The sequence below is a fragment of the Pseudomonas sp. BGI-2 genome (genome assembly GCF_004310295.1).
Classification (GTDB): domain Bacteria; phylum Pseudomonadota; class Gammaproteobacteria; order Pseudomonadales; family Pseudomonadaceae; genus Aquipseudomonas.
Genome location: NZ_SISB01000007.1, coordinates 57,202 through 169,203, shown reverse-complemented (window position 1 = coordinate 169,203; position 112,002 = coordinate 57,202). Strand labels below are relative to the sequence as shown.

102 protein-coding genes, 1 tRNA gene and 7 pseudogenes (1 of these 110 only partly in view) are annotated in these 112,002 nt (G+C 59.5%); 67 read left to right on the top strand and 43 right to left on the bottom strand.

Features of this window, described 5'->3' with window-relative positions; all coding sequences use genetic code 11:
* Positions 1-254: 254 nt before the first annotated feature.
* The 14 genes from ruvC to nadA all read left to right on the top strand — a co-directional run bounded on the left by ruvC (position 255) and on the right by nadA (position 11,084).
* Positions 255-779 (top strand): crossover junction endodeoxyribonuclease RuvC, encoded by a 525-nt coding sequence (ruvC, locus tag EYC95_RS07635; protein ID WP_131059806.1) that lies wholly within the window; start codon positions 255-257, stop codon positions 777-779.
* 115 nt (positions 780-894) lie between these two features.
* Positions 895-1,509: a Holliday junction branch migration protein RuvA gene (ruvA, locus tag EYC95_RS07630; RefSeq protein ID WP_131059805.1), complete on the top strand. Its 615-nt coding sequence runs from the start codon at positions 895-897 to the stop codon at positions 1,507-1,509.
* Positions 1,510-2,571, top strand: coding sequence for a Holliday junction branch migration DNA helicase RuvB (gene ruvB / locus EYC95_RS07625; RefSeq protein ID WP_131059804.1), 1,062 nt, complete (start codon positions 1,510-1,512; stop codon positions 2,569-2,571).
* 127 nt (positions 2,572-2,698) lie between these two features.
* A complete protein-coding gene (gene ybgC, locus EYC95_RS07620; RefSeq protein ID WP_131059803.1) occupies positions 2,699-3,166 on the top strand; it encodes a tol-pal system-associated acyl-CoA thioesterase in 468 nt (155 codons plus the stop codon).
* Positions 3,156-3,851 carry a protein TolQ gene (tolQ, locus tag EYC95_RS07615; RefSeq protein WP_008147369.1) on the top strand — a complete coding sequence of 232 codons (696 nt, stop codon included), beginning with the start codon at positions 3,156-3,158 and terminating at the stop codon, positions 3,849-3,851. The genes ybgC and tolQ overlap by 11 nt, the downstream gene beginning before the upstream one ends.
* A gap of 23 nt (positions 3,852-3,874) precedes the next feature.
* Entirely contained in the window at positions 3,875-4,327 is a 453-nt protein-coding gene (tolR, locus tag EYC95_RS07610; protein WP_161807482.1) for a protein TolR, read from the top strand.
* Positions 4,327-5,406, top strand: coding sequence for a cell envelope integrity protein TolA (gene tolA / locus EYC95_RS07605; protein ID WP_131059802.1), 1,080 nt, complete (start codon positions 4,327-4,329; stop codon positions 5,404-5,406). The genes tolR and tolA overlap by 1 nt, the downstream gene beginning before the upstream one ends.
* A gap of 29 nt (positions 5,407-5,435) precedes the next feature.
* The gene (gene tolB / locus EYC95_RS07600) at positions 5,436-6,704 is read left to right on the top strand and encodes a Tol-Pal system beta propeller repeat protein TolB (protein WP_218568837.1); all 1,269 of its coding nucleotides are present in this window, start codon (positions 5,436-5,438) and stop codon (positions 6,702-6,704) included.
* Between the two features lie 52 nt (positions 6,705-6,756).
* Positions 6,757-7,254, top strand: a complete 498-nt coding sequence (gene pal, locus EYC95_RS07595; RefSeq protein ID WP_131059800.1) for a peptidoglycan-associated lipoprotein Pal — start codon at positions 6,757-6,759, stop codon at positions 7,252-7,254.
* A gap of 6 nt (positions 7,255-7,260) precedes the next feature.
* Positions 7,261-8,106, top strand: a complete 846-nt coding sequence (gene ybgF, locus EYC95_RS07590) for a tol-pal system protein YbgF (protein ID WP_131059799.1) — start codon at positions 7,261-7,263, stop codon at positions 8,104-8,106.
* A gap of 166 nt (positions 8,107-8,272) precedes the next feature.
* Entirely contained in the window at positions 8,273-8,920 is a 648-nt protein-coding gene (gene queE / locus EYC95_RS07585) for a 7-carboxy-7-deazaguanine synthase QueE (protein WP_131059798.1), read from the top strand.
* A gap of 1 nt (position 8,921) precedes the next feature.
* Positions 8,922-9,614 carry a 7-cyano-7-deazaguanine synthase QueC gene (queC, locus tag EYC95_RS07580; RefSeq protein WP_131059797.1) on the top strand — a complete coding sequence of 231 codons (693 nt, stop codon included), beginning with the start codon at positions 8,922-8,924 and terminating at the stop codon, positions 9,612-9,614.
* A gap of 63 nt (positions 9,615-9,677) precedes the next feature.
* A tRNA-Lys gene (locus EYC95_RS07575) sits at positions 9,678-9,753 on the top strand.
* Positions 9,754-10,025: 272 nt separating this feature from the next.
* Positions 10,026-11,084: a quinolinate synthase NadA gene (gene nadA / locus EYC95_RS07570; RefSeq protein WP_131059796.1), complete on the top strand. Its 1,059-nt coding sequence runs from the start codon at positions 10,026-10,028 to the stop codon at positions 11,082-11,084.
* 135 nt (positions 11,085-11,219) lie between these two features.
* Here nadA and EYC95_RS07565 read toward each other — a convergent pair whose 3' ends face one another.
* The 12 genes from EYC95_RS07565 to arcD (EYC95_RS07505) all read right to left on the bottom strand — a co-directional run bounded on the left by EYC95_RS07565 (position 11,220) and on the right by arcD (EYC95_RS07505) (position 25,838).
* Positions 11,220-11,708, bottom strand: coding sequence for an RDD family protein (locus EYC95_RS07565; RefSeq protein ID WP_131059795.1), 489 nt, complete (start codon positions 11,706-11,708; stop codon positions 11,220-11,222).
* Between the two features lie 95 nt (positions 11,709-11,803).
* The gene (locus EYC95_RS07560) at positions 11,804-12,016 is read right to left on the bottom strand and encodes a cold-shock protein (RefSeq protein WP_002552288.1); all 213 of its coding nucleotides are present in this window, start codon (positions 12,014-12,016) and stop codon (positions 11,804-11,806) included.
* Positions 12,017-12,419: 403 nt separating this feature from the next.
* Positions 12,420-13,544 carry a glycine cleavage system aminomethyltransferase GcvT gene (gene gcvT, locus EYC95_RS07555; protein WP_131059794.1) on the bottom strand — a complete coding sequence of 375 codons (1,125 nt, stop codon included), beginning with the start codon at positions 13,542-13,544 and terminating at the stop codon, positions 12,420-12,422.
* A gap of 38 nt (positions 13,545-13,582) precedes the next feature.
* A complete protein-coding gene (locus EYC95_RS07550; RefSeq protein ID WP_131059793.1) occupies positions 13,583-14,959 on the bottom strand; it encodes an L-serine ammonia-lyase in 1,377 nt (458 codons plus the stop codon).
* Positions 14,960-15,118: 159 nt separating this feature from the next.
* Positions 15,119-17,971 (bottom strand): aminomethyl-transferring glycine dehydrogenase, encoded by a 2,853-nt coding sequence (gcvP, locus tag EYC95_RS07545; protein ID WP_131059792.1) that lies wholly within the window; start codon positions 17,969-17,971, stop codon positions 15,119-15,121.
* Positions 17,972-17,982: 11 nt separating this feature from the next.
* Positions 17,983-18,366 carry a glycine cleavage system protein GcvH gene (gcvH, locus tag EYC95_RS07540; protein ID WP_131059791.1) on the bottom strand — a complete coding sequence of 128 codons (384 nt, stop codon included), beginning with the start codon at positions 18,364-18,366 and terminating at the stop codon, positions 17,983-17,985.
* A gap of 442 nt (positions 18,367-18,808) precedes the next feature.
* Positions 18,809-20,317 (bottom strand): sigma-54-dependent transcriptional regulator, encoded by a 1,509-nt coding sequence (locus EYC95_RS07535; protein ID WP_131059790.1) that lies wholly within the window; start codon positions 20,315-20,317, stop codon positions 18,809-18,811.
* Between the two features lie 223 nt (positions 20,318-20,540).
* Positions 20,541-20,903, bottom strand: coding sequence for a DUF5064 family protein (locus tag EYC95_RS07530; protein ID WP_131059789.1), 363 nt, complete (start codon positions 20,901-20,903; stop codon positions 20,541-20,543).
* A 12-nt stretch (positions 20,904-20,915) separates the two neighbouring features.
* Positions 20,916-21,845, bottom strand: a complete 930-nt coding sequence (gene arcC, locus EYC95_RS07525) for a carbamate kinase (protein ID WP_131059788.1) — start codon at positions 21,843-21,845, stop codon at positions 20,916-20,918.
* Between the two features lie 191 nt (positions 21,846-22,036).
* On the bottom strand, positions 22,037-23,047 hold the full coding sequence (locus tag EYC95_RS07515; RefSeq protein ID WP_131059787.1) for an ornithine carbamoyltransferase: 1,011 nt from the start codon (positions 23,045-23,047) through the stop codon (positions 22,037-22,039).
* A gap of 70 nt (positions 23,048-23,117) precedes the next feature.
* Complete coding sequence (arcA, locus tag EYC95_RS07510; RefSeq protein ID WP_131059786.1) at positions 23,118-24,374, bottom strand: arginine deiminase; 1,257 nt, start codon at positions 24,372-24,374, stop codon at positions 23,118-23,120.
* A 36-nt stretch (positions 24,375-24,410) separates the two neighbouring features.
* Complete coding sequence (gene arcD / locus EYC95_RS07505; protein WP_131059785.1) at positions 24,411-25,838, bottom strand: arginine-ornithine antiporter; 1,428 nt, start codon at positions 25,836-25,838, stop codon at positions 24,411-24,413.
* A gap of 429 nt (positions 25,839-26,267) precedes the next feature.
* On the opposite strand from arcD (EYC95_RS07505), the gene arcD (EYC95_RS07500) reads away from it, so the two are divergent.
* Entirely contained in the window at positions 26,268-27,695 is a 1,428-nt protein-coding gene (gene arcD / locus EYC95_RS07500; protein WP_131059784.1) for an arginine-ornithine antiporter, read from the top strand.
* Positions 27,692-28,555: a DNA-3-methyladenine glycosylase gene (locus tag EYC95_RS07495; RefSeq protein ID WP_131059783.1), complete on the top strand. Its 864-nt coding sequence runs from the start codon at positions 27,692-27,694 to the stop codon at positions 28,553-28,555. The genes arcD (EYC95_RS07500) and EYC95_RS07495 overlap by 4 nt, the downstream gene beginning before the upstream one ends.
* Before the next feature lie 121 nt (positions 28,556-28,676).
* Here the strand turns inward: EYC95_RS07495 and EYC95_RS07490 are convergent, their stop codons facing one another.
* The 10 genes and pseudogenes from EYC95_RS07490 to gap form a co-directional block, all read right to left on the bottom strand.
* Positions 28,677-30,008, bottom strand: coding sequence for a CoA transferase (locus tag EYC95_RS07490; protein WP_131059782.1), 1,332 nt, complete (start codon positions 30,006-30,008; stop codon positions 28,677-28,679).
* A 177-nt stretch (positions 30,009-30,185) separates the two neighbouring features.
* A pseudogene (locus tag EYC95_RS30995) lies at positions 30,186-30,713 on the bottom strand (methyl-accepting chemotaxis protein); the annotation flags it as partial.
* A 378-nt stretch (positions 30,714-31,091) separates the two neighbouring features.
* Positions 31,092-32,060, bottom strand: a pseudogene (locus tag EYC95_RS30990) (chemotaxis protein); the annotation flags it as partial.
* Positions 32,061-32,524: 464 nt separating this feature from the next.
* Positions 32,525-32,914 carry a YbaN family protein gene (locus EYC95_RS07475; RefSeq protein WP_131059780.1) on the bottom strand — a complete coding sequence of 130 codons (390 nt, stop codon included), beginning with the start codon at positions 32,912-32,914 and terminating at the stop codon, positions 32,525-32,527.
* A 116-nt stretch (positions 32,915-33,030) separates the two neighbouring features.
* The gene (locus EYC95_RS07465) at positions 33,031-33,633 is read right to left on the bottom strand and encodes a biliverdin-producing heme oxygenase (protein ID WP_131059779.1); all 603 of its coding nucleotides are present in this window, start codon (positions 33,631-33,633) and stop codon (positions 33,031-33,033) included.
* A 115-nt stretch (positions 33,634-33,748) separates the two neighbouring features.
* Complete coding sequence (locus tag EYC95_RS07460) at positions 33,749-36,313, bottom strand: TonB-dependent receptor (protein WP_131059778.1); 2,565 nt, start codon at positions 36,311-36,313, stop codon at positions 33,749-33,751.
* A gap of 122 nt (positions 36,314-36,435) precedes the next feature.
* Positions 36,436-37,344 (bottom strand): FecR domain-containing protein, encoded by a 909-nt coding sequence (locus tag EYC95_RS07455; RefSeq protein ID WP_131059777.1) that lies wholly within the window; start codon positions 37,342-37,344, stop codon positions 36,436-36,438.
* Between the two features lie 195 nt (positions 37,345-37,539).
* Positions 37,540-38,058: an RNA polymerase sigma factor gene (locus EYC95_RS07450; RefSeq protein WP_109634254.1), complete on the bottom strand. Its 519-nt coding sequence runs from the start codon at positions 38,056-38,058 to the stop codon at positions 37,540-37,542.
* A gap of 76 nt (positions 38,059-38,134) precedes the next feature.
* A complete protein-coding gene (locus tag EYC95_RS07445; RefSeq protein WP_131059776.1) occupies positions 38,135-38,599 on the bottom strand; it encodes a methylglyoxal synthase in 465 nt (154 codons plus the stop codon).
* Positions 38,600-38,782: 183 nt separating this feature from the next.
* Positions 38,783-39,784 (bottom strand): type I glyceraldehyde-3-phosphate dehydrogenase, encoded by a 1,002-nt coding sequence (gene gap, locus EYC95_RS07440; RefSeq protein WP_010457403.1) that lies wholly within the window; start codon positions 39,782-39,784, stop codon positions 38,783-38,785.
* A 220-nt stretch (positions 39,785-40,004) separates the two neighbouring features.
* Here gap and edd point away from each other — a divergent pair, with 220 nt between their 5' ends.
* The 11 genes from edd to EYC95_RS07385 all read left to right on the top strand — a co-directional run bounded on the left by edd (position 40,005) and on the right by EYC95_RS07385 (position 53,613).
* Positions 40,005-41,831: a phosphogluconate dehydratase gene (gene edd / locus EYC95_RS07435; protein WP_131059775.1), complete on the top strand. Its 1,827-nt coding sequence runs from the start codon at positions 40,005-40,007 to the stop codon at positions 41,829-41,831.
* Positions 41,828-42,778, top strand: coding sequence for a glucokinase (locus EYC95_RS07430; RefSeq protein WP_131059774.1), 951 nt, complete (start codon positions 41,828-41,830; stop codon positions 42,776-42,778). Before edd ends, EYC95_RS07430 begins: the two co-directional genes overlap by 4 nt.
* Positions 42,779-42,936: 158 nt before the next feature.
* Positions 42,937-43,665 carry a response regulator gene (locus EYC95_RS07425; RefSeq protein WP_131059773.1) on the top strand — a complete coding sequence of 243 codons (729 nt, stop codon included), beginning with the start codon at positions 42,937-42,939 and terminating at the stop codon, positions 43,663-43,665.
* Entirely contained in the window at positions 43,655-45,124 is a 1,470-nt protein-coding gene (locus EYC95_RS07420; RefSeq protein WP_131059772.1) for an ATP-binding protein, read from the top strand. The genes EYC95_RS07425 and EYC95_RS07420 overlap by 11 nt, the downstream gene beginning before the upstream one ends.
* Positions 45,125-45,386: 262 nt before the next feature.
* Positions 45,387-46,646, top strand: coding sequence for an AGE family epimerase/isomerase (locus tag EYC95_RS07415; protein ID WP_131059771.1), 1,260 nt, complete (start codon positions 45,387-45,389; stop codon positions 46,644-46,646).
* A gap of 117 nt (positions 46,647-46,763) precedes the next feature.
* Positions 46,764-48,065, top strand: coding sequence for an ABC transporter substrate-binding protein (locus tag EYC95_RS07410; RefSeq protein ID WP_131059770.1), 1,302 nt, complete (start codon positions 46,764-46,766; stop codon positions 48,063-48,065).
* A gap of 155 nt (positions 48,066-48,220) precedes the next feature.
* A complete protein-coding gene (locus tag EYC95_RS07405) occupies positions 48,221-49,129 on the top strand; it encodes a carbohydrate ABC transporter permease (protein WP_010457390.1) in 909 nt (302 codons plus the stop codon).
* On the top strand, positions 49,122-49,967 hold the full coding sequence (locus tag EYC95_RS07400; protein ID WP_033056821.1) for a carbohydrate ABC transporter permease: 846 nt from the start codon (positions 49,122-49,124) through the stop codon (positions 49,965-49,967). The genes EYC95_RS07405 and EYC95_RS07400 overlap by 8 nt, the downstream gene beginning before the upstream one ends.
* Positions 49,968-49,969: 2 nt before the next feature.
* Complete coding sequence (locus EYC95_RS07395) at positions 49,970-51,130, top strand: ABC transporter ATP-binding protein (RefSeq protein ID WP_131059769.1); 1,161 nt, start codon at positions 49,970-49,972, stop codon at positions 51,128-51,130.
* A 174-nt stretch (positions 51,131-51,304) separates the two neighbouring features.
* Positions 51,305-52,651 (top strand): carbohydrate porin, encoded by a 1,347-nt coding sequence (locus EYC95_RS07390; RefSeq protein ID WP_131059768.1) that lies wholly within the window; start codon positions 51,305-51,307, stop codon positions 52,649-52,651.
* A gap of 107 nt (positions 52,652-52,758) precedes the next feature.
* Positions 52,759-53,613, top strand: coding sequence for a D-hexose-6-phosphate mutarotase (locus EYC95_RS07385; RefSeq protein ID WP_131059767.1), 855 nt, complete (start codon positions 52,759-52,761; stop codon positions 53,611-53,613).
* Positions 53,614-53,756: 143 nt separating this feature from the next.
* Here EYC95_RS07385 and EYC95_RS07380 read toward each other — a convergent pair whose 3' ends face one another.
* A complete protein-coding gene (locus tag EYC95_RS07380) occupies positions 53,757-54,617 on the bottom strand; it encodes a MurR/RpiR family transcriptional regulator (protein WP_178083825.1) in 861 nt (286 codons plus the stop codon).
* Positions 54,618-54,845: 228 nt separating this feature from the next.
* On the opposite strand from EYC95_RS07380, the gene zwf reads away from it, so the two are divergent.
* The 4 genes from zwf (at position 54,846) to EYC95_RS07360 (ending at position 58,687) form a co-directional block, all read left to right on the top strand.
* The gene (zwf, locus tag EYC95_RS07375; RefSeq protein WP_131059765.1) at positions 54,846-56,315 is read left to right on the top strand and encodes a glucose-6-phosphate dehydrogenase; all 1,470 of its coding nucleotides are present in this window, start codon (positions 54,846-54,848) and stop codon (positions 56,313-56,315) included.
* Positions 56,302-57,015: a 6-phosphogluconolactonase gene (gene pgl, locus EYC95_RS07370; protein WP_131059764.1), complete on the top strand. Its 714-nt coding sequence runs from the start codon at positions 56,302-56,304 to the stop codon at positions 57,013-57,015. The genes zwf and pgl overlap by 14 nt, the downstream gene beginning before the upstream one ends.
* Positions 57,016-57,032: 17 nt before the next feature.
* A complete protein-coding gene (locus tag EYC95_RS07365; RefSeq protein ID WP_131059763.1) occupies positions 57,033-57,698 on the top strand; it encodes a bifunctional 4-hydroxy-2-oxoglutarate aldolase/2-dehydro-3-deoxy-phosphogluconate aldolase in 666 nt (221 codons plus the stop codon).
* 263 nt (positions 57,699-57,961) lie between these two features.
* Entirely contained in the window at positions 57,962-58,687 is a 726-nt protein-coding gene (locus EYC95_RS07360; protein ID WP_131059762.1) for an intradiol ring-cleavage dioxygenase, read from the top strand.
* 2 nt (positions 58,688-58,689) lie between these two features.
* Here the strand turns inward: EYC95_RS07360 and EYC95_RS07355 are convergent, their stop codons facing one another.
* Positions 58,690-59,871: an aminotransferase class V-fold PLP-dependent enzyme gene (locus tag EYC95_RS07355; protein ID WP_131059761.1), complete on the bottom strand. Its 1,182-nt coding sequence runs from the start codon at positions 59,869-59,871 to the stop codon at positions 58,690-58,692.
* A 22-nt stretch (positions 59,872-59,893) separates the two neighbouring features.
* Complete coding sequence (locus EYC95_RS07350) at positions 59,894-60,130, bottom strand: DUF3820 family protein (protein ID WP_007949456.1); 237 nt, start codon at positions 60,128-60,130, stop codon at positions 59,894-59,896.
* 203 nt (positions 60,131-60,333) lie between these two features.
* Here EYC95_RS07350 and EYC95_RS07345 point away from each other — a divergent pair, with 203 nt between their 5' ends.
* The 4 genes from EYC95_RS07345 (at position 60,334) to EYC95_RS07330 (ending at position 64,022) form a co-directional block, all read left to right on the top strand.
* Positions 60,334-60,801 carry a PA2169 family four-helix-bundle protein gene (locus tag EYC95_RS07345; protein ID WP_131059760.1) on the top strand — a complete coding sequence of 156 codons (468 nt, stop codon included), beginning with the start codon at positions 60,334-60,336 and terminating at the stop codon, positions 60,799-60,801.
* Between the two features lie 168 nt (positions 60,802-60,969).
* Positions 60,970-62,958, top strand: coding sequence for an FUSC family protein (locus EYC95_RS07340; protein ID WP_131059759.1), 1,989 nt, complete (start codon positions 60,970-60,972; stop codon positions 62,956-62,958).
* The gene (locus tag EYC95_RS07335) at positions 62,945-63,151 is read left to right on the top strand and encodes a DUF1656 domain-containing protein (protein ID WP_008151119.1); all 207 of its coding nucleotides are present in this window, start codon (positions 62,945-62,947) and stop codon (positions 63,149-63,151) included. The genes EYC95_RS07340 and EYC95_RS07335 overlap by 14 nt, the downstream gene beginning before the upstream one ends.
* 10 nt (positions 63,152-63,161) lie before the next feature.
* Positions 63,162-64,022: an HlyD family secretion protein gene (locus EYC95_RS07330; RefSeq protein ID WP_131059758.1), complete on the top strand. Its 861-nt coding sequence runs from the start codon at positions 63,162-63,164 to the stop codon at positions 64,020-64,022.
* A 116-nt stretch (positions 64,023-64,138) separates the two neighbouring features.
* Here the strand turns inward: EYC95_RS07330 and EYC95_RS07325 are convergent, their stop codons facing one another.
* Together EYC95_RS07325 and EYC95_RS07320 are read right to left on the bottom strand one after the other, a co-directional pair.
* On the bottom strand, positions 64,139-64,609 hold the full coding sequence (locus EYC95_RS07325) for a MaoC family dehydratase (RefSeq protein ID WP_131059757.1): 471 nt from the start codon (positions 64,607-64,609) through the stop codon (positions 64,139-64,141).
* Between the two features lie 42 nt (positions 64,610-64,651).
* Positions 64,652-65,596, bottom strand: coding sequence for an alpha/beta hydrolase (locus tag EYC95_RS07320; RefSeq protein WP_131059756.1), 945 nt, complete (start codon positions 65,594-65,596; stop codon positions 64,652-64,654).
* A 247-nt stretch (positions 65,597-65,843) separates the two neighbouring features.
* Here EYC95_RS07320 and fadD2 point away from each other — a divergent pair, with 247 nt between their 5' ends.
* Entirely contained in the window at positions 65,844-67,532 is a 1,689-nt protein-coding gene (fadD2, locus tag EYC95_RS07315; protein WP_131059755.1) for a long-chain-fatty-acid--CoA ligase FadD2, read from the top strand.
* 414 nt (positions 67,533-67,946) lie between these two features.
* On the top strand, positions 67,947-69,647 hold the full coding sequence (gene fadD1 / locus EYC95_RS07310) for a long-chain-fatty-acid--CoA ligase FadD1 (protein WP_131059754.1): 1,701 nt from the start codon (positions 67,947-67,949) through the stop codon (positions 69,645-69,647).
* 73 nt (positions 69,648-69,720) lie between these two features.
* On the opposite strand, the gene EYC95_RS07305 is transcribed toward fadD1, so the two are convergent.
* Positions 69,721-70,098 carry a hypothetical protein gene (locus EYC95_RS07305; protein ID WP_109634211.1) on the bottom strand — a complete coding sequence of 126 codons (378 nt, stop codon included), beginning with the start codon at positions 70,096-70,098 and terminating at the stop codon, positions 69,721-69,723.
* A gap of 199 nt (positions 70,099-70,297) precedes the next feature.
* Here EYC95_RS07305 and EYC95_RS07300 point away from each other — a divergent pair, with 199 nt between their 5' ends.
* The 3 genes from EYC95_RS07300 to def all read left to right on the top strand — a co-directional run bounded on the left by EYC95_RS07300 (position 70,298) and on the right by def (position 72,153).
* On the top strand, positions 70,298-70,489 hold the full coding sequence (locus EYC95_RS07300; protein ID WP_131059753.1) for a CsbD family protein: 192 nt from the start codon (positions 70,298-70,300) through the stop codon (positions 70,487-70,489).
* Positions 70,490-70,660: 171 nt separating this feature from the next.
* A complete protein-coding gene (locus EYC95_RS07295) occupies positions 70,661-71,617 on the top strand; it encodes a YihY/virulence factor BrkB family protein (RefSeq protein WP_131059752.1) in 957 nt (318 codons plus the stop codon).
* Positions 71,614-72,153 carry a peptide deformylase gene (def, locus tag EYC95_RS07290; protein ID WP_131059751.1) on the top strand — a complete coding sequence of 180 codons (540 nt, stop codon included), beginning with the start codon at positions 71,614-71,616 and terminating at the stop codon, positions 72,151-72,153. The genes EYC95_RS07295 and def overlap by 4 nt, the downstream gene beginning before the upstream one ends.
* Before the next feature lie 119 nt (positions 72,154-72,272).
* On the opposite strand, the gene EYC95_RS07285 is transcribed toward def, so the two are convergent.
* A complete protein-coding gene (locus tag EYC95_RS07285; protein ID WP_131059750.1) occupies positions 72,273-72,698 on the bottom strand; it encodes a GNAT family N-acetyltransferase in 426 nt (141 codons plus the stop codon).
* Positions 72,699-73,037: 339 nt separating this feature from the next.
* On the opposite strand from EYC95_RS07285, the gene EYC95_RS07280 reads away from it, so the two are divergent.
* The 4 genes from EYC95_RS07280 (at position 73,038) to EYC95_RS07265 (ending at position 76,752) form a co-directional block, all read left to right on the top strand.
* A complete protein-coding gene (locus tag EYC95_RS07280) occupies positions 73,038-73,979 on the top strand; it encodes a fatty acid desaturase (protein ID WP_131059749.1) in 942 nt (313 codons plus the stop codon).
* 191 nt (positions 73,980-74,170) lie between these two features.
* Complete coding sequence (locus EYC95_RS07275; RefSeq protein ID WP_131059748.1) at positions 74,171-74,962, top strand: phosphate/phosphite/phosphonate ABC transporter substrate-binding protein; 792 nt, start codon at positions 74,171-74,173, stop codon at positions 74,960-74,962.
* A gap of 246 nt (positions 74,963-75,208) precedes the next feature.
* On the top strand, positions 75,209-75,742 hold the full coding sequence (locus EYC95_RS07270) for a sigma-70 family RNA polymerase sigma factor (protein ID WP_131059747.1): 534 nt from the start codon (positions 75,209-75,211) through the stop codon (positions 75,740-75,742).
* Positions 75,739-76,752 carry an ABC transporter substrate-binding protein gene (locus EYC95_RS07265; RefSeq protein ID WP_131059746.1) on the top strand — a complete coding sequence of 338 codons (1,014 nt, stop codon included), beginning with the start codon at positions 75,739-75,741 and terminating at the stop codon, positions 76,750-76,752. Before EYC95_RS07270 ends, EYC95_RS07265 begins: the two co-directional genes overlap by 4 nt.
* A gap of 142 nt (positions 76,753-76,894) precedes the next feature.
* Here the strand turns inward: EYC95_RS07265 and gstA are convergent, their stop codons facing one another.
* A complete protein-coding gene (gene gstA / locus EYC95_RS07260) occupies positions 76,895-77,494 on the bottom strand; it encodes a glutathione transferase GstA (RefSeq protein ID WP_131059745.1) in 600 nt (199 codons plus the stop codon).
* Positions 77,495-77,593: 99 nt separating this feature from the next.
* Here gstA and EYC95_RS07255 point away from each other — a divergent pair, with 99 nt between their 5' ends.
* The 3 genes and pseudogenes from EYC95_RS07255 (at position 77,594) to EYC95_RS30980 (ending at position 80,171) form a co-directional block, all read left to right on the top strand.
* The gene (locus EYC95_RS07255; protein ID WP_131059744.1) at positions 77,594-78,490 is read left to right on the top strand and encodes a LysR family transcriptional regulator; all 897 of its coding nucleotides are present in this window, start codon (positions 77,594-77,596) and stop codon (positions 78,488-78,490) included.
* Positions 78,491-78,851: 361 nt separating this feature from the next.
* Positions 78,852-79,628, top strand: a pseudogene (locus tag EYC95_RS30985) (PAS domain-containing protein); the annotation flags it as partial.
* Positions 79,602-80,171, top strand: a complete 570-nt coding sequence (locus EYC95_RS30980) for a methyl-accepting chemotaxis protein (RefSeq protein ID WP_371928408.1) — start codon at positions 79,602-79,604, stop codon at positions 80,169-80,171. The pseudogene EYC95_RS30985 and the gene EYC95_RS30980, both read left to right, overlap by 27 nt.
* Positions 80,172-80,343: 172 nt before the next feature.
* Here the strand turns inward: EYC95_RS30980 and EYC95_RS07245 are convergent, their stop codons facing one another.
* From EYC95_RS07245 to EYC95_RS07235, 3 genes are all read right to left on the bottom strand, one after another.
* On the bottom strand, positions 80,344-80,892 hold the full coding sequence (locus tag EYC95_RS07245) for a hypothetical protein (RefSeq protein ID WP_131059742.1): 549 nt from the start codon (positions 80,890-80,892) through the stop codon (positions 80,344-80,346).
* 162 nt (positions 80,893-81,054) lie between these two features.
* On the bottom strand, positions 81,055-81,687 hold the full coding sequence (locus tag EYC95_RS07240) for a glutathione S-transferase family protein (protein WP_131059741.1): 633 nt from the start codon (positions 81,685-81,687) through the stop codon (positions 81,055-81,057).
* 57 nt (positions 81,688-81,744) lie between these two features.
* The gene (locus EYC95_RS07235) at positions 81,745-82,176 is read right to left on the bottom strand and encodes a PACE efflux transporter (RefSeq protein WP_131059740.1); all 432 of its coding nucleotides are present in this window, start codon (positions 82,174-82,176) and stop codon (positions 81,745-81,747) included.
* A gap of 121 nt (positions 82,177-82,297) precedes the next feature.
* On the opposite strand from EYC95_RS07235, the gene EYC95_RS07230 reads away from it, so the two are divergent.
* A complete protein-coding gene (locus tag EYC95_RS07230; RefSeq protein ID WP_131059739.1) occupies positions 82,298-83,170 on the top strand; it encodes a LysR family transcriptional regulator in 873 nt (290 codons plus the stop codon).
* Between the two features lie 125 nt (positions 83,171-83,295).
* On the opposite strand, the gene EYC95_RS07220 is transcribed toward EYC95_RS07230, so the two are convergent.
* Complete coding sequence (locus tag EYC95_RS07220) at positions 83,296-84,327, bottom strand: LacI family DNA-binding transcriptional regulator (protein ID WP_131059738.1); 1,032 nt, start codon at positions 84,325-84,327, stop codon at positions 83,296-83,298.
* A gap of 374 nt (positions 84,328-84,701) precedes the next feature.
* Between EYC95_RS07220 and EYC95_RS07215 the strand changes: the two genes are divergently transcribed.
* Both EYC95_RS07215 and EYC95_RS07210 read left to right on the top strand, forming a co-directional pair.
* Positions 84,702-85,235: a gluconokinase gene (locus EYC95_RS07215; RefSeq protein WP_131059737.1), complete on the top strand. Its 534-nt coding sequence runs from the start codon at positions 84,702-84,704 to the stop codon at positions 85,233-85,235.
* Positions 85,236-85,317: 82 nt separating this feature from the next.
* Entirely contained in the window at positions 85,318-86,670 is a 1,353-nt protein-coding gene (locus EYC95_RS07210) for a GntP family permease (protein ID WP_131059736.1), read from the top strand.
* 117 nt (positions 86,671-86,787) lie between these two features.
* On the opposite strand, the gene alaC is transcribed toward EYC95_RS07210, so the two are convergent.
* Positions 86,788-88,005 (bottom strand): alanine transaminase, encoded by a 1,218-nt coding sequence (gene alaC / locus EYC95_RS07205; RefSeq protein ID WP_131059735.1) that lies wholly within the window; start codon positions 88,003-88,005, stop codon positions 86,788-86,790.
* A 138-nt stretch (positions 88,006-88,143) separates the two neighbouring features.
* Between alaC and EYC95_RS07200 the strand changes: the two genes are divergently transcribed.
* From EYC95_RS07200 to EYC95_RS07150, 11 genes are all read left to right on the top strand, one after another.
* On the top strand, positions 88,144-88,806 hold the full coding sequence (locus EYC95_RS07200) for a LysE family translocator (RefSeq protein ID WP_131059734.1): 663 nt from the start codon (positions 88,144-88,146) through the stop codon (positions 88,804-88,806).
* A gap of 68 nt (positions 88,807-88,874) precedes the next feature.
* Positions 88,875-89,360 carry a GyrI-like domain-containing protein gene (locus EYC95_RS07195; RefSeq protein WP_131059733.1) on the top strand — a complete coding sequence of 162 codons (486 nt, stop codon included), beginning with the start codon at positions 88,875-88,877 and terminating at the stop codon, positions 89,358-89,360.
* Positions 89,361-89,623: 263 nt separating this feature from the next.
* Positions 89,624-89,722 (top strand): K(+)-transporting ATPase subunit F, encoded by a 99-nt coding sequence (gene kdpF, locus EYC95_RS07190; RefSeq protein WP_095130908.1) that lies wholly within the window; start codon positions 89,624-89,626, stop codon positions 89,720-89,722.
* Between the two features lie 167 nt (positions 89,723-89,889).
* A complete protein-coding gene (gene kdpA / locus EYC95_RS07185; protein ID WP_131059732.1) occupies positions 89,890-91,596 on the top strand; it encodes a potassium-transporting ATPase subunit KdpA in 1,707 nt (568 codons plus the stop codon).
* 10 nt (positions 91,597-91,606) lie between these two features.
* On the top strand, positions 91,607-92,302 hold the full coding sequence (gene kdpC, locus EYC95_RS07180) for a K(+)-transporting ATPase subunit C (protein WP_131059731.1): 696 nt from the start codon (positions 91,607-91,609) through the stop codon (positions 92,300-92,302).
* Complete coding sequence (gene kdpB / locus EYC95_RS07175; RefSeq protein WP_131059730.1) at positions 92,299-94,368, top strand: potassium-transporting ATPase subunit KdpB; 2,070 nt, start codon at positions 92,299-92,301, stop codon at positions 94,366-94,368. Before kdpC ends, kdpB begins: the two co-directional genes overlap by 4 nt.
* A gap of 54 nt (positions 94,369-94,422) precedes the next feature.
* A complete protein-coding gene (locus EYC95_RS07170; protein ID WP_131059729.1) occupies positions 94,423-97,116 on the top strand; it encodes a sensor histidine kinase KdpD in 2,694 nt (897 codons plus the stop codon).
* Complete coding sequence (locus tag EYC95_RS07165) at positions 97,113-97,805, top strand: response regulator (RefSeq protein WP_131059728.1); 693 nt, start codon at positions 97,113-97,115, stop codon at positions 97,803-97,805. Before EYC95_RS07170 ends, EYC95_RS07165 begins: the two co-directional genes overlap by 4 nt.
* A gap of 406 nt (positions 97,806-98,211) precedes the next feature.
* On the top strand, positions 98,212-98,730 hold the full coding sequence (locus EYC95_RS07160) for a GNAT family N-acetyltransferase (protein WP_131059727.1): 519 nt from the start codon (positions 98,212-98,214) through the stop codon (positions 98,728-98,730).
* A gap of 78 nt (positions 98,731-98,808) precedes the next feature.
* A complete protein-coding gene (locus tag EYC95_RS07155; protein ID WP_046049521.1) occupies positions 98,809-99,075 on the top strand; it encodes a prevent-host-death protein in 267 nt (88 codons plus the stop codon).
* Positions 99,068-99,409: a hypothetical protein gene (locus EYC95_RS07150; RefSeq protein WP_131059726.1), complete on the top strand. Its 342-nt coding sequence runs from the start codon at positions 99,068-99,070 to the stop codon at positions 99,407-99,409. The genes EYC95_RS07155 and EYC95_RS07150 overlap by 8 nt, the downstream gene beginning before the upstream one ends.
* Before the next feature lie 54 nt (positions 99,410-99,463).
* On the opposite strand, the gene EYC95_RS07145 is transcribed toward EYC95_RS07150, so the two are convergent.
* Both EYC95_RS07145 and EYC95_RS07140 read right to left on the bottom strand, forming a co-directional pair.
* Positions 99,464-100,069 (bottom strand): pyridoxamine 5'-phosphate oxidase family protein, encoded by a 606-nt coding sequence (locus EYC95_RS07145; RefSeq protein WP_131059725.1) that lies wholly within the window; start codon positions 100,067-100,069, stop codon positions 99,464-99,466.
* 7 nt (positions 100,070-100,076) lie between these two features.
* Complete coding sequence (locus tag EYC95_RS07140) at positions 100,077-100,562, bottom strand: N-acetyltransferase (RefSeq protein ID WP_131059724.1); 486 nt, start codon at positions 100,560-100,562, stop codon at positions 100,077-100,079.
* Between the two features lie 140 nt (positions 100,563-100,702).
* Between EYC95_RS07140 and EYC95_RS07135 the strand changes: the two genes are divergently transcribed.
* The 3 genes from EYC95_RS07135 (at position 100,703) to EYC95_RS07125 (ending at position 102,900) form a co-directional block, all read left to right on the top strand.
* Positions 100,703-101,128, top strand: coding sequence for a nuclear transport factor 2 family protein (locus EYC95_RS07135; RefSeq protein WP_131059723.1), 426 nt, complete (start codon positions 100,703-100,705; stop codon positions 101,126-101,128).
* 81 nt (positions 101,129-101,209) lie between these two features.
* Positions 101,210-101,554 (top strand): YciI family protein, encoded by a 345-nt coding sequence (locus EYC95_RS07130; RefSeq protein WP_131059722.1) that lies wholly within the window; start codon positions 101,210-101,212, stop codon positions 101,552-101,554.
* A gap of 110 nt (positions 101,555-101,664) precedes the next feature.
* Positions 101,665-102,900, top strand: a complete 1,236-nt coding sequence (locus EYC95_RS07125) for an RNA polymerase sigma factor (RefSeq protein WP_131059721.1) — start codon at positions 101,665-101,667, stop codon at positions 102,898-102,900.
* A gap of 93 nt (positions 102,901-102,993) precedes the next feature.
* On the opposite strand, the gene EYC95_RS07120 is transcribed toward EYC95_RS07125, so the two are convergent.
* Complete coding sequence (locus EYC95_RS07120; protein ID WP_131059720.1) at positions 102,994-103,848, bottom strand: LysR family transcriptional regulator; 855 nt, start codon at positions 103,846-103,848, stop codon at positions 102,994-102,996.
* A gap of 90 nt (positions 103,849-103,938) precedes the next feature.
* Between EYC95_RS07120 and EYC95_RS07115 the strand changes: the two genes are divergently transcribed.
* Positions 103,939-104,376: a multidrug/biocide efflux PACE transporter gene (locus EYC95_RS07115; protein WP_131059719.1), complete on the top strand. Its 438-nt coding sequence runs from the start codon at positions 103,939-103,941 to the stop codon at positions 104,374-104,376.
* A 12-nt stretch (positions 104,377-104,388) separates the two neighbouring features.
* Here the strand turns inward: EYC95_RS07115 and EYC95_RS07110 are convergent.
* Positions 104,389-104,511 (bottom strand): annotated as a pseudogene (locus tag EYC95_RS07110) (short-chain dehydrogenase); the annotation flags it as partial.
* 166 nt (positions 104,512-104,677) lie between these two features.
* Between EYC95_RS07110 and EYC95_RS07105 the strand changes: the two are divergent.
* Positions 104,678-105,528: pseudogene (locus EYC95_RS07105) on the top strand (LysR family transcriptional regulator).
* A 110-nt stretch (positions 105,529-105,638) separates the two neighbouring features.
* Here EYC95_RS07105 and EYC95_RS07100 read toward each other — a convergent pair.
* The 4 genes and pseudogenes from EYC95_RS07100 to EYC95_RS07085 all read right to left on the bottom strand — a co-directional run bounded on the left by EYC95_RS07100 (position 105,639) and on the right by EYC95_RS07085 (position 110,332).
* Positions 105,639-106,360, bottom strand: a pseudogene (locus EYC95_RS07100) (TylF/MycF/NovP-related O-methyltransferase).
* Positions 106,357-107,222, bottom strand: a pseudogene (locus EYC95_RS07095) (hypothetical protein). The pseudogenes EYC95_RS07100 and EYC95_RS07095 overlap by 4 nt, the downstream one beginning before the upstream one ends.
* A gap of 250 nt (positions 107,223-107,472) precedes the next feature.
* On the bottom strand, positions 107,473-109,089 hold the full coding sequence (locus EYC95_RS07090) for an inorganic phosphate transporter (protein WP_131059718.1): 1,617 nt from the start codon (positions 109,087-109,089) through the stop codon (positions 107,473-107,475).
* A gap of 220 nt (positions 109,090-109,309) precedes the next feature.
* Positions 109,310-110,332 carry a transporter gene (locus EYC95_RS07085; RefSeq protein WP_131059717.1) on the bottom strand — a complete coding sequence of 341 codons (1,023 nt, stop codon included), beginning with the start codon at positions 110,330-110,332 and terminating at the stop codon, positions 109,310-109,312.
* Positions 110,333-110,785: 453 nt separating this feature from the next.
* Here EYC95_RS07085 and EYC95_RS07080 point away from each other — a divergent pair, with 453 nt between their 5' ends.
* Positions 110,786-112,002, top strand: partial view of a methyl-accepting chemotaxis protein gene (locus EYC95_RS07080; protein WP_131059716.1) — the 5' portion only. The gene runs 406 nt beyond the window's last position; 1,217 of the gene's 1,623 nt are visible here — the first part of the coding sequence; it begins with the start codon at positions 110,786-110,788; its stop codon lies beyond the right edge, outside the window.

The following is a 112,002-nucleotide window of genomic DNA, read 5'->3' as shown; positions in this document are numbered from 1 at the left end:
TGGGGGAGGGCGGGGAGGGGGCTCCAACGTATGCCAACATGCGGAAAGCGTGGGAGGAGGGAAACACCCCTCACACCCGGGGGCATTTCCAGGGGGGGGGGCCGCCACGGGGGGGTGGGGGGGGAGAAGACCCAAGGGGGGGGGGGGTTTGGTGGGGGCCCCGCATCGCTGCGATGCGGCGACCCGACAAGCCTGCTCCCACATTTGTTATTCGCTGTATTGAATATCGTGCTCTTACCAGACCCGCAGGCGTTATGACTTTAATTCTTGGTATCGACCCCGGTTCGCGCATCACCGGTTATGGCGTGGTACGTGATACCGGGCGTGGCTGCGTGTACGTGGCGTCGGGCTGCATTCGCACGGGGACCGGCGAGTTGCATGAGCGTCTGCAAATCGTCTATCGCGGTGTGCGCGAAGTCATCCAGACCTACGGGCCGGTGACCATGGGCATTGAAAAAGTCTTTATGGCGCGCAATGCCGACTCTGCCCTCAAGCTCGGCCAGGCCCGGGGCGCCGCGATTGTCGCGGGTGCCGAAGAAAGCCTGGAGATCGCTGAATACACCGCGACCCAGGTCAAACAAGCCGTTACCGGCACCGGCGCCGCCAATAAAGAACAGGTGCAGATGATGGTCATGCACATGCTGAAATTGACCAGCAAGCCGCAAATCGATGCTTCGGATGCCCTGGCCATCGCCATTTGTCATGCTCATACCCGTTCCAGCCTGTTGCCCCATGGCCTGGGAACGGCACGCAGTCGTGGCGGGCGCCTGCGTCTCTGATAGCATCAGCAGTCATTTTTAGGGAATGAGGGTTTTGCGCCTGTGTTGCCGGCGCAAAACCCTTGTTCTGTCAGTCGCCAGTCATTGATCTGGCCAACGCTCAAGGATCTGAAACGTGATTGGACGCTTGCGCGGCACACTGGCTGAGAAACAGCCGCCGCACCTGATTCTGGATGTAAACGGTCTGGGGTATGAGCTGGAAGTGCCCATGACCACGCTGTATCGCTTGCCGTCGGTCGGTGAACCGCTGACCTTGCACACCCATTTGGTCGTACGCGAAGACGCGCAGTTACTCTATGGCTTCTTCGGCAAGCGTGAGCGAGACTTTTTTCGCGAGTTGATCCGTCTCAATGGTGTAGGGCCGAAATTGGCCCTGGCGTTGATGTCGAGCCTGGAAGTGGATGAGCTGGTGCGTTGCGTGCAGTCCCAGGACACCTCGGCGCTGACCAAGGTGCCGGGCGTGGGCAAAAAGACGGCCGAGCGCTTGCTGGTGGAACTCAAGGACCGCTTCAAGGCTTGGGAAACCGTGCCGGCAATGTTCGCCCTGGTGCCGAACCAGCCGGGTGGGCCGGATGCGGCTCCGGTCGCCACCGCCGAAAATGATGCGGTCAGCGCGCTGGTTTCCCTGGGCTACAAGCCGCAGGAAGCCAGCAAGGCGATTTCCGCGATCAAGGAGAAAGGTTTGAGCAGTGAAGACATGATTCGTCGTGCCCTGAAGGGAATGATCTAAGTGATTGAAGCTGATCGACTGATTACCGCCACGCCTGGCCCTCGCGACCGCGAGGAAGTCCAGGACCGGGCGATTCGTCCTGTCAGCCTGGCCGAATACATTGGCCAGCCGACCGTTCGCGAACAAATGGAGTTGTTCATCCAGGCGGCCCGTGGGCGCAATGAATCCCTGGATCACACGCTGATTTTCGGCCCGCCGGGTCTGGGCAAGACCACTTTGGCCAACATCATTGCCCAGGAAATGGGCGTGTCGATCAAAAGCACTTCCGGGCCGGTTCTTGAGCGTCCGGGTGATCTGGCCGCACTGTTGACCAATCTTGAGCCTCACGACGTGCTGTTCATCGATGAAATCCATCGGCTGTCGCCTATCGTCGAAGAGGTGCTGTACCCGGCCATGGAAGATTTCCAGCTCGACATCATGATCGGCGAAGGGCCTGCCGCGCGTTCGATCAAGCTTGATCTGCCGCCGTTCACCTTGGTCGGCGCGACGACGCGGGCCGGGATGTTGACCAATCCGCTGCGCGACCGTTTCGGGATCGTCCAGCGCCTGGAGTTCTACAACACCGCTGACCTGGCAACGATTGTCAGTCGTTCGGCGGATATCCTCGGCTTGCCGCTGGACCCGGAAGGCGCCTTCGAAATCGCCCGCCGTGCCCGTGGTACACCGCGAATTGCCAACCGCTTGCTACGCCGGGTTCGGGATTTCGCCGAAGTTCGCGCCAAGGGCCACATCACCAAACCGATCGCCGACCTGGCCTTGAACCTGCTGGATGTCGACGAACGTGGCTTCGATCACCAGGATCGACGTCTGTTGTTGACCATGATCGAGAAGTTCGATGGCGGGCCGGTCGGGGTCGACAGCCTCGCCGCAGCCATCAGTGAAGAGCGCCACACCATTGAAGACGTGCTGGAGCCGTACCTGATCCAGCAGGGCTACATCATGCGCACACCCCGGGGGCGGGTGGTGACGCGGCATGCGTACCTGCACTTCGGTTTAAACATTCCGACACGTATGGGCGAGATGCCCGTGGTAGACGAGTTCCTCGATGCCGTGGACGATTAATAACCTTTGCGCGCTGATTTTTTCGGAGTTTGTGCGGTCCTAGGACCGTACTTTCGCCAGAAAGCCGTGAATCAATGAAAAACAGTTGCCTGGCCGGATTGGCAACCTGAGGAGTAAGCACTAGAGTATGCGCGCGCAAAACGGGCTTGAGCCTTTCGCACTTCGTTGTCGCGTTTATTACGAGGACACCGATGCGGGTGGCATCGTGTATTACGTTAATTACCTCAAGTTTATGGAACGGGCTCGAACCGAGCGGCTCCGGGAGCTGGGCTTTGCCCAATCGGCGCTTGCAGGGGAGGACCTGTTGTTCGTCGTGCATTCCAGCGAAGCGCGTTACCACGCGCCGGCGCGACTGGACGACGAGCTGCTGGTAAGCGCTGAAGTAATCGAATTGAACCGTGTCAGCCTGCGCTTTAAACAGCAGGTCAGGCGAGCTACGGATAATGTGCTGCTCTGCGAAGGGCAGTTTCTGGTGGCCTGTGTGCGCACTAACAGTTTAAAACCCCGGGCCATTCCCGAAGCTCTACGTGCGGCCTTTGCCGACGTGAGCGGCGCGGGTACACACTCAAAGCAGGAGATAAAGCGTGGAAGCTAACGTCGTCGACCATTCCTCCATGTGGAGCCTGGTCAGCAATGCCAGTATCGTGGTGCAACTGGTAATGCTGATCCTGGTAGCCGCATCGGTGACCTCATGGATCATGATCTTTCAGCGCAGCAACCTGCTGCGCGCCGGTCGACGTGCCCTGGAGAGCTTTGAAGAGCGCTTCTGGTCGGGTATCGACCTGTCCAAACTCTACCGTCAGGCCGGCAGCAACCCTGATCCGGATTCGGGCGTCGAGCAGATCTTCCGTGCCGGTTTCAAGGAATTCTCCCGTCTGCGTCAGCAGCCTGGCGTTGACCCGGAAGCGGTCATGGAAGGCGTGGCCCGTGCCATGCGCGTCGCCATTTCCCGTGAAGAAGAAAAGCTCGAGCAGAGTCTGCCGTTCCTTGCCACCGTTGGTTCCGTCAGCCCGTACATCGGTCTGTTCGGTACCGTCTGGGGGATCATGAACTCCTTCCGTGGCCTGGCCACTGCCCAGCAAGCGACCCTGGCCACTGTGGCTCCGGGTATCGCCGAAGCACTGATCGCCACCGCGATCGGCCTGTTCGCGGCCATCCCGGCCGTTATCGCTTACAACCGTTTTGCTGCTCGCAGTGAGACCCTGCTGGGCCGTTACTACACCTTCGCCGATGAATTCCAGGCGATCCTGCACCGCAAAGTGCACACCAGCGAAGAATAAGCAGGTAATTTCCAATGGCTTTAATCGCTCGAGCTCGCAAAAAGCGCAAGCCGGTTGCCGAGATGAACGTGGTGCCTTACATCGACGTGATGCTGGTGCTGCTGGTCATCTTCATGGTGACCGCTCCGATGCTCAATCAGGGCGTGAAAGTTGATCTGCCCAAGGTTTCCAGCGAAGCCTTGCCGCAGGACAACAACACCCAGGTCCTGACCATTTCGATCAAGGCTGACAAGACCTATTACTGGAACCTTGGCAGCGAAGTCGACACCGAAAAACAGCAGGACAAGGCCATGACCTTGCCGCAAATGACTGACGCGGTGACCAAGATCATTCGCGCCGGGACTGAAGGCGGCAAGCGTACCCAGGTGTTCATCCGCGGCGACAAGACCGTCGATTACGGTTCCGTGATGGGCGCCATGGGCGGGTTGCAGAAAGCCGGGGTCGGTAATGTTGGCTTGATTACCGAGGCACCCTGATGCAGCAAATGCGAGAGCCGTCCGCCTCGGAAAGCTACTTCTGGCCTAGTGTCCTGGCGATTGTCTTGCACGTGCTGGTGTTCGGCATGCTGTTCGTCAGTTTCGCCTTCACACCGGAGCTGCCGCCGGCCAAGCCGATTGTCCAGGCGACCTTGTACCAGCTGAAATCGAAAAGTCAGGCGACCACCCAGACCAATCAGAAGATTGCGGGTGAAGCGAAGAAATCCGCCGCGCGTCAGACCGAAGTCGAACAGATGGAACAGAAAAAGATCGAACAGGAAGCGATCAAGGCCGCGGAACAAAAGAAGGAAGATGCGGCTCAAAAAGCCGAAGAATCCAAGAAGGCCGACGAGACGAAGAAAGCGGACGAGGCAAAAAAGGCTGATGAAGCCAAGAAAGCCGATGAAGCGAAGAAGACTGCCGAAGCCAAAAAGGTCGAAGAGAAACAATTGGCTGATATAGCCAAGAAGAAATCTGAAGAAGAAGCCAAAAAAGCTGCTGAAGAAGAGGCCAAGAAAGCGGCCGCTGAAGAAGCAAAGAAAAAGATTGTCGAAGACGCGAAGAAGAAAGCCGCGGAAGACGCCAAGAAGAAATCTGAAGCTGAAGAGGCGAAGAAGAAAGTCGCCGAAGACGCGAAGAAGAAAGCTGCTGCCGATGCTGCAAAGAAGAAATCGCAGGAAGCGGCACGTAAATCTGTCGATGAGAAAAAGGCTCAGGCCCTGGCAGATTTGCTTTCCGACACGACGGAGCGTCAGCAGGCCTTGGCGGATGAGCAGGGTGATGAAGTCGCGGGTAACTTCGACGATCTGATTCGCTCGCGCGCTTCTGAAGGTTGGGCGCAGCCACCGTCGGCCCGCAAGGGCATGAAAGTGATCCTGCAAATCAACATGCTGCCTGATGGAACAATCTCCGGCGTATCGGTTGCCAAATCCAGCGGTGATGTACCGTTCGACAGTTCAGCGGTAGCGGCGGTAAAAAATATTGGTCGATTGACCGAAATGCAGGGTCTGAAGCCAGCTGATTTCGCACCCTATCGTTCATTCAAGATGACATTCACACCTGAGGATCTAGCCTTGTGAGAAACCTTCTTCGAGGACTGCTTGTTGTCATGTTCTGCTTTGCAGGACTGGCCACCGCAGATGAAAAAAATATCCTGGTCAGCAGTGGTAGCTCCCAGGCAACTCCAATTGCCGTAGTGCCATTCGGTTTCCAGGGTGGCACCGTGCTGCCGGACGACATGGCCGAGATCATCGGCAACGACCTGCGCAACTCGGGTTACTACGCGCCGATTGCAAAGCAGAACATGATCAGCCAGCCGAGCCAGGCCAGCGAAATCATTTTCCGCGACTGGAAGGCTATCAACGCTCAGTACATTATGGTCGGCAGCATCGTTCCAGCGGGCGGTCGCCTGCAGGTTCAATACGCTCTGTTCAACGTCGCCACCGAGCAGCAAGTGCTGACCGGCAGCGTGTCGGGCAGCGTCGATCAACTGCGCGACATGTCGCACTACATCGCCGACCAGTCGTTCGAAAAACTTACCGGTATCAAAGGTGCGTTCTCGACTCGTCTGTTGTACGTGACGGCCGAGCGTTTTTCCGAGAAGAACACTCGCTACACGCTGCAACGTTCGGACTATGACGGTGCCCGTGCCGTGACCCTGCTGCAATCGCGCGAGCCGATCCTGTCGCCGCGTTTCGCACCGGATGGCAAGCGCATCGCTTACGTCTCGTTCGAGCAGAAGCGTCCGCGTATTTTCATGCAGAACATCGACACCGGTCGCCGTGAGCAGATCACCAACTTCGAAGGCCTGAATGGCGCGCCAGCCTGGTCGCCGGATGGCAATCGCCTGGCATTCGTACTGTCGAAAGACGGTAACCCGGACATCTATGTGATGAACCTGGGGTCGCGTCAGATCACTCGCGTCACCAATGGTCCTGGCATCAACACCGAACCGTTCTGGGGTAAGGATGGTTCGACCATCTACTTCACCTCCGACCGTGGCGGCAAGCCACAGATCTACAAAACCAGCGTCGGTGGTGGCGGTGCGGAGCGTGTGACCTTCATTGGTAACTACAACGCCAACCCTAAACTTTCGGCTGATGAAAAGACCCTGGTGATGATCCACCGCCAGGATGGCTTCACTAATTTCAAGGTGGCGGCCCAGGATTTGCAGCGAGGTAGTGTAAAGATCCTCACTGATAGCACTCTGGACGAGTCACCTACTGTTGCGCCCAACGGCACCATGGTAATCTACGCCACCCGCCAGCAGGGCCGGGGAGTCTTGATGCTCGTGTCCATTAATGGACGCGTAAGGCTCCCGCTTCCTACCGCACAAGGCGAAGTCAGAGAACCTTCCTGGTCCCCTTACCTGAACTGACGCGGCGCTACACGTTGTACTTAACACACTGGGGTTCATTAGGAGTTTCACGATGGAAATGCTGAAGTTTGGTAAATTTGCTGCGCTGGCTCTGGCCATGGCTGTAGCTGTAGGTTGCTCGTCCAAAGGCGGCGACAACGCCGGTGAAGGCGCTGTTGATCCAAACGCTGGTTACGGCGCTAACACTGGTGCTGTTGACGGCTCCCTGAGCGAAGAAGCTGCTCTGCGCGCAATCACCACCTTCTACTTCGAATACGACAGCTCGGACCTGAAGCCAGAAGCCATGCGCTCCCTGGACATTCACGCCAAAGACCTGAAAGCAAACGGCGCTCGCGTTGTTCTGGAAGGCAACACCGACGAACGTGGTACTCGTGAGTACAACATGGCACTGGGCGAGCGTCGTGCGAAAGCCGTTCAGCGTTACCTGGTACTGCAAGGTGTTTCCCCAGCTCAGCTGGAACTGGTTTCCTACGGCGAAGAGCGTGCAGTTGCTACCGGCAACGACGAGCAGTCCTGGGCTCAAAACCGTCGCGTCGAACTGCGTAAGTAATTCGTCATGCGAACGTGCCGTCGTGCTGTAACTGTTTTGGCTCTCAGCCTCGCACCGCTTGCGGTGTGGGCTGCGGTTCCTGTGGTCGATAACGACTCCGGCTATAACAATAGCGGGACTAGTTATCCGCCTGCGGGTTACGGTACGAACGGCGCCTATGCCGGGGGAGGGGTTTCGGCCCCTGTCTCGGCACAGGGCGAGCTGTTCAACCAACTGCAATCCATGCAGGAGCAGATCTCGCGCCAACAAGGCATCATCGAAGTTCTGCAAAATGATGTAGCGCGCATGAAGCAAGAGAACCTGGAGCGATATCAGGATCTTGATCGGCGCATAGGAACCGGCGTTGCACCAGCCGCGACTCCTGAAAATTCTTCCACCGGTGGCAGTTTGAATGCCCCCGGTGCAGCAGCAGGCGCAGGAGCGGCAGCAGGAACGGCAGTCGCTCAAGCACCTGCCGCGGGTGGCGAGCCGGCTGATCCAGCGAAGGAAAAACTGTATTACGATGCAGCCTTCGACCTGATCAAAGCCAAGGATTTCGACAAGGCCAGCCAGGCTTTTGCCGCATTCCTGCGCAAGTACCCGAACAGCCAATACGCGGGCAATGCCCAGTACTGGTTGGGCGAAGTGAATCTGGCCAAAGGCGATCTGCAAGGTGCGGGTCAGGCTTTTGCCAAGGTTTCGCAGCTGTACCCCAAGCATCCCAAAGTGCCTGATTCGCTGTACAAGCTGGCTGACGTAGAGCGCCGCCTCGGTCACACCGACAAGGTCAAAGGCATTCTGCAACAGGTCGTGTCCCAATATCCGGGTACCTCCGCTGCTCAGCTGGCTCAGCGTGATCTGCAGAAAATGTAAGGCTGCTTGACTCGTTTTGAAGAAACCCGCGCCTGTCGCGGGTTTTTTCGTTAGAATTCACGCCCTTTTTATGAAACACGCTTTTTGGGATCTGCGCGGTGGCGGGGTTCCTTGAAGTGCCTGACGGAGGCGGACAGCCTGTTTAGCTGTTATGCCCGTGGCGACTATGCAAGACACATTGAGAATCACCGAAGTTTTCTACTCGTTGCAGGGTGAAACGCGGACTGCCGGGCTGCCCACTGTTTTTGTGCGCCTGACCGGTTGCCCGTTGCGTTGCCAATATTGCGACAGCGCCTACGCGTTCACCGGCGGCACCGTTCGCCCGCTCGACGATATCCTCGAGCAAGTGGCCGGTTTCCGTCCGCGTTACGTGTGTGTTACCGGTGGCGAGCCGCTGGCACAACCCAACGCCATCCCATTGCTCAAGCAGTTGTGTGACGCCGGTTACGAAGTGTCGCTGGAAACCAGCGGCGCGCTCGACATCTCGGCGGTCGATCCACGGGTCAGTCGCGTCGTCGACCTGAAAACCCCGGGTTCGAAAGAAGCACATCGCAACCGCTACGAGAACATCGAACTGCTTACGCCCAACGACCAGGTTAAGTTTGTCATCTGTTCGCGGGAAGACTACGACTGGGCCGTGTCCAAGCTGATTCAGTACGGCCTCGACAAGCGTGCCGGCGAAGTGCTGTTCTCGCCAAGTCACCATGACCTGAACGCGCGAGACCTGGCTGACTGGGTGGTGGCGGACAACCTGCCAGTGCGACTGCAATTGCAGTTGCATAAATATCTTTGGAATGACGAGCCGGGGCGCTGAGATGACTGAACAACTGAACACTGCTGAAAAACGTGCGGTCATCCTGCTGTCCGGCGGGCTTGACTCCGCGACGGTCGTGGCCATGGCCCGCGCAGAAGGCTACAGCTGCTACACCATGAGCTTCGATTACGGTCAGCGCTCTCACGCCGAACTGCACGCAGCCGAACGTGTCGCCCGGGATTTGGGTGTGGTGGAACACAAGGTGATCGGCCTGAACCTCAACGGTATCGGCGGTTCGGCACTGACCGACACCAGCATCGACGTGCCGGAAGAGGCGGGCGAAGGTATTCCGGTGACTTACGTGCCAGCACGCAACACAGTGTTTCTGTCCCTGGCGCTGGGTTGGGCTGAAGTGCTCGGCGCGCGTGACATCTTTATCGGCGTTAACGCGGTGGATTATTCCGGATACCCGGACTGCCGTCCTGAGTTCATCGAGTCCTTCGAGCGCATGGCCAATCTGGCGACGAAGGCCGGTGTAGAGGGCAATGGCTTCCGTATCCAGGCGCCACTGCAGAACCTCAGCAAGGCGCAGATCGTCCAGGCCGGCGTGAAGCTGGGGGTCGATTATGGGCTGACCGTTTCTTGCTATCAGGCCGACGATAAAGGCTACGCATGCGGCAAATGCGACAGCTGCCGACTGCGTGCAGAAGGCTTTGCAGCGGCCGGCGTGAGCGACCCAACCCCTTATTTTTGATTTATTTCAAATTAGGTGTTGAATAGTCCTTAAAAATCAGTATTATACGCGCCACCACACAGCGGGTCGTTAGCTCAGTTGGTAGAGCAGTTGGCTTTTAACCAATTGGTCGTAGGTTCGAATCCCACACGACCCACCATTTTTGTAGCAGTTTTAAAAGTCTGGAAGGCCCACGCAAGTGAGGATTTCCGGATTTTTTTTTGCCCACGATTTGAGTTCGGCTCAACGCGGGGCTGCACCGCGTGACGCAGGTCAGAATCATCTTTTGCATCCCTCGGATATTCTGTAGCCTTGCGCATCTTCAACGCTGTCCGTGCCTGATGATACTCACTTTCCCGGCGGTACCCTGTAGGGTCCGGAGCCGGGTGTATACTCGACTTTCGCGCGAAAGCGCCTGCAGGTCTTGCGAACATGACGCAGATTTCCGAACGCCTTCTGGTTCAAGCCCACCTCGATGCCAAGCAGCCCAAGCCGCTGACCGTCGAGGAGGAAGCTTTTTACCGTGCCGCCATCGCTGCCGAGCTCAAGGCTCAGGACGCGGTGCTGGTTGCTCACTTCTATTGCGATCCGGTGATTCAGGCCCTGGCCGAAGAAACCGGTGGTTGCGTCTCCGACTCGCTGGAGATGGCGCGCTTCGGCAGTGCTCACCCGGCCAAGACCGTGCTGGTCGCCGGTGTGAAGTTCATGGGCGAAACCGCCAAAATCCTCAATCCTGAAAAACGCATTCTGATGCCGACTCTGGAAGCGACTTGCTCGCTGGACCTGGGTTGCCCGGTGGATGAGTTCTCGGCGTTCTGCGATCAACATCCGGAGCGTACGGTGGTGGTGTATGCCAACACCTCGGCGGCGGTCAAAGCCCGTGCGGATTGGGTAGTGACGTCCAGCTGCGCGCTGGAGATCGTCGAAAGCCTGATGGATAACGGCGAAACCATCATCTGGGGCCCGGACAAGCACCTGGGCACCTACATCCAGCGCCAAACCGGCGCGGACATGCTGCTGTGGGACGGTGCCTGCATCGTTCACGAGGAGTTCAAGTCCAAGCAGCTCGAAGACATGAAGGCGCTGTACCCGGATGCAGCAATTCTGGTGCACCCGGAGTCGCCGACCTCGGTAATCGAACTGGCGGATGCCGTCGGTTCCACCAGTCAGTTGATTGCGGCAGCACAGAGCCTGCCAAACAAGACCCTGATCGTGGCCACCGATCGCGGCATCTTCTACAAGATGCAGCAGCTGTGCCCGGACAAGGTCTTCATCGAAGCCCCAACGGCCGGCAACGGCGCAGCGTGCCGCAGTTGCGCACATTGCCCGTGGATGGCGATGAACACCCTTGAGCGCACGCTGAAGTGCTTGAAGGAAGGGACGAACGAGATCTTTGTGGATCCGGCGTTGATTCCGCAGGCTATTCGGCCGTTGAAGCGGATGCTCGATTTCACCCAGGCGGCGCGGATGAAGTTAGTCGGCAACGCCTGAAATCTACCCGTTAAGTCGCAAAACCTGTGGGAGCGGGCTTGCTCGCGAAGAGGGTGTATCAGTCGACATTGATGTTGTCTGACACACCGCTTTCGCGAGCAAGCCCGCTCCCACATTGATTTGTGTATGGCTGGATTATTTGGTTTTCTTCGGAATCCGTACCAGCTGGGTATCGGAGTAGATGTCATGCCAGCTGCGTTTCTGTTTATCGAACAGCGACCAGATGAACCCAAGCCCAACGCACAACAGCGACGCGATTGACACCACAAAGCGCAGCAACGCTTGCCACAAGCTGATCGACGAGCCATCAGCGTTCTGCACGCGAATGCACCACACCTGCATGCCCAGGGTCTGACCGGACCAGGTCCAGAACTTGGCAAAGAAACCGAACAGCACAAACAGCAGCACAGTCGACAGCAGCGGATCTCCATCCAGCGCACCGGCTTCGGTCAACGTGCGCATTTTGTCTTCGCCGATGATCGCCATCTGGATCATCTTGTAGAGGCCGCTGGTGACGATCAACAGAGCAATACACAACAGAAAGTCATAGAACATCGCTGCCAGACGACGACCCAGGGTGGCGGCGGGGAATTCGCCCTCGGGTTTGAGCAGGTGTTTCGACATGGCAGCCTCTGGGCGGAAAAAGAAGCCATTTTACGGATTTACGCGCACAAAAAAGCCCCTGATGTCAGCATCAGGGGCTTTTTCGTTACAGAAGATTAGGCTTCTGCTTGTACTTCGTCAGCCTGCATGCCTTTCTGGCCTTGCACAGCGACGAACGTCACTTTTTGGCCTTCTTTCAGGCTCTTGAAGCCGTTGCCCTGAATAGCGCGGAAATGCACGAACAGATCCGGACCGCTTTCTGGAGTGATAAAACCAAAACCTTTCTCGTCGTTAAACCACTTGACGGTACCGCTCTGACGATCAGCCATTTCTTATTTCCTTTGACGCTAAAATTAATGACAGTCTCCTTCTCATGAAAGAGTACTGGGGCTGGTTGCAGGAGAGTAAGAAGACGTCGAACGGGATGTAGCTAACTTGTAGGCTACTGCCCAGGTCACGATTCCAGGCGACCCATGCAAACACAGTGAACAAACTCTACGCCAACTACAGGAGAAAAAACAAGCCCCGTGAGAGGCCCGGTTTTGCTCAGGTTTATGGCAGTAGTGTGTCCACTAGTGCTGGCTTATTCGATAGGGTTGTTCAATTGTTTTCGAACGTTATAAGCAACGTTCATAATCGAAGCTTGCCGATAAGGCATGCACTGTTTTATGGCGGTTGCGTTACACATTAGTGCACTGTTAACGCAACCGCGTTACTTATAGAAACAGTCAATCAACCGCGATAGTAGCGTTGCGCAACAAATGGCATTTTGCTTACAAGCAAAGGCACCTTTTTCCCACGAACAATCGCCCATACGGGTGTGTCGATGGCGATATAAGCGCTGTCGAGGTAACCCATGGCCAATGGAGCGCCGAGGGTTGGGCCGAAACCACCGCTGCACACGGCACCGATGATGTCGCCCGCTTCGTTGACGATTTCTGCGCCTTCACGCACCGGTGTGCGTTCCTGAGGCAGCAGGCCCACACGCTTGCGGCTGACGCCGGCTTGTTGTTGAGCGAACACAGTCTCGGCGCCAGGGAAGCCGCCGGCCCGTGCGCCATCGGCACGACGTGGCTTGGAGATGGCCCACAGCAGACTGGCTTCGATCGGGGTGGTCTCGGTGTTCATGTCGTGGCCGTAAAGGCACAGGCCGGCTTCGAGGCGCAGCGAATCGCGAGCGCCAAGGCCGATGGCCGCCACTTCTGGTTCGGCCAGCAGGGCGCGAGCCAGGGCTTCGGCGTTGGCAGCCGGTACGGAAATTTCGAAACCGTCTTCACCGGTGTAGCCCGAACGGCTGACAAAGCACTCGACACCCACCAGTTTCACGCGGGTGAACTGCATGAAGGTCATCTTCGCCACTTCGGGCGCCAGGCGCGCGAGCACGGTGACTGCGGCCGGACCTTGCAGGGCCAGCAGCGCGCGTTCTTCGAACAGCGGCTTGATCGTGCACTGGTCGCCAATGTGCTTTTGCAGGTGCGCGAGGTCTTGATCCTTGCACGCGGCGTTGACCACCAGGAACAGCTCATCGTTACCTAGGTTGGCAACCATCAGGTCGTCGAGGATGCCGCCGGTCTCGTTGGTGAACATCGCATAGCGCTGCATGCCCACCGGCAGGTCGATGATGTCCACCGGCACCAATGTCTCCAAGGCCTTGGCGGCATTGGCGCCGGTCAGACGGATCTGGCCCATGTGCGAGACATCGAACAGCCCGGCCTGATCACGGGTGTGCTGGTGTTCTTTCATCACGCCCAGCGGGTATTGCACCGGCATGTCATAGCCGGCGAACGGCACCATGCGCGCGCCGAGTTCGATGTGCAGTGCGTGCAACGGGGTTTTCAGCAATTGTTCGGTGGACATATTCAGCTCCTGAAAAAGTGTGCGGATGCGCGTGAGCATCAGCACTCGATAATGTTGACCGCCAAACCGCCACGGGCGGTTTCCTTGTATTTGCTTTTCATGTCGGCGCCGGTCTGGCGCATGGTGCGGATAACCTTGTCGAGGGAGACGAAGTGCTGACCGTCGCCGCGCAGGGCCATGCGCACCGCATTGATGGCTTTCACCGACCCCATGGCGTTGCGCTCGATGCAAGGCACTTGCACCAGCCCGCCAATCGGGTCGCAGGTCAGGCCGAGGTTGTGTTCCATGCCGATTTCGGCAGCGTTTTCCACTTGCTGCACGCTGCCGCCGAGTACTTCGCACAAGGCGCCGGCCGCCATGGAACAGGCCACGCCGACTTCACCCTGACACCCGACTTCAGCGCCGGAGATCGAGGCGTTTTCTTTATAGAGAATGCCGATCGCGGCGGCGGTCAGCAGAAAGCGTACGACGCCGTCTTCGTTGGCGCCGGGGATGAAGCGCATGTAGTAATGGAGCACCGCCGGGACGATCCCCGCGGCACCGTTAGTGGGCGCAGTGACGACGCGTCCGCCGTTGGCGTTTTCCTCGTTGACCGCCAGGGCGTACAGGTTGACCCAGTCCAGCACTGACAGCGGATCGCGCAATGATGATTCCGGGTTCTTGCACAGTTGCCGATGCAAAGCGGCGGCCCGACGTTTGACCTTCAAACCGCCAGGCAAGATCCCTTCATTGCGGCAACCGGCAGCCACGCAGTCCTGCATCACTTGCCAGATATTCAGCAGGCCGGCACGGGTTTCCGCTTCCGCGCGCCAGGCGCTTTCGTTGGTCAGCATCACCTGGCTGATGGACAAGCCGTAGGTGGCGCAATGACCGAGCAGGTCCTTGGCGCTTTTGAACGGGAAGGTCAGCGGCGTGGCGTCTTCAACAATGCGGTCGGCGCCGGCGGCGTCTTCATCGACCACGAATCCGCCGCCGACCGAATAGTACTCGCGGCTGCGAATCTGCAAGCCGGCAGCATCGAACGCGCGAAAGATCATGCCGTTGGGGTGATAGGGCAACGGTTTGCGGATCATCGCCAAATGTTTTTTCTCGTTGAACGCAATGCTGTGTTCGCCGAGCAGGTTCAAGCGACCATTGCCGCGAATCTCTAAGAGACGGGCGGCGACGGTTTCGGTGTTCACGGTGTCCGGGTGTTCGCCTTCCAGGCCGAGCAACACGGCTTTGTCGCTGCCGTGGCCTTTGCCGGTGGCGCCGAGCGAGCCGTAGAGCTCGACTTTGACGCAGGTGGTTGCCGCCAGCAGCCCTTCACGGCGCAGCCCTTCAGCGAAACGCGCGGCTGCGCGCATCGGGCCGACGGTGTGGGAACTGGAGGGGCCGATGCCAATCTTGAACAGGTCGAACACGCTTAACGACATGGTTGTTCTCCGGTTTCTTGTTATGAGGCGCACCCTGAACCCGTAGGAGCGAGGCTTGCCCGCGAAGAGGCCATCACGGCCGCTAAAAGCTTCGCGGGCAAGCCTCGCTCCTACAGGTCATGGTGTCCTGATGGGGGCGAGTAACCCGCCCCCTATAGATCAAGCGTAGCTTTCGATCGATGGGCAAGCGCAAACCAGGTTGCGATCACCAAACACGTTGTCGACACGACCGACCGGTGGCCAGTACTTGCCTTCGATCAAAGACGCGACCGGGTAAACCGCTTGTTCACGGCTGTACGGATGCGTCCACTCGCCAACGATTTCCGCAGCGGTGTGCGGAGCGTTTTTCAGTGGGTTGTCGTCCTTGTCCAGCGTGCCGTTTTCCACCGCGCGGATTTCTTCGCGGATGCGGATCATGGCGTCGCAGAAGCGGTCCAGTTCTTCCTTGGATTCGCTTTCGGTCGGCTCGATCATCAGCGTGCCAGCGACCGGGAACGACATGGTCGGGGCGTGGAAGCCGAAGTCGATCAGGCGCTTGGCGACGTCATCGACGCTGATGCCGCTGCTGTCTTTCAACGGACGCAAATCGAGGATGCATTCGTGCGCCACCAGGCCGTTGCTGCCGGTGTACAGCACTGGATAGTGCTCTTCGAGGCGACGGGAAATGTAGTTGGCATTGAGGATCGCCAGTTGCGAAGCACGTTTCAGACCCGCGCCACCCATCATTCGAATGTACATCCAGGTGATCGGCAAAATGCTTGCGCTGCCGAACGGTGCCGCGCAGACCGCGCCTTCCTTGCGTTCCATCTGGGCGTGGCCCGGCAGGAACGGCGTCAGGTGCGACTTGACGCCAATCGGGCCGACGCCCGGGCCGCCACCGCCGTGGGGGATGCAGAAGGTTTTGTGCAGGTTCAGGTGGCTCACGTCGCCGCCGAATTTGCCCGGGGCGCAGAGGCCGACCATCGCGTTCATGTTGGCGCCGTCGATGTACACCTGGCCGCCGTTGTCATGAATGATGCCGCAGATGTCGCGGATGCCTTCTTCGAACACGCCGTGGGTCGACGGATAGGTGATCATCAATGCCGCGAGGTGTTCGCGGTGCTCGATGGCCTTGGCGCGCAGGTCTTCGATGTCGACGTTGCCACGGGCATCGCAAGCCGTGACGACCACGCGCATGCCGGCCATGTTGGCGGTGGCCGGATTGGTGCCGTGGGCGGACGAGGGGATCAGGCAGATGTCGCGACGGTCTTCGCCACGGCTCTGGTGATAGGCGCGGATGGCCAGCAGGCCAGCGTATTCGCCTTGGGAACCGGCGTTCGGTTGCAGCGAGATCGCGTCGTAACCGGTGGCGGCGCAGAGCATCGCTTCCAGTTCATCGGTCAGTTGCTGATAACCGGCACTTTGCTCGGCCGGGGCGAACGGGTGCAGGGCACCGAATTCAGCCCAGGTCACCGGGATCATTTCGCTGGCGGCGTTGAGTTTCATGGTGCACGAACCCAGCGGGATCATGGTGCGGTCCAGCGCCAGGTCCTTGTCGGCGAGCTTGCGCAGGTAGCGCATCAGCTCGGTTTCCGAGTGGTAACGGTTGAACACCGGGTGGCTGAGGATTGGCGACTGGCGAACCAGCGCGGCCGGGAGGGTACTGACCACGGAGGCGGCGAGGGCGGCGAAGTCCGGCAGCGCTTTGCCGTCGGCCAACAGCGTCCACAGGTTTTCCACGTCAGCTTGCGACGTGGTTTCGTCGAGGGACAGACCCAGACGTTCGCCATCAACGACGCGCAGGTTGATCTGCTGGGCGTGAGCGTTGTCGTGCAGCTTGGCGGTGTTAGCTCCGGTCTTGATCGTCAGGGTGTCGAAGAAGCTTTCTTGCTCTACGTTCAGACCGATTGCTTTCAGGCCTTGGGCCAGAATGGCGGTCAGGTGATGCACGCGGTTGGCGATCTGCGTCAGGCCTTTCGGGCCGTGGTACACGGCGTACATGCTGGCGATGTTGGCCAGCAGCACTTGCGCGGTGCAGATGTTGCTGGTGGCTTTCTCACGGCGGATATGTTGCTCGCGGGTTTGCATCGCCAGGCGCAGCGCCGGCTTGCCGAAACGGTCCACGGAAACACCGACCAGACGGCCCGGCATGTCGCGCTTGAACGCATCCTTGGTGGAGAAATACGCGGCGTGCGGGCCACCAAAGCCCAGCGGCACGCCGAAGCGTTGCGCACTGCCGATAGCGACGTCAGCACCGAACTCGCCCGGCGGGGTCAGCACGGTCAGGGCCAGCAGGTCGGCGGCGACCGCAACCAGTGCGTTGGCGGCGTGGAAGCGCTCGGTCAGTTCGCGGTAATCGAAGACGTCACCGTTGCTCGCCGGGTATTGCAGCAGGGCGCCGAAAAATGGCGTCACGTCAGTCAGTTCACGCTCGTCGCCAACGACTACGTCGATGCCCAACGGCTCGGCACGGGTGCGCAGCACGTCGAGGGTTTGCGGGTGGCAATGGCTGGAGGCGAAAAACGCGTGGCTGCCCTTGTTCTTGCTCAGGCGTTTGCAGAAGGTCATGGCTTCGGCGGCGGCGGTGGCTTCATCCAGCAGCGAGGCGTTGGCGATCGGCAGGCCGGTCAGGTCGCTGATCAGGGTCTGGAAGTTCAGCAGCGCTTCGAGGCGGCCCTGGGAAATTTCTGGCTGGTACGGGGTGTAGGCGGTGTACCAGGCCGGGTTTTCCAGCAAGTTGCGCAGGATCGGCGACGGCGTGTGCGTGCCGTAGTAGCCCTGGCCGATGTAAGTCTTGAATAGCTGGTTTTTGCCGGCGATGGATTTGATCAACGCCAGGGCATCAGCTTCGCTCAGGCCGTCTTCGAGGCCGAGGACGCTGGTGCCTTTGATGCTGTCGGGAATGACGCTGGCGCTCAGGGCTTCCAGCGAATCAAAACCGAGGCTGTTGAGCATGGCTTGCTCGTCGCCGGAACGCGGGCCGATGTGGCGGGCGATGAATTCGTTGGCGGTTGTCAGGTTTACTTGAGTCATGTCAGCGCTCCTCAGGCTTCTGCGTTGGCTTTGATCAGACGGTCGTAGGCGTCCTGATCCAGCAGTTTGGCGACAGCCGAGGTGTCGCTTGGCTGGAAGCGGAAGAACCAGCCTTCGCCCATCGGGTCTTCGTTGACCAGTTCAGGGCTGCTGTCGAGCGCCGGGTTTACTTCCAACACTTCACCGTCGAGTGGCATGTACACGCCGCTGGCGGCTTTTACCGATTCCACGGTGGCGGCTTCAGCGCCTTTATCGTAGGACTGCAGCTCAGGCAGTTGTACGAAAACCACGTCGCCCAGAGCGTTCTGTGCGAAAGCAGTGATGCCGACAGTGACGCTGCCGTCAGCTTCAGTGCGCAGCCATTCGTGATCTTCAGTAAAACGCAACTCGCTCATGGAAACTCCTAAGGGGGGCCAGACTCGTCTGGTGGACGCGATTGAATGCTTGGGCTAAAGCCCTGCTTTATAGGTGGCTACTAAGCAAGATCGCGGCCAATGTAATTTATTCTTTATAAATCAATGGATTGAGGTGTATTTCTGAAGAGGGGGATTCTGTGGGTGTAGCGAAATCGCTACACCTGAAAGCGAAGAAAAAAGCGTAGGTGGATCAAAGCCTTGCACAGCGGTGATCAGGAGAGGGTGTATCGATATCGTTCCGCTGTAGCGCTTTCAGTACAGATGGAGGTCGTTTTTAAGCAGGTTTTCAAGCCGGATACAAAAACTGTGGGAGCCAGCACTGCTGGCGATTAGGTTCTGTCAGTCGACATCTTTTTTGCCTGCCACACCGCAATCGCAAGCAGGCTGGCTCCCACAGGGGTCACGGTGTGTTTGGGCGATTTCAGGGCTTGTTGGGAATGCCGTACTTGCGCAACCGATGGGCAATCGCTGTGTGGGAGGTTTGCAATCGACTGGCCAGTTGCCGTGTCGAGGGGTAGCTGACGTAGAGTTTTTCCAGCAAAGTCTTTTCGAACTCTTCCATCGCCTGCTCCAGGCTGTCGACATCGCTGTCACTCTGGCGCGCCACGGAAGTGCCGGCGATGTCGAGGTCGCCGATGTCGACCAGGCTGCTTTCGCAGATCGCCGCCGCGCGGAAGATCACGTTCTGCAATTGCCGCACGTTGCCCGGCCAGCGGTTACCCAGCAGCGCAGGATAAGTGCCCGGCGCCAGGCGACAGACCGGGCGCTGGATCTGCGCGCAGGCCTGCTGCATGAAATAGCGGGCCAGCAGCAGGATGTCCTGGCCGCGTTCGCGCAGGGGCGGAACTTCGACATTCAGGACGTTGAGGCGATAGAACAAGTCTTCGCGGAACGAACCTTCGCTGACCATTTTTTCCAGATTGCGGTGAGTCGCGCTGAGGATCCGTACGTTGACCTTCACTTCGCGATCACCACCGACCCGACGGAAGCTGCCGTCGTTGAGAAACCTCAGCAACTTCGCCTGCAAGTACGGCGACATCTCGCCGATCTCGTCGAGAAATACCGTGCCCTGGTTCGCCAGTTCCATCAGCCCTGGTTTTCCGCCCCGTTGTGCGCCGGTGAAGGCGCCGGGGGCGTAGCCGAACAGTTCGCTTTCGGCGAGGTTCTCCGGCAATGCCGCGCAATTCAGTGCCAGGAACGGTGAACTGTGTCGGGCGCTGATGGCGTGGCAGGCCCGCGCCACCAGCTCTTTGCCAGTGCCGGTTTCGCCCTGGATCAACAACGGTGCATCCAGTGCCGCCACACGCTGTGCGCGTGCCTTGAGCGTACGAATCGCCGGGGACTCGCCCAGCAGCGCGTCGAACCCTTCGGCATGGTCGTGGTGCAGCGCCGAGAGGCGTTCGCCGATGCGGTTCGGTTGATACAGGGTCAGCAGGGCGCCAGCGTCGGTGATCGGGGTGGCGTCCAGCAGCAGGGTCTGGCCGTTGACGGTGATCTCGCGCAGCGGCAGGCGAAAGCCGTGTTCCAGCAGTGCGCCGAGCAACGCCGGGTCGGCAAACAGGTCGGCGACGCTTTCACCGGCCGGTTCACGACCATACAAAGCGATCAACGCCGGGTTGGCCAGCAACACCTTGCCGTCGCTGTCCAGGGCCAGCACCGGGTCGGTCATGGCGGCGAGCAGCGCATCGAGCTGCAAGTGCCGACGTTGCCCGGGAAGGATGTCGACCACCGTCATCGCTTGCACGCCACGCACGCTGAGCAACGCGTCCCGCAGCTCTTCGAGCACTTCCGGGCTCAGGGTCGGGGCATCGATGTAAACGTTGGGCGGGACCATTTCCACCGCATCCAGATTGAGATTACGCCCACCGAGCAGGGCCAGGACTTCCTGGGTAATGCCGACGCGGTCGATGAAGCTGACGTGGATACGCATGGGGCGGTTTTTTAATCTGACGTGCGGAGGGTGGCAAGTATGCCTTGGGGCGGGCGAATGGTGAAATCCTGCGCAGGTCTTCAGGACGACACCGAACTCAATGTAGGAGCGAGACCGGCTTGCCGGCGATGGCGGAGTATCAGTCACCATCAATGTCGACTGATACTCCGCCATCGCGAGCAGGCTCGCTCCCACAGGTACAGCGTTCATCCAGGGAATAGAGTTACTCGAAGTTCTCGAGGTTTATCGGGTCCCCGGATTTCATATCCAACTGCTTCCGGATGTCTTCAAACATTAAATCGTAATGCTTGTGAATCGAGCCGATCTGGCTATGTGTCTTCGGGATTCCGTACTTCTCGGCGATCTTTGTCACGTTGTTGGCGAAGTTGTAGGCCTCCTCCTTGGGCAGGAAGAAGGGCTCTGACATGTCCTTGCCCTGAATGCTGCCATGCATGGTGAACTGGATGCCTTTTTCCCCTTTGTCGTTCTTGCTGACCTCATAGTCGAGGTGCACGTTGTAGTTGACATCATCCGGGGTCAGCGCGTGGCGCTCGATGTGCAAGTGACCGGGCTCAAACGTTGCCATTGACGTTTCTCCTTACCAGTAAGTTATGCCAGGTGTCGCCGTGCTGATGCGGGTGCCGGCCGTGCCCTGGACGATCGCTTCGATGTCCGAGAGTGAACCGATCACCGCGGTTTTTCCAGTATGGCGGGCGAACTCGCAGGCGGCCTGGACTTTCGGTCCCATGGAGCCGGCCGCAAAGCCGAGTTTTTCCATGTCGTCGGGGTGGGCCTGGGCGATGGCTGTCTGGGTCGGTTTGCCGTAATCGATGAACGCTGCGTTGACGTCGGTGGCGATCACCAGCAGATCGCTTTCAAGCTGTTCGGCCAGCAGCGCCGAGCAAAGGTCCTTGTCGATCACCGCTTCCACACCTTGCAGCTTGCCGTGGGCACCGTACATGGTCGGAATGCCACCGCCGCCCGCACAAATCACGATGCTGCCTTTTTCCAGCAGCCACTTGATCGGACGGATTTCAAAGATACGTTTCGGTCTTGGACTGGCCACCACGCGACGGTATTTGTCGCCGTCCGGAGCAATCGCCCAGCCTTTCTCGGCGGCGAGTTTTTCCGCTTCGGCCTTGGCGTAGACCGGGCCGATGGGTTTGGTGGGGTTCTGGAAGGCCGGGTCGTTGGCGTCGACTTCAACCTGGGTCAGCAGGGTCGCGAAGGGCACTTCGAAGTCGAGCAGATTGCCCAGTTCCTGTTCAATGATGTAGCCGATCATGCCTTCGGTTTCGGCACCGAGCACATCCAGCGGATAAGGTGAAACCGAGGTGTAGGCGGCGGCTTGCAGCGACAACAGGCCAACCTGCGGACCATTGCCGTGAGCGATCACCAGTTCATTGCCGGCATAAATCTTGGCGATCTGTTCGGTGGCGATCCGGATGTTGGCGCGTTGATTGTCCGCAGTCATGGGTTCACCACGGCGGAGCAGGGCGTTACCGCCCAGAGCAACGACGATACGCATAATGCAGTCCTTCTAAAGCAGAGAAATTGCGAGCGACTCGGCCTCCCTGTCGAAACTGGATCAAGTGTGGGAGCGGGCTTGCTCGCGAAAGCGGTGTGTCAGTCGATATCAATGTTGCCTGTTACACCACTTTCGCGAGCAAGCCCGCTCCCACATTGACCGTGTTTCGTCAGCAGGAGCGAAGTCGGGCCTTAGATATCCGCCAACGCCGACACCAGGATCGCCTTGATGGTGTGCATGCGGTTTTCCGCTTGCTCGAAGGCGATGTTGGCCGGCGATTCGAAGACTTCTTCAGTCACCTCGACGCCGTTGGCCAGGTTCGGGTAGCGTGCGGCGATGTCTTTGCCGACCTTGGTTTCGCTGTTGTGGAACGCCGGCAGGCAGTGCATGAACTTCACGCGTGGATTGCCAGAGGCTTTCATCATGTCGGCGTTGACCTGGTACGGCAGCAACTGCTCGATGCGCTCGTCCCACGCTTCCACCGGCTCACCCATCGACACCCAGATGTCGGTGTGGATGAAGTCCACGCCCTTGACCGCTTCTTTCGGGTCTTCGGTGATGGTGATGCGCGCGCCACTTTCTTCGGCGAAGGCTTTGCACTGAGCGATGAAATCAGCGTGCGGCCACAAAGCTTTGGGTGCGGCGATGCGCACGTCCATGCCGAGTTTGGCGCCGATCATCAGCAGCGAGTTGCCCATGTTGTAGCGCGCGTCGCCGAGGTAGGCGTAGCTGATGTCGTGCAGCGGCTTGTCGCTGTGCTCACGCATGGTCAGGGTGTCGGCGATCATTTGCGTCGGGTGGAATTCAGCGGTCAAACCGTTGAACACCGGCACACCGGCGAACTTGGCCAGCTCCTCGACGATTTCCTGTTCAAAGCCCCTGTACTCGATGGCGTCGAACATCCGCCCCAGCACGCGGGCGGTGTCTTTCATGCTTTCCTTGTGTCCGATCTGCGATGACACCGGGTCGATGTAGGTGACGTGGGCGCCCTGGTCATGGGCCGCGACTTCGAAGGCGCAACGGGTGCGAGTCGAGGTTTTTTCGAAGATCAGCGCGATGTTTTTGCCTTTCAGGTGCGGACGCTCGGTGCCGGTGTATTTGGCGCGCTTGAGGTCGCGGGACAGGTCCAGCAGGTAATTCAGCTCGCGAGTCGTGTGGTGCATCAGCGAGAGCAGGCTGCGGTTGCGCATATTGAAAGCCATGATTGGATCTCCTTTGGTTTCGGTTATCCGCCTGCTTCACGCTTTATGAGCGCGAAGCAGGGCATAAGAATTAATAGTCGATAGGGTCGCGAATGATCGGGCAGGTCATGCAATGGCCGCCGCCACGGCCGCGCCCCAGTTCTCCGGCGCTGATGGTGATGACTTCGATACCGGCCTTGCGCAGCAGGGTGTTGGTGTAGGTGTTGCGGTCATAACCGATCACCACCCCCGGCTCCACGGCCACCACGTTGTTGCCGTCGTCCCATTGCTCGCGCTCGGCGGCGAAGCTGTTGCCGCCGGTTTCCACCACGCGCAGCGCCTTGAGATTGAGGGCTTTGGCCACGGTGTCGAGGAAGCTGGTTTCTTCGCGGCGAATGTCGATGCCGCCCGGCTTGCCTTCATCAGGGCGCAGGGTGAAGGCGACGATCTGGTTCACCACTTCCGGGAAGATCGTGACCAGGTCTCGGTCGCAGAAGCTGAACACCGTGTCCAGGTGCATCGCCGCGCGGGATTTCGGCAGGCCGGCGACGATGACTTTCTCGACAGCTTTGTTCTTGAACAGGTTCACCGCCAGTTGGCCGATGGCTTGGCGGGATGAGCGTTCGCCCATGCCGATCAACACCACACCGTTGCCGATCGGCATCACGTCGCCGCCTTCAAGGGTGGAGCTGCCGTGTTCCTGGTCCGGGTCGCCGTACCAGATTTCGAAGTCGGCGTTGGTGAACTGTGGGTGGAATTTATAAATGGCAGTGGCCAGCAGGGTTTCCTGGCGGCGCGCCGGCCAGTACATCGGGTTCAGCGTCACGCCACCGTAGATCCAGCAAGTGGTGTCGCGGGTGAACTGGGTGTTGGGCAGCGGCGGCAGAATGAAGCTGGAGTGGCCGAGGAAGTCGCGGAACATCTGAATGGTCTTGCCGCCGAAGCTGTCCGGCAAGTCGTCAGCGGAAACGCCGCCAATCAGGAACTCGGCGATATGGCGCGGCTCCAGGCTGCGCAACCACGAACCCACTTCGTTAATCAGACCGAGGCCGACCGAGTTGGCGGTGACCTTGCGGTCCAGAATCCAGTCGAGCGCTTCGGGGATGGCGACGATGTCGGTCAGCAGGTTGTGCATTTCCAGCACGTCGATCCCGCGTTCGCGCATTTTGGTGACGAAATCGAAATGGTCACGCTTGGCTTGGGCGACCCATAGCACATCGTCGAAAAGCAGTTCGTCGCAGTTGTTCGGGGTCAGCCGCTGATGGGCCAGGCCGGGGGAGCAAACCAAGACTTTGCGCAGTTTGCCGGCTTCGGAATGTACGCCGTACTTAACTTTTTCCGTGGACATTACTGTGATCCTCCAGATGACAAAACAAGTCGTGTGTTACAGGGTCAGGAAGCCGTCATACAGTCCGTAAGCCGCCACCAGGGCGCCCGCGACGACTGCGGCGAAAATCAGCTTCTCGACGTTGGTGAAAACCGGTTTGTTGACTTCAAGCTTGGCCTTGGCGAACAGGATCGCGCCGGGGGCATAGAGCAGGGCAGAGAGCAGCAGGTATTTGATGCCGCCGGCATAGATCAGCCAGATCGCGTAAATCAACGCGACGGCGCCGATGAACAGGTCTTTGCTGCGTTCGGCCGCTGCGTTTTCATAGCTTTCGCCGCGCACCGCCAACAGCAGGGCGTAAGCCGCTGACCACAGGTACGGCACCAGAATCATCGAGGTGGCGAGGTAGATCAGCGACAGATAAGTGCTGGCCGAAAACAGGGTGATGATCAGGAACAGCTGCACCATCGCGTTGGTCAGCCACAAGGCGTTGACCGGCACATGGTTGGCGTTCTCCTTGCGCAGGAAGGCCGGCATGGTGTGGTCCTTGGCGGCGGCAAACATGATCTCCGCACACAGCAACACCCACGACAGCAACGCGCCGAGCAGGGAAATGATCAGGCCGACGCTGATCAGCACCGCGCCCCAGTGACCGACCACGTGTTCCAGCACCGCCGCCATCGACGGGTTCTGCAATTTGGCCAGTTCCGGTTGGGTCATGATGCCCAGCGACAGCACATTCACCAGCACCAGGAACAGCAGAACGGTGATGAAACCGATCACCGTGGCCTTACCCACGTCGCTGCGTTTTTCTGCGCGGGCCGAGAAGATGCTCGCGCCTTCGATGCCGATGAACACCCAGACGGTGACCAGCATCATGTTGCGCACCTGGTTCATCACGCTGCCCAGGCCCGGGTTTTTCACACCCCAGATGTCAGCGGTGAAGATGTCCAGTTTGAACGCAAAAATCGCGATCAGCACAAACAGCACCAGCGGCACGATCTTGGCGACGGTGGTCACCAGGTTGATGAACGCCGCTTCCTTGATCCCCCGCAGCACGAGGAAGTGCACACCCCAGAGCAGCACCGATGCACCAATAACGGCAGCCACGGTGTTGCCTTCGCCGAAGATCGGAAAGAAGTAGCCGAGGGTGCTGAACAGCAACACGAAGTAACCGACGTTGCCCAGCCAGGCACTGATCCAGTAACCCCAGGCGGACGAGAAACCCATGTAGTCGCCGAACCCGGCCTTGGCGTAGGCGTAGACACCGCCGTCCAGGTCAGGTTTTCGGTTAGCGAGTGTCTGGAAGACGAAAGCCAGGGTCAGCATGCCGACGGCGGTAATGGCCCAACCGATCAGCACGGCACCGACGTCGGCACTGGCGGCCATATTCTGCGGCAGGGAAAAAATCCCGCCACCAATCATTGAGCCGACAACCAACGCAACCAGTGCGCCCAGCTTTAGTTTTTCGGGGGATTCAGACATTGCATGACTCCAATGCAGGAGAAGAGAGACAACAGATTAATTCTGTTAGCTATTCAATCAGCTGACTTAGATCAGTGCATAGGCACATTCCATTGTTAATGAAAGACTTATGAATCTTTCCCGGGCATAACGGTATCGCCGGAAAAGCCCTGTCCAGAGGCCTCGGCCAGATCAAGCAGGCATAACGCATAGTGCATGGGGTTTTTAAGCTAGTCCGTTTTCAGGTTTTCGCAAATTTTCGCCATCTGTTTTCAGTACAGAATTGATTTATCAGGACTGACATACAAAACTGTTATACACCGATTGCCATAGAATCATCGGCTACAAATAAAAGACGCTATTCGCCGTTATTTAATAGACGGAATAACCCGTTATCCATTTAGTTAAAGTTATCCATCTGTGGCGATGCGGTGAAAAAGGGGATGCAGGATGTCGCAACCGACGCAAAAACTTCACCTGAGTGCGCTGATTGCTCTGGTGGTGGGATCGATGATCGGCGGCGGGATTTTTTCCTTGCCGCAAAACATGGCAGCGCGTGCCGATGCCGGGGCGATCTTGATTGGTTGGGCGATCACCGCTGTGGGCATGCTGACCCTGGCCTTCGTGTTCCAGACCCTGGCCAATCGCAAACCTGAACTGGACTCCGGGGTGTACGCCTACGCCAAGGCCGGGTTCGGCGATTACATGGGATTCTCATCGGCCTGGGGCTACTGGATCAGCGCCTGGCTGGGCAACGTCGGTTATTTCGTGTTGCTGTTCAGCACCCTCGGTTATTTCTTTCCGGTGTTCGGCCAGGGCAACACGCCGATCGCCATCGGCTGCGCCTCGGTGCTGCTGTGGGCCGTGCATTTTCTGGTGATGCGCGGGATCAAGGAGGCGACCTTCATCAACCAGCTGACCACCGTGGCCAAGATCGTGCCGCTGATCATGTTCATCGTGATCGCCGCAGTGGGCTTCAAGGCAGACATCTTCACCCGTGACATCTGGGGCCGTAGCAACCCGAATTTTGGCGGCGTTATGGACCAGGTGCGCAACATGATGCTGGTCACCGTATTCGTGTTCATCGGCATTGAAGGCGCCAGTGTGTACTCGGCGCGAGCGGCGAAACGCTCGGACGTCGGTCGGGCGACGGTCATCGGTTTTCTCGGCGTGTTGGCCTTGCTGGTGCTGGTGAACGTGTTGTCCCTGGGGATCATGAGCCAGCCCGAATTGGCCACCTTGCAGAACCCGTCGCTGGCGGCGGTGCTGGAGCACATCGTCGGCCCTTGGGGCGCGTTGCTGATCAGCATCGGCCTGGCGATTTCGCTGCTCGGTGCGTTGTTGTCCTGGGCGCTGCTCTGCGCTGAAATCCTCTTCGCCACGGCCAAAGACAAAACTATGCCAGCCTTCCTGACCAAGGAAAACGCCAACCAAGTGCCGGTCAATGCGTTGTGGCTGACCAACGTGATGATCCAGATTTTCCTGTTGATCACGCTGTTTTCCGCCGGGACGTACACCAGCCTGATCTACCTCGCGTCGTCGATGATTCTGGTGCCGTATCTGTGGTCGGCAGCGTACGCGGTGCTGTTGAGCGGACGCGGCGAAACCTACGAGCACGCGTCGGCCGAACGGACCAAGGACTTGATGATCGGCGGCATCGCCCTGGGTTACGCGGTGTGGTTGTTGTATGCGGGAGGGGTGAAGTACTTGCTGCTGTCGGCGCTGTTGTACGCGCCGGGGGTTATCTTGTTTGCCAAGGCCAAACACGAACAAGGGAAACCCCTGTTTACTCATATCGAGAAAGGCATTTTCACCTGCGTCCTCAGCGGCGCGGGGCTAGCGGCGTACGGGTTGTACAGCGGGTTACTGTCGTTGTGAGGTTGTTGCTGGCGTATCAACCACCTTATGACTGGCCGGCGATGCTGGGTTTTTTGTCGGCGCGGGCTGTGGCCGGAATGGAAACAGTGGTCGACGGCGTTTACTCGCGCAGCATCGGGTTGAACGGTGTACACGGCAGGTTTTCGATCAGGCCGGTGGCGGGCGATGCGCTGGAAGTGACGCTGGATTTTCCTGATCCGACGGCCGTGCCGCAGATTGTCACGCGTCTGCGGCGGATGTTTGACCTGGATGCGGATTTGCCTGCGATCCATCGGCAGTTGGCGGGTGATCCGTTGATGGAACGGTTGATGGCCGAACGTCCAGGGCTGCGGGTGCCGGGCGCGTGGGATGGGTTGGAGTTGGCGATTCGAGCGGTGCTCGGCCAACAGATTACCGTGGGCGCGGCGATCAAGCTGGCGGGGAAACTGGTGGCGCAGTATGGGCAGCCCTTGCAGCCGCCGATGCCGGAATTGACTCATGTGTTTCCTGATGCAGCGGTGTTGGCGGTAGCGGATCTGGCGACGTTGGGGATGCCGAAAAGTCGTGGGCGTACCTTGTCCGGCGTGGCTCAGGCGCTGCTGGATGATCCCTTGCTGTTTGAGCCGGGACGGGAGGGCGGCGTGGCGCGGTTGCTGGCGTTGCACGGGATTGGCGACTGGACGGCGCAGTACATTGCGTTGCGCCAGTTGCGGGAGATGGATGCGTTTCCGAGTGGCGATGTGGGGTTGATCAATGCGCTGGCGGCGCTGGAGGGTGGGCCGGTGACCGCGCGGGATTTGTTGAGGCGGGCTGAGGCTTGGCGACCTTGGCGAGGGTATGCGGCGCAGCATTTGTGGACATCGCTGAATCGACTTGACTGACTCGATCCAAAATTTTCAGTGACTTTTCGGGCCTCTTCGCGAGCAAGCCCGCTCCCACATTAGATCGGTGTCGATCACGGAACCTGTAGGAGTGAGCCTGCTCGCGATAGCGATTTGACAGTCACCACCACTGCGCGCGATGCGAACCCAGTTCCGAGGCCGGAAGCGCCCACTGCAACGGCGTCCCGGTGATTTTCAGCGGCACATGAAGCCGATGCGCCGGCCCCCAAGGCGTCTGCTCAACCAATATCCCTTGATCGTTTTCATCTTCTGCCCGAAGCGCTTCTTCCGTCTCGGCACCTTGTTCAATCAACAACTTCGCCGTGCGCGCCAACGACAACCGGGCCGACCCACCACGCCCCAACAACATGATCGCCGCAGCCGCCATCAAATACCCGGTCGCATGATCAAGCGCCTGAACCGGCAGCGGTGTCGGCTTGTCCGTTTTCTTCCACTGCATCCCCGCGTCGGCAATCCCGCTGCTCATCTGCACCAGGCTGTCGAAGCCGCGGCGGTTCTGCCACGGGCCGCTCCAACCGTAGGCGTTGAGGCACACGTCAATCAGGCCCGGCGCCAGTTTTTGGCGCTCGGCGACACCGTAACCCAACTTTTCCAGCGCATCGGCGCGGTAGCCGTGGAGCACGATATCGGCGTCCTTGAGCAGGCTTTCGAACACGGCGCGATCTTCGTTGTTGTGCAGGTCAAGCCGCGCACAACGTTTGCCCAACGTGACTTCCGGTACCACACCGGGTTCGTTCCAGGTCGGCGGGTCGATGCGTAAAACATCGGCACCGAGGCCGGCGAGAAAACGGCTGGCAACGGGGCCAGCGAGCACGCGCGTGAGGTCCAGCACCTTGATCCCGGCCAGCGGTTGCGCCACTGAACCTTTCCGCGATTTTGGCTGTTGAGGGGGGGCGGTGCTGAACTGAATCAACGGTTCGGCGTTCACCGCCAATCCTTGGGGATGCGCCTGCCATTGCGCCCAGTTACGCATCTCGGCGGCGCACCCACCGGCCTCGATCACGGCCTGTTCCAGATCGGTTTTAGCCCATTGCGCAACCTTGCTCGCCATCGCCGCACGGTCGGCACAGGCGCCGAGCACGCTTTCGGCGGCGGCGCGGTGATGCGGTGCGTTGGTGTGCAAACGGATCCAGCCGTCCTGGGTCGCGTAGTCACCGGCCACCGGGTCCCACAGCGGTGGCACGCTCCAGCCCACAGGGCGAATTGAGGTGGCGAACCAGAAAGAGGCCAGGCGGCGGTCGACTTCAAGGCTGGGTAAACGACCGGTGTGTTGCTGCAACCATTCGCTGACTGCCTGGCCGGCAGCGGCGATGCTGGCGCAGGCCAGGTCAGTCACGGCAAACGCCGAGGGCAGGGCGCCGCTCGACGTAAAAGGAATCGGCGTGTGAGGTAAGCCGAGTGCGGCTTGAATGGACGTGAGTAAACCAGTCATCGAAGGCCCTCCGGAGCGAGAGCCCGAGCATAGATCAAAACACTGCCCGCCCGGATGAAAATCCCCCTGTGGGAGCGGGCTTGCTCGCGAAGGGGCCATCAGCTTCAATATCAATGTTGACTGATACACCGCTTTCGCGAGCAAGCCCGCTCCCACAGGGGGGTTGCGGTGTGTCAGTTACACCCGGAACTGATCCATCAATTTCATCTGGTGGGTGGTCAGGGAGTTGAGTTGGCTGCTGATCTGCGCCGATTCGGTGGCCTGGCCGGTCAGGGTTTCGGTGACGGTACGGATCGCCGAGACGTTGCGGTTGACCTCTTCGGCCACCGCGCTTTGCTGTTCGGCAGCGCTGGCGATTTGCAGGTTCATGTCGCTGATCACGGTGACCGCGTCGCTGATTTTGCTCAACGCCTGCACCGCTTGCTGGATCTGCCCAGCGTTGCTGTGGGCCTGGGTCTGGCTCGAATGCATGGTGGCGACCACGCCGCGGGTGCCGGTCTGGATGCGCTCGATCACGATGCGGATTTCTTCCACCGAATCCTGAGTGCGTTTGGCCAGGTTGCGCACTTCATCGGCCACCACCGCAAAACCACGACCGCTCTCGCCGGCACGTGCGGCTTCGATGGCCGCGTTGAGGGCCAGCAGATTGGTCTGTTCGGCGATGCTGCGGATCACTTCCAGTACCGAGCCGATTTGCTCGCTGTTGACCGCCAGCGCTTCGACTTCGGTCACGGCCTTGCTGACTTCGTCGGCCAGTTGATTGATGTCGCGGGTGCTGCGTTCGATGATCGACATGCCGTCGCGAGCCGATTGATCGGCACCTTTAGCGGCATTGGCGGCATTTGACGCGCTGTTGGCGACGTCGTGGGCGGTGGCGCTCATTTCGTTGGAGGCGGTGGCGACCTGGTCGATTTCGCGGAACTGCACCTGCATGCCTTCGCTGGTCTGACGGGCGATTTCCGAAGACTGGTCGGCGGTGCCACGGGCGTCGGTGATGCTTTGTTTGATCTGCGCGATGGTCGGTTGCAGCTTGTCGAGGAAACGGTTGAACCAGCTGACCAGTTCACCCAGTTCGTCCTTCTTGCTGTAGTGCAGACGCTGCGTCAGGTCGCCGTCGCCGCTGGCAATTGCCTTGAGCATCTCGGCAACGCTGTTGATCGGCCGGGTCACGCCCGAGGCGGTGAGCCAGATCAGCAAAAGACCGACCAGGCCGGCCGCGACAGCCACCAGCACCGCTTTGATCGTGCCGCTTTGCTGGGCTTCATCGAGTACCGCTTGCAGTTTGACCGAATCGGCCAGCAGCACGTGTTTGGGCAGGTCGATCACTACGCCCCAGGCTTTGGAGTCGGCAATCGGACTGACCGGGTACACCGCACGGATCAAGTCGCCTTGTTCGAGAATCTTCGGTGCGCCGCCGCTGAGCAATTGCAGGACTTCCTTGCCATCCGCGCCCAGCGTGTCGCCGATGCTTTTGCCGACCTTGCTCGCGTCAACGCTGTAACCGGCGAGCACGCCGCTGCCGGAGACGATCAGCATGTGCCCGGCGTTGTTGAACAGATCACGCTGGGAATCGACAGCGGCTGCCTGCAGAGCGTCGAGCGCGATGTCGACACCGACCACGCCGATGGATTTACCGTCCACCAGAAGCGGTACGGAAATGGTGGTCATCAGCATTTCCTTGCCGCCGACGGTGTCGGCATACGGGTCCAGCAAGCAAGTGCGCTTGCTGTCGCGAGGGCAGGTGTACCAGCTGTTGTAAGGCGTACCGCTGAGGCTCAAGGTGGTTTTGGTCATGTCGTCTTCGACCATGACCGTGTTGATCCCGGCACCACCGGCGCGGCTCCAGTAACTGGCGAAACGACCGGCTTCGTTGGACTGGCGAGCCGCGTCATTGGTGAACTCGCTGTCCTTGCCGTCGAGGCCATTGGGCTCGAACGCCAGCCAGATCCCTAGCACCTTGCTGTTGCGCTCGAAAGCGGTTTTCAGGCTCTGGTTCAGCTCTTCACGCAGGACACCGGCCTCAAGCGAGCGCTTGGCGGCCAGGGTGCGCATGTCCTTGATCTGGTCCGCCAGGGCAGTTACCACCAGCAAACTTTCACCGAAGGTCTTCTGCACCCGCACCGCCTGTTCGGCGGCCTTGGCCTCAAGCAGGTCCTGCACGCTGGCGGTGAGCATCTTGCTGCTGGCGGCGCTGACCAGTTCATCGTTCTGATTGGTCTGGTGGAAGTTCATGCTGACGATCAGCACGACCACGCCCAGCAGGCACAGGCCGGACAGCAAGACGATTTTCAGGCGGATGGAGAGAGAGTCGAACATAGGGCGAACTCGCGAAGGGATGAAGTGTTGGCTGTGAGTCGAGGTCGACCCGGTTCGCCAAATCCATTCAGCGCCATTCACTGCACATCGGCGTGGGGCGAGGATGCATGATGGTGGCTCCGACGAACGGTCATGGTTAAACGTTTGCGCGGGAAAATTTGCCGCAAAGCGGATTAAAACGGGGAAAAATCGTGTTGGAATCAGGAGGGTCGCGACAGTGATTCCGGTCGCGACCAGATCCACAGATTACCCAGGCTCATGCCCGCAATGGCCAGGTAGATCGGCCAGCCATGATCGAGCATCACCAGCATCAACCCGGCACACAGCAGCATGCTCACGGTGACACTGACCTTGGCTCGACGCGCGATGATTTTGCCGTTGCGCCAGTTGCAGAGGATCGGCCCGAACAGCCGATGGTTTTCCAGCCAGGCACTCAGGCGCGGCGAACTCTTGGTCGCGGCCCAGGCGGCGAGCAGGATGAACTCGGTGGTCGGCAGGCCGGGGATGACGATGGCGATCAGACCGATGCCCAGGCTGACATAGGCCAGCAGGCCGAAGAGGAGGCGGACGAGTGTTGAAGTGTGGCTCATAGGGTCTACGGTTGATTTGTAGGAGCGAGGCTTGCCCGCGAAGAAAGCGCCGCGGATTTTCAGACAGACCGCGTTATCGTTCTTCGCGGGCAAGCCTCGCTCCTACGAAAAGCATGTCAGGCGAGTTCTGTGGTGTAAGCCTGTTCCAGCAACACGGTGAAGCGGTTGAATGCATCGACAGCCGCTTGCTCGATTTCAGCTTCTTCCTGAGCGCTGAACGCCAACGAGTCCAGGGTTTTGACGAAGCTTTTCCAGCCTTCTGCGCGGCCGCCGGCCGGTTCGCCGAGGTGGCGGGCGCCAAACGTTTCGCTCAGGCCCAGACCGACAGCACGCTTGATCAGGAACGCTGCGCCGAGCTTCGAACCTTCGGAAACGAACAGCCAACCCAGCGCTTCGGCTTTGGTCGGGTTACTTACCGCGCCAGCCACCGGTGCCGGCACTTCAGTGTCAAGATCCGCCAGGTCAGCCTTGGCCGCTTCGGCCCGGCAACGCGCCGACAAGTCCGGGATCACACCCGTCAGCTCGGCATCGTTGTACAGCGACACCAGTTCCGACTGGAACAGATACTGCGCCACCACGAAACGGGCGAAATTGGCCTGGGTTTCGAACGGGGCGTGAGCTTTGACCAAGGCATCGAGTTTGGTGTGAGGCGAGTGAGTGATCTGGTTCAAACGTTGTGAACGCAGAGCAGGGCGTTGAGCAGTGTCCTGAGTAGTCATGAGAAATCCTTGAGAAAAAGAGGCGCTTGGTAACGAGACGAATTAGAAGGTGCAGGACAGTAAAAAAACCTCACTGCACCACTTCTATAAAAGCGGCGCAGTGAAGTGATCAGGGTCAGATATCCCAGACCAGATTGATCGCGAAGTTGCGGCCCGGTTGGGTCAGGCGATCGAGGTTGGCCGGTTGCGTCACCGAGGCCTCGCCGACGCTGTCGTAACCGCGCACGTCATCCCACTGCCAGTATTTCTTGTTGGTCAGGTTGTACAGGCCGGCGTTGACGGTCACGTCGTCGGTCACCTTGTAGAAACCGGCCAGGTCGAGCACGCCATAACCCGGTGTCTTGAACTGGGTGCTGGTGCCGTCCGGGGTTTTGAAGCTGGTGCTGTCGACGCGGGTCTTGCGTTTGACCAGGGTCCAGCTCAACAGCGCGCCGTAGTTATCCTGGTCGTAGCCGAGGCCGAACACGCCGGTCAACGGGTTGATGCTGTTCAGCGGCTGACCGTTGTCATCGTTGCGGCCGTAGAGGTAGGCCACCGAGCCTTGGGTATAGAGGCCGGTCGGGGCGCCGAAACTGTCGAGGTTCAGGCGACCCTTGAGCTCCACGCCTTTGATGGTGGCGTGGGCAATGTTATTGCTCTGGAATGTGGTTTCGGTGTAGCCGGGGGTGATGGCGTTCTCGTCGATAAAGTCGCGGTATTTGTTGTAGAACACCGCCACATCGAACGTGCCTGCGTCGAATTGACCGCGCAGGCCGGTTTCATAGCTCTTGCTCTTTTCCGGTTCCAGGTCCGGATTGGGCGCGACCTGATAGCCGCCCGCCAGGTTTTCGAAACGACCATACAAAGCCTTGGCGGTCGGCGTGCGGAAGCCTTCGGCGTATTGGCCGTACCAGGTGTAGTTGTCGTTGAAGCTGTAAGTGGTGCCGAATTTTGGCGACAGACGATGCCAGGTTTTAGTGCTGTCGCTCACCACGCCGTTGCCGCTCTGGTCGGCGGTGGCCAGGAACTCGTCGGTGATGTGCGGCTTGAGTTCGGTGTAGTCGTAGCGCGCGCCGGGCAGGAAGGTCCAGTTGCCCCAGCTGATCTGATCCTGGGCGAACAGGCTGTAGCTGTTGATGGTCGGGTCCGGGAAGTCGCTGGCCGGTTTCAGGGTGTCGGCGGCACTCGGCGCACCGATGACCCGGCAAGCACCGGCCACCGTCAGGCAAGTGCCGCTGCCGGTACGCAGGCCGGTGACTTTGTCCTGCTTGATGGTGGTGCCATAGGTGACAAGGTGATCGGTGTCGGCGATGGCGAACGACTTGTCAGCCTGGGCATCGAACACCCATTGGCGATCCTTGTAATTGGTATCACGGTTACGCAACACGGTACGCGACGGCGCGTAGATTTCTTCGGTGCTCTGGTCGGTCTTGGCGATCTGGTAGTTCAGCGACCACTTGATGTTGTCGGCCAGCAGACTGTCCAGGCCAAAGCTGTGCTCCAGGCCGAAGCGTTCGCGGGTGACCGTGTCGTTGCCGGTGCGGGATTTATAGAAGCCGAAACCGCGTCCCGCGTTGAACGGGCCGCCGACTGCGCTCAATTGATTGGTGTCGCGGTCGTCCTTGTAGTGCTCGTAGGTCAGGCCGAAGCGTGCGTCGGCGGCATAGTCCCAGCCCAGTTTGGCCAGCACGTTGGTGGTGCGCACGTCCTCGGGGTTGGCTTCGGTGCGGTTCAGGCCGATGCCGCCGGTTTCGCCGTAGGATTCGGTTTCATGACCGTTGCGTTGGCTCAGGTGCAGCAAGCCGTCGAAGTCGCCGGTGCGACCGGCGACCGTGCCGGAGGTCAGCCAGCTGTCATCCGCCGAGCTGTAACCGGTTTTCAGACGTGCGCCGACGTCCTTGCCCGGTTTGATGATGTCGTCCGGGTCCAGCGTGTAGTAGCTGACCGCGCCACCGATGGCGTTGCTGCCGTAAAGCACCGACGCCGGGCCACGCAGGATTTCCACGCGTTTGACGATCTCGGGGTCGACGTAGTTGCGGTTGGTCTGGGCGTAGGGGCCGTTGAAGAAACTGTCGGGCACTTGCACGCCGTCGATCTGGGTTAGGACGCGGTCACCGTCGATGCCGCGGATGTTGTAACCCGTGAGACCCGAACGCTGGCCCGCGCCGCCCACCGATACGCCCGGTTCGTAGCGCACCAGATCCTTGATGTTATTGACGTTGTTGCGGTCCAGGTCTTCGCGGGTCTGGACCGTTACCGTGCTCGGCACGCTGCTCACGTCCTGTTCATTACGGGTGGCGCTGATGGTCACCTGATCCAGGTTGAGCGCGTTACTGTTGCTGCGCTTTTCCAGCACGATGTTGTTACTGCCCAGTTTGCGATAGCTCAGGTTGGTCCCCACCAACAGGCGATCGAGGGCTTTTTCCGGCGGCAACGAACCGCGCACACCCGGCGAGGCCACACCGTCCGCCAGTTCGGCGGGCAAGCCGACTTGCCAGCCTGTCACCGCCGTAAAGGCATTCAGTGCCGAGACCAGCGACTGCTGCGGGATGGCAAACGAGTAATCGCCCATGTTGCGGGTCGGCTGCCCGGCGGCAGTGGCGGCCATCAGCGGTGCGCTGCCGGCCATCAGGATGGCGGCCGTCAGCAGCGACAACACGCGGGAAGGTAAAGAGGACTGGCGGGTATGGCGAGAGGACATCGATAGCGCTCCGTGTCGCACGAATCTTTATAGGTGCTGATTGGCATGTCGAGATGCGAATCAATTGCATTGGCTATAACGAGACGAACGAGCTTCAGCTATCGAGTAAAAATAATTCTCATTTAGTTCAAGATCACCATAGCGGGGAATTCCTGAAGGCGTGCCGAGGTGATGTGAGCCAGGGAGCGGACCACGTCCAGCGGCTGGTCGAGACGGTAGTTGCCGGTCACGGCGACATCAGCCAACTGCTCGTTGTTGTTGATGATCCAGCCCGGATAATAACGGCGCAGTTCCGCCAGCACCTGGCTCAGCGGGCAGTTCTCGAACACCAGTCGGCCCTGGACCCACGCCAGGTCCGTGGCAGCATCGAGCTTGGCCGGGCGGTCGAAACCGTTGGGGCCGATGCGGATGCTTTCCCCGGCAGACAGTCGCACCCGGGCATCGTCGCGGGTGGCCCGCAGATCGACATCGCCACGCTGCACCCGAACCTGTGCCACGCCATCCAGATAGCGCACGGCAAACGCGGTATCGCGCACGCTGGCCTTGACCGGTCCGGCATCGATTTCCAGCGGCTGGCCGCGATTGGCCGGCACCTCGAAAAAAGCCTCGCCCTGATACAGCCGGGCCACGCGCTGTTGATCGTTGATGGTGCTGGAAAACGCCGAGTTGGTATTGAGCAGGACTTTCGAGCCGTCCTCCAGTTGCAGGCGCTGGCGTTCACCGACCACGGTCAAGTGATCGGCCTGGAGGCGCATCGGCAGGTTGCTGAAACTGAACAAACCGAGGATCAGCACGGCAGCCGTGGCGAGCGGTTTCCAGTGCGGACGCAGGCGCGACAGGACCGTCACTTTCGGCGGCCGGGCGGCCAGGCTTTTTGCGCATTGCACCACTTGCGGACCATCCCAGATCGCCTGAGCCTTGGTGAACGCTTGGGCATGCAACGGATCGGCGGCCAGCCAGTCATGAAACTGTCGGGTCTGTTCCTCGCTCGGACTGCCCAGCACGATCAGCCAGTCCAGAGCCTGGTCCATCGCGCTTGCGGCATCCCGCGCCGGGGAGGGCGGAGGGGGGGCGGGGGGAGGCACTGAAAGCGTGTCCGTCACGGTGTTTCCTCGGCAGTGTCTGTGCACGGCTGTTTTATGAGTGAAGCTTGAAAGTGGGCAAGGTTAGCAAAGCCCGAGGGTCAGCGCAGTCGATCCCGGCAGGTAGAGAGTAAACCTACAGACTCAATCGCCGTTTAACCGTTCGGCAACGCCGATGCAGATCGCCATGATCAGCTTCAGTTCTTTCTGCACGGTGCTCAAAGAGACGTTGAGCTTTTCGGCGATCTCCAGATAACTGTGCCCGTGCAGCCGGCTGAGGATGAAAATCTGCTGCTGCCGATGGCTGAGTTCACTGAGGCTCACGTTCAAACGCTCCAGCAATTGTTCGGCATGGGCAGCATCCTCGGCACTGCTGGCGGGGGCGGCAACGCTTTCCACCACGTCCAGTGGCACGTCGTCGAGCATCGTGCGCGACTGAATGCGCCGCGCGCGCAAATGGTCCAGCGCCAGGTTGCGGGCGGTCTGGAAAACGAAGGGTTCAAGGTGATCGATGGCCCGTTCACTGAGCGCCCGGGTCACTCGCAGGTAGGTCTCCTGTAAGAGGTCCTCGGCGGTGCTGTGATTGTTGACCATCCGCTCCAGCGTGCGCAGCAGAGAAACTCGCTGGGCGATGAAGACGTGATTGAAGCGAGATTGACTCACGGGAGAACCTGATCCATTTCGAGCGAATGATAATGCTTATCATCCGCTCGAGTGGTCAAGTGCTGATTTGTGAAGGTTACGCTCGACCCAGCAGATAGGTCGCGTAATCGGGGATGCGGTGTTCATGCGCCTGCTCCATCATCGGACTGCTGAGCAGGTAGTCGGCGCTGCATTCGTTGCACGCCACCGGAATATTCCAGACCGCCGCGACTCGCAACAACGCCTTGATGTCCAGGTCATGTGGTTGCGGTTCGAACGGGTCCCAGAAGAACACCAGCATGTCGACCCGCTGCTCGGCGATGCGCGCCCCCAGTTGTTGATCGCCGCCCAAGGGGCCGCTGATCATGCTTTCCACCGGCAGATCCAGGCGTTGTTGCAGCAACAGTCCGGTAGTGCCGGTGGCGACCAGTTCATGTTGCGCGAGCTTGTCTTTCTGCCGCTCGGCCCAGTCCAGCAAAAACACCTTGCAGTGGTCATGGGCGACCAGGGCGATACGCTTGTGCGCCGCCATGGTCTTTTGCGTGAAGCTGATACCGATCATGGTTTATTCCACAGGCGATTTTCGAGGCTGATTCTGAGGACGTCATCGCCTGTAGGAGCGAGCGGGCGGCGATCCGACTTGCCCGCGAACCAAGCGGCGCGATGTATCTGTCAGACCGCGTCATCGTTCTGCGCCGGCAAGCCTGGCTCCTACAAAGTCGGGTACGGCGCAACAGGCTCAGAGTCACTCTGCGTTGCACAGCGCCAGGCAGTTATCGAGCATGCGGTTGGAGAAGCCCCACTCGTTGTCGTACCAGGCCAGTACCTTGAGCAGCTTGCCGCTGGACTTGGTGTGGTTGGCGTCGAAGATCGACGACAGCGGGTTGTGGTTGAAGTCGCTGGAGACCAGCGGCAAGGTGTTGTAGCCGAGAATCTTCGAATGCTGGCTGGCTTCTTTGAGCAGCGCGTTCACTTCATCGGCCGACGCTTCACGCTTGAGCTGCACGGTCAGGTCCACCAGCGACACATTGATCACCGGAACACGCACCGCCATGCCGGTCAGTTTGCCTGCCAGTTCCGGTAGCACCAGGCCGACCGCTTCAGCGGCGCCGGTCTTGCTCGGGATCATGTTCTGGGTGGCCGAGCGGGCGCGGTACGGGTCGGTGTGGTAGACGTCGGTCAGGTTCTGGTCGTTGGTGTAGGCGTGGATCGTGGTCATCAGACCGCTTTCGATCCCCAGTTCGCGGTGCAGCACTTGAGCCACCGGGGCCAGGCAGTTGGTGGTGCACGACGCGTTGGAAATGATCTGGTGCGATTGGCGCAGAATGTCGTGGTTAACCCCGTAAACCACGGTGGCGTCGGCGCCTTTGGCTGGGGCCGAAATAATCACTTTGCGCGCGCCGGCCGTAATATGCGCGGCGGCTTTGGCACGGTCGGTGAACAGACCGGTGCATTCGAACACGACATCAATCTTTTCCGCGGCCCAGGGTAGCTCGGCCGGGTTGCGAATGGCGCTGACGGCGATACGGTCGCCGTTGACGGTCAGGCTTTCCTGATCGTGCTGGACATCGGCGTCGAACGTGCCGTGAACAGTGTCGTACTTGAGCAGATGAGCGTTCATCGCGCTGTCGCCCAGGTCATTGATGGCAACGATCTGCAAGTCTTGGCGATAGCCTTGGGTATACAGTGCGCGGAGGACGTTACGGCCAATTCGGCCAAAACCATTGATTGCGATTCGAAGAGTCATTTAACAGGGTCGCCGTCGTTTTGTTGTTGGAATTACAAGATTATTCGCATAAAAATAGAAAACAAGCCTTTTTAATGGCAATATTTTGTTCAATCTACAACGAGTGACCTGAATCAACTGGTCCGACCGATCAAGAAAACCGTCTGTCATCCCATCGACACCGGCGCTTGCTCAGCATAGACAATCAGGTCGCCACATCCGTTAGCCTGGAGTTCTACACATGCATCCCCGCGTAATTGAGGTCACCGAACGGCTTATCGCCCGCAGCCGTGCAACCCGTGAGGCTTACCTTGCGCTCATTCGCGATGCAGCCAGCGACGGTCCGATGCGCGGCAAGCTGCAATGCGCCAACTTCGCCCACGGCGTGGCCGGTTGCGGCACCGAAGACAAAAACAGTCTGCGGATGATGAACTCCGCCAACATTGCGATTGTTTCGTCATATAACGACATGCTCTCGGCGCATCAGCCGTACGAAGTCTTTCCTGAACAGATCAAAAAAGCCCTGCGCGAGATCGGCTCTGTCGGCCAATTCGCCGGCGGTACTCCAGCGATGTGCGATGGCGTGACTCAGGGCGAGCCGGGCATGGAACTGAGCCTGCCAAGCCGCGAAGTGATCGCGCTGTCCACCGCCGTGGCGCTGTCCCACAACATGTTCGATGGCGCGCTGATGCTCGGCATCTGCGACAAGATCGTGCCGGGCCTGATGATGGGCGCGTTGCGCTTCGGTCATCTGCCGATGATCTTCGTACCGGGTGGACCGATGGTCTCCGGCATTTCCAACAAGCAGAAAGCCGATGTGCGCCAGCGCTATGCCGAAGGCAAGGCCAGCCGCGAAGAGCTGCTGGAATCGGAAATGAATTCCTACCACAGCCCCGGCACCTGCACTTTTTACGGCACCGCCAACACCAACCAGCTGCTGATGGAAGTCATGGGCCTGCACTTGCCGGGCTCTTCTTTCGTCAACCCGAACACCCCGCTGCGCGATGCCCTGACCCGCGAAGCGGCGCATCAGGTCACGCGCCTGACCAAGCAAAATGGCAACTTCATGCCGATCGGTGAAATCGTCGATGAGCGTTCGCTGGTCAACTCTATCGTGGCGCTGAACGCGACTGGCGGCTCGACCAACCACACCCTGCACATGCCGGCCATCGCGATGGCTGCCGGTATTCAATTGACCTGGCAAGACATGGCCGACCTCTCCGAAGTCGTGCCGACCCTGAGCCACGTCTACCCGAACGGCAAAGCCGACATCAACCACTTCCAGGCGGCGGGCGGCATGTCGTTCCTGATCCGCGAACTGCTGGAAGCCGGCTTGCTGCACGAAAACGTCAACACCGTGCTGGGCCACGGCCTGAGCCGCTACACCCAGGAACCGTTCCTCGATAACGGCGAGCTGGTCTGGCGCGAAGGCGTGACCGACAGCCTCGACGAAACCATCCTGCGCCCGGTTTCGCGTGCGTTTTCGCCAGAGGGCGGCTTGCGGGTAATGGAAGGCAATCTCGGTCGCGGTGTGATGAAAGTCTCCGCCGTCGCTTTGGAAAACCAGATCGTCGAAGCACCGGCGATGGTGTTCCAGGACCAGCAGGATTTGGCCGATGCGTTCAAGGCCGGTTTGCTGGAGAAGGATTTTGTTGCGGTGATGCGCTTCCAGGGTCCGCGTTCCAATGGCATGCCGGAACTGCACAAGATGACGCCGTTCCTCGGCGTGCTGCAGGATCGCGGCTTCAAAGTGGCGCTGGTGACTGACGGGCGCATGTCCGGCGCGTCGGGGAAAATCCCGGCGGCGATTCATGTCAGTCCCGAAGCTTATGTCGGCGGCGCTCTTGCTCGGGTGCAAGAGGGCGATATCATCCGCGTCGATGGCGTCAAAGGCACCCTGGAGCTTAAGGTGGACGCCGAAGAATTCGCAGCGCGCACCCCGGCCAAGGGCTTGTTGGGCAATAACATTGGCAGCGGGCGCGAACTGTTTGGTTTCATGCGCATGGCCTTCAGCTCCGCAGAGCAGGGCGCCAGCGCCTTTACTTCTGCCCTGGAGACGCTTAATTGAAACTGGCTTTGGTCGGTGACATCGGTGGGACCAACGCACGTTTCGCGTTGTGGAAAAACCAGCAGCTGGAATCGATCCAGGTGCTGGCAACAGCCGACCACGCCAGCCCGGAAGAGGCGATTGCCCTCTACCTGAGCGGGCTTGGCCTGGCGTTGGGTTCGATCGGCTCGGTGTGCCTGTCGGTGGCCGGCCCGGTGAGCGGTGACGAATTCAAGTTCACCAACAACCACTGGCGGCTCAGCCGCAAGGGTTTCTGCAAGACCTTGCAGGTCGAACAATTGTTGCTGGTCAATGATTTCTCGGCGATGGCGCTGGGCATGACCCGTTTGCAGCCGGACGAGTTTCGGGTGGTCTGCGAAGGCACGCCGGAACCGTTGCGCCCTGCCGTGGTGATCGGTCCGGGCACAGGCCTGGGTGTTGGCACGTTGCTGGACCTGGGCGAAGGCCGTTTCGCCGCATTGCCGGGGGAGGGCGGTCACGTCGATTTGCCCTTGAGCAGCCCGCGTGAAACGCAACTGTGGCAACACATCTTCAATGAGATCGGGCATGTCAGCGCTGAAACCGCGTTGAGCGGCAGCGGTTTGCCTCGGGTCTACCGGGCGATTTGTGCGGTGGACGGCCATGAGCCGGTGCTCGATACCCCGGAGTCGATTACCGCTGCCGGTCTGGCCGGCGATCCGATTGCGCTGGAAGTGCTGGAGCAGTTTTGCTGCTGGCTCGGCCGTGTGGCTGGCAATAACGTGCTGACCACAGGTGGACGCGGTGGCGTGTACATCGTCGGCGGGGTGATTCCACGGTTTGCCGATTTCTTCGTCGAAAGCGGTTTCGCCCGATGCTTCGTCGACAAAGGCTGCATGAGCGATTACTTCAAAGGCATCCCCGTGTGGCTGGTGACGGCGCCGTATTCTGGCCTTGTTGGCGCGGGTGTGGCTCTCGATCAGGCTTAAGACCGAGTCGACTCATTCGCGGGCAAGCCTCGCTCCTACAAGGTCCGCGTAAATCCTGTAGGAGCGTGGCTTGCCCGCGAAGAGGCCGGAACAGACAACATAGATTTACGCACGATCAGGCATAATCCGCCCAATTCCAACAACAAGGACGCCGCCCCGTGAGCTCAGTCAGGTCGATTTTGTTGGTCGATGACGATCAAGAGATACGCGAGTTGCTGGACACCTACCTGACCCGCGCCGGTTTCCAGGTCCGTACCACGCCCGATGGCGCAGGCTTTCGCCAAGCGATGAATGAAGCGCCGAGCGATCTGGTGATCCTCGACGTGATGCTGCCGGACGAAGACGGTTTCAGCCTCTGCCGCTGGATTCGCCAGCACCCGCGCCAGGCGCAGGTGCCGATCATCATGCTCACCGCCAGCTCCGACGAGGCCGACCGCGTTATCGGCCTGGAGCTGGGCGCCGACGATTACCTCGGCAAACCCTTCAGCCCCCGTGAATTGCAGGCACGCATCAAGGCCCTTTTGCGCCGCGCCCAGTTCGGTCAGGAGCGCTCCGGCGGTGAAGTGCTGGCGTTCGATGACTGGCGGCTGGACATGGTCAGTCACCGGTTGTTCCACATCGACGGTGAAGAAGTGATTCTCTCAGGCGCCGATTTTGCGCTGCTGAAACTGTTTCTCGATCATCCTCAGGAAATCCTCGATCGCGACACCATCGGCAACGCCACCCGAGGCCGCGATTTGATGCCGCTTGATCGCATCGTCGACATGGCGGTCAGCCGTTTGCGTCAGCGTCTGCGCGATACCGAAAAGCCGCCGCGACTGATCCGTACCGTGCGCGGCAGCGGCTACCAACTGGCAGCCAATGTGGTTGCCAGCAATGGCCACTGAGTTTTTCCGCACGCTCGCCGCTCGCGTGCCGGTGCCGCGTTCGCTGCTCGGGCGCATGTTGCTGCTGACTCTGTTGGCCGTGTTGTTCGCGCAGACGTTGTCGAGCGTGATCTGGGTGTCGCAACTGCGCGCCACCCAGCTCGAAGGCCTGGTCACCAGTGCCCGCAGCCTCGCCCATTCGATGACGGCCAGCGTCAGTTACTTTCGCTCGCTGCCGGTCGCATTTCGTCCATTGGTGCTCGATCAATTGCGCAGCATGGGCGGCACCCGTTTCGTGGTGACGCTCAACGACAAGCCCTTGGGCATGGAAGTGCTGCCTATCACCCCGCGCAAGGAAGCCGTGCTCAAGACGGTGGACCAGGTGTTGCGCGAGTCTCTCGGCCAAGACACGGATATTTCGGTGACCTTCGTCAGCCCCGAAGACCTGCGGATCTTCAACAGCGGGCTGAAACTCGATGAATTGCCGCGCTCATGGGCGCATTACGCGCTCACCCTGGAGCCGGTGAACCCGCCCGTGCTGGTCACGCAAATCCAAATGGCGCCGGGCGAGTGGCTGTACATCGCCTCGCTCTTGCCCGAGCCTTACACCAGTCTTGAAGAGCAAGGCCTGCCGGCGCAGCAAGTCTGGTTCATCGTCCTCACCAGCGGTTTCTTGCTGTTGTTCATCGGCCTGCTGGTGCACTGGCAGAGCCGTCCGCTCAAGCGTTTGGCGCGGGCGGCGCGGGACATGTCTCTCGGTGCCGAAGTCGAGCCGATGGCCGAGGGCGGCGGCAGTGAAGTGGTCGAAGTGGGCCGCGCCTTCAATGCGATGCGCGAACGCATCAGCCGCTACCTGACCGAGCGCAGCCAGTTGTTCAGCGCCATCTCCCACGACTTGCGCACGCCGATCACCCGGCTGCGGCTGCGGGTCGAATTGCTCGAAGACGAACAGCTGCAAGCCAAGTTCGGCCGCGATCTGGATGAATTGGAGCTGCTGGTCAAAGGCGCGCTGCAATGCGTGAAAGACACTGACATCCACGAAAACATCGAGCCGGTGGACCTCAATCATGTGCTCGACTGTCTGGTGGAGCCGTATCTGGCGCCCAACGGCAATGGTCGTGTGACTCAGCAGGGCCGGGCGCTGGCGGCGTACCCGGGCAAACCGCTGGCGCTCAAGCGTTGCATCGGCAACCTGATCGACAACGCGTTGAAGTATGGGCAGAACGCACATTTGCATATCGATGACGACGAGAGCGCCTTCATCCTGCATGTCGATGATGAAGGGCCGGGCGTGCCGGAGCAGCGGATGGAGCAGGTGTTCGAGCCGCACTTCCGGCTGGCCGGGCAGCAGCAGGGTTATGGCTTGGGCCTGGGGATTGCGCGCAACATTGCGCACAGCCATGGCGGTGAGGTCAGCCTGCAAAACCTGCGTGAAGGCGGGTTGCGGGTGACGTTGCAGTTGCCGCGTAGTGTTGATTAGCTGTGGCGAGGGGATTTATCCCCGTTGGAGTGCGAAGCGCTCCCAAAACAGTCACCGCGGTTTACCTGAAGAAAAGAGGTGGCAGTTTTTTACGACTGCTTCGCAGCCGAACGGGGATAAATCCCCTCACCACAGGTCATCACTCGCCACAGAATCGGGGTGAATGTCACAACCCAGTGACATAACACGCCCCCTTCGTTACAAGCCCGCCCCCGCCCGTTGTTTAGACTGCCCCCAGTCATAACAACAAAAAAGGCACCCCATGGACACCTTCCAACCTGCTTTCAGCAGTTGGCTCAACGCACCTGCCCACCAGCAATGGCTCGCCGCCGAAGGCTTGCGCCTGCTGGCGTTTGCCAAGGCTTCAAAGCTTGCCGAAGGCTTCGGCAATCTCGACGAAAAGGGCCGCCTGGCGGCCAACGCCCAAGCCGAAACCATGAACACCGCACGCATGACCCACAGCTTCGCCATGGCGCACATCCAGGGCTTGCCGGGTTTTGCCGAGCTGGTCGATCACGGCATAAAAGCGCTCAGCGGCCCGTTACGCGATGCCGAACACGGTGGCTGGTTTGCAGTCGCCCATCATCGCGACGGCAACACCGGTAAGGCCGCTTACCTGCATGCCTTCGTTGCGCTGGCCGCCAGTTCCGCAGTGGTCGCCCGGCGCCCTGGTGCACAAGCGTTGCTCGACGATGCGATAAATATCATCGACACGCACTTCTGGAGCGAGGAGGAGGGTGCCATGCGCGAATCCTTTGATCGCGACTGGAGCGGCGAAGAAGCCTACCGCGGCGCCAACAGCAACATGCACGCCACCGAAGCCTTTCTCGCCTTGGCCGATGTCACCGAAGACAACCGCTGGCTGTGCCGCGCTCAACGCATCGTTGAACGAGTGATTCATGTTCACGCTGCCGCCAACGATTACCTGGTGGTCGAGCATTTCGATCGCGACTGGCAACCGCTGCGCGAGTACAACCATGACAACCCGGCCGACGGCTTCCGCCCCTACGGCACCACGCCAGGTCACGGTTTCGAATGGGCGCGGCTGTTGCTGCACCTCGAAGCCGCGCGGGTTCAGGCCGGGATGCTCACGCCGGGTTGGCTGGCCACCGACGCGCAGAAACTCTTCGATCACAATTGCCGTCACGGCTGGGATGTCGACGGGCTGCCCGGGATTGTCTACACCCTGGACTGGGACAATCGAGCGGTGGTTCGTCATCGCTTGCACTGGACCCATTGCGAAGCCAGCGCTGCCGCCAGCGCGCTGCTTAAACGCACGGGCGACGAGCAATACGAAACCTGGTACCGACTGTTCTGGGAATTCTGTGACAGTCATTTCATCGACCGCTGCGATGGCAGTTGGCACCATGAACTCGATCCGCAAAACCGCCCGAGCGCCGATATCTGGGCCGGCAAACCCGATCTGTATCACGCTTGGCAAGCCGTTCTGATTCCGCGCCTGCCGTTGGCTCCGAGCATGGCGACTGCCTTGGGGCAGAAGTCCCAGAGCGCTCCTGTGTAACCATGTGGTGACATTTAAGCGTCCCTTCGTTACCTGCGAGGGGATAACTCCTGTTTAAAATCCTATGCAGCGCAAGCACCAGACTTGCATGCATAACAACAAGAAAGGTAATTCTAGATGAATGCGATTTCTCGCCTCGCTACTGTCATTTCTCTTGCCTCATTGCTCCCTGTTTCTGCATTCCCTGTCAGTGCGCTTGCCGCCGATTCCAAAGGTTCGGTAGAAGTCGTTCACTGGTGGACCTCTGGTGGCGAAAAAGCTGCCGTCGATGTCCTCAAGGCCCAAGTCGAAAAAGACGGTTTCACCTGGAAGGACGGTGCAGTCGCCGGTGGTGGCGGTGCTACGGCCATGACCGTACTCAAAAGCCGCGCCGTTGCCGGTAACCCGCCGGGCGTAGCGCAGATCAAAGGCCCGGACATTCAGGAATGGGCGTCTACCGGTCTGCTCGACACCGACGTCTTGAAAGACGCTGCCAAAACAGAGAAGTGGGACAGCCTGCTCGACAAGAAAGTCTCCGATACCGTGAAGTATGAGGGTGACTACGTGGCCGTGCCGGTGAACATTCACCGCGTCAACTGGCTGTGGATCAACCCGGAAGTCTTCAAGAAAGCCGGCATCGAGAAAGCGCCAACCACCCTTGAGGAATTCTACGCAGCCGGTGACAAGCTCAAGGCAGCGGGCTTCATTGCCCTTGCCCACGGCGGCCAGCCTTGGCAGGACAGCACCGTGTTCGAAGCGGTGGTCCTTTCGGTCATGGGCGTCGACGGCTACAAGAAAGCTCTGGTAGACCTGGACAACGCTGCACTGACCGGTCCTGAAATGGTCAAGGCGCTGACCGAACTGAAGAAAGTCGCGACCTACATGGACGCCGACGGCAAGGGCCAGGACTGGAACCTGGAAGCGGCCAAGGTCATCAACGGCAAGGCCGGCATGCAGATCATGGGTGACTGGGCCAAGAGCGAGTGGACAGCGGCCAAGAAAGTCGCTGGCAAGGACTACGAGTGCGTAGCCTTCCCGGGCACCGACAAGGCCTTCACCTACAACATCGACTCCCTGGCCGTGTTCAAGCAGAAAGACAAGGGCACTGCTGCCGCTCAGCAGGACATTGCCAAGGTCGTGCTGGGTGAGAACTTCCAGAAAGTCTTCAGCATCAACAAGGGCTCGATTCCGGTTCGAATCGACATGCTGAGCGACATGGGCAAGTACGGTTTCGACTCCTGCGCCCAGACCGCTGCCAAGGACTTCCTGGCGGACGCCAAGTCCGGCGGCCTGCAACCGAGCATGGCGCACAACATGGCGACCACGTTGGCGGTGCAAGGCGCGTTCTTTGATGTGGTGACCAACTTCATCAACGATCCGAAAGCCGATCCTGCGACTGCCGCCAAGCAACTGGGCACTGCCGTCAAAGCTGCCAAGTAACCGTTAGCCGCGCAGGCCCCTGTGGGAGCGGGCTTGCTCGCGAAAGCGGTGTGTCAGGTAACAGATGTATCAACTGACACGACGCCCTCGCGGGCAAGCTCGCTCCCACAAGGGAAAGCGCTTGTAATCCTTTTCTCTTCGTACGGGATTTCCCCATGAGTTCTGTTGCTGTGTTCAGCAAGGCCTCGCCGTTCGATGCACTGCAGCGCTGGCTCCCCAAACTGGTGCTGGCGCCCAGCATGTTCATCGTCCTGGTGGGCTTCTATGGCTATATCCTGTGGACCTTCATCCTGTCGTTCACCACGTCGACCTTCCTGCCGACTTACAAATGGGCGGGTCTGGCACAGTACCAGCGGCTGTTCGACAACGACCGTTGGTGGGTAGCGAGCAAGAACCTGGCGGTTTTCGGCGGCATGTTCATCGGCATCACCCTGGTGATCGGTGTGCTGCTGGCAGTGTTTCTTGATCAGCGTATTCGTCGCGAAGGTTTCATTCGCACCATTTACCTGTACCCGATGGCGCTCTCGATGATCGTCACAGGTACTGCCTGGAAGTGGCTGCTCAACCCGGGCATGGGCCTGGACAAATTGCTACGTGACTGGGGCTGGGAAGGCTTTCGTCTGGACTGGCTGATCGACCCGGATCGCGTCGTGTATTGCCTGGTAATCGCTGCGGTATGGCAAGCCTCGGGCTTCATCATGGCGATGTTTCTCGCTGGTTTGCGTGGCGTTGATCAATCGATCATCCGTGCCGCCCAGATCGATGGCGCGAGCATGCCGCGCATTTACCTGAAAGTGGTGTTGCCCAGCCTGCGCCCGGTGTTCTTCAGCGCAGTCATGATCCTGGCCCACATCGCGATCAAGAGTTTCGACCTGGTGGCGGCAATGACCGCCGGCGGCCCGGGTTACTCCTCCGACTTGCCCGCGATGTTCATGTATTCCTTCACCTTCAGCCGCGGCCAGATGGGCATGGGCTCGGCCAGTGCGATTCTGATGCTCGGTGCGATTCTCGCAATCATCGTGCCTTACCTGTACTCCGAGCTGAGGACCAAGCGTCATGACTAGTTTCGCTGCCAAACCTTCCATCAGCCTGAGTCGCATCGCGATCTATGGCGTGCTGATCCTTGCGGTATTCCTTTACCTGATACCGCTGGTGGTCATGCTGTTGACCAGTTTCAAGACCCCGGAAGACATCAACTCCGGCAACCTTTTGAGCTGGCCGACCGTGGTCAGCGGCATTGGCTGGGTCAAGGCCTGGGGCACGGTCGACGGGTATTTCTGGAACTCGATCAAGATCACTGTCCCGGCCGTGATGATCTCCACCGCCATCGGTGCGCTGAACGGCTACGTGCTGTCGATGTGGCGCTTCCGTGGCTCGCAGTTGTTCTTCGGTTTGCTGCTGTTCGGTTGCTTCCTGCCGTTCCAGACCGTCCTGCTGCCGGCCTCGTTCACCCTCGGCAAGATGGGCCTGGCCAGCACCACCACGGGCCTGGTGTTCGTGCACGTGGTCTACGGCCTGGCGTTCACCACGCTGTTCTTCCGTAACTACTACGTCAGCGTTCCCGATGCGCTGGTGAAGGCGGCGCGTCTCGATGGCGCCGGTTTCTTCACCATCTTCCGCTTGATCATCCTGCCGATGTCCACCCCGATCATCATGGTCTGCCTGATCTGGCAGTTCACCCAGATCTGGAACGACTTCCTGTTCGGCGTGGTGTTCTCCAGCGGTGATTCGCAACCCATTACGGTGGCGTTGAACAACTTGGTCAACACCAGTACCGGGGCCAAGGAATACAACGTTGATATGGCGGCGGCGATGATCGCCGGGCTGCCGACCCTGCTGGTCTATGTGGTCGCAGGCAAGTATTTCGTGCGCGGGCTGACGGCCGGCGCAGTCAAGGGGTAATCATGGCTACGCTCGAACTTCGCAATGTAAACAAGACCTATGGCCCCGGCCTGCCGGACACCCTCAAGAACATCGAACTGTCGATCAAGGACGGTGAGTTCCTGATTCTTGTCGGGCCTTCGGGTTGCGGCAAGTCGACCCTGATGAATTGCATCGCCGGCCTTGAGACCATCACCGGCGGCGCGATCATGATCGGTGATCAGGACGTCAGCGGCATGAGCCCCAAAGACCGCGACATCGCCATGGTGTTCCAGTCCTACGCGCTGTACCCGACCATGAGCGTGCGCGAGAACATCGCCTTTGGCTTGAAGATCCGCAAAATGCCCGCCGCCGACATCGAAGCGGAAGTGGCGCGGGTGTCCAAGCTGCTGCAGATCGAACACCTGCTCAACCGCAAACCCGGCCAGCTCTCCGGTGGTCAGCAACAGCGCGTGGCCATGGGCCGTGCCCTGGCGCGTCGGCCGAAGATTTACCTGTTCGACGAACCGCTGTCCAACCTCGACGCCAAGCTGCGTGTCGAGATGCGCACCGAAATGAAACTGATGCACCAGCGCCTGAAAACCACCACGGTCTACGTGACCCACGACCAGATCGAAGCGATGACCCTGGGCGACAAAGTGGCGGTGATGAAGGACGGGATCATCCAGCAGTTTGGTACGCCGAAAGACATCTACAACAACCCGGCCAACCTGTTCGTGGCGAGCTTCATCGGCTCGCCGCCGATGAACTTCATCCCCCTGCGTTTGCAGCGCAAGGACGGCCGTCTGGTGGCACTGCTCGACAGTGGTCAGGCGCGCTGCGAATTGCCAATGGGCATGCAGGACGCCGGCCTTGAAGACCGCGAAGTGATCCTCGGCCTGCGCCCGGAACAGATCGTGCTGGCGAACGGCGAGCCCAATGGTTTGCCGACCATTCGCGCCGAAGTCCAGGTCACCGAACCGACCGGGCCCGACACCTTGGTGTTCGTCAATCTCAATGAAACCAAAGTCTGTTGCCGCCTGGCACCGGACGTCGCGCCCAACGTGGGCGAGACCCTGACCCTGCAATTCGATCCATCGAAAGTGCTGTTGTTTGATGCCAAGACCGGTGAACGCCTGGGGGTGGCCGGTCAGCCTAAAACCGAGACTCACAGCGCCAACGTCACCCAATTCAAAGGCCGCTGAAGATAAAAAACTGTAGGAGCCAGGCTTGCCGGCGAAGGCGATTTCAGGGACGCCTTCGCCGGCTAGCCTGGCTCCTACAGGGGGGGATATGCGGTGAGCGGCCTGTCGCTCTCCGCACCTGATGTAACCGCGTTAAATAAAAACAGTTAATAACAATAAAACGAGGATGTAGGGATGAAGAAGAAGAACAACGCTCAGCTTATCTGCCAGTTGTCAGCCGTTGCGGCCATGATGCTGGCCGGTAGTGTGCAAGCGGCTGACGCGTTCAGCGCCGATTCCGAATGGATGACCGGTGATTGGGGGGGCGAGCGGACCAAGCTGATCGAGCAGGGCATCGACATCAAGATGGACTATGTCGGTGAAGTGGGCGGCAACCTCCACGGTGGCTACAACAACGACAAGACCGCGCGTTACGCCGACCAGTTTGGTCTGGGCGTGGCGCTGGACCTGCAAAAGCTTTGGGGCTGGGATAACACCCAGGCCAAGGTCCAGTTCACCAACCGTAACGGCGAAAACATCTCCAATGACCGTGTCGGCGACCCGCGTGCCGGCACCTTGAGTTCCTCCCAGGAAGTCTACGGCCGTGGCCACATGGTCCGTCTGACCCAGTTGTGGATCAAGCACCAGTTCCTCGACGGCAAACTGGACGTCAAAGCCGGTTACTTCGGCGAAGGCGAAGACTTCAACACCTTCCCTTGCGAGTTCCAGAACCTGGCGTTCTGCGGTTCCCAAGCGGGTAACTGGGCCACCAACATCTGGTACAACTGGCCGGTCATGCAGGCTGCGGTCCGCGTGAAGTACAACATCTCGCCTGAGTTCTATGCGCAGATCGGCGCGTACAACCAGAACCCGTCGCAACTGGAGCACGGCAACGGCTTCAAGCTCAGCGGCAGTGGCACCAAGGGCACCGTCTTGCCGGTCGAACTGGTCTGGTTGCCTAACCCTGGCAACCTGCCGGGCGAGTACCGTGTCGGTTACTACAAAAGCACGGCCAATGCCGATGACGTCCGTAAGGATGCCGATGGCAATGATGCAGCAACCAGCGGTAATGCCTATCGCAGCCACGATAGCAAGCACGGTTACTGGTTCGTGGCGCAGCAACAACTCACCAGCCACAACGGTGACGCGTCCCGCGGTCTGAACATCGCAGCCAACGCGACGTTCCACGACAAGGACACCAACTTCGTCGACAACTACCAGTCGCTGATGCTGGTGTATAAGGGCCCGTTCGATGCACGTCCGAAGGATGACTTCGGTATCGGTGCCGCCCGTATCCATGTCAACGATGACGTGAAGAAAAACTCAGAGCTGGTCAACGCCTCCAACAATGTCACTGACTATCAGGACCCGCTGTTCGCGCCGCTGCGTAACACTGAGTACAACTACGAGATCAACTACGGCTTCCACGTTACCAACTGGCTGACCGTGCGTCCTAACCTGCAATACATCACTCACCCGGGCGGTGTCGATGAAGTCGATAACGCGCTGGTCGCCGGCCTGAAAATTCAGTCGGTGTTCTAACGCTGTTGCGATAAGCTCCTCTCTATGTGCGCATTTTTGCGGACAGCCTTGGCTGTCCGCTTTTTTTTGGGGCGGCGCACCCCGGGTGATTTTCAGGACCGTGGCACATGCATGAGCATCCGCTACAACGCTTCTTTAAATCCTTGCGCGAACGTCCGGTGTTTGCGTGGGAGCGCTATCAGAAGCGCGATGTGCTGGTGATCGACCATCCGCTGTGTCAGGCGGTGTTCAGTCGGCAGGGTGCGCAGTTGCTGCACTTCCAGCCAAAGGGCCAGAAACCCTGGCTCTGGTGCGCAGCGAAGTGGCCGCAAGTCGGCGCGATTCGTGGCGGCGTGCCTGTGTGCTGGCCGTGGTATGGCCGTCATCCGAGCGAAAATGCCTGGCCTTCCCATGGCTGGGCACGGTTGATCGATTGGAAGCTGCTCGACAGCAGCCATGACGACGATGGGGTGCGGCTGCATTGGCAGCTTCAACTCTGCGACTGGCAAGTGGACTTGCACGCACACCTTGGCGAACGCATGGATCTGCGCCTGAGCACTGAGCATCAGGACAGCCTGCCGTGCCAATTAAGCCAGGCGTTGCATGCCTATTGGCGTATTGGTGATGTCGGTGAGATAGCGCTGTCTGGGCTCGACGGTGCGCAGGGTTACGACCAGTTGAACCGTCAGGTTTGCCAGCAGGAAGGCGAGTTGAGGGTCGACGGTGGCTGTCAGCGGGTGTTCCAGCATGACGGGGAATTGCAGCTCAAGGACCATGCCTGGCAGCGGGAATTGTGTATTGATACCGGTGACCATGCGGACACGGTGGTCTGGCATCCCGGCTCGCGGCCGTTGCTGGGGGTGAGTTGGAACGAGATTTCGGAGTTTGTGTGTGTCGAGGCGGCGAGCGGCGGGACGGACAGTTTGAGCCTGGCGCCGGGGCAGAAGGCTCATTTGAGTTTGCAAGCGAGGGTTGGCGCTTAGCTCGCGGTGTTGCAACTGACGCCTTCGCGGGCAAGCCTCGCTCCTACAGGTTTCGGTGGGCAGCGAAATCGGTGGTCGACGTAAATTCTGTAGGAGCGAGGCTTGCCCGCGAAGAGGCCAGAACAGGCAATAGAGATCCTGGGCTAGTTAAACTCATCCCCAACCGGATACCGGCTAGCATTCAAGCTCTCTTTGATCTTGCGCAAATGCGGCTGGAAATCCACGCCCCGGCGCAAGGTCATGCCCGTCGCCAGCACATCCAGCACGGTCAACTGAATGATCCGCGACGTCATCGGCATATAGATGTCGGTGTCTTCCGGCAGCGGAATGTTCAGGCTCAACGTACTGGCCTTGGCCAGCGGCGAGTTCTCCGCGGTCAGGCCGAGCACCGAAGCGCCGTTTTCACGGGCGATACGCGCCACTTCCACCAATTCACGAGTGCGGCCGGTGTAGGAAATGATCACGAACAACTCGCCGGTATGCGCCACCGACGCAATCATGCGCTGCATCAGCACGTCGGCATGGGCGGTGACGGCCAGGTTGAAGCGGAAGAACTTGTGCTGCGCATCCAGCGCCACCGGGGCTGAGGCGCCGAGGCCGAAGAAGTGGATCTGCCGGGCCTGGATCAACAGGTCGACGGCGCGGCTGATCAGGTTCGGATCCAGCGCCTGCAAGGCACTGTCCAAAGAAGCGATGGCGCTGCCGAAAATCTTCTTCGTATAGGCTTCAGGATTGTCATCGGCCTCGACCGCACGGCTGACATAGGCCGCGCCACTGGCCAGGCTCTGGGCCAACTGAAGCTTGAGTTCCGGGTAGCCGCTGACGCCGAACGAGCGGCAGAAACGGTTGACCGTCGGCTCGCTGACCTTGGATGCCTGTGCGAGGGCGGCGATGCTGAACCGGGTGGCCTGCTGTGGGTTGAGCAGGATCACTTCGGCGACTTTGCGTTCAGCCTTGTTCAGGTCTTCAAGGCGATTCTGGATCTGTTCCAGTAAATTTCGCACGCGGTCCATTTCATGTTCCTTAGGTCAGCAGCGCAAATAAGCGTTCGGCTAATGCAAATTGGGCCTTTGATACGGCCCGTAACGGTGGCCTATCCTACTGATGGCTCCGACCGACCACCACTCGGAATCTGTATTTTGCGAAAATGTTGTGGTTATTACTACATTTTCCCTTGAGTGATGCCTTGAAAAAAGGTATTTGTAGCTTAACTTGATAAAAGAACAAACATCATGCCTTCGATTACGGTTGAACCGTGCACCTTTGCCTTGTTCGGCGCCCTTGGCGATCTGGCCCTGCGCAAACTGTTTCCTGCCCTTTATCAACTCGATGGCGCAGGCCTCTTGCACGAGGATACGCGCATTATCGCGCTGGCCCGTGAGCCTGGCAGCCAGCAGGAACACCTGGCGTTCATCGCCTCCGAACTGCGCCGTTACGTGGGTGCCAAAGAGCTGGACGAAGCTGTGGTCGAACGCTTCCTCGCACGTTTGAGCTACCTGCATGTCGACTTTCTCAAGGCTGACGATTACGTCGCCCTGGCCGAAATGGCTGGCAGCGCTCAGCGTGTGATTGCCTACTTCGCCACGCCGGCTGCTGTTTACGGTGCGATCTGCGAGAACCTGGCGAAGGTCGGCCTGACCGAAAACACCCGCGTGGTGCTGGAAAAACCCATCGGTTCGGACCTGGAATCCTCGCGCAAGGTCAACGACGCCGTGGCGCAGTTCTTCCCGGAGAACCGCACCTACCGCATCGACCACTACCTGGGCAAAGAGACCGTCCAGAACCTGATCGCCCTGCGTTTCGCCAACAGCCTGTTCGAAACCCAGTGGAACCAGAACTACATCTCCCACGTGGAAATCACCGTGGCCGAGAAGGTCGGTATCGAAGGCCGTTGGGGCTACTTCGACAAGGCCGGTCAGCTGCGGGACATGATTCAGAATCACCTGCTGCAACTGCTCTGCCTGATCGCCATGGACCCGCCGGCCGACCTGTCCGCCGACAGCATCCGCGACGAGAAAGTCAAAGTGCTCAAGGCGCTGGCGCCGATCAGCCCGGAAGGCCTGACCACTCAGGTCGTGCGCGGTCAGTACATCGCTGGTTACAGCGAAGGCAAATCGGTTCCCGGTTACCTGGAAGAGCCTAACTCCAACACCCAGAGCGACACCGAAACCTTCGTTGCGCTGCGTGCCGATATCCGCAACTGGCGTTGGGCTGGCGTGCCGTTTTACCTGCGTACCGGCAAGCGCATGCCGCAGAAGCTGTCGCAGATCGTCATCCACTTCAAGGAACCGTCGCACTACATCTTCGCCCCCGAGCAGCGCCTGCAAATCAGCAACAAGCTGATTATCCGCCTGCAACCGGACGAAGGCATTTCCTTGCGCGTGATGACCAAAGAACAAGGCCTGGACAAGGGCATGCAGCTGCGCAGCGGTCCGTTGCAGCTGAATTTTTCCGACACCTATCGCAGCGCGCGGATTCCCGATGCCTACGAGCGGTTACTGCTGGAAGTGATGCGCGGCAATCAGAACCTGTTTGTCCGTAAAGATGAAATCGAAGCTGCGTGGAAGTGGTGTGACCAGTTGATCGCCGGGTGGAAAAAATCCGGTGATGCGCCCAAGCCGTACGCGGCCGGGTCCTGGGGACCGATGAGCTCCATTGCTCTGATCACGCGGGATGGGAGGTCGTGGTATGGCGATATCTAATTTGCAACTGCCTCAGGGCGTCAGCGCCCATGAGTTCAAGAGCCCGGTGCTGCTGGCCGATGGTTTGGCGCTGAATGTGGCCAAGCACCTGAGTGACGCCATCGACGCTCGCGGCACTGCGACGCTGGTGGTGTCCGGTGGCCGCAGCCCCGTAGCGTTTTTCCAGAACCTGGCCAAGCAGAAACTGGACTGGTCCAAGGTTGTCATCACCCTGGCCGACGAGCGCTGGGTGCCGGTGGAGCATGCCGACAGCAACGCAGGTCTGCTCAAGCGTTATCTGCTGCAAGGCCCGGCGGCCAAGGCTCAGTTTCTGAGCCTTTACAGCGCCACCGCGAACCTTGAGCTGGCAGCCGAGCAGGCAGACCGCTTGCTCGCCGAGTTGCCGCCGATCGACGTGCTGATACTCGGCATGGGCGATGACGGTCACACGGCTTCGTTGTTTCCCAACAGCCCGAACCTGGCCGACGCCTTGAAAGTCGACGGTACACGTCGTTGCTATCCGATGCTGGCGCCGACCGTGCCGCATCAGCGCCTGACCATGAGCCGCGCGCTGCTGGCCTCGGCCAAGACCACCGTTCTATCGATTTCCGGTCAGTCCAAGCTGACCACCCTGAGTGCCGCATTGGCCGGTGACGATGTCGCCGCCATGCCGATTCGCGCGTTTCTGCAACCTACGTTAGAGATTTACTGGTGCCCATGAGCCAAGGATCAGCCGCTATGACAATGACATCTCCGACCGTTTCCATGGCGGACAAAGTTGCCCTGATCGACAGCCTCTGCGCCAAGGCGCGGATCCTGCCGGTCATCACCATCGCGCGCGAACAGGACGTTTTGCCACTGGCCGACGCCCTGGCCGCCGGTGGCCTGACAGCGCTGGAAGTGACGCTGCGTTCGCAGTTCGGTCTCAAAGCCATCCAGATTCTGCGTGAGCAGCGTCCGGAGCTGGTGACCGGCGCCGGTACGGTGCTGGATCGCACCATGCTCGCCGCGGCCGAAGCCGCCGGCTCGCAGTTCATTGTCACGCCGGGCATTACCCGTGACCTGCTCGAAGCCAGCGTCGACAGCCCGATTCCGCTGTTGCCAGGTATCAGCAACGCTTCCGGCATCATGGAAGGTTATGGTCTGGGGTATCGCCGCTTCAAGCTGTTCCCGGCGGAAGTCAGCGGTGGCGTTGCCGCCATCAAGGCCCTCGGCGGCCCCTTCGGTGAAGTGAAATTCTGCCCGACTGGCGGCGTCAGCCCGGCCAACATCAAGAACTACATGGCGTTGAAAAACGTGATGTGCGTGGGTGGTAGCTGGATGCTTGATCCCGAGTGGATCAAGAACGGCGACTGGGCCCGCATTCAGGAATGCACCGCCGAGGCACTGGCGCTGCTGGACTGATCAGCTTTTACCCAACACTTCGTTGTGTGTTCTACGGCTTTACGGTGCGCTTGGTCGGTGCACCGTTTTTTTTGCCCGCAAAAAACTTGTAGGAGCGAGGCTTGCCCGCGAAGGCGTCGGTTCAGTCAGCATTGAAGTTGACTGATCCGACGCTTTCGCGGGCAAGCCTCGCTCCTACAGGGGAAATGACGCGATACATAGTTACCGCATCCCGCCGCTCATCCAGCGTTAACCTGCGTTCATCTTATGGAAGAGAGAACGTCATGGACGACAACAACTCCGTTGCACCCACCCCCCCGGTTCACCTGCTGTCTCCCGAGCAAATCGCCGGCCCGTATTTCCGCAATCCGAAACTGATTCGCCGCAACATCAGCGAAAGCGCCGATGGCATTCCCTTGGTGCTGCGACTGACGATTGTCGATGCCATGACCGGCCAGCCTGTGACCGGGGCCCTGGTCGACATCTGGCATTGCAATGCGCGCGGTGCGTATTCGGGCTGGAGCAAGATCAATCCGGACAAGGAAGTCGATGTCGGTGACATCGGCTCGGTCCCGCGCACCGACGACGACACCTATCTGCGTGGCGGGCAATTCGCCGACAAAAAGGGCGTGGTGCGATTTACCACCATCTACCCGGGGTTCTATGCCGGTCGAGCCATGCACATTCATGTCGCGGTACGCATCACGTCCGGCAACAATTTCCTCGACGAGCGACACGTCGCCTGGGTCGGCCAGCTGTACTTTCCCGAACCCGCCTCGCGCTCGGTGCTCAATGCCCGGGAGTACAGCGGCCGATCCTCCTCACCGCTGACCAACAATGAAGACGTTCATTACCGGCATCAGGGCGGCGAGGCCTCGACATTAACGGTCCACACCCTCGGTCGGGACTCGAACGAGGATGGCTTTTTCGGCCACACCACCATCGGTATCGATACCTTCGCCGCGTCGACGCAAATCAAACCGGAGGACTTCGACAAGTACACGGTATGACGTCAGCGCAGTTCGGTCAGCGCCCGGGCTAGCAAATCCATGTCGGCAGCGGTGGTCGTGAGCCCCGGCGTAATGCGAATGCATGGCCCGCTCGCCGCGCCGCTGCGGACCACGGTGAACAGGTTGTAGTCACTGAGCAGCCGCTCGACCATCGCCTGTTGATCGGGATGATGGGTAAAGCGCATCGAGGTAATGCCGCAATACAGTCGCGGGTCATCGGGTGTCATGACATCAATCCCCGACAGCTCGCGAACCGCGCTGACCCACCGGTTGCGCAGGTAGTTGAGCCGTGTGCTCTTGGCCGCAGCCCCACCCATGGCGAGATGCTCCTCGAACACCAGCGACAGCGTCAGCAGCGCAGGGATGTTCGGCGTGCTGTACGGCGTGCGGGCGCGAATATCGGTGACCGGGAAATGCATCTCGCCCATGTCCGGGTCGATGTCGGCCAGGCGCTCGGGGGCTATGTAGATAAAGCCGAGCGTCAGCGGAGCGCCGATCCACTTGTGCAGGTTGAAGCCGGCGAAAGAAACGCCCAGTTCATCCAGGTTGAACTCGACCTGGCCCAGGGCGTGCGCGCCATCGAGGATCACGTCGATTCCGTGTTCCTTGGCGGCGGCAGCGATAGCCTGCACCGGCATGACCAGTCCGGTGCGGTGGGTGACGTGGGTCAGGGCCATTAATTTGAGCTTTGGATAACGCACGAATGCGTCGCGATAGGTGGCCACCAAGCTGTCGTAACTGGCGGGATGCGCGTGGTCGATCTCGATCACTTCCACGCCGCGGTGCCGGGCCAGCCAACGCATTGCACCTTTGACCGTGTCGTACTCCAGATCGCAAATCAGCACCTGATCGCCCGGTTGAAGGCAATTGTAACTGCGGATCAGCGATTGCAATCCGTCCGAGGCGTTGCGGGTGAGGGCCACGGTGTCGGCGGGAACGCCCATCATCCCGGCAAGCTGTGCCCGGATCTTAAGGCTTTCGACCTGTTCGAAACGCTGGCGCACATGCACCGAGTTGCTGCGGTTGATCAGCTCGATGTTGCGCTGGTACTCCTCGACCACGGTGCGTGACATGCGCCCGAAGTAACCGTTTTCCAGGTTGATAGGCCCGGGTTCGACAGCGTAGCGGTCGGCGAAGGTCTTCCAGAAGTGTTCATCACGGGCGCGACGGGTGTTATCGGGCATGGGCTACTCGGTTTCGGCAAGTTCAGTGGCGCGGGGCAGGTTTGCCGTGTTTGGCACGCAGTGGTTCGAGCAGTTCCGACAGACCGTTGTGATCGATCTCCTGCATCAGCGCCAGTAAACCGCCCAGTTCGCCATGCGGGAAACCTTCCCGGGCGAACCAGTTCAGGTATTGGCCGGGCAGGTCGGCAATGATTCGACCCTTGTATTTGCCGAAGGGCATTTCACGGGTGATCAACAGTTCGAGTTTTTCTGGGTTCATCATGGGTCGTCTGAATTCATTCGATCGGGAAAATACAGGCATTCTGCATGCAGGCCAATTGACAGATCATGCAAAAAAAGCGGATACAGATTTCGTCGTTAAACCTATGTCTTTGAAATATAACGAGTAAATTATCTATTCGAAGCTGGCATGCAGGGTGCAACAGCTATTGCATCTTTCATCAACCCGCAAGGAATTGAAAAATGACCGACATGAATAAAGAAGCGATCTCTGTACTCAACGACCTGATTGAAACCAGCAAAGACGGTCAGGAAGGGTTCAAGACTTGCGCTGAAGACATCAAACACCCTGAACTCAAAACCCTGTTCGTGCAACGCTCCACTGACTGCGCCACCGCAGCTGCCGAACTCCAGAGCGCCGTGCGTTCGATGGGTGGCGATCCGGAAACTTCCACCAGCGTCAGCGGTGACCTGCACCGTCGCTGGGTCGATGTGAAAGCGATGTTCACCGGCAAGGATGAAGAAGCCGTGCTGAACGAAGCCGAACGCGGTGAAGACCATGCACTGAAGGCTTACAAAGAAGCCATGGAAAAAATCAACAAGTACAACCTGGTGGGCATTCGTGACATGGTTGAACGTCAGTACCACGGCGTGCAACGCAATCACGATCAGGTGAAAGCCCTGCGTAACCAGGCTCGCGCACGCTCTTAAGCGCTCGTGGCCTGTCAAAAACGCCAGCCAGTCTGGCGTTTTTTTGTGCCCGGGAATTAACGCTGGACGGGTTTTAGATAGCTAGCTAATAATTGTTTTCCAAATGGCTATTCAAATGACGTAGACGAACCCGACTATCGTTAAGTCGTCCTTTCAAGAGTGCTTTTCGTGCCTATCACTTTGCAGGCGTTATTCGCGCCGGACCGCCGCGCACTACAGTTCGCGATCAAGACCCTGATCGGCGGCGGCCTGGCACTGTGGCTGGCATTGCGCTGGGGTCTGGAGCAACCCGCCTGGGCGCTGATGACGGCGTTCATCGTCGCTCAGCCACTGTCCGGAATGGTGGTGCAGAAAGGGCTGGCGCGGCTGTTGGGTACGCTGGTCGGAACGATCATGTCGGTGGTGTTCATGGGCTTGTTCGCCCAGACGCCCTGGCTGTTTTTACTGGCATTGGCGTTGTGGCTCGGGCTGTGTACGGCGAGTTCGACGTTGCTGCGCAGTGCCTGGTCCTATTCCTTTGTGCTGGCCGGTTACACGGTGGCGATCATCGCGTTGCCGGCCATTACTCATCCATTGACGGTGTTCGACCAAGCCGTGGCGCGCTGCACGGAAATCTGTCTGGGCATCCTTTGCGCCACGGCGGCCAGCGCGTTGCTGTGGCCGATGCGGGTCGAGCGGCAACTGGCGGATCAGGCACGAGCCGCCTGGAACAGCGGGATGAATGCTGCGCGTGCCACCCTGGCCGGCGATGCTCAGGCGCGTAAAGGCTTGCTGGAAATTCTCGGACGAATTGTCGCCGTCGATGCCCAGCGAGAGCATGCCTGGTTTGAAGGTGGCCTCGGTCGGCAGCGCGCACGCGCCATCAGCGGTTTGAGTCAGAAGCTCTTGATGCTGCTGCGTATCGCCCGTTCGGTGCGTCGGCAGTGGAAACAGTTGGTGCCACAGGAAGCCGCGCAACTGTTGCCTTGGATGACCGAGGTTCAGGCTGCGCTCAGCGGTGCCGATACCTCGACCCTGCAAGCGTTGCGGCCGAGGTTGCTCGATGCTTCCCATGATCCGCACATCAGCTCCGCGCAGAGTTATTGCCTGGCCCGTTTCACCTTGCTGCTCGATACCGCAATAGCGGCGACGGCGGCGTTGAAAGCGGTGGAGGAGGGCCGCGCAACGGTCGATCCGCCACGCACCCTGACGCCGCACCGCGACCTGTCATTGGCGCTGGTTTTCGGCGCGCGCAGTGCCTTGGCGTTTCTGGTGGTGTCGTGCTTCTGGCTGGCGACGGCCTGGCCCGCCGCGGCCGGCGCATTGGTGCTGACCTGCGTGGTGTGCAGCCTGTTTGCCAGTCGCGAGAACGGTGCGCAGATTGGCATGAGTTTTATGCGCGGGATTTTTCTGGCGATTCCAGCCGCGTTTTTTGTCGGGCAGATTCTGTTGCCGCAATGGAGCGGATTTGCATTGCTGTGCATGGGCATGGGCGTGCCGTTGTTTCTCGGTGCGCTGGGCATGGCCAAACCGCAGATTGGCGCCACGGCCACTTCGTTCTGTCTGCACTTCATCGTGCTGGTGTCGCCGCTGAACGCGATGAAATTCGACGTCGCCACGTTCTTCAACAGCGCCCAGGCGATGGTGGTCGGTGTCGGCGCGGCGGTACTGGCGTTTCATTTGCTGATCCTGCGTAACCCTGTGTGGCATGGCCGCCGCTTGCTGGCGGCGACGCTCGACGATCTGGTACGGCTGACCCGACGCAACCTGCGCGGTGCCGAAAGCTGGTTCGGCGGGCGCATGGCCGACCGTTTGCTGCAACTGGCGCGGCACTATCCCGAGTTGCCGGAACCGGCGCGAAGCCGCTGGGATGACGGCTTGCTCGGTCTCGATATCGGCGATGAATTGCTGCATCTGCGGTTGAGTCTGGCGGTGGCTCAGGCGCCGGTCAGCGCGCCACAGCGACGTTATCTCGACCAGCTGGAAAAAGTACTCGAGCACGGCCCCGCAGGCGACTGCGCCGATGCGCTGGAACAACCCAGCGAAGAATTCTTGAAGACCTTGTACGCGTTGCCGCCCAGCGACGCGGTGAAACTGGCCCAGGGTGCTGTGCTGCAATTGCAAAGCAGCTGGCGCGCCTGGTGCCGTCAACAGGAGCAAAGCCATGGGCTTGCGTGAGTGGTCGGTGGGCGGCGTGCTGCTCAGTCCGTTTCTGATTTATGTGCTGCTGGCACTGCTCGTCACCGGAGCCTTGCGCATGCTGTTGCGCCTGACACCGGTCGGCCGTTGGATCTGGCACGAAGCACTGTTTGATTGCGCCTTGTACGTCTGTGTATTGACCCTCATCACCGTCGTCCTCGGACCATTATAAGGAGTTGAAAATGCGTACTCCCGTACGTGTCGCGGTAACCCTGTGCCTGGTGGCGGTGGCGATCTTTGCCGGCTTCCATTTGTGGCAGTACTACATGCTCACGCCCTGGACCCGGGATGCGCGGATCCGCGCCGACGTGGTGGTGATCGCCCCGGACGTCTCGGGTTGGGTGCGTGAACTCAAGGCGTTCGATAACCAGCAGGTCAAGGCTGGCGATCTGTTGCTGAGCATCGATCGTGATCGTTTCGAAGCGGCGCTGGAGAAGGCCCAGGCGGTGGTGCAGACCCGCCAGCAGCAACTCAATCTGCGCGAACGCGAAGCCAGTCGCCGCGCCAGCCTCGGACCGCAAGCAATCAGTGCCGAGTTGCGCGAGAACGCGCAAATCAACGCCGGCATCGCTCGTGGAGAATTGCGTGAGGCTCAGGCGGAAGCCAAGGTCGCCGAACTCAATCTCGCGCGCAGCCAGGTTCATGCGCCTCGCAGCGGCCACATAACCAACCTGCGTCTGGCCCAAGGCAATTACGTGAATGCCGGGCAACCGGTGATGGCGTTGATCGATGATTCGACCTTCTATGTACAGGCCTATTTCGAGGAAACCAAGTTGCCGCGGATTCGTGTCGGCGATCCGGTGAAGGTCTGGTTGATGAGCGCGGGGGAAGCGCTGGACGGGCATGTGGAAAGCATCAGCCGCGGGATCACCGATCGTAACACTACGCCGGACGGGCAGTTGCTGGCGGAGGTGGAGCCGACGTTTAACTGGGTAAGGCTGGCGCAGCGGATTCCGGTGCGGATCAAGATTGATAAGTTGCCGGAAGGGATGAATTTGAGTTCTGGGATGACGGCGAGTGTGCAGGTGCACGAAGGGCAGTGATACCGAGATGTCACCCTTCGCGAGCAGGCTCACTCCTACATTAGATCGCAGTCATTCTGAGAGAATGCGGTCGAATGTAGGAGTGAGCCTGCTCGCGAAATGCGCCGATAGGCGCTTCAGCCAACGCTGATCGCCGGCAGGGTAGGCAATGTCACCGTCTGCTGCTTGCGCGGCGCAAGAATCTCGGCCTCGCCATCCACCACCAATTCATCGCGCTGGTTGAACACCCGAGTGGCAATCCGCACACGAAACTTCGGCAGTTTCTCCAGGATCTCCAGGCGCACGGTCAGGGTGTCGCCAATCTTCACCGGCTTCTGAAAACTCATCTGCTGACCGATATAAATAGTCCCCGGCCCAGGCAACTCGCAAGCGACGGCAGCGCTGATCAGCGCCCCGCTGAACATGCCGTGGGCGATGCGCTCCTTGAACATGGTGCCAGCGGCGAATTCGGCGTCCAGGTGCACCGGGTTGTGATCACCGGACATCGCGGCGAACAACTGAATGTCGCGCTCTTCGACTGTCTTGCTGTAGCTGGCGGTCTGGCCGACTTCGAGGGCTTCGTAAGGGGTGTTGGTAACCTGGGTCATCTGTTTCAATTCCTGTGACGAATAAAAAAATCCACAAAAAAACTATTCCGATCTGGGTGGCCTACGGTGGCTTAGCGCCTGGGCGATCCAGTTCAACACGTCATTGATCACTTCATCGCGGTTGCTTTCGTTGAACAGTTCATGCCGTGCCTGCGGGTAAATAGTCAGTTGCAGGTGCTGGCTGCCGGCCGCGCGCAGCGCATGGGCCAGATCTTTCAGACGTTTGCCTTCGCTCACCGGATCACATTCACCGCCAATCACCAGCAACGGCAGGCCGGGATCAATCTGAGCGAGATTGGACGCTTTGCTGATTTGCTGCAAGCCGCCGAGCAAATCGATCCACAGCTGATTGGTACAACGAAAGCCGCAGAGCGGGTCGTTGGCGTACAGATCAACTTCCGCCGGATCCCGGCTGAGCCAGTCGAACCGCGTGCGCGCCGGTTTGAATTTTTTGTTGAACGAGCCAAACGACAACCACTCGATCAGCGCGCTGCGGCCCTTGCGCCCTTGGCGCAGGCCTTCGAGCCGGGCAATTTGTCGCGCCGCGCGATAAAGCGCGATCGGCTGGAAGTTCGAACCGCTGAGCACCGCGCCGTGCAGGCTGGCGCTGTGATGCAGCAGATAGGCCTGGGCGATGTAGCTGCCCATGCTGTGGCCGAGCAGCACGATCGGTGCGCCGGGATGTTGCTGGCCGATGTGTTGGTTGAGGCTGGCCAGGTCGCCGACCACTTTGCACCAGCCATCGTCGTCGGCGAAATGGCCGAGTGTCCCGTTTTCGGCAGTTTTGCCATGTCCACGCAGGTCCGGCGCGTAGACGCCGTAACCCTGCTGGCAGAGTTTTTCCGCGAGGCGGGCGTAGCGACCGCTGTGTTCCGCCATGCCATGGGCCAGCAGGATCACGGCTTTTAAAGGTGGATCGGGCAGCCACTGGTTGACGTAGAGGCGGCTGCGGTCACTCGCGGTCAGCCAAAAAGTGTCGTGGATCATGGCGATTCCTTTGCATGGGGCTGCCGGGTGGGAAAACAGCTTCGATGCATTGTATAGCGCATCCTGCGCCTGCCGTCTGATCAGGCCACGCCGCTGCAGCAAGATTCATGCGGTCAATGACGGCCGTTGGCATATTTGCCTGATTCGCTATAGCTGCTAGTGTCCGTGAAGCCCCGCTCTTCGCTCTTTGTTTTGAAGAAGGACAGAAAAGCGGCTCGGATAGGCTCAGGTAAAGAGGACAAGAACAATGCAACCTGATTTCTGGAATGACAAACGCCCGGCCGGTGTGCCCCTGGATATTGACCTTGGGGCCTATAAGTCGGTGCTTGAGGTGTTCGAGCGTTCCTGCAAGAAATTCGCTGATCGCCCCGCCTTCAGCAACATGGGCGTGACCCTGACCTACGCCGAACTGGAACGCTACAGCCTGGCGTTCGCCGGTTACCTGCAAGCCCACACCGACCTGGTGCCGGGGGATCGCATTGCGGTGCAGATGCCCAACGTCCTGCATTACCCGATTGCCGTATTCGGTGCCTTGCGCGCCGGGCTGATCGTGGTCAACACCAACCCGCTGTACACCGCGCGGGAGATGCGTCATCAGTTCAAGGACTCCGGCGCCCGGGCGCTGGTGTACCTGAACGTGTTCGGGCAAAAGGTCCAGGAAGTGCTGCCCGACACCGATATCCAGTACCTGATCGAAGCGAAGATGGGCGACTTGATGCCCAGTGCCAAGGGCTGGCTGGTCAACACCATGGTCAGCAAGGTCAAGAAGATGGTCCCGGCGTATTCCTTGCCGCAGGCGATTTCCTTCAAGAGTGCGCTGCGTCTTGGCCGGGGCCTGGGCATCAAGCCGCTGAACGTCAGCCTCGACGACATCGCGGTGTTGCAATACACCGGCGGCACCACGGGCCTGGCCAAGGGCGCGATGCTGACCCACGGCAACCTGGTGGCGAACATGCAGCAGGCGCGGGCGTGCCTCGGGCAGTTCGGCAGCGACGGTCAGCCGCTGCTGCGCGAAGGTCAGGAAGTGATGATCGCGCCGCTGCCGCTGTACCACATCTATGCGTTCACGGCGAACTGCATGTGCATGATGGTGACCGGTAACCACAACGTGCTGATCACCAATCCTCGCGACATCGGCGGCTTCATCAAGGAGCTGAAGAACTGGCGGTTTTCGGCGCTGCTGGGGCTGAACACGCTGTTTGTCGCGCTGATGGATCACCCGGACTTCAAGACCCTGGATTTCTCCAGCCTCAAACTCACCAACTCCGGCGGCACCGCGCTGGTAAAGGCCACCGCCGAACGCTGGGAACAGCTCACCGGTTGCCGCATCACCGAAGGTTACGGCCTGACCGAAACCTCACCGGTGGCCTGCACCAACCCGTACGGCGACAAATCGCGTATCGGCACGGTCGGCCTGCCAGTGCCGGGCACCACGCTGAAAGTGATCAACGATGAAGGCGTCGAGCAGGCCTTGGGCGAACGCGGCGAACTCTGCATCAAGGGCCCGCAGATCATGAAGGGCTACTGGCAGAAACCGGAAGCCACCGCCGAGGTGCTGGATGCCGAGGGCTGGTTCAAGTCCGGTGATATCGCGGTGATCGACCCGGATGGTTTTGTGCGCATTGTTGATCGCAAGAAAGACATGATCATCGTCTCGGGTTTCAACGTGTACCCGAACGAGATCGAAGACATCGTGATGGCTCACCCGAAAGTCGCCAACTGCGCGGTGATCGGCGTGCCGGACGAGCGTTCGGGGGAGGCGGTGAAGTTGTTTGTGGTGGCCCGCGAATCGGGGGTCAGCCTTGAAGAGCTGAAGGCTTACTGCAAGGAAAACTTCACGGCGTACAAAGTGCCCAAGCACATCGTGTTGCGTGAGTCGTTGCCGATGACGCCGGTGGGCAAGATCTTGCGGCGGGAGTTGCGGGATATCGCCTGATCGTTGAATGGCCGCGCTTCGCGCGTTCGCGGGCAAGTCGGATCGCCGCATCGCACGCTCCCACAGGGTTTTGTGTCGTTCACCGATACTGTGAACACCACCGAACCCGTAGGAGCGAGGCTTGCCCGCGAAGCTTTTAAAGATCTGAAGCCCCGGTTTCAGAGGCTTTTCAGGGTGGTATAGAATCTTTGCTCTAAAATGACCGCTAGCAATTCTTGAGTCACTATTGTGACCATAGAGGCCGTTTTTGGCTCTGGTCGACCCTTGGCAAAGCTGCTACTCTCGGCGCGCTTTGTGACTTCTCGGGCTTGTAAAAGCGCCGGACTCACCAACAAAAAGATACCAACAAACACACACCAATAATAATCGCATCAAATGCGGTGCTGAATTCGCGTTGCTGAGGAGTGGGCTTCCATGAACGAAGACTTTTGGAAGGATAAGTACCCTGCCGGGATTGCTGCCGAGATCAATCCTGACGAGTATCCGAATATTCAGGCAGTGTTGAAACGATCCTGCCAGCGTTTCGCCGACAAACCGGCATTCAGTAACCTGGGCAAGACAATTACCTACGGTGAACTGTACGAATTGTCCGGTGCCTTTGCCGCTTACCTGCAACAGCATACCGACTTGCAGCCGGGCGATCGAATCGCCGTGCAACTGCCCAACGTGTTGCAGTACCCGGTCGCTGTGTTCGGTGCCATCCGCGCCGGGCTGATCGTGGTCAACACCAACCCGCTGTACACCGCGCGGGAAATGGAACATCAATTCAACGATTCCGGTGCCAAAGCCCTGGTCTGCCTGGCCAACATGGCGCATCTGGCCGAGACCGTGGTGCCGAAAACCGGCGTCAAGCACGTGATTGTCACCGAAGTGGCGGACCTGCTGCCACCGCTCAAGCGCCTGCTGGTCAACAGCGTCATCAAGTACGTGAAGAAGATGGTCCCGGCGTATCACCTGCCCAAGGCCATCAAGTTCAACGACGTGCTGAGCAAGGGCCACGGCCAGCCAGTGGCAGAAGCCAATCCGGCCAGCAGCGACGTTGCCGTGTTGCAATACACCGGTGGCACAACCGGCGTGGCCAAGGGCGCGATGCTGACCCATCGCAACCTCGTCGCGAACATGCTGCAGTGCAAGGCGCTGATGGGTTCCAACCTCAACGAAGGCTGCGAGATCCTGATCACGCCGCTGCCGCTGTACCACATCTATGCGTTCACCTTTCATTGCATGGCGATGATGCTGATCGGCAACCACAACATCCTCATCAGCAACCCGCGCGATTTGACGGCGATGGTCAAGGAACTGTCGAAGTGGAAGTTCAGCGGTTTCGTCGGCCTCAACACTTTGTTTGTGGCGCTGTGCAACAACGAAAGCTTCCGCAAGCTGGATTTCTCCGCACTGAAAGTCACCCTGTCCGGCGGCATGGCCCTGCAACTGGCCGCGGCCGAGCGTTGGAAAGCGGTCACCGGTTGCGCCATCTGCGAAGGTTACGGCATGACCGAAACCAGCCCGGTAGCCACCGTGAACCCGATTCAGCACATTCAGATCGGCACCATCGGTATTCCGGTGCCGTCGACCGTGTGCAAAATCATCGACGATGCCGGCGTTGAGCAGCCGTTGGGCGCAATCGGCGAACTGTGCGTGAAAGGTCCGCAAGTGATGAAGGGCTATTGGCAGCGTCAGGACGCCACCGATGAAATGCTCGACAGCGAAGGCTGGTTGAAAACCGGTGACATCGCGCTGATCCAGCCTGACGGCTACATGCGCATCGTCGATCGCAAGAAAGACATGATCCTGGTTTCCGGTTTCAACGTGTACCCGAACGAACTGGAAGATGTGCTGGCGACCCTGCCGGGCGTGCTGCAATGCGCGGCCATCGGTGTGCCGGACGAGAAGTCGGGCGAGGCGATCAAGATCTTCATCGTTGCCAAACCGGGCGTGACGTTGACCAAAGAGCAGGTGATGGAGCACATGCGTGCGAACGTGACCGGCTACAAGGTCCCGCGCTCCGTGGAGTTCCGCGACGCGCTGCCGACCACCAACGTCGGCAAGATCCTGCGCCGCGAGTTGCGCGACGAAGAATTGAAGAAGCTCGGCGCCAAGAAGGTAGGCGCGTAACACACAAGAAGCCCCGCAGATGCGGGGCTTCTTGTTGCCTGACTGTTCGTTCCCACACGTGGGAACGATCTCTTTAGAGGCGGAACGGCGCGAAATTGACGTTGGTGCCCGCCGGGCGCATGTCTTGCAGGTACGAATCCTTGTCCGCGCTCAGTTCCAGGCTCAAAGCGGCTTTGCGCTTGCCTTCGTTGCGCACCACCAGGCCTTCAAGCTTCTCGCGCAGGAACACCGTCGGCACTTTCAGGTGCAGCAGTTCGTCAGTGTCTGGCGTGTGCATCAGCAGGTGAACCCATTCGTACTGACCAATGGCCAGGCGCGCCACCGGGATATCGAACCACCAGATGTTGCGGTTGCGGTTCAGTTCGGTGAAATGGCAGTTGTTGACGCCAAGCACAGCACCGCCGAGTTCCTGGTTTCTGCGGGCAATGGCCTGCTTTTTATCGAGTTTCATAACATTCCTACGGGATTGGATCTTCAGCGCATGGCCTGAATACGTTGCGCATTCTCGGGGGTTGGTCGGCAAACATAAAGCCTGATCTGCACTGAACGATGAAATGTGTGGCTGAAAATAAATGAAACTCCGTGCAAACGCCTCCGGTCAATCTTTGTGTAACGACCTTTCTCATTGATTTGTTCACAGGAGAAACACCATGAGCAGCACTGGCGATAAAGTAAAAGGCATGGCCAACGAAGCCGCCGGCAACGTTAAGCAAGGCGTCGGCAAGGTCACTGACAACACCAAACTGCAAGCCGAAGGCAAAGTGCAGGAAAAGAAAGGCGAGGCCCAGCAAGCGGTCGGTAAAGCCAAGGACGCTATCAAGAAAGGCGTCGACAAGGCTTGATTCGGCCTTTGGTGAGCAACATGAACGGCCATCCACGGATGGCCGTTTTTGTGTCAGCCTGAACTTGCGCACGGAAATTGTTTCAAAGTCGCCAAGTAGGCTACTTTGATGTAGAAAACGGCCCCTGAGTCGCCACGACTTCTACCCATTTTGCGGCGAAAGGAGACGCTAATGATTTTCCCGGACATGAAAGGTCTGCCCATCCATCGCGTGATGGTGCGCACGGTCACCGAGTTCGTCGACGACGAGATGTCGACCTATGCCTCGGCGCTGGCCTATCAGATGTTGTTCTCGCTGTTCCCCTTCATTCTTTTTCTCATCGCCCTGATCGGTTTCCTGCACCTGCCGGACTTTTTCTCGTGGCTGCGCCTGCAATCCGAGCTGGTCCTGCCGCCCCAGGCTCTGGAACAGGTGAACCCGGTGATCGACCAACTCCAGCAGTCCAAGGGTGGCTTGCTGTCGATTGGTATCGTGATTGCTCTGTGGACCGCGTCCGCCGGCGTGCGGCTGATGATGAGCGCAATGAACGCCGCTTACGACGTGGTCGAAGGCCGGCCCGCGTGGAAGCGTTTTCCGCTGTCGATTATCTACACCGTCGGCATTGCCGGCATGCTGCTGGTCGCCGCCGCGCTGATGGTGCTCGGGCCGCAACTGATGGGCTGGATTGCCGCGCAAGTCGGCATGGAAGACTTCATCGTGACCCTGTGGACCATCGTTCGCTGGCCAGTGGTCGTGATTTTGCTGATGGTGGCCGTGGCGCTGATTTATTACGTCATGCCCGACGTCAAACAGGAGTTTCGTTTTATCACCCCAGGCTCGGTGCTGGCGGTGGTGGTGTGGATCCTCGCCTCCGTGGGCTTTGGTTTGTACGTCAAGGAGTTCGCCAACTACAACGCCATGTATGGCAGTATCGGCGCGATCATCGTGCTGTTGCTCTACTTCTATATTTCCGCCGCGGTGTTGCTGCTGGGCGCCGAGATGAATGCGGTGATCGAGCACATGTCGACCGAAGGCAAGAATGACGGCGAAAAAGTCCCGGGCGAGAATGACCAAGAACACAAACAGCATGTTTCGGGACTGGGTCGGGATCACTCGATCAAGCCCACCACTGACGAAGTCATCAAATGATCCGTGAAATTCTGAAAATGGGCGATGAACGCCTGCTGCGCGTTGCCCCGCCGGTTCCGGCAGAAATGTTCGACAGCCCTGAGCTGTGGCAGTTGATCGACGACATGTTCCAGACGATGGAAAGCGTCGGCGGCGTTGGCCTGGCCGCGCCGCAGATCGGAGTTGATCTGCAATTGGTGATCTTTGGTTTCGAGCACAGCGAACGCTATCCGGATGCTGAAGCGGTGCCGCAGACCATTTTGATCAATCCGCTGATCACGCCGTTGAGCCCAGTGATGGAAGAGGGTTTTGAAGGGTGCCTGTCAGTGCCTGGCCTGCGTGGTGCGGTGGATCGCTATCAGCAGATTCGCTACGAAGGTTTTGATCCCAAGGGCCAGCCGATTGTGCGGATGGCCGAGGGATTTCATGCGCGAGTGGTACAGCATGAATGCGATCACCTGATCGGCCGGCTGTACCCGTCGCGGATTACCGACTTCAGCAAATTCGGGTTTACCGAGGTGATGTTCCCGGATCTCGACCCCAACGCCGACGACTGATCCGAAAACACCACAACCCCCTGTGGGAGCGAGCCTGGTCGCGAAAGCAATGGGTCATTCAACATTGATGTCGTCTGACACTCCGATTTCGCGAGCAGGCTCGCTCCTACAGGGGGCCATCAGTCTGAAGTGTGCTGTTTAGCCAGGCCCATGGCGATCATCGGTTTGCTGCGCGCGTAACGGCTCAAGCGTTCGGTCATGGCGTAAGGCATGTGCGGATCGAAGGAAAACCCTTGGCGTTCATAAAAGCCACGCAAGTCGGGATGGCAGAACAGCCAGACCGGTTGATCAAGACCGCTCACCGCTTCGGCGATCAACGCCGCCGCGATCCCTTGTTGCCGACAGGCCGGATCGACGAACAACCCCGTCAACCAATGCCCGCCCGAGACCGGCCGCAAACACAGCGCGCCAATGATCTCTTCGCGCCTGGCGACCCACAGCTGAGCGTCGCGGACCGCTTTCATCGACGATTGGTGGGCGCGATAAAACTTGTTCATCAACGGCCATAACGGCTCGGCGAGCAGGGTGTACTGGGTGTCGGGCATGGGTCGGGTCTGCCGGTGCGCAAAGCGGGGGATTATAAAAGAACGCGCGGCCGGGGATAGGTGTATACCTGATCTCTAATCCCGTATGAGTGGAGTACGTATCATGGCCAAAGGCATGGATTCAAAAAAAGCAGCAAAGAAGAAGCCGGCGAAAACCGCCGATGAAAAGCGTGCAGACAAGAAGGCCAAGAAGGTGGATGTGTTCGGTCATTGATCACGCGACAAGGGGAGCCCGGCCCTCGGGCTCCTGCTGCACATCTAACGAAATAACCAAATAATCTGCAAGATTTTCCTGCGCCATTGCACAGAGGGGGACTGGTCCCCGATCTGAGCAACGCCATGTCCCATTACTTCGATGCTGCCCACCGAGAAGAAATCGAAACCCTGCGTCAACGCCTGACCGCTCGCACCGAGTGGCCGACCTGGCTGTTGCTGATCGGCGTGTATGGCGGTTGGTTCAGCATTGTCCTGACGAGTGATTGGTTGGGGCTGTGGTGGAGCACTGTTCTGCTGATTCCGCTGGTGGTGCTGTGGTTGTCGGTGCAGCACGAATTGCTTCACGGGCATCCCACCCGTTGGACATCGCTGAACAAAATCCTCGGCTACGCACCGCTCGCCGTCTGGTATCCCTACACCTTGTATCGCGACAGCCATTTGCTGCATCACAGCGACGAAGACCTGACCCTCCCAGGTGTCGATCCGGAAAGCCGTTACCTGACGGCCGAGCAGTGGCAGGGCAGTTCGCTCTTCGAACAAGGCCTGCACTGGCTGAACAAAACCGTGCTCGGTCGCTTCATGCTCGGCGCGCCGCTGGCCCTGCTGGCACTGGCGAAGGAGGAACTGCAGTGGTTGATTAACGGTGAGCGGCAAGCGTGGTTGATGTGGCTGACCCATGGTGCGCTGACCCTGCTGATGCTGGTGTTCATCGCGCGCTACAGTGTGCTGCCGGTCTGGCATTACCTGTCGCTGATCAGCGTGCCGGCACTTTCGATTGCCATGATTCGCTCCTACTATGAACACCGCCCGCACACCGAACCCGAGCAACGCACTGTACTTAACGAAGCGGCCTGGCCGTGGCGCTGGCTGTTCCTGAACCTCAATTTTCACCTGGTGCATCACGACTTGCCGGGTTTGCCCTGGTACGACTTGCCACGCGCCTACCACGCGCGCCGCGAGCAATGGCTGGTGCGCAGCGGCGGGTTTCTGGTGCAGGGTTATGGGCAGTTGTGGCGGGAGAATGGAGTGAAGGCCATTGATAGCCCGCGGCATCCATTCCACTGATTTTTATGAGCGACACCTGAACCCTGTGAGAGCGAGCCTTTGTGGCGAGGGGGCTTGTCGGAATGCCGCATCACCTCGTTGGACTGCGCAGCAGTCCATTTTTTGGGGCCGCTTCGCGACCCAACGGGGGTAAACCCCCTCGCCACAAGGCTCGCTCCCACAGGGGAGTTTCATTGCCGGGGAGATTTTTGATGACACAGCACATCGCCGAATTACTGATGTACGTCGCCCCCGAGCCCATACGCCAGGCCAACGAGCGCTGGCTTTCACGCATCCTCGAACACCTTGGCCATGCCCGTTTGAGTGCCGAAGGCCTGACGCTGCCCGAACTCTGGCTCTCGCCGGATCTGCTGCTGACCCAAACCTGCGGCTACCCGCTGATGACCGCATTGCGCGGCAAAGTCCGGGTCGTCGGCCGGCCTCGTTATGAACTTCCCGACAGTAGCGGTGGCAACCATTGCAGCTTGCTGCTGTGCCGCGCCGATGATGCACGGCGAACCTTGCCGGCCTTTCGTGACAGTCGCGGGGTGATCAATGGCGAAGACTCCAACAGCGGCATGAACCTTTTGCGGCACCGATTGGCACCGCTGCATCGCGACGGGCAGTTTTTTTCCAGTGTCGCCATCAGTGGCAGCCACCGGGAGAGCCTGCGCTGGCTGCGCGAAGAGCTTGCAGACCTGGCGGCCATCGACAGCGTGACCTTCGCCTATCTGGCGCGACATGCCGACAAAGAGGTCGCGGGTCTGCGCGTCGTCGCCCGAAGTGCGTTCAGTCCGACCTTGCCGTTCATTACGGCTGCGACGCGGACTGATGAACAGGTTGAAGCGCTTCGCCAAGAAATGAACACCTCATTGCACGAGTTGCCCGATGTCGCGGAAATCCTCGGCCTGCAAGAAGTGCTGCCGGCCACCGAAGCCGACTATCAAATCATTCTCGATTATCAGCAGGAAGCTGAAGCGCTGGGGTATGGGTGGTTGCGTTGACCGATAGATTTTTCGCGGGCAAGCCTCGCTCCTACAGGTTGGGTGTCGATCATCCATATCGCGGTCGACACCTAACCTGTAGGAGCGAGGCTTGCCCGCGAATGCGATTGATCAAGCGCCATTTATCTAAATTCCTTGAAGGAATATAAAAATGCTTTTTAAGTATTATTAAAGAATAAGGCTCCTTGCTAGGATCGCGCCACCGGATCACCGGACATTCAGCGACCCCTAACCCTTGGAGCCTCTATGTCCGGCACTTACGTCTCCCATCGCAACAACGTGGGCGGATTGTTCCGCGCTCATTACCCCTGGCTGTGCGCACGCTTGCGCCGGCATTCAGGGGCCGGTTTCAGCGTCGAAGACATCGCCGCCGAAACCTTCGTGCAACTGCTCGAATCTCCAAGGCTGACGCCGATCCGCGAGCCACGCGCCTTGCTCACCACCATTGCCCAACGGTTGATTTATCAGCAATGGCGCCGTCGTGATCTGGAGCATCAGCACCTCGATCAGTTGCAACACATCGATTCACAGACTGTGAAATCGCCTGAAGAGCTGGTGCAACTGAGCCAGGCATTGCAGGTCCTGGACCAGACGCTTGGGAGTTTGCCGGGCAAGGTCAGGGCGACTTTCCTGTTGGCGCGAATCGACGGTTTGACCTACCCGCAAATCGCCGCCGAACTGGGGATTTCCCAGCGCTCGGTCAGCGTCTACGTGACCCGCTCCCAGGCATTGTGCGCCCAGCACAGCGTCAACCAACCCCTGACCCAGAGGTCCGCATGAGATCGATCAAAACCCTGCTTGGCAGTTCGCTGCTGGCCCTGAGCCTTGTAGCTACCCATGTTCCGGCAGCCGAAAAAACCGCGCCGATTCACTTCGGTGACATCACCTGGGAGAGCGGAAGCCTGATCACCGAAATCCTGCGACTGATTGTCGAGAAGGGTTACGGCTACCCGACCGACACCTTGCCGGGCAGCACCGTCAGCCTCGAAGCGGCGTTGGCCAGGAACGACATTCAGGTGATCGGCGAAGAATGGGCCGGGCGCAGTCCGGCGTGGGTCAAGGCGTCAGCCGAGGGCAAAGTGTTTGGTTTGGGTGACACGGTCAAAGGCGCCACCGAAGGTTGGTGGGTGCCCGAATACGTGATCAAGGGCGACCCGGAACGCGGCATCAAACCGTTGGCCCCGGAGCTGAAATCCGTTGCCGACCTGGCCCGTTACAAGGACGTGTTCCGCGACCCGGAAGACCCAAGCCGCGGGCGGTTCCTCAACAGCCCGACCGGCTGGACCTCGGAGATCGTCAACAGCCAGAAACTCAAGGCTTATGACCTGACCTCCAGCTACGTCAACTTCCGTACCGGCTCCGGGGCTGCGCTGGATGCTGAGGTTGCCTCATCGATCCGCCGTGGCAAACCGGTGCTGTTTTACTACTGGTCGCCAACACCTCTGCTGGGCCGATTCAAACTGGTGAAACTCGACGAGCCGCCGTTCGATGCCGAAGCCTGGAAGACCCTGGCCGATGCCAATAACCCGCACCCAAAAGGCACGCGCTCGATGCCGGCAAGCCTTGCGATTGGCGTGTCCGCGCCGTTCAAGGCGCAGTACCCGGACCTGGTGGCGTTCTTTGAAAAAGTCGATTTTCCGATCGACTTGCTGAACCAGACGCTGGGGCAGATGAGCGAAAAACGCCAGCAACCGCGACAAGTGGCTGAGGCGTTTTTGCGCGATCAGCCGCAGATCTGGAAAGCTTGGGTACCGGGGGAGGTGGCGACCAAGGTGGGGGCGAGTTTGTAAGTTTGTCTTATGTTTTTGCGGTGTCTGAGCTACCGCATTCGCGAGCAGGCTCACTCCTACAGTGTATCTCGGGTGTACACAAATACTGTGTCCGCTGAAGATCCCCCTGTGGGAGCGAGCTTGCTCGCGATGGTCTCAAGGCTTACAAAGATTCAGCAGCCAGCGCCGCCTTAACGGCTGGCTTCTGGTCAACCCTGGCCTGAAACCGCACCAACGCCGGCCACTGATCCAGATCAATCGCAAACAGCGGCGCCCACCGCAACACCGTAAACAAATACGCATCTACAACGCTGAACTCACCCATCAAATAATCCTGCCGCTCCAGCGTCTGGCTCAGCACCGCCAACCGCTTGAACAGCTTCTCTTTGATCTGCGCCTTCACCTCATCCGTAAACTGCGAATTGAACAGCCAACCCAACCCTCCATGAATCTCCGTCGAGACGAAATTCAACCACTCCTGCAGCCGTACCCGCTCGAACGTCCCGTTCGCCGGAGCAAGGTTCGACTCGGGTTGCAGATCCGCCAGGTATTGCAGGAGTGCCGGTCCTTCAGTCAGCACCTCGCCGTTATCCAATTGCAAGGCAGCGACATAACCTTTTGGGTTGATCGCGAGGAAGTCAGCGCCGGTCTTGGTTTTCTTGGTCCTGTTATCGACACGTACCAACTCGAAGGGCAAATCCAGTTCACGCAGCACAATGTGCGGCGCCAGCGAGCAGGCGTGTGGGGCGTAATACAACTTCATCGGCAGAGCTCTGGTTGGGGATTTGCGCCAGTGTCATAGTGCGCGGCACCCTCGGTAAAATTAATCTTTCAGAGCACTGCCATAAGGAAAGCTACTGCCATGATGAATCTGATGCACTGGCGATTGGTGGTGGCGGTGGCCGATACCGGCAACATCACCCGGGCTGCCGAGCGCGTCGGCATGACCCAGTCAGGGGCCAGCCAGGCGTTGGCCCTGATCGAAGACACCCTGGGCGTTCAGCTGTTCAGTCGAGAGAATCGCCAGACCCTGCCGACGGCCATCGGCCTTCCTGTGATCGAGCATGCGCGGAGCATGCTCGAAGCTCTGGAATCGATTCGCAGCACCGTCGATGCCGCCAAAGGCATTCAACGCGGCACTATTCGCCTGGCCAGTTTTCCCATGGTGCTGGCAACCTTCCTGCCGCCGCTGCTGCGCCAGTTCAATCGGCTGTATCCCGGTATTCAAGTGGTGGCGCTGGAAGTCAGCGACGATGAAGTCGAAACGCTGCTCGGTGCCGGGCTGGTGGATGTCGGCGTGGTGTTAAACCCGGCACCTGAGCGCAATGCCGGTCATTTGGGGCGTGACACCTGGATGGCGGTTCTGCCGGGCGGCCATCCTTTGGCGCGCCGTTCGAATGAAGAAGGCATCACCCTCGCGGAGTTGGCGGAGCAACCTTTTGTGCTGGCCACGGGCGGTTGCTCGACCAACGCCCGCAGCCTCGCCGCTGATGCCGGACTGCACTTGCGTGACGTTCGGGTCGAGGTCCGGGAATGGAGCAGTGCCTTCACGCTGGTCCGGGAAAACATCGGCGTGACGCTGGTGCCCGAGATGACGCTGCCAAGAAATCGACAAGGCTTGCGCGTGGTGCCGGTCCATCCGCGCATCGATCGTGAGTTTGCCTTGGTGGCCGCATTGAACAAGAAACCTTCTGCGGCCGTACTGGCGTTGCTGGACATGCTTGCTGAACCGATTTTGTCCCCAATACTAGCCGACTAGTGGCCTTGCTTCCCTGAAGTGGCTGTCTAAGCTGACTCGTAGCTAACCATGTCGCTCGCCATATGAAGAGGGCGCAGCAAGAGTGCGCAACTCAAGCACCGACACGGAGCAACAAAGGAGCTGGCCGGTAAAGGGAGTTACTCATGAAAACGTTAGGGCTGGCCCGGTCCCGGGCTATCAAGAGAAGGATGTCTTGATAAGAGCGTTGCTGCATGGACTCTCCGATTAAACATCATTGATCACCTGACTATTCCTCCCCTGGAGGAACGCGTGTGCCTGTTCCATAGAGCGATGTGGTGGATCCGTTGAAAGACCAAAGAACTTTCATCAATCAAAAAAACGCGCTGAAGGTGATACGACCATGTTTAACCTACACCACAAGGCTGACCTGCTGGAAATCCAACGATTCAGCTGTGCGCTGACCGAGGCCAACGCCAAGTTGGCGGCTGTCAGTCGATCGATGGCGATGATCGAGTTCACCCCGGAAGGCATCGTGCTCGATGCCAACGACAACTTTTGCAGCGTCATGGGTTACAGCGCCGACGAAGTGCGTGGCAAACATCACCGAATCTTTTGTGAAGAAGCGTTCTACCGGAGTGAGGAATACGCGAAGTTGTGGCGAGACCTGGCCCGTGGCGAACCGATCAGCGGGACTTTTTTACGCTTGAACAAGAGCGGCAAGGAGATCTGGCTCGAAGCCAGTTACATGCCGGTGTTCGGTCCCGATCGCCAGGTTAAAAGCGTGATCAAAGTCGCCTCGGACATATCTGCGCGGATCTGTCAGGAGCACGAAAACCTTAGCCTGCTGGCGGCGATAGGCCGTTCCATGGCCGTGATCGAGTTTTCTCCCGACGGCAAAGTCATCACGGCTAATGAAAACTTCCTGAAGACGATGCATTACTCGCTCAACGAAGTGGTGGGTCAGCACCACAGCCTGTTTTGCCACCGCGCCGAAGCCGAGTCGCAGGCTTACAAAGCGTTCTGGGCTTCACTCAATCGCGGCGAATATCACTCCCATCGTTTCGAACGCAAAGACAAATACGGCCATACCGTATTTCTTGAAGCCTCCTACAACCCATTGTTCGACGCCAAGGGCCGGCTGTACAAAGTGGTGAAGTTTGCCAGCGACATCACCCCGCAAGTCACCACTTTGCAGACCGCTGCGGAATCGGCTCACAGCACCTCGGTGCAAAACGATGCCTGTGCGCAGAAAGGTTCTCAGGTGGTGCAGCAAACGGTGCAGATCATTCAGGACATCTCCCGGGACTTGAACGAAGCCGCGCTCAGTATCGATGCGGTCAGCAAACAGTCCGACATCATCGGCACCATCGTCCAGACCATCCGCGGCATTGCTGACCAGACCAACTTGCTGGCGCTCAACGCGGCCATCGAAGCCGCGCGAGCTGGGGAGCATGGGCGAGGGTTTGCCGTCGTGGCCGACGAAGTGCGCAGCCTCGCGGCACGCACGAGCCAGGCGACGCTGGAGATTGTCGACGTGGTGCGCAAGAACCACGATCTGTCGTTGAGTGCGGTGTCGAGCATGCAGTCGAGCTTGAGCCGAACCGGACTCGGGGTGGAACTGGCGAACGAGGCGGGGGAGGTGATCCTGGAGATTCAGCAGGGATCGCGGCATGTGGTGGATGCGATCAGTCAGTTCAATTCGACGTTGCAGCTGAACTGACTGATCACGCCGGACCTGTGTAGCAGCTGGCGCAGCCTGCGTTCGGCTGCGAAGCAGTCGTAAAATCGGAACTCGCGGTGCATCAGGTGTACCGCGCAAGTAAGGTTTACGACTGCTGCGCAGCCGAACTCAGGCTGCGCCAGCGGCTACATAAAGCGCATTGTCCACGCTATTAAAGCGAGGCGAGGAGTTTGTCGACCACCTGGCTGCTGCCTTTTTCACTGCTGGCGTCTTCTTTCTCGGCCTGCGCCAGTTTGATCTTGTCCTCCATGCGCTCGGCGATCTCTTTAGCGATTGCCTGTTGTTTTTTCGGCGGCATTTGCTCGACTTCTTCTTTCGTCAAACCCATCTCTTCCAGAATGGCGTCTTGTATGCGCTCTTCCGGCTTTTTACTCATGTATTCCTTGAAGGCGTCCGCGGCCGGGCTGTCACTGGACCTGAATTGGACATCGGCGGGCAGTTTGAATGACTCTGCTGCTTGCAATGCCACGCGGGTTTTCGCGAAGGCTTCATCAACGTTGTCGCTGATCTTGCTCGCCTCACTGACGTGTTGCGTGGCCTGCTGGGTCGCGGATGTCTGGACCTGCGACTGCACATTGGTTTGCAGGGCTTGCATCATCGAGCCCTGAAGGTCGCTTCCGGCCGCGGCTTCGGCGAGCGAATCCTTTCCCCACCGCTTGGGCAAGGGGTAGTTTTGCATTTGTTTTGCACTGACCAACATGATGAGTAGTCCTTGTAGGTATGTGTGGTGCAGTGCTTTCGGAAAATAGTATGCCTATATAGAAAATTATCTATATATCAGCTAGTTATGGTCTTGTGGTCAGGCGGTCAGTGCAGGTTTTGCGGTTAGCCTTTGCCGCCTGGCGGCAAGCAAGACATGTCATCAAGGCAAGCCGTTGCAGCCGTGTTTGAGGAAGCCCGGGCGTTGTGCCAGTCGCTGAAAATACTCGTCGATGGCCGGGTAGTCGGGCCGCTCCATCGGGGTCATCAGCCAGCGGTTGACTGACAGCCCGATGACAATGTCGGCCAGGGTGAAGCGTGGCCCGGCGACGTAAGCTTTAGTGGTCGCGAGCTGACGCTCGAGGATGCCCATCTTCTGGTTCCAGGTACGTACACCGGCAGCGATGTGATGCGGGTCCTGGAACTCCGGATCTTTGCGGACCAAGGCCGTGAATGCGTAACTCCATGAGGCATTGAGTTCGGTGGCTTGCCAATCCATCCACTGCTCCACCCGAGCGCGCGCAGCCGGTTCGTGGGGTAGCAGATCGGTATTTTGGTGTTTGCCGGCCAGATAACGGCAAATGGTATTGGACTCCCAGAGCACGCCGGCTTCATCGATGATCACCGGCACCAGCGCGTTAGGATTGAGCCGGAGAAACTCCGGCGTGTGGGTGGACGCATAACCGCCGCCCCAGTCCTCACGTTCATAGGCAACAGCCAGTTCCTCACAGGTCCACAGGACCTTTCTGACGTTGATGGACGATGCTTTACCCAGAATCTTCAGTACATGTTCCATTGAGCTACTCCATTAGCGATTCGACGCTTCAGGAATCTGACAGACATTTTGCGGTTTTCAAACCGGATCCGGCAGCGCCGAGGCCGGCAAACCAAACGTGCGATCAAACAGCCAGTTGAACGCGAAGGTGTAGCACGGGATGAAAATGATCAGCGCCAAGTCCAGCAGGAAAGCCTGCACCAGGCTGATGTTCATCCACCAGGCGATCAGCGGGATGAGAAACACTATCAAGGTTAGTTGAAATCCCACGGCATGGGCGATGCGCCGTTTAACGGTGCGCGTGCGCGATGGCTGACGGCGCTCCCAGCGCTCGAACAACGAGGTGTAGATGAAATTCCAAGTCACCGCGATCGTGGTGATGACGACTGCCAACGGTCCGGTGCTGCCAGGTGATGTGCCGGACAACAGCGCCAGGCCCAGCGCCGAGAACGTCATGCCGATGACTTCGTACAGCGACACGTAGACCAGTTTGCGTTTAACGCCTTGCATGGGAATTTGCCTCTTTCTCACGAACTTGAAGCCAGGAGCACTGGCGTAGGCGGCGAAAGATAGCTTCAATAGGGCTGACAGAAAAAGTCAGCAGCTTTCAGTTTAATTGATAGGACGATGGATGAATTTCAACAGCGACAGCATCGAGTTGTTCCTTGCCGTGATCGAGCGTGGCTCGTTTTCCGCGGCGGCTCGTGCGCTGGGTAAAGTGCCGTCGGCGGTGAGCATGGGCATTGCCAACCTCGAAGCCGAACTCGGTTATCCGTTGTTTGATCGCAGCCATCGCGAACCGGTGCCGACGGCGATGGCCAGTGCTTTGGTGCCGCACGCGCGGTTGATCGCCGAACAGCTCAAGCAGCTGCAAGTGCATGCGGTCGAACTGTCGCTGGGGCTGGAAAGCACGTTGTCGATTGGCGTCGTGGCGGACATCGACAAACGCCGTTTGCTGGCCGCGATCAAGGTCATCGCCGAGCGTCATCCGCTGTTAGAAATAGAAGTGCTCAGCGCGCCGCAGGACGATGTGTTGGCGATGCTGCACAGCGGTCGCGTCAGCGTTTGCCTGGCGTTCGCCGGGTTGAGCATGAATGTGCTGGAGCGTTTCCAGTTCGTCGGCACCGAGCGGATGATCGCCACGCTCGCGGCGGACAATCCGCTGTTTCAGGGCAAGGATTTGTATCTGGAGGATCTGGTTCACGTACGGCAAATCATCGTTGCCAGCCGCGACCTGCCGATCAGCGAACCCCGGCCCTTGGTCGCCGAATCCTATTGGCGCACCGACACCCTGGCCATGGCGCTGGAAATGGTTGAGGCCGGGTTGGGTTGGGGTAATTTTCCGTTGTCGGTGGTGCAGCCGTTGCTCGACGCTGGAGGGCTGAAGCGTCTGAGTTTCAGGAACATCGAGAACGGTTTGGTGCTGCCGGTGCACGCAGTGTGGCTCAAGAGCCAGCCGTTGCAGAAAGGCGCGTTGGCGTTCGTCGAGTTGATGGGACGCTGAGTACGCGGTGACCCACTGTGGGAGCGACGGTGCGACGATTCGACCTGCTCGCGATGAGGTCGGTACATCCAACCTCTATGTTGACGGGTAGACTGCACTCGCGAGCTGGCTCACTCCCACACTGGTTATGTACTCTCGCGCACCTTCAACTCAAACCCCATGTCCTGCACCGGTTTGGCCACCGCATTCCCCGCCAGCAACGTCAACATCAACTCCGCCGAACGCCGGCCAATGGCCTCGCGCGGGGTGCTGATGCTGCTCAGGCGCGGCACCATGTGCGCCGAGGCGGGTAGGTCGTTGAAGCCGAGGATCGCCACACGTTCGGGGATTTTGATCCCGCAGCGCATGGCTTCAAGCAGTGCGCCCTGGGCCAGGTCGTCGTTGCCGAAGAAGATCGCATCCACGTCGGGATGACTGGCCAACAGTTGCAGAAACAGTTCGCCGCCCAGACCGACGGACGACGCGCGTGGCGTCAGCACTTCCAGGTCAGGATCATACAGACCGGCCTTTTGCAGGGCTTTGCGAAAACCTTCGCCGCGCAGCAAGGTGCGTTGATCCAGTTGCGCGCCGATGTAGGCCAGGCGTTTACGCCCACGGGACAGCAAATGTTGCGCCGCCGTTTCACCCGCCGCGAGCTGCGAAAAACCCACGCAATTGAGGCCGGCCGCGCTGTCCAGTTCCATCATGTACACGCACGGAATGTTGCTCGCCTCGATCATCCGGCGCGAACTTTCCGTGCGGTCGAAACCGGTCAGCAGTAAGCCACGGGGCTGATAAGCCATGTAATTGCGCAGCAGGTTTTCTTCTTCATCACGTGAGTAATGGAAGTTGCCGATGAGCACTTCGAAGCCCTTGGGGCGCAAAACCTGATGAATGGCTTCCAGCGTATCGATGAACAGCAGGTTGGACAGTGAAGGCACCAAAACCACCACCGAATGGCTCTGGGCCGAGGCCAATGCGCGGGCGGCAGGGTTGACCACGTAGTTCAGTTCAAGGGCCGCTTTCTGCACTTTTTCCACCAGTTCGGTGGCCACCGTGCTGACGCCGCGCAAGGCGCGGGAAGCGGTGATCGGGCTGACACCGGCCAGGCGTGCCACTTCGTTCAGGGTAGGGCGGCCAGTGGTGCGCGTATTTTTATCGTTTTTAGGAGAGATCATCGGACGGCTTGCCAAACAAAATTCGAGGCACTAAGGTAGCGCTGTCTCGACGCAGCTGCAAATGCGTGAACGGGGTTTGCCTGATCCCCGTTTTTTGGCGTTGGAAACGAACATGCTGCAACCCACAAAAATGACAAGAAGGCGTCGGCAACTTCTGCGTTTGCTTGAGTGTCCTGTCTCACAAATACTGTTCCATTTTGACGGCGTCTGTTGTCGTCATGCTGCGTTACCGCTCCTCGCCATAGCCAGCTATGACTCGTCGCGGTGCCTTGCCTGACAACAACAGCCACTCGTCAAAAAGGAACGTATTTGTGAGACAGGACACTAATGTCCTAACTGGCAAAGGTAGCGCTGTCTGCGCGCTGAGGTGTTACATGAATCATCCCATCACCGCCCTGGTCATCATGGGCGTTGCCGGTTGCGGCAAGACTTGCGTCAGCGAGGCCTTGTGCCAACTCAGCGGCGCGACCGCCATTGAAGGCGACACTTTCCACCCTGCCGCCAATATCGAAAAGATGAGCGCGGGGATCCCCCTGAACGATGAAGACCGTGCCGGCTGGCTCGACAGCCTGTGCGATGAACTGCGCCGCGTCGACGCCCAGGGCCAGCGCCCGGTGCTGACGTGCTCGGCCCTTAAACACATTTATCGCGAACGCCTGCGCAGCGCCTTGCCGGGCCTGGGCTTCGTGTTCCTGGAACTGACCCCTGAAGTCGCCGCCGATCGTGTCTCCCATCGGCCGGGCCACTTCATGCCTTCGACCTTGATCGACAGCCAGTTCGCCACGCTTGAATCGCCCGTTGGCGAACCCTTGACCCTGGCTCTGGACGCTTCGAACCACAGCGTCGAGCAACTGGCGCAACAGGCGCATGTCTGGTGGCTGGAACATGGCCTGAAACGCGCGTCATGATTTTTGCCCCGAGAGACAGCGCTGTCCTTATTGCTTGCGAATTACCCGCATTAATAACAACAACAATCAGGAGACACCCCTAATGTTTGGCATGTCCCACGAGACGTTCCTGCTGCTCGATGCAGTGGTCACGGTGATCGGGCTTATCGTCCTGATCACCAAGTTCAAGTTCCACCCCTTCATTGCCCTGATCATCGCCGCAGCCTTTCTCGGGCTGACCTCCGGCATGCCGATCGGCACCATCATCAAGGCGTTCCAGGACGGCTTCGGTGGGGTGCTCGGTTTCGTCGGGATCATCTTGGCGCTGGGCACCATGCTCGGCAAAATGATGGCCGAGTCGGGCGGGGCGGATCAGATTGCCCAGACGCTGATTCGTGCGTTCGGCAAGGACAAGGTGCAGTGGGCGATGATGTTCGCCGCGTTCCTGGTCGGCATTCCACTGTTCTTCGAAATCGGCTTCGTGCTGCTGATCCCGCTGGTGTTCATCGTTGCCCGGCGTACCGGTGTGTCGATCATCAAGATCGGAATCCCGTTGCTGGCCGGTCTGTCCGCGGTGCACGGTCTGGTTCCGCCGCACCCGGGTCCGTTGCTGGCCATTGGCGTGTTCGGTGCCGACATCGGTAAAACCATTCTCTACGGTCTGATCGTTGCGCTGCCGACGGCGATCATTGCCGGCCCGATCTACGGCACGTTCATTGCCAAATACATCCCCGGTCATCCGAATCAGGAACTGGTGGATCAACTGGCGCGTGAGAACGATTCTGCCGATCTCCCGAGCTTCGCCATCACCCTGATCACCGTGCTGTCGCCGGTGTTCCTGATGCTGCTCAAGACCTTTGCCGATGTGGTGCTGCCGGACGGCAACTTCTTCCGCACCTTCATGGACCTGATCGGTCACCCGATCTCGGCACTGCTGCTGGCGTTGCTGCTGTCGCTGTACACCTTCGGTTACAAGCAGGGCATTGGCTCCAACCAGATGCTCAAATGGCTGGATGCGAGCCTCGCGCCAACCGCCGCGATCATCCTGATCATCGGTGCCGGTGGTGGCTTCAAGCAGATGCTGGTGACCAGCGGCGTTGGTAATGTCATCGGCAACATGGCAGTGGAAGCGCAGATCTCGCCAATTTTGCTGGCGTGGCTGGTGGCGGCGGTGATCCGTATCGCGACCGGTTCGGCAACCGTGGCGACCATTACCGGCGCGGGCATTGTGGTGCCGGTGGTGGGGATGATTCCGGGTGTGAACCGTGAGCTGCTGGTACTGGCCACCGGTGCCGGTTCGTTGATCCTGTCTCACGTCAACGACGCAGGTTTCTGGCTGGTGAAGCAGTACTTCAACATGACCGTGGCGGAAACCTTCAAGACCTGGACCGCGATGGAAACCATCCTGTCCATCGTTGCGCTGGGCTTTATCCTGCTGTTGTCGATGTTCGTCTAAGTAACGCCACAAAACTAATGTGGGAGCGGGCTTGCTCGCGAATGCGGTGTGTCAATCAACATCAACGTTGACTGACACGCCCCTTCGCGAGCAAGCCCGCTCCCACATTGTCATGTGTCAGGCTGTAGTTTTGCTAATCAGCCCATCCGCCCTGAACATCCCGCGAATCCCGCGCACAGCCTGACGAATCCGGTCCTGGTTTTCGATCAGCGCAAAGCGCACATGATCATCCCCATACTCACCAAACCCGACACCCGGCGAGACGCAGACCTTGGCCTCGGCGAGCATTTTCTTGGCGAATTCCAGCGAGCCCATGTGTGCGTACGCTTCGGGAATCTTGGCCCAGACATACATCGACGCTTTCGGGTTTTCAACCATCCAGCCCAGCTCATGCAGGCCTTTGACCAGCACGTTGCGGCGCTGCCGATACTGCTCGGCGATGTCTTTGACGCACTGCTGATCGCCTTCCAGCGCCGCAATGGCCGCGACCTGCAGCGGGGTGAACGTGCCGTAGTCGTGGTAACTCTTGATCCGCGCCAGGGCGTTGACCAGCTCAGCGTTGCCGACCATGAAACCGATCCGCCAGCCCGCCATGTTGTAGCTCTTGGACAGGGTGAAAAACTCCACCGCGATGTCCTTGGCGCCCGGCACTTGCATGATCGACGGGGCTTTCCAGCCGTCGTAGACGATGTCGGCGTAAGCCAGATCGTGCACCACCAAGACGTCGTACTGCTTGGCGAGGGCGATCACCCGCTCGAAGAAATCCAGCTCCACGCATTGAGCAGTCGGATTAGACGGGAAACCGAGGATCATCATTTTCGGTTTCGGGATCGAACCGCGAATGGCGCTTTCCAGTTCGGCGAAGAAGTCCACGCCCGGGATCAGCGGCACCGAACGCACCTGGGCGCCGGCAATCACGGCACCGTAGATGTGAATCGGGTAGCTCGGGTTCGGCACCAGCACGGTGTCGCCCTGGTCGAGGGTGGCCAGCATCAAATGCGCCAGGCCTTCCTTGGAGCCGATGGTGACAATGGCTTCGCTTTCCGGGTCGATGTCGACCTCGTAGCGATCCTTGTACCAATTGGAAATGGCCCGGCGCAGACGCGGAATGCCCTTGGACGTCGAGTAACCGTGGGTGTCTTCGCGCTGGGCGACGGTGACCAGTTTTTCGACGATGTGCGGCGGAGTAGGGCCGTCAGGGTTGCCCATGCTGAAGTCGATGATGTCTTCGCCACGACGACGGGCGGCCATCTTCAGCTCGGCAGTGATGTTGAATACGTAAGGGGGGAGTCGATCTATGCGCGCAAAGCGGCGCGGCGAACCTGGGTTAGCCATTGTTGCCTCGGTAACGTGAGCGCCCGGAACCGTCCGAGCGACGCTGGCCACTGCGGTGGCCTGTGGCGGAATGTAAGGGCTGTTGTGGCACACTGTCCAGCGACTATGTAAACAAATTTGTCCGAAGGAAATCGCTTGATGGAATTTACCAGCGGCTTTTTGCTGAGCCTTTCACTGTGCCTGGATATCGGTGTGGCCAATATCGCGATGATCACCCTGGCCATGCAACGCGGCTATTTTCAGGGCTTTGCCCTGGGGTTGGGGACGTGTGTCGGCGACCTGATTTACGCAGTGCTGGCGCTGGCGGGCATGACCGTTTTGCTGCAATACGAAACCGTGCGCTGGGTGCTGTGGATTGGCGGCTCCGCTTTGCTGGTGTATTTCGCGGCGAAGATGATCTACTCGGCGATTCACCATGAGGCGGTGCTGGCTCAGTCCGCCGAGGTGGGTCAGAACTCTCACCGGAAGGAGTTTTTCCGCGGGATCTTTCTCGCCATGTCGTCTCCCAGCGCCATCCTCTGGTTCGCGGCGGTGGGCGGCACGCTGATCGCGCGTTCCGGTGGCGGTGATGCTGTCAGTTCGGCGCTGTTTCTCGGTGGGTTTCTCTGCGCCGGCGTGCTCTGGTGTATCGGGCTGTGCTTCGCCGCGAGCCATGGCGGCAAGTTGCTGGGTGACAAATTGCTGCGTTACTCCTACATGGCATCGGCGGCGATCTTCTGTTATTTCGCGGTCTACGTGATTCTATCGGGTTATAACGAGTTCGTCGGTGCAAGCGCCGTCGAACAGTTGCACGCCCTGTAATTGGGCGAATCGGGTTTGGCCTCTATACTTCCAGCCGAACCCACTTTTTTTGTTCCAGGAGTTGAGTCATGGATGAGCAAACAGACGTCAAATTGGCCGAGCCACGCTTCGAGAGCGGGCATTTTCTGCTCATTGCCGGGCTTGGCGGGCGATTTACCCAGCAAACCACTAAAGGCATTCCTGATCTCTGGGAAAAATTCATTCCCGAGATTGGCAAAATTCCCGGTCAAAAAAGCGAAGTGACCTACGGCATTTGTTGCAATCCGGATGGCAAGGGTGGTTTCGAGTACATTGCAGGCGTCGAAATAAGCAAACTCGACGATCTGCCCGAAAAGTACCGCTGGGTCGAAGTTCAGCCCCAGCATTACGCAGTGTTCGAGCACAAAGGCACACTGGACCAGTTGCCCGCGACCTTTCAGTACATTTGGAAAACCTGGCTGCCGCAATCCGGTAAAGAAGCGGCGGACGCCCCGGAATTCGAACGCTACAGCGAAGACTTCAACCCGAAGCTCAACACCGGTGTGCTGGAAATCTGGTTGCCGCTCAAATCGTAATGAACCGAGCCTGGAACGGGCACTTCACAGTGCCCGTTCGTGACTGTCGTTGCCCCCTCGTATCACCTCCCGCCTACTGCCCGTTTCGCTCGATCTATACGCCGTCTTAATACCGCTGCCCCCAATCAGTGTCCGTCCTTGATACCCCCTCACATAACCTGCACAGCGCAGATAAGAGCGCGTATTCAGTGCGTTTTTTGTTCTGACGCGCTCTGCCGGGACCCGCTTGCGGGTGTCCTTTCGTTTTGTCAGGGGGAGCTGTCTTGTTAACACTCGAGTTCATTTACATCGCCAGCGGCCTGTGCGCCGCCCTGTTGTTCGCCTACCTGGGTTACGCCCTTATCCGTGCAGAGAAGTTCTGATGGCCGCAGTCATTGCGGCACAGGCGTTTTTATTCGCCCGCCAGGGCGGTCTTGAGAAAGGAAACCGGCAATGTACGACCTGATTTTCATGGGGGTTAGCGTGGTGTTTTTTGCTGCGACAGCCATGGTCATCGTCGCCATGGGCAAGATTTGAACGGAGCATCGACATGTTGAGCACTATGCTGGAATTTGCGGTGATTCTCGGGTTGATGACCGGGCTCGCCGTTCTGATGGGGAAGTGGCTGACGCGAGTATTCACCGGGCGAAACCATGCCTTGGCGGAGCGCGCCACGTATCGTTTGCTGGGGATCGATTCGACCGAAACCATGGGCTGGGCACGTTACGGCTTGGCCCTGTTGTTGTCGAACGCGGCAATGATGTTGCTGGGCTACATCGTGTTGCGCCTGCAAGGCTTCATGCCACTCAACCCCTTGGGGCTGAGCGCGCAAACACCGGATCTGGCGTTCAATACCGCGGCGTCTTTTATCACCAACACCAACTGGCAGGCTTATTCAGGTGAGACCAGCCTGTCCAACTTCAGCCAGATGGCCGTCATCACCTTCCTGATGTTCGTCGGCGCAACAGCGGGCGTTGTGGCTGCCGCGGGATTCATTCGCGGCCTCAGTCGTTCTAACTCCGCTGACATCGGAAACTACTGGGTGGACTTCACTCGCACCCTGTACCGGGTCATGCTGCCACTGTGTTTTGGCATGGCGCTGGTTTATGTCTGGCAAGGCATGCCACAAACCCTGAACTCCCAGGCCCTTGCCACTACGCTGGAAGGCGCACAGCAGCAATTGATCGTCGGCGCGGTGGCGAGCTTCGAGTCAATCAAGCACATCGGCACCAACGGTGGCGGCTTTTTCAGCATGAACGCCGCGCATCCGTTCGAGAACCCGACCCCGCTGACGAACATGCTGCATATCCTCAGCATGCTGCTGATCCCGTCAGCGCTGACGTACACCTTCGGCAGTATGCTGATGCGTCGGCGTCAGGGCTGGGTGTTCTTTGGCACGTTCCTGGTGATGTTCGTCGGCTTTCTGAGCATCGTTTACACCGCCGAACAAAGTGGCAACCCGCTGTTGACCCGGGTGGGTGCGGATCAGGTGCTGTCAGCGACCCAGAGTGGCGGCAACATGGAGGGCAAGGAGCTGCGCTTCGGGATTGCCGACACCAGCCTGTTCGTGACCACCACCACCGGCGCAACCACCGGCTCGGTGAACGCCATGCATGACTCGCTGACGCCCATGGGCGGCTTCGTACCGCTGGCGCAGATGATGCTCAACTGCGTGTTCGGTGGCGACGGCGTGGGCTTTATCAACCTGATCCAGTACGCGCTGCTGACGGTGTTTCTGGTGGGCATGATGATCGGTCGCAGCCCCGAATTCCTCGGCAAGAAGATTGAGGCGCGGGAGATCAAGCTGGTCATGCTCTCGGTGCTGGCGCACCCCATCTGCATTCTCGGCTTCACCGCCCTGGCGGCACTCTGGCCCGACACCCTCAATAGCCTCAACAACCAAGGGCCTCATGGCTTCAGCGAGGTGCTGTATGCCTACACCTCGGGCACTGCCAACAACGGTTCGGCGTTCGCCGGGCTGAATGCCAATACGCCGTTCTTTAACACCACCATCGGTCTTGCCATGTTGCTCGGACGCTTCTTCACGATGCTGCCGATGCTCGCGGTTGCCGGTTCCCTGGCGATGAAAAAGAACATCCCGGCCGGTGCCGGCACCATCCCGACCGCCACGCCGCTATTCATGTTTCTGGTGGTGTTCGTGGTGTTGGTGGTGGGCGGCCTGACTTTCCTGCCGGCGCTCGCGCTCGGCCCGCTGGTCGAGCAACTGCAGTTGCTGTCCGGCCAGACCTACAAGTGAGGGGGATGTGATGACTCAAGTACAAACACAAACAAAGGTGCAATTTCTGTTTGTCGGCCTGTTGCGCCCGGTGCTGATTTCGGCGGCGTTCTTCATGTTGCTGACCGGGCTGGTGTATCCGTTGTTCACCACGCTGGTGGCTAACGTGCTGTTCCCCTATCAGGCCCGGGGCAGTCTGGTTGAACGGGACGGGTTGGTGATCGGTTCGGCGGTGATCGGCCAGCATTTCACTCGCCCCGAGTATTTCCAGGGGCGTGCGAGCATGACCCTCGGCGCTGACCCACTGGACCCGAGCAAGAGCGTGGCCCAGCCGTACAACGCAGGTTCCAGTGGTGCCAGCAACCTTGGCCCGACCAGCCAGAAGTTGATCGACACCGTGGCCATGCGCGTCGAAGCCTACCGCCGGCAGAACGGTCTGGCAGCAGATGCTCAGGTGCCGGTGGATGCGGTCACCGCGTCGGCGTCAGGTCTGGACCCGCACATCTCGGTGGCCAACGCACAGATTCAGGCATCGCGTGTCGCACGCCTGCGTCACCTGCCGGAAGCCGATCTGTTGAAGCTGGTGAATGCCCACACTGAGCAACGCACCTTCGGCCTGCTCGGCGAGCCCCGGGTCAATGTGCTGCAACTCAACCTCGCGCTGGATGCTCTGCCGCCTGCGCATCAGCCATCCCTTGCGGCCAGTGAACAAGAGAAACAACCATGAGTAAGCAAGTTCGTTTGCCTTTGTTCGACCGTGGATTGTTGCTCACGGCGTGCCTGGATGCTTTCAAGAAATTGCTGCCCCAGGCGCAGTGGAAGAACCCGGTAATGTTTGTGGTGTACCTGGGCAGTATTCTCACCACGCTGTTGTGGGTTCAATCACTGGTCGGCAAAGGGGAAGCCCCCAGTGGTTTCATTCTCAGCATCACGCTGTGGCTGTGGTTCACCGTGCTGTTTGCCAACTTCGCCGAAGCCCTGGCCGAGGGGCGTAGTCGGGCCCAGGCGGCTAGCCTGCGCGGGATGAAGCGTCAGACCCTGGCCAAGCTGTTGCAGCAACCCCGGCACGGTTCCGCCTGGAGGCCAGTGCCTTCCAGCGAACTGCTCAAGGACGCTGTGGTGTTGATCGAGGCGGGCGATTTGGTGCCCCTCGATGGTGTGGTGATCGAAGGTGTGGCGTCGGTGGATGAAAGCGCGATCACCGGGGAGTCGGCACCGGTGATTCGCGAGGCGGGCGGCGACTTTTCATCGGTCACCGGCGGGACAAAAGTGCTGTCGGACTGGTTGGTGGTGCGTATCAGCGTCAATCCCGGCGAGTCGTTTCTGGATCGCATGATCTCAATGGTCGAATCCGCGAAGCGCCAGAAGACGCCCAACGAAGTGGCACTGACCATTTTGTTGGTGGGCCTGACATTTTTGTTTCTGCTGGTAATTGTGACCCTGGGCCCGTACTCGATGTTCGCGGTGGCCATGAGCGGCGGCGACGTGGTCAGCGCAACGGTGCTGGTGGCGCTGCTGGTCTGCCTGATCCCCACGACCATTGGCGGCCTGCTGTCGGCGATTGGTGTGGCGGGCATGAGCCGGATGATGTCGGCCAACGTCATTGCCACCTCCGGGCGGGCTGTGGAAGCGGCGGGTGACGTTGATGTCCTGCTGTTGGACAAAACCGGCACCATTACCTTGGGTAATCGCCAGGCCAGCAGTTTCCTGCCAGCGCCCGGAGTCAAGGAGTCGGAACTGGCGGACGCCGCGCAGTTGGCCTCGCTGGCCGACGAAACGCCGGAAGGACGCAGTATTGTGGTGCTCGCCAAGCAGAAGTTCGACCTGCGGGCGCGGGACCTCAATGCCTTGGGGGCGAGCTTCGTGCATTTCACCGCGCAAACCCGTATGAGCGGCGTCGATCTGGCCGGCGGCCGGTGCATCCGCAAGGGCGCGGCAGATGCCATTCGCCAGCACATCGAGGCGCTGGGCGGCAGCTTTCCGTCGGCATTGCAGAGCAAGGTCGATGAAGTCTCGCGCCGTGGCAGTACGCCGCTGGTCGTGTGCGATGGTCAACAGGCATTGGGCGTGGTCGAGCTCAAGGACGTGGTCAAGGGCGGTATCAAGGAGCGCTTTGCCGAACTGCGGCGCATGGGGATCAAGACGGTCATGATCACCGGCGACAACCGCCTGACGGCGGCAGCGATTGCCGTGGAAGCCGGTGTTGACGACTTTCTGGCCGAGGCCCGGCCGGAAGACAAGCTGCAACTGATCCGCGACTACCAGGCGCAGGGCAAGCTGGTGGCGATGACGGGAGATGGCACCAACGATGCGCCGGCACTGGCCCAGGCGGACGTGGCCGTGGCCATGAACAGCGGTACTCAGGCCGCCAAGGAAGCGGGCAACATGGTCGATCTGGACAGCAACCCGACCAAGCTGATCGAGGTGGTGGAAGTCGGCAAGCAGATGCTCATGACGCGCGGCGCGTTAACCACCTTCAGCGTGGCCAACGATGTGGCCAAGTATTTTGCTATCGTACCGGCCGCATTCGTCGCAACCTATCCGCAACTGGGTGCCCTGAACGTGATGCACCTGAGCAGCCCGAATTCGGCGATCCTCAGCGCGGTGATCTTCAATGCCCTGATCATCGTGTTTCTGATCCCGCTGGCGCTGAAGGGTGTGACCTACCGAGCCATCGGCGCCGCTGCGTTACTCAATCGCAACCTGCTGATCTATGGGCTGGGTGGCGTGCTGGTGCCGTTCGCGGGGATCAAGGTGATCGACATGCTGTTGACCGGGCTTGGCCTGGTTTGAAAGGACTGACTGCGCGGCGCCGTGTGTGGCGCCGCGCAGTTCAAAAGGATTGCCATGCTCGTAACTGATACGTTCACCGCTTCACGTGACGGCCGCCCTGATCCCGACGCGCTGCTGGAGAAGCTCCACCAAGACGAACAGGCCGCCCTGCGCGGAAAATTGCGCATCTATTTCGGCTCCAATGCCGGAGTGGGGAAAACCTGTGCCATGCTCATTGCGGCTCAACGCGAAGTGACCCAGGGCCGTCACCTGGTGGCTGGCGTGGTCGAAACCCATGGCCGCCGGGAAACCGCTGAACTGCTCACCGGCCTGGAACTGCTGCCGCGCTACAACGTGATGCATCGCGAGTGTGCCCTCAGCGAGTTCGATCTGGATGCCGCGCTGGCGCGACGTCCGGCGGTGCTGCTGGTGGATGAGCTGGCCCACAGCAACGTTCCCGGCTCGCGTCACCCCAAACGCTGGCAGGATGTCGAAGAACTGCTGCGCGCCGGCATCGACGTCTGGACCACCCTCAATGTCCAGCACCTGGAAAGTCTCAACGACATCGTCAGCGGGATCATCGGCATCCGGGTACGCGAGACCGTACCCGATCATCTGTTCGACGCTGCTCATGAAGTGGTGGTGATCGACCTGCCACCCGATGACCTGCTGCGCCGTCTCAAGGAAGGCAAGGTCTACCTGCCGCCCCAGGCCGAGCGCGCGTCCCGGCATTTCTTCCGCAAGGGCAACTTGCTGGCCTTGCGCGAGCTGGCGCTGCGGCGTACCGCTGATCGCGTCGATGCACAGATGCGCGACTATCGCCGCGAGCGGTCCATCAACACCCTTTGGCCCGCGCGCGAGCGTTTGCTGGTCGGAGTGGCAGGGCACCCTTCGGATGATCGTCTGGTTCGTGAAGCGGCGCGCCTGGCACAAAAGCTTGAGGCGGACTGGATTGTCGTCCATGTGCCTTCGGTGCAGCGCCGTGGCGCAGATGCGAGCCGCTATGCCGCCGCCATGAAGGCCTTGGCGCTGGCCGCCGAATTCGGTGCCGACACCGCCACGCTGTCCGGCATGGACGTGGCCGAGGCGCTGGTGGCGTTTGCTCGTGAACACAACGCCAACCGCCTGGTGTTGGGGCATTACCCGCGCAAGGTCTGGCAGTTCTGGCACCAGTCGGTCAGTGACCGCATCAGCCGTCGCCATCCCGAGATCGATCAGATTGTCATCGCTCATGGCCCGTTGCCCATGGTGGTTGCGGTTGCGGTGAATACTGATGCAGCGCTGCCACCCAGCAGGGCACCGGCGTATCTGTGGGCCAGCCTGGCCTGTTTTGCCGCCACGGCGGTGGCTGCCTTGCTGTTGCAGGTGTTTGATCTGGCCAACGTGGTCATGCTGTTTTTGCTCACGGTGGTGCTGGTCGCCCTGCGTTACGGGAGAGGGCCAGGTGTCTGGGCAGCGATGCTGGCGGTGCTGTGTTTTGATTTCTTTTTCGTCCAGCCACGCTGGTCGTTCACGGTCAACGACACCCAGTACTTCTTTACCTTCGCCCTGATGCTGGGTATTGCGTTGATCACCGGGCAGCTCACGGCACGCTTGCGTCATGAAGCCCGCACCGCCGCCGGTCGTGAGCGGCGCGCGACGTCGTTGGCCAGGCTGGCGCGCGACTTGTCGGCGGCGCTGACGGTGGAACAGATCACGGAGGTGGCACTGCGCACCTTCAGCGGCGTGTTTGAAGCGCGGGTCGGGCTGACACTGCCAAACGCCACAGACAGTGTCCACGCTCGGGGCGCCGGAGCATTCCCGATCGATGAAAGCATTGCCCAATGGGTTTACGACCATGGCCAACCCGCGGGTCAGGGCACCGATACACTGGCGGCCGCCCAAGGCCGCTATTTGCCATTAAAGGCGCCCATGCGCGTACGCGGCGTGTTGGTGCTCGAACTGGCTGAACCCGAGCGATTGAACGAGCCGGAAGAGCAGCGCCTGCTTGAGGCCTGCATGAGCCAACTGGCAATCGCGCTGGAGCGGGTGCATTTCGTCGAGGTGGCGCAAAGCACCTTGGTGCAGATGGAGGGTGAGCGCATGCGCAATACCCTGCTGGCCGCGATCTCTCATGACCTGCGCACGCCGCTGACCACCATTATCGGCGCGGCAGATGCAGCGGCGCCCCATGCGCCGCCCGGACCACTGGCGCAGTTGCTGGGCGGTATCCGCGATCAGGCCAGCTCCATGCAGCGGTTGATCGAAAACCTGTTGGACATGGCCCGGATGCAGGAACGCGGTGTGCGCCTCAACCGGCAATGGCACTCACTGGAGGAAATCGTCGGCAGCGCTTTGCGTCAACTGCGCGAGCCGTTGGCGCGGCATGTGGTGCGCACCGCGCTGTCGCCGCGGTTGCCGTTGGTGGAAGTCGATGCGCTGTTGATCGAGCGTGTTCTGGTCAACCTGCTGGACAACGCCGCCAAGTACACCCCGGCCGGAACGCTGGTGCAGGTGGCGGCCCGGCAAGAGGAGGACAGCATTGTGCTGGAGGTGATCGACGCCGGTCCCGGTTGTCCTCAGGGCAGCACGCCTCAGAGCTTGTTCGAACCGTTCACTCGGGGTCAGCAGGAGTCGGCCGTTGCCGGCATCGGCCTTGGGCTGGCGTTGGCAAAACGTATTGTCCAGGCCCATGGCGCAACGATCGAGGCTCAGCCTCAGGCCACCTCGGGCATCCGCTTTGTGATCACTCTACCGGCGGGTCACCCGCCTTCCATGGAATCGCTATGACCAGTGCACGCATCCTCATTGTCGAGGACGAGGCCAACATCCGCCGTTTCGTCGGTATCGCGCTGCAAGACGAAGGTTTTCAGGTGTTCGAGGCCGACAACGTCAAACGCGCCCTGATCCACGCCGCCAGTCGTCAACCGGATCTGGTGATTGTCGATCTGGGCTTGCCCGACGGTGACGGCAAACAATTGATCAGCGAGTTGCGGGGCTGGATGACGGTGCCGATTCTGGTGCTGTCGGCCCGTGATCGTGAAGAGGAAAAAGTGGCGGCACTGGATGCGGGGGCGGACGACTATCTGGTCAAACCCTTCGGCGTGCCCGAGTTGCTCGCGCGTATCCGCGCCCAGTTGCGTCGGCATGTGCAAAACGGGACCACCGCGGTCACCAGCAAGGTGACTTTTGGCATGATCGAAGTGGACCTGGCCACGCACGAGGTCCGGCGCGAGGGCCAATCGGTCCATCTGACGCCCATCGAGTATCGCCTGCTTTGCGCGCTGATTCGCGGACAAGGCCGGGTCATGACCCATCGCCAGTTACTGCTGGAAGTGTGGGGGCTGGATTACGTCGATCGTGCTCACTACCTACGGGTGCACATGGCGCACTTGCGGCAGAAACTGGAGGCCGATGCGGCCCAGCCGCAGCATTTCATCACCGAATTGCAGGTGGGATATCGCTTGGTGGGGCTGTAAAGCACGGCAGACACTGGTCGCAGCGCGTGGCCGTGTGTCGCTCACTTGTCTTTCTTGATCCTGCGCTCGTGCAGGAAATCGATGTACAGCGTGATGAAACCGAACGAGGTAATGCTGAACAACACGAGTAGGCCGATTTGAGTCGAGCTCATGATCACAGTCCTGTGAGTGGGACGAGGAGGGCTCAACCTGCCGTGGCTGGGCGACCTCAATCGTCGAGGCACAGATAAATAATACGAACCCGAGGCATTGAGTAGCGGTTATATGAAAGCTTTACGGTGCCGTCCTTTAACCCTATGCACTTTATACGAGCGCTGGGTATCGGGCGTTCAAGGGCCAGTCAGTGTTGTTAGAATCGGCGAGCGATACTCTGTCTTCTCACTTGCCCCAAGGTTGCTGTTGCGCCATGAACTTGTCGAACCCTGTCATCCGAAACGTCCTGCCTGCTGACCTGGACCGCTGCTTCGCCATCGAAACCGTTGCCTACGAAGGCGACGAAGCCGCCACCCGGGAAAAAATCGCCACCCGCATCGCCACCTGGCCCGAGGGTTTCATCGTCGCCGAAGTGGACGGCGTTGTAGCCGGTTTCATCAATTCCGGAGCGGCGTTTGAAGTGGAAATGTCAGACGAAGCGTTCAAGGAACTGATCGGCCACGACCCGGCCGGCCGGCACGTGGTGATCATGTCGGTGGTGGTGCACCCGGATTATCAGGGGCAGGGGTTGGCGAAGCGTTTGATGGGCGAGTTCATCGAGCGCATGCGGGGTTTGGGCAAGACCACCATCCATCTGATGTGCAAGGAGCGGCATATTCCGCTGTATGCCGGGTTTGGGTTTGCCTACATCAAGCCTTCCGCCTCCGATCATGGCGGGATGGCGTGGCATGAGATGGTGTTGGAGCTGGGACAAGAGCAAATGAGTGCTTGAGATAAGTTTTTTAATGGCCTAAATTCAGACCTTGTTGCGTTGGCCATCCTGTTCGGGTGGTGAGCAGAGGAATGAATGATGCGAGTTGAAACTATCAGTTTTGTTAAAAAGAATGCGGCCGCGCTGGATCTTTCCGAGCCGATGCTCGTCACTCAGAATGGCGTTCCGGCTTATGTGATTGAATCCTACGAGGAGCGTAAGCGGCGAGATGAGGCCATCGCGCTGATCAAGCTTCTTTCGTTCTCCTCTCGCGACAAGGAGCAGGGAAAGCTGATTTCTGGCGACACTTTGCTGGCCAGGCTGGCGCAGCGGCGCCAATTGCAGCAAGACGATAACGATGCCTGAGGCCTTCAGGGTAGAGTTTGCGACCGCTGCGGAGCATGGGGTTATTTCGCTGGAGTACTATCTGACGCAGCAATGCGGCCGCAAAAAAGCGGCGGAGATGGTAGATCAACTGGTGATGCAGATCGTTACGGCTCTGAGCAGTCAGGCCCATGTTTACGGTGTTTGCCAGGAAGCGGCGTCGCTTGGCGTCACTCATTTTCGTGAGTACTTGCCTATGGGGCAGCGGGTTTTGTATGAGGTGTTCCCGAGTGAAAACCTTGTAGTGGTCGCGTTGGTTATCGGTCAGCGTCAAAGTATCGAGAAGCAGTTGCTCGACTACTGCCTTCTCCTCTGACAACTAGTCAAATCCCAAAAGGGTTGCCTCAAGGCAACCCTTTTTCGTGTTCGATCAGTAGAGGCTGTCATGCACTCTCGCCGGCGCTTCCCGGTCATACGTCTCGGCATCGAACTGCCCATCGTTCAAACGCTTGTGAAACGCCCCCGCCGTCGGCAGCGCCGAGCGCTCCAGATGTTTCTCAGGGTTCCACAAGTCCGAGCGCACAATCGCTTTCGAACAATGAAAAAACGCTGCTTCCACCGTCACCAGCATCACCGTGCGCGCCGGTTTGCCACTGACCGCAAAACTCTCCAGCAACGCCGGTTCCGCGCTGATTTTCGCCGTGCCGTTGACCCGCAACGTCTCGCCGATTCCGGGAATGATGAACAGCAGCGACACCCGCGAATCGAGCACCACATTGCGCAACGTGTCGATACGGTTGTTGCCCGGACGGTCCGGGATCGCCAGGGTCTGCGGGTCAATGATCCGCACAAACCCCGGCGTATCACCCCGGGGCGAACCGTCCATGCCATCAGGGCCGACCGAGCTGATAATTACCAGCGGCGAGGCGCGGACCATCGCCTGATAGTCCTCGTTCAGAAAGGGAATCTGCTTGCGCACGGCGCGGTCGTGGGGTTGGCCGTAGATGGCTTCCAGTGCTTCGATGCTGTCGAGCATAACCACCTCAGAAAATCAGACTCATGCGCCGTTCGTAACCGATCCGGCCCCGGTAAGCCTCGCCGCTGTCGACCCAGCCGAATTTCACATAGAGCGCGATGGCTGCCTCGTTGTCCGCGTCCACCGAGAGCTCCAGCGCTTTGATCTCAGGAAACGCCTGCCGAGCCACGTCGGGCAGGGCTTGCAGGCAGGCTTTTCCATAGCCTTTGCCCTGAGCGCGGTGATCGACTTGCAGTGCATGCAAGGTCGCGCTGTGTTCGTCGGCCCATGCCGGCAGCACGGGCGGGCGTTTCAGCAGCAGGAAGGCCACGGGAACCTCTTCGGCCAGCAGCGCAAATCCCTGGACGCCGGGGCCGGGCTTGGACAGCAAGGTGTGCAATGCACCGTGGATGTCGCCGGAGAATTTGATCTGTTCTTTATGAACTTCGATGGCCTCGACCTGCTGGCGCTGGCGCGCGTTCAGGTTTTCGTAAGGCACGAGTCGGGCTGTCACTGGAGTGTCCTTTTTCCAACAAAAGATGTTTCGGATTCTAACGAGTTTGCGTTCATGGATTATTTTTATTTCGACTGTCGATTTGGCTGTTCGCCAGACGACTAAGGGTGTCTTCACAACAAAAACCACGGAGAACCACCATGACGGCTACAGCTGAAATCCAGGCCCTGATCGACAATTATCGCCAAGCGGTAATCGCCAAGGATGTCGAGAAACTCATGTCCTTCTACGCCGACGAAATCGTCTCCTACGACGCGGTCAAAGCCCTGCAATTCCGGGGCAAGGCGGCTTACCGGGCGCATTGGGAGGAATGCATGGAGATGTGCCAGGGTGCGCACAAGTTTGACTTCGACCATATGAACATCGTCGCGGACGAGCACATCGCCTTCGCCCACTGGCTGGCCCATTGCGGCGGCACCAACGATAAGGGCGAAACCCAGGCCTGCTGGATGCGCGTCACCGCCTGCTATCGGCGCGACGCGGGGCAATGGCGCATCGTCCACGAACACTGGTCGGCCCCGTTCGACATGATGAGCGGCACGACGCTGTTCAACCTTGAACCCTGAACATCGGGCTGCTTCGTCGGGAATGTCGCGAAAGCGCCCATCTGCAGCCATAGTTGATCAGCTCGATCCGGGAGAGCCCACATGAAGTATTTATGCCTGGTCTACAGCAACGAACAGGCGTTGCACTCGCAGCCCGACAGCCCCCATGACGCCGAGTGCATGGCCTATGCCGAGTCGATCGAGGGCAGCGGCCGGATGATCGCGGCAGAGGCGCTGGAGTCGGTGCAAACCGCGACCACCGTGCGCATGCGCAACGGCAAGATGTCGATCACTGATGGTCCGTTCGCCGAAACCAAGGAGCAGTTGGCTGGTTTCTACCTGATCGATGCCAAGGACCTCAATGAAGCCCTTCAGGTCGCCGGCAACATCCCGGCGGCCCGGGTCGGCAGTGTCGAGGTGCGGCCCGTTCGCCAGTTGAATCCCTGAATAACAAGCACAAGACAGGAGATCCCCATGAGTCCACAGCCCTATAAGCAACAGCCTGCCGAATTCGGCGATCAATTGGTGACGTTGGTGACTGAAGGCATGCCGGACTGATGCCAGACGTTTCGGTCACGGCGCGGGTCGAGCAGGTCTACCGTGAGGACTCACGGCGGATTCTGGCGACGTTGATCCGCTTGCTCGGCGATTTCGACCTCGCCGAAGAAGCCTTGCACGAGGCTTTTTTCATCGCGGTCGAGCGGTGGCAGCGTGACGGCGTGCCGGACAATCCACGTACTTGGCTGGTGTCCACCGGACGCTTCAAGGCCATTGATGTGTTGCGTCGGCGCGCGCGTTTTGCGGCGTCCAGGCCAATGTTGATCGCTCAACTGGAGGAGCTGGAGCAGGCCGACTGGAGTGATGAAGACGTGGAAGATGATCGCTTGCGGCTGATCTTCACCTGTTGTCACCCGGCCCTCGCGTCGGACGCCCAGGTGCCGTTGACCTTGCGCGAAGTGTGTGACCTGACCACGGAGGAAATTGCCCGCGCATTTCTCTCGGCGCCGGCAACCATTGCCCAGCGCATCGTGCGCGCCAAAGCGAAAATCCGTGACGCCAAAATCCCTTATCAAGTGCCGACGCTGGCAGAACTGCCCGAGCGTCTGGACAGTGTGCTCAGGGTCATTTACCTGGTGTTCAACGAAGGTTACTCGGCGTCTGTCGGTGCAGAGCTGACCCGCGAGGACCTGACGCGCGAGGCGATTCGGCTCGGGCGGTTATTGATGGAGTTGCTGCAGGAATCGGAAGTGATGGGGTTGCTGGCGTTGATGCTGTTGCATGAATCAAGACGCCCGGCCCGAACGTCGGCGAGCGGTGAGTTGATTTTGCTGGATGAACAGGATCGCTCGTTGTGGGATGCCGGGATGATCGCCGAAGGTTGCGCGCTGGTGGAAGCGGCGCTGACCACTGGCCGGTTCGGGCCTTATTGCCTGCAAGCAGCAATTGCGGCGGTGCATGCCGAAGCGACTACGGCGGGGGAGACTGACTGGCAGCAGATTGTGGGGTTGTATGACGTGCTGTTGGCGGCAGTGCCCTCGCCGGTGATTGAGTTGAATCGTGCGGCGGCGATCTCCAGGCGGGATGGACCGTTGGCGGGGTTGCTATTAGTTGAAGCCATTCTGGATCGGGGGGATTTGCTGGATTACCACTTGGCGCATTCGGCGCGGGCGGATTTTTGTCGGCAGTTGGGGCGGGTTGAGGAGGCGCGTGCGGCGTATGAGCGGGCGCTGGAATTGACGCAGCAAGTGCCGGAGCGGCGGTTTATCGAGGCGCGGATCAAGGCTTTGAAATGAGGTGAATTTGCCGACCTCTTCGCGAGCAAGCCCGCCCCCACAGGGTTAGCGCAGAACCTGTGGGAGCGGGCTTGCTCGCGAATGGCGGCACCGCTATTCCAGCATCTTGCTGAGTAACCAACTCCCCGCCGGCCCCGGCGGATGCAGCCGTGACCACAAGGCATCGACAAACACCGGTTTCGGCCAGCCGCGCACGTCGAGTTCAACCAGTGTCCCCGCGCCAAACCGCCCCACCAGCCAACGCGGCAACGGCGCCCAACCGAACCCGCCCTGGGCCATTTCCAGCAGCATCAGGTAACTCGGCGCCGACCAGACACGTCCCTTCGCACGGCTCTCGTACGGATTGACGATCGTCGCCAGGCGCAATTCCCGATGCAGTTGCAACAGGTCTTGATCGATGTGGCCCAGCGCGGCCAACGGATGTTCACGGGACACGAACAGGGCGATCTCCGTCCGTTCCTCCACGGTCGAGCTGACCAGATCCGGCGGGTAACTGTCCTGCTTTTCAGCGAAGGCCACATGCGCCCGACCGCTCTGCACCAATGCCACCAAGTCATCGCATTCAGCGATCAGGCATTCGAGTTCGAGGTCTGGATAACGCTGCTCGAAAGCACTCAGCGCCGCTTCGAAACGGTCGGACTGATACGTGTCGGAAATCGCCACGGTCAGTTTCGGCTCAACCCCTTGGGACAATTGCCTGGCGGTCATTTCCAGGCGGCTGGTGGCAGCCAGAATCTCCTCGGCTCGTTGCAGCATCACGTGCCCGGCCGGGGTCAGGCTCGGTTTGCGGCTGCTGCGGTCGAAGAGGGTCAGGTTCAGATCGATTTCAAGGCTCGCCACTGCAGCACTGATGGTCGACTGACTGCGCCCCAGTTTGCGCGCCGCTGCGGAAAACGAACCCTGCGTCGCCGCCTGGACAAACGCCTGCAACACTTCCTGAGAAGCCATGAACTATCGCCTTGATCGATGGTTATTGGTTATGAAGTATCGACGCGAGGCCGGATCATGGCAACCACAGTCACTCAGGGAGTCCTGATCATGAACGCCAACAAATCCATCACTGAACGTATTTTCCAGGCCATCGGTTTCGAAGTGCTGGCCATCCTGATCTGTACGCCGCTACTGGCGTGGATCATGGACAAACCGATGCTTGAAATGGGCGTCGTCACCTTGGTCATTGCCGCCCTGGCGCTGGCCTGGAACGTGGTCTTCAACGGCTTGTTCGACCGCTTGCTCAAACGCTTCGCTATCGTGCACAACGCTTGGGTACGCGTTGTTCATGCGTTGATGTTCGAAGGCGGATTGGTCGCGATGGGAGTGCCGTTGATCGCCTGGTGGCTGAACGTCAGCCTGTGGCAGGCGTTCCTGCTGGACATCGGCGTGTTGCTGTTTTTCCTGCCGTACACCTACGTTTATCACTGGGCGTATGACGTGGTGCGGGAGCGGCTGGTCATGCGCCAGACTGTCTCGGGATAAGCAAAAGATCGCAGCCTCGTCGGCCTTGCTGTTATAGGTGCCGATAATGTCGACGCCTTGGGCGGCCAGATGCAGAGCTGCGTTTTTACCGAGGCCGCGGCTGGCGCCACTGATCAGTGCGATTTTACGGCTCATGGGACTTCCTCAAGGGTGGTGAGTAACGGTGTGGAGGAAGTTTATTTATCCGGCCTATGGTGATAAACAGACCGAAACTGGAATCACTGGTCGGATAAACCGAACAATAGAGGGTCGGCCCATGAACAAACTGGAACTGCTGCGCTCCTGAGTTCGTGTCAGCGAAATGTCGAGTTTTACCCTGGCGGGCGAAAGTCTGGGTGTGCCGAAGTCGACCGTCTCGGAGCACGTTCAAGCGTTGGAAGCCTTGTTGGGGACGCGCCTGTTGCAACGCACGACGCGCCGGGTTCAGGCGACGCAGGACGGCCTGGTGCTGTACGAGCGCAGCCGGGACTTAATGTCGCACATGGATGAAATCGAAGGGCTGTTTCGTCAGGATGCGGCCTCGCTCACCGGGCGGATTCGCTTTGACATGCCGAACTTTCTGGGCCAGCAAATGGTGATGCCGCGCTTGCCGGAATTCATGGCGCTGCACCCAACTTGGAACTGGAAATCAGCACCACTGATCGCCGGGTTGATTTGCAGAGGGAAGGCTTTGATTGCGTGGTGCGGGTCGGTGCGCAGCCGGATCAATCAGTGGTCGCGTGTCACGTGTGTGATTTTGCGATGATCAATTGCGCCAGTCCCGCCTACTTGCAGCGCTATGGCATGCCGGAAAGTCTTGAGGATCTGGCACAGCATCGCCTGGTCCATTACGTCGGCGTACTGGGTTCGCGCTCGGAGGGTTTTTTGTACGAGGTGGACGGCACGTTGCATCGATTGCCGATGGCGGGCAGCGTCACGGTGAACAGCACCGATGCTTATGAAGCGGCGTGTCTTGGGGGGGGCGGTCTGATTCAGGCGCCGATCAAGGGCATGCAACCGCACTTGCTCAGCGGTGAAATGATGGCGGTGTTACCGCAGTTCAGCGCGCCGTCCATGGAGGTCTCGCTGCTCTACGCCCGGCAACGGCATTTGCCGCGGCGGGTGCGAGCGTTCATGGACTGGCTGGCCGGTGTCATCCAGTCCACAACATAACCGCTTCCTGTAGGAGCGAGGCTTGCCCGCGAAGAATGCACCGCGGTCATAACCCAATGACCGCGTTATCGTTCTTCGCGGGCAAGCCTCGCTCCTACAAGGGGGATGGGTTAGACGTGGAAATAGCCTACACAGGAGTCAAACGGCAGGCGTTTGAGTTCGATCTTGTTCAGGTCCAGCACTTCGCGCAGGGCTTTGGTTTCGCCCGGGAAGTTGCGGTAGGCCACTTCGTCCAGTACCACGATGGCGCCTTTTGGCATGTACGGCAGGAAGGTTTCCAGCGCGACTTTGGTCGATTCGTACAGGTCGGTGTCGAGGATCAGCATGGCCACGACCAGGTCCGGACGGGTCTTGACCCATTCAGGTACGGTTTTGACGATGTCGCCTTTGACCAGCTCGCAACGCGGGATGCGGTTGACCGGGCGCAGCAGGTCGTTGGCGTCGATCATGTCCTGGATCAGCGACTGGTCGGTGTCGGAGAACATGGTCTCGTTGACGTCGGCCGGGTCTTCTTTCTTGTCGATGCTCTGGAAGCCTTCGAACGTGTCGAAGCCCACGATCGAACGGTTGATCGCGTACGGCTCGAGAATCATCGACAAGTGCATGTACAGCATCAGGGCGTTGCCCTTGTACACGCCGCACTCGATGATCGCGCCCGGTACTTCAGCGACTTTCTTGACAGTTCCATACGCGACAGCGCAGCGGTGACGCCGATGCGGTTGGCGAAGACGAACGGCGCGTCGGCCACGTACTCGGCATCGACCCGTTTCAGAACGTTGGCACGGGTTTCGTTGTACTGGGCCTCGGCAGGCGTGATGCGACGCTTGGTCATTGCTGGATTCCTTGGAAATTCGAGAAGTCGTGGGCGTGGAATAGTCTTTGAAACCGGCGCCGACGTCAGGGCAGGCGCTGTCGACGTTGATCGCGCCACGCTTGTGCTTGAGGTCGTCGAGGTGCATCAGGCGGAAGTCCACGCTGAAGCGGGTTTGTTCGGTGTGGTTGGCGACCGTGCTGTGCAGGTGCGAGCCGGAGAAAATCAGCATCTCACCGGTGTTGCCGGCGATGCGCACTTCAGACGCGGTGTTGATCGCTTCCATCGGCACCGGGTGCACGCGGACTTCCTCTTTGAGGTTGTCCTTGGCCTTGTGCCGCTGGTTGTTGATCCTGTCGTTGAGGCTCCATTCGCTGGAGGTGTTCTTCACCGGCACGTCGAAGTAACCGGCGTTGATCATAATGGTCTGGTCGGGGCGGATGGTGTGCACCAGCATCCAGGTGTTGATCTGGCAATCGACGCTGCCGTACCAGGTGTCGCGATGCGGTTTGTAGGCATAGCTGACACCGGCGTGCAGGTAGTCATAGTTCGGCACCACGCGAATGCGCGGCACGTCGAAAATGTACTCGCGCGGGTCGACGCCGATCTCGTCGATAAACGACAGGATAAGGTCCTTGGGGCGCTGGCTGTTGGTGAACTGGCCCTTGAGGCGCGTCACCAGTACCACGAATTCTTCCACCGGCATCAGCGTGTGCAGCGCCTGGTGACGGGTCTCGCCGTCGAAGGCGGCGGTGATGCTTTCCTGGGCGAACGCACACAGCTCTTTGGCTGCGCGCAGCTGGGTGTTCAGGAAGATGTCGCCGGCGTAGATGGCTTCTTTGAAGTCAGCTTTCTGTTGAAGCTGATTGATGTACAGATTCACGATTCCACTCGTGAATGCATCGAGTCTCTTAAGAGTCGGCCACACGTTAGCAAACTGAAGTGCAATCCGGCGGGTGGTGGATCAATAAAAACGCAAACGCCTGAATTTGCGACGAAATGCGTTCTACAGGCGATAAAAAACCCTGTAGGAGCGAGGCTTGCCCGCGAAGAACGATAACGCGGTCTAATTGAATGACCGAGTTATCGTTCTTCGCGGGCAAGCCTCGCTCCTACAGGGGTTTGTGTTGCGGTTAGAACATTTGGGTGAACAGCCAGTAAAGGCTGCCCGACAACAGAATCGCTGCCGGCAAGGTCAGCACCCAGGCCATCAGCAGGTTGCGGATGGTCCTCATCTGCAAGCCGCCGCCGTTGGCGACCATGCTCCCGGCGACCCCCGAGGACAACACGTGAGTGGTCGACACCGGCAATCCGAACATGTCGGCCGCGCCGATGGTCAGCATGGCCACGGTTTCCGCCGAGGCACCCTGGGCGTAGGTCAGGTGGGTCTTGCCGATCTTCTCGCCGACCGTCACCACGATGCGCTTCCAGCCGACCATGGTGCCCAGCCCGAGCGCAATCGCCACGGCGATCTTCACCCACAGCGGAATGAAGCGCGTCGAGTTGTCGATCTGTTGCTTGAACAGTTGCAGTTTGCTGCTGGTGTCGGCGTCAAAGTTGCCGACCTTGTTCTTGTCCATCAGGCGAATGGTTTCGCTGGTCAGGTACATGTCGTTGCGCACGTTGCCCACGGCCTCGGCGGGGACTTTGGACAGCGAACCGTAACCCTTGACCTGCGCACCGATGCTGCCAGTGAGGGCTGCGAGGGCAGGGATCAGTTGTGGCGTGGCTTCCTTGCTGCGCACGTATTCAGAGAGCACCGGACGCGGATCGGCCGGGGCCGGCATCGGTGCGCTTTTCACCAGCGCTTGCTGGGTGACTTCGGCGACGGCGGCGAACTGCAGCGCCTGGTCGGCCGGCATGGTGCGGTTCAGCGCATAGGCCATCGGCAGCGTGCCGACCAGAATCAACATGATCAGGCCCATGCCTTTCTGGCCGTCGTTGGAACCGTGGGCGAACGAGACGCCGGTGCAGGTCACAATCAACATGCCGCGAATCCACCACGGCGGTGGCGTGTCGCCGACCGGTGCCTTGTACAGCGCGCGATTCTTGACGAACGCACGCAAGGCCAGCAGCAATAACGCGGCAAAGCCGAAGCCAACCAGCGGTGACAACAGCAACGCATAACCGATCTTGGTCGCCTGTGCCCAGTCCACGCCGCTGGTGCCGTCATGGCCATGCATCAGGGCATTGGCCACGCCGACACCGATGATCGAACCGATCAAGGTGTGCGACGAGGAGGCCGGCAAACCCAGCCACCAGGTGCCGAGGTTCCACAGGATCGCAGCGATCAACAGGGCGAAGATCATCGCGAAACCGGCGGAGGACCCGACTTGCAGAATCAGCTCCACGGGCAGCAGGGCGATGATGCCGAACGCCACCGCACCACTCGACAGCAGCACCCCCAGAAAGTTGAAGAACCCGGACCAGGCCACGGCGAAATTCGGCGGCAGCGAGTTGGTGTAAATCACCGTGGCCACGGCGTTGGCGGTGTCGTGGAAACCGTTGACGAACTCAAAGCCCAGGGCGATCAGCAATGCCACGCTCAACAGCAGAAACGGCGTCCAGGTGGTGACCACCGTGCCGAGTTCGTGCATGTCGTGCATCAGGCTGTAAGCGGTGAACAACAGTCCGCTGGCCAGTACCCCGAAAAACACCACGAGGGTGAACAGGCTGGGTTTTTTATCGAGTTGCGGTCTGGCGCTACTGGCGGGAGCCTGCGTTTCGGCGGTGTAGGAAGGCGTAGCCATGACGGACATTCCTGAGGAGGGAAGGTGTGTTCGTCATGATCGTTGCCAAATGTTACAGAGAAACTGCCCTGCGTCAGGGTTTGGGGTTTTTGCTTATCCGTTAATCAGAATTCACCACGGTCCCTGTAGGAGCGAGGCTTGCCCGCGAAGGCGGTATATCAGGTAAAACGCCTTCGCGGGCAAGCCTCGCGCCTACAAGTGGAGTGCCGGATTTGAAAGATTAATAATCCTGGCGCTTACGAAACGCCCAACGCCCCGCAATCACGGTAAACGTCGCGACCAGCGCCACCAGAATCCAGAACCCCTCCGGATCCCCCGAAAGCGGCACCCCGCCGACGTTCATGCCAAAGAAACCGGCAATGATGTTGATCGGCAGCGCCAGCACCGTCACCACGGTCAGGGTGAACAGCGTGCGGTTGCTCTGCTCATTCAAGTTGGCCGCGATCTCTTCCTGCAACAACTTGATCCGCTCACCGAGCGCCGTGAGGTCGTTGATGATCAGCGCAAACTCCTCGGTGGACTTGCGCAGCTCCTTGACGTCCTCCTTCTGCAACCACTGCGGCGGCCGGTTGAGCAATCGCAACAACGACCCCGGCTCCAGCGCCAACAAGCGTTGCAGGCGCACCAGTACCCGGCGATTGGCACCGAGTTCGGCACGGTTGGTGGACAGCCGCGACGACAACAACTCATCTTCGATCTGATCGACACTGAGGCTGGTCTTGCGCACGATCTGGGTCAGCACTTCGCCCTGATCGCGCAGCAAATGCACCAGCAATTCCAGCGGTGAACGAAAGCACTCGCCGGCCTTCACCGAGGACCGCAGCTTGTCCACCGAGTGCAGCGGTTGCAGGCGGGCGCTGATGATCAGCCGACTGCGGGCACAGACCCACAGCGTCGACACATCGGACGAAACCATGCTGCTGAGGTTGAACACCACATCGTTGACCACCGCCAGCAACGCCGAATCCACATGCTCGATGCGCGTGGATCGTGAACCTTCGTGCAAGGCTTCGAAAAACTCGTCCGGCAATTCCAGATGGCTTTTCATCCAGCGCTCGCACGCGGCATGCGCCAGGTTCAGGTGCAGCCACAGAAATTCGTCACCCTCGTCCGGCTGTTGCAGGCATTGCAACGCCTTGGCCGAATCAATCTCCCGACCACGCTCGCCGGGGCGAAAACTGAAACCGTAGAGCAGACCGAAGAGGTCCGGGGCGCGATGGCTTTGGTCGATGCTGTGGTTCATGAGGGCTCGCTGAAGGAGGCGCGGTCGGTCGCTTGTGGCTCGCGGAAGGAAGCACTGTCGGTCGCTTTATGTAGCAGCTGGCGAAGCCTGCGTTCGGCTGCGTAGCAGTCGTCAAACCTGAGCATGCGGTCTTCCTGACGCAACGCATCGCCTGATTTCACGACTGCTGCACAGCCGAACGCAGGCTTTGCCAGCTGCTATAAGTCGAGTGATGGCCAGGTTCACTTGAGCCGCATCATCGCAAGCCTGGATGACGTTTTTGTGACGATAAAATAACCGCAAACGATTGCACTACCGATGGTCGGATTTGATTCAAGAACCGCTCTGGCACGCCGATCTCGCTTAAGTTACTTTGCGCGGCTTCGGCCATGAGCCAAGTTTAAGACAGGGATGTCCGGACACCTTTCACGCTGTGTTTGCTGCGTGTCTCACCCCTGTCATGAGTATCACTCGATGCTGCAAAAATCCCTGAGAGCACAAATCCTCGCCTTGTTGAGCGGCAGCCTGTTGGCGATGCTGTTGATCGCCCTGGCTTGCTTTCACTTCCTGTCCAGCGGCGTTCAGAGCTATGCGAATCTGATCGACGGTCCGTTGCACACCTCGCAATTGATCGACGAAGCCAACCTGCAATTCAAGGTGCAGGTGCAGGAATGGAAAAACGTCCTGCTGCGTGGCAAGCAACCGGCTGACCTGGACAAATACTGGAAGCAATTCGAAGACCGTCAGCGCGATGTGCAAAGCATTCTCGGTGTACTGGCCGGCCAGAAGGGTATTGAGCCGCAACTCAAGACCCGCATCGAACGCCTGCGCGACGAACACCGTCTGCTGGGCGCCGCCTATCAGAAGGGCCGTGATGCGTACGTGGCGGCCGGTGCCGACCCGACGGCGGGCGACACGGCCGTCAAAGGCGTAGACCGTGCAACCAGCGATCAGATGAGCGAACTGGTCAGCGAATTGCGCAAGCAGGGCGTCGAGCAATCGAAGCTGATCAGCGTCGACGCCGATCGCACGGTATTGCTGGGGCTCATCGTGATGCTCGCCTCGGGTCTGTTGATCGGGCTGTTGAGCCTGTGGCTGGTCAACCGCAACCTGGTCGAACCGATTCGCAAACTGATCGAGTACGTGGCGCAACTCAGCCAGGGCAAGTTCGCCGAGCGCGTGGCCAGCACCCGTCAGGATGAGCTGGGCAAGCTGGCGGTCGCGGCCAACACCCTGCGTGATTTTCTCGCCGAAACCTTCAGCCGTTTGCAGCGCAGCGCCAAGGATCTGGACAGCGCCAGCGGTGAGCTGAATTCGATCGCCGGCCTCATGGCCAGCGGCACCAACGAGCAGTTCAACCGCACCGATCAGGTGGCCACGGCAATGAACGAAATGTCTGCCACCGCACAGGAAGTCGCACGTCACGCCGCCGATGCGGCACGTGCCGCCGATGATGCCGACCAGTCCGCCCAACACGGCGAAAAAGTCATGCAGGGCACCATTCACACCATCACCCAGATGCGCGGCGAAATCGCCAACACCGCCACGGTCATCCGCCAACTGGAAACCGACAGCGGACGCATCGGCAAGGTGCTGGAAGTGATTCGTGGCATCGCCGAGCAAACCAACCTGCTGGCGCTCAACGCAGCGATCGAAGCGGCCCGTGCCGGTGAAGCCGGACGCGGTTTTGC

What these genes read in the sequence shown, in the direction of transcription:
- ruvC (WP_131059806.1), top strand. Translation starts at nt 255, where the DNA reads ATGACTTTAATTCTTGGTATCGACCCCGGTTCGCGCATCACCGGTTAT.
- ybgC (WP_131059803.1), top strand. Translation starts at nt 2,699, where the DNA reads ATGCGCGCGCAAAACGGGCTTGAGCCTTTCGCACTTCGTTGTCGCGTT.
- tolA (WP_131059802.1), top strand. Translation starts at nt 4,327, where the DNA reads ATGCAGCAAATGCGAGAGCCGTCCGCCTCGGAAAGCTACTTCTGGCCT.
- tolB (WP_218568837.1), top strand. Translation starts at nt 5,436, where the DNA reads ATGTTCTGCTTTGCAGGACTGGCCACCGCAGATGAAAAAAATATCCTG.
- pal (WP_131059800.1), top strand. Translation starts at nt 6,757, where the DNA reads ATGGAAATGCTGAAGTTTGGTAAATTTGCTGCGCTGGCTCTGGCCATG.
- ybgF (WP_131059799.1), top strand. Translation starts at nt 7,261, where the DNA reads ATGCGAACGTGCCGTCGTGCTGTAACTGTTTTGGCTCTCAGCCTCGCA.
- queE (WP_131059798.1), top strand. Translation starts at nt 8,273, where the DNA reads ATGCAAGACACATTGAGAATCACCGAAGTTTTCTACTCGTTGCAGGGT.
- queC (WP_131059797.1), top strand. Translation starts at nt 8,922, where the DNA reads ATGACTGAACAACTGAACACTGCTGAAAAACGTGCGGTCATCCTGCTG.
- nadA (WP_131059796.1), top strand. Translation starts at nt 10,026, where the DNA reads ATGACGCAGATTTCCGAACGCCTTCTGGTTCAAGCCCACCTCGATGCC.
- EYC95_RS07565 (WP_131059795.1), bottom strand. Translation starts at nt 11,708, where the DNA reads ATGTCGAAACACCTGCTCAAACCCGAGGGCGAATTCCCCGCCGCCACC.
- EYC95_RS07560 (WP_002552288.1), bottom strand. Translation starts at nt 12,016, where the DNA reads ATGGCTGATCGTCAGAGCGGTACCGTCAAGTGGTTTAACGACGAGAAA.
- gcvT (WP_131059794.1), bottom strand. Translation starts at nt 13,544, where the DNA reads ATGTCCACCGAACAATTGCTGAAAACCCCGTTGCACGCACTGCACATC.
- EYC95_RS07550 (WP_131059793.1), bottom strand. Translation starts at nt 14,959, where the DNA reads ATGTCGTTAAGCGTGTTCGACCTGTTCAAGATTGGCATCGGCCCCTCC.
- gcvP (WP_131059792.1), bottom strand. Translation starts at nt 17,971, where the DNA reads ATGACTCAAGTAAACCTGACAACCGCCAACGAATTCATCGCCCGCCAC.
- gcvH (WP_131059791.1), bottom strand. Translation starts at nt 18,366, where the DNA reads ATGAGCGAGTTGCGTTTTACTGAAGATCACGAATGGCTGCGCACTGAA.
- EYC95_RS07535 (WP_131059790.1), bottom strand. Translation starts at nt 20,317, where the DNA reads ATGCGTATCCACGTCAGCTTCATCGACCGCGTCGGCATTACCCAGGAA.
- EYC95_RS07530 (WP_131059789.1), bottom strand. Translation starts at nt 20,903, where the DNA reads ATGGCAACGTTTGAGCCCGGTCACTTGCACATCGAGCGCCACGCGCTG.
- arcC (WP_131059788.1), bottom strand. Translation starts at nt 21,845, where the DNA reads ATGCGTATCGTCGTTGCTCTGGGCGGTAACGCCCTGCTCCGCCGTGGT.
- EYC95_RS07515 (WP_131059787.1), bottom strand. Translation starts at nt 23,047, where the DNA reads ATGGCTTTCAATATGCGCAACCGCAGCCTGCTCTCGCTGATGCACCAC.
- arcA (WP_131059786.1), bottom strand. Translation starts at nt 24,374, where the DNA reads ATGTCCACGGAAAAAGTTAAGTACGGCGTACATTCCGAAGCCGGCAAA.
- arcD (WP_131059785.1), bottom strand. Translation starts at nt 25,838, where the DNA reads ATGTCTGAATCCCCCGAAAAACTAAAGCTGGGCGCACTGGTTGCGTTG.
- arcD (WP_131059784.1), top strand. Translation starts at nt 26,268, where the DNA reads ATGTCGCAACCGACGCAAAAACTTCACCTGAGTGCGCTGATTGCTCTG.
- EYC95_RS07490 (WP_131059782.1), bottom strand. Translation starts at nt 30,008, where the DNA reads ATGACTGGTTTACTCACGTCCATTCAAGCCGCACTCGGCTTACCTCAC.
- EYC95_RS07475 (WP_131059780.1), bottom strand. Translation starts at nt 32,914, where the DNA reads ATGAGCCACACTTCAACACTCGTCCGCCTCCTCTTCGGCCTGCTGGCC.
- EYC95_RS07465 (WP_131059779.1), bottom strand. Translation starts at nt 33,633, where the DNA reads ATGACTACTCAGGACACTGCTCAACGCCCTGCTCTGCGTTCACAACGT.
- EYC95_RS07460 (WP_131059778.1), bottom strand. Translation starts at nt 36,313, where the DNA reads ATGTCCTCTCGCCATACCCGCCAGTCCTCTTTACCTTCCCGCGTGTTG.
- EYC95_RS07455 (WP_131059777.1), bottom strand. Translation starts at nt 37,344, where the DNA reads ATGGACCAGGCTCTGGACTGGCTGATCGTGCTGGGCAGTCCGAGCGAG.
- EYC95_RS07445 (WP_131059776.1), bottom strand. Translation starts at nt 38,599, where the DNA reads ATGATCGGTATCAGCTTCACGCAAAAGACCATGGCGGCGCACAAGCGT.
- gap (WP_010457403.1), bottom strand. Translation starts at nt 39,784, where the DNA reads ATGACTCTTCGAATCGCAATCAATGGTTTTGGCCGAATTGGCCGTAAC.
- edd (WP_131059775.1), top strand. Translation starts at nt 40,005, where the DNA reads ATGCATCCCCGCGTAATTGAGGTCACCGAACGGCTTATCGCCCGCAGC.
- EYC95_RS07420 (WP_131059772.1), top strand. Translation starts at nt 43,655, where the DNA reads ATGGCCACTGAGTTTTTCCGCACGCTCGCCGCTCGCGTGCCGGTGCCG.
- EYC95_RS07415 (WP_131059771.1), top strand. Translation starts at nt 45,387, where the DNA reads ATGGACACCTTCCAACCTGCTTTCAGCAGTTGGCTCAACGCACCTGCC.
- EYC95_RS07410 (WP_131059770.1), top strand. Translation starts at nt 46,764, where the DNA reads ATGAATGCGATTTCTCGCCTCGCTACTGTCATTTCTCTTGCCTCATTG.
- EYC95_RS07405 (WP_010457390.1), top strand. Translation starts at nt 48,221, where the DNA reads ATGAGTTCTGTTGCTGTGTTCAGCAAGGCCTCGCCGTTCGATGCACTG.
- EYC95_RS07400 (WP_033056821.1), top strand. Translation starts at nt 49,122, where the DNA reads ATGACTAGTTTCGCTGCCAAACCTTCCATCAGCCTGAGTCGCATCGCG.
- EYC95_RS07395 (WP_131059769.1), top strand. Translation starts at nt 49,970, where the DNA reads ATGGCTACGCTCGAACTTCGCAATGTAAACAAGACCTATGGCCCCGGC.
- EYC95_RS07390 (WP_131059768.1), top strand. Translation starts at nt 51,305, where the DNA reads ATGAAGAAGAAGAACAACGCTCAGCTTATCTGCCAGTTGTCAGCCGTT.
- EYC95_RS07385 (WP_131059767.1), top strand. Translation starts at nt 52,759, where the DNA reads ATGCATGAGCATCCGCTACAACGCTTCTTTAAATCCTTGCGCGAACGT.
- zwf (WP_131059765.1), top strand. Translation starts at nt 54,846, where the DNA reads ATGCCTTCGATTACGGTTGAACCGTGCACCTTTGCCTTGTTCGGCGCC.
- pgl (WP_131059764.1), top strand. Translation starts at nt 56,302, where the DNA reads ATGGCGATATCTAATTTGCAACTGCCTCAGGGCGTCAGCGCCCATGAG.
- EYC95_RS07365 (WP_131059763.1), top strand. Translation starts at nt 57,033, where the DNA reads ATGACAATGACATCTCCGACCGTTTCCATGGCGGACAAAGTTGCCCTG.
- EYC95_RS07360 (WP_131059762.1), top strand. Translation starts at nt 57,962, where the DNA reads ATGGACGACAACAACTCCGTTGCACCCACCCCCCCGGTTCACCTGCTG.
- EYC95_RS07355 (WP_131059761.1), bottom strand. Translation starts at nt 59,871, where the DNA reads ATGCCCGATAACACCCGTCGCGCCCGTGATGAACACTTCTGGAAGACC.
- EYC95_RS07350 (WP_007949456.1), bottom strand. Translation starts at nt 60,130, where the DNA reads ATGAACCCAGAAAAACTCGAACTGTTGATCACCCGTGAAATGCCCTTC.
- EYC95_RS07345 (WP_131059760.1), top strand. Translation starts at nt 60,334, where the DNA reads ATGACCGACATGAATAAAGAAGCGATCTCTGTACTCAACGACCTGATT.
- EYC95_RS07335 (WP_008151119.1), top strand. Translation starts at nt 62,945, where the DNA reads ATGGGCTTGCGTGAGTGGTCGGTGGGCGGCGTGCTGCTCAGTCCGTTT.
- EYC95_RS07330 (WP_131059758.1), top strand. Translation starts at nt 63,162, where the DNA reads ATGCGTACTCCCGTACGTGTCGCGGTAACCCTGTGCCTGGTGGCGGTG.
- EYC95_RS07325 (WP_131059757.1), bottom strand. Translation starts at nt 64,609, where the DNA reads ATGACCCAGGTTACCAACACCCCTTACGAAGCCCTCGAAGTCGGCCAG.
- EYC95_RS07320 (WP_131059756.1), bottom strand. Translation starts at nt 65,596, where the DNA reads ATGATCCACGACACTTTTTGGCTGACCGCGAGTGACCGCAGCCGCCTC.
- fadD2 (WP_131059755.1), top strand. Translation starts at nt 65,844, where the DNA reads ATGCAACCTGATTTCTGGAATGACAAACGCCCGGCCGGTGTGCCCCTG.
- fadD1 (WP_131059754.1), top strand. Translation starts at nt 67,947, where the DNA reads ATGAACGAAGACTTTTGGAAGGATAAGTACCCTGCCGGGATTGCTGCC.
- EYC95_RS07305 (WP_109634211.1), bottom strand. Translation starts at nt 70,098, where the DNA reads ATGAAACTCGATAAAAAGCAGGCCATTGCCCGCAGAAACCAGGAACTC.
- EYC95_RS07300 (WP_131059753.1), top strand. Translation starts at nt 70,298, where the DNA reads ATGAGCAGCACTGGCGATAAAGTAAAAGGCATGGCCAACGAAGCCGCC.
- EYC95_RS07295 (WP_131059752.1), top strand. Translation starts at nt 70,661, where the DNA reads ATGATTTTCCCGGACATGAAAGGTCTGCCCATCCATCGCGTGATGGTG.
- def (WP_131059751.1), top strand. Translation starts at nt 71,614, where the DNA reads ATGATCCGTGAAATTCTGAAAATGGGCGATGAACGCCTGCTGCGCGTT.
- EYC95_RS07285 (WP_131059750.1), bottom strand. Translation starts at nt 72,698, where the DNA reads ATGCCCGACACCCAGTACACCCTGCTCGCCGAGCCGTTATGGCCGTTG.
- EYC95_RS07280 (WP_131059749.1), top strand. Translation starts at nt 73,038, where the DNA reads ATGTCCCATTACTTCGATGCTGCCCACCGAGAAGAAATCGAAACCCTG.
- EYC95_RS07275 (WP_131059748.1), top strand. Translation starts at nt 74,171, where the DNA reads ATGACACAGCACATCGCCGAATTACTGATGTACGTCGCCCCCGAGCCC.
- EYC95_RS07270 (WP_131059747.1), top strand. Translation starts at nt 75,209, where the DNA reads ATGTCCGGCACTTACGTCTCCCATCGCAACAACGTGGGCGGATTGTTC.
- EYC95_RS07265 (WP_131059746.1), top strand. Translation starts at nt 75,739, where the DNA reads ATGAGATCGATCAAAACCCTGCTTGGCAGTTCGCTGCTGGCCCTGAGC.
- gstA (WP_131059745.1), bottom strand. Translation starts at nt 77,494, where the DNA reads ATGAAGTTGTATTACGCCCCACACGCCTGCTCGCTGGCGCCGCACATT.
- EYC95_RS07255 (WP_131059744.1), top strand. Translation starts at nt 77,594, where the DNA reads ATGATGAATCTGATGCACTGGCGATTGGTGGTGGCGGTGGCCGATACC.
- EYC95_RS07245 (WP_131059742.1), bottom strand. Translation starts at nt 80,892, where the DNA reads ATGTTGGTCAGTGCAAAACAAATGCAAAACTACCCCTTGCCCAAGCGG.
- EYC95_RS07240 (WP_131059741.1), bottom strand. Translation starts at nt 81,687, where the DNA reads ATGGAACATGTACTGAAGATTCTGGGTAAAGCATCGTCCATCAACGTC.
- EYC95_RS07235 (WP_131059740.1), bottom strand. Translation starts at nt 82,176, where the DNA reads ATGCAAGGCGTTAAACGCAAACTGGTCTACGTGTCGCTGTACGAAGTC.
- EYC95_RS07230 (WP_131059739.1), top strand. Translation starts at nt 82,298, where the DNA reads ATGAATTTCAACAGCGACAGCATCGAGTTGTTCCTTGCCGTGATCGAG.
- EYC95_RS07220 (WP_131059738.1), bottom strand. Translation starts at nt 84,327, where the DNA reads ATGATCTCTCCTAAAAACGATAAAAATACGCGCACCACTGGCCGCCCT.
- EYC95_RS07215 (WP_131059737.1), top strand. Translation starts at nt 84,702, where the DNA reads ATGAATCATCCCATCACCGCCCTGGTCATCATGGGCGTTGCCGGTTGC.
- EYC95_RS07210 (WP_131059736.1), top strand. Translation starts at nt 85,318, where the DNA reads ATGTTTGGCATGTCCCACGAGACGTTCCTGCTGCTCGATGCAGTGGTC.
- alaC (WP_131059735.1), bottom strand. Translation starts at nt 88,005, where the DNA reads ATGGCTAACCCAGGTTCGCCGCGCCGCTTTGCGCGCATAGATCGACTC.
- EYC95_RS07200 (WP_131059734.1), top strand. Translation starts at nt 88,144, where the DNA reads ATGGAATTTACCAGCGGCTTTTTGCTGAGCCTTTCACTGTGCCTGGAT.
- EYC95_RS07195 (WP_131059733.1), top strand. Translation starts at nt 88,875, where the DNA reads ATGGATGAGCAAACAGACGTCAAATTGGCCGAGCCACGCTTCGAGAGC.
- kdpA (WP_131059732.1), top strand. Translation starts at nt 89,890, where the DNA reads ATGTTGAGCACTATGCTGGAATTTGCGGTGATTCTCGGGTTGATGACC.
- kdpC (WP_131059731.1), top strand. Translation starts at nt 91,607, where the DNA reads ATGACTCAAGTACAAACACAAACAAAGGTGCAATTTCTGTTTGTCGGC.
- kdpB (WP_131059730.1), top strand. Translation starts at nt 92,299, where the DNA reads ATGAGTAAGCAAGTTCGTTTGCCTTTGTTCGACCGTGGATTGTTGCTC.
- EYC95_RS07170 (WP_131059729.1), top strand. Translation starts at nt 94,423, where the DNA reads ATGCTCGTAACTGATACGTTCACCGCTTCACGTGACGGCCGCCCTGAT.
- EYC95_RS07165 (WP_131059728.1), top strand. Translation starts at nt 97,113, where the DNA reads ATGACCAGTGCACGCATCCTCATTGTCGAGGACGAGGCCAACATCCGC.
- EYC95_RS07160 (WP_131059727.1), top strand. Translation starts at nt 98,212, where the DNA reads ATGAACTTGTCGAACCCTGTCATCCGAAACGTCCTGCCTGCTGACCTG.
- EYC95_RS07155 (WP_046049521.1), top strand. Translation starts at nt 98,809, where the DNA reads ATGCGAGTTGAAACTATCAGTTTTGTTAAAAAGAATGCGGCCGCGCTG.
- EYC95_RS07150 (WP_131059726.1), top strand. Translation starts at nt 99,068, where the DNA reads ATGCCTGAGGCCTTCAGGGTAGAGTTTGCGACCGCTGCGGAGCATGGG.
- EYC95_RS07145 (WP_131059725.1), bottom strand. Translation starts at nt 100,069, where the DNA reads ATGCTCGACAGCATCGAAGCACTGGAAGCCATCTACGGCCAACCCCAC.
- EYC95_RS07135 (WP_131059723.1), top strand. Translation starts at nt 100,703, where the DNA reads ATGACGGCTACAGCTGAAATCCAGGCCCTGATCGACAATTATCGCCAA.
- EYC95_RS07130 (WP_131059722.1), top strand. Translation starts at nt 101,210, where the DNA reads ATGAAGTATTTATGCCTGGTCTACAGCAACGAACAGGCGTTGCACTCG.
- EYC95_RS07125 (WP_131059721.1), top strand. Translation starts at nt 101,665, where the DNA reads ATGCCAGACGTTTCGGTCACGGCGCGGGTCGAGCAGGTCTACCGTGAG.
- EYC95_RS07120 (WP_131059720.1), bottom strand. Translation starts at nt 103,848, where the DNA reads ATGGCTTCTCAGGAAGTGTTGCAGGCGTTTGTCCAGGCGGCGACGCAG.
- EYC95_RS07115 (WP_131059719.1), top strand. Translation starts at nt 103,939, where the DNA reads ATGAACGCCAACAAATCCATCACTGAACGTATTTTCCAGGCCATCGGT.
- EYC95_RS07090 (WP_131059718.1), bottom strand. Translation starts at nt 109,089, where the DNA reads ATGGCTACGCCTTCCTACACCGCCGAAACGCAGGCTCCCGCCAGTAGC.
- EYC95_RS07085 (WP_131059717.1), bottom strand. Translation starts at nt 110,332, where the DNA reads ATGAACCACAGCATCGACCAAAGCCATCGCGCCCCGGACCTCTTCGGT.